Below are 111,505 nucleotides of genomic sequence, written 5' to 3' on the forward strand. Positions count from 1 at the left end.
GCAGCTCCCGGCCGTGCACGGTCACCGCATAGATGATGAGGATGTCGAGTGTCACCATGGCGATCGACCACCACGGCTGCGACGGGAAGGCGATCAGCTGCCCGAGCGCGTGGAGGCCGGCCACGATGACCGCGAAGATCCTGGCCCACATCCGGCCGCTGGCGAGCGAGATGCCCGCGAGGAGCAGCAGGACGCCCAGGATGATCGACCACCACCCCCACGCCGTCAGGCTGAACGTCTGCACACCGGACGAGGAGACGAAGTAGCCGGTGTCCGGGCCGAGGAGGGCCATGAATCCGTAGAAGATGTCGAGGATGGCCGCGATGATCAGCAGCACCGCTGCGAACAGCACCCATCCCGTCCAACCGCTCTGTACACGTGCTTCTGACATCGCATCCACCCTTCGTGATGGACCGCTTGGCGCGGTCAGCGCCAGGATGCCGCGTCGCACCCGCTCTGCACTAGACAGGGAATTCCCGCCAGGATCCATGTGTTCTCATGGATATAGCCAGGCAATGGAGCCGGTCGTTTCCTGAGAATGATCCCCGGAGGAGTCCCATGTCCATCGCCGAAACCGCATCGCGCACAGCCGACGTGTCCGCGCCGCTGCTCCCCGCCCTCGTCGAGCGCTGGAGCCCGCGCTCGTTCGACCCGACCGTCGGGATCGACGACATCGCGCTCCGCTCCGCGCTGGAGGCGGCTCGCTGGAGCCCGTCGGCGAACAACTCCCAGCCGTGGCGCTTCATCGTCGCCCGCCGCGGCACGGAGGCCTTCGCGACCGTCGTCGAGAACCTGGCCGGCTTCAACAAGGCCTGGGCGTCCTCCGCCGCGGTGCTCGTCGTCGCCGCCGCCGAGGTGGTCGACGAGGACGGCAACGAGCGCCGCTGGGCCGTCTACGACCTCGGCCAGGCGGTCGCGCACCTCACCATCCAGGCGCATCACGACGGCCTGCACGCCCACCAGATGGGCGGCTTCGACGCGGAGGGCCTGCGCACGGCGTTCGGCCTCGAGGAGCGCTTCGTGCCGACCTCGGTGACCGCGCTCGGCGTGCTCGGCGACCCGGAGGCCCTGCCCGAGCCGCTGCGCAGCCGCGAGAGCGCCCCGCGCACGCGCCGCCCGCTCGAGGAGATCGCGGTCGTCCACTGAGCCTCGCGGCTCCACACATGACTCGGCGCCCGCCGGGATGCGTTCATCCCCCGGCGGGCGCCGTCGTGTCTGCGGGTGCTACGGCCGGACGAGCGTCTTGATCGCGCGGCGCTCATCCATCGCGGCGTAGGCCTCTGCGATGTCGGTGAGCGGCAGCTCCAGGTCGAACACCTTGCCCGGCTCGATCGCGCCGGACCAGACGTCCTGCAGCAGGTCCTCGACGTAGTTGCGGACCGGCGCGACGCCGCCGTTCACGCCGATGTTGCTCTGGAACAGCGGGCGCACCGGGAGCTCCGGGCCGCCGTTCGGCACGCCGACGTAGCCGACCATGCCGCCCGGGCGGGCCGAGCGGATCGCCTGGTCCATCGACTCCTTCGTGCCGACCGCCTCCAGCACGCAGTCGGCGCCGATGCCGTCGAACAGCTCCTTCACCGCGGCCACGCCGGCGTCGCCGCGCTCGGCGACGATGTCGGTCGCGCCGAACTCGCGCGCGAGCGCCTGGCGGGACTCGTGCCGCGACATGGCGACGATGCGCGAGGCGCCGAGCCGGGCGGAGGCGAGCACAGCGCACAGCCCGACCGCGCCGTCGCCGACCACGACGACGGTGCTGCCCTGGGTGACCCCGGCGGAGACGGCGGCGTGGTGGCCGGTGCCCATCACGTCCGACAGCGTCAGCAGGCTCGGGATGAGCTCCGCGCGCGGGTACTCGGGCGTCGCGACGAGCGAGCCGTCGGCGTGCGGGACACGGACGTACTCGCCCTGGCCGCCGTCGGCGAACCCGCCGATGCGGTCCTCCGCACCCCACCATCCGCCGTGCAGGCACGACGTGCTCACGCCGTTGCGGCAGTTCACGCAGGTCATGTCGCAGTCGTAGAAGGGCGCGATCACGAAGTCGCCCGGCTTGATCGTGCGGACGTTGTCGCCGACCTGCTCGACCACGCCGACGAACTCGTGACCGATGCGGTGGGGCTCCTTGGTCGGCGTCACGCCGCGGTACGGCCAGAGGTCGCTGCCGCAGACGCAGGCGGCGACCACGCGGACGACGGCGTCGAGGCCGTCGGCTCCCTGGCCGGTGTACAGGGTGGGGGTGGGGACCTCTTCGAGGCGCACATCGCGCTCCCCGTGGATGACAGTCGCAAGCATGCTCCGAGCCTACGCGCACGGAGGGCGCCGTCCCATCCAGGACGGCGCCCTCCGATCGGGTGCGGCTACTCGCGGACGGGCACCACGGTGAGGTGGTCGGCCTCGCGGTCGAGGTCCACCCGCACGAGGTCGCCGTCGCGGATCTCGCCGGCGAGCAGGGCCGTGGCCAGGCGGTCCTCGATCTCGCGCTGCATGAGCCGCCGCAGCGGCCGGGCGCCGTAGATCGGGTCGTAGCCGCGCTCGGCGAGCCACGCCCTGGCGTCCGGTGTGACCGCCAGCTCCAGGCGCCGTTCGGCGAGGCGCGCCATCAGCCGGTCGATGCCCAGCTCGACGATCTCGCCCAGCTCCTCCTTGCTCAGTGCCGAGAAGACCACGATGTCGTCGAGGCGGTTCACGAACTCCGGCTTGAACGCCTGGCGGACCATCTGGAGCACCGCCTCCTCGCGCTCCGTCGGGCTCAGGGTCGGGTCGACGAGGAAGTTGCTCCCCAGGTTCGAGGTGAGGATCAGGATCGTGTTCCGGAAGTCGACCGTACGCCCCTGCCCGTCGGTCAGCCGGCCGTCGTCGAGCACCTGGAGCAGCACGTCGAACACCTCGGGGTGCGCCTTCTCGACCTCGTCGAGGAGGATCACCGAGTACGGGCGCCGGCGCACGGCCTCGGTCAGCTGACCGCCCTGCTCGTAGCCGACGTACCCGGGAGGCGCGCCGACCAGCCGCGAGACGGAGAACTTCTCGCCGTACTCGCTCATGTCGATGCGGACCATGGCCTTCTCGTCGTCGAACAGGAACGCGGCGAGCGCCTTGGCCAGCTCGGTCTTGCCGACGCCGGTCGGGCCGAGGAACAGGAACGATCCGGTCGGCCGGCCCGGGTCGGAGATGCCCGCGCGGGTGCGGCGGACGGCATCCGCCACCGCCTGCACAGCCTTCTTCTGGCCGATGATCCGGCGGCCGAGCTCGAACTCCAGGTTCAGGAGCTTCTCGGTCTCGCCCTGGGTGAGGCGGTCGACCGGGATGCCGGTCCACGCGGCCACCACCGCGGCGATGTCGTCGGCCGTGACCTGCTCGTTCACCATGCGCGGGTGGTCGGTCTCGGCCTGCTCTGCCTCGGCCAGCTCGCGCTCGATGTTCGGGATGGTCTCGTACTCGATGCGGGACGCCTCCTGGTACCGGCCGTCGCGCAGCGCGAGATCGCGCTTGGTCTTGGCCTCCTCCAGCTGGGACCGCAGCTCGCCGACCCGGTTCAGCGACGCCTTCTCGGCGCGCCAGCGGGCCTGCAGCTCCTCCAGCTGGGACTCCTGCTCGCGCAGCCGCTGACGCAGCTGCTCCAGGCGCTCCTTGCTGGCCTCGTCCTTCTCCTTCTTGAGGGCGAACTCCTCCAGCTTCATCCGCTCCACCTGTCGCTGCAGGGTGTCGATCTCGACTGGCGCGGAGTCGATCTCCATCTTGAGCCGGGACGCGGCCTCGTCGATGAGGTCGATGGCCTTGTCGGGCAGCTGGCGCGCGGTGATGTACCGGTTGGAGAGGGAGGCCGCAGCGACGAGCGCCGAGTCCTCGATCGTGACGCCGTGGTGCGCCTCGTACCGGCCCTTGAGGCCGCGGAGGATCGCAACCGTGTCCTCCACCGAGGGCTCGCCGACGTAGACCTGCTGGAAGCGGCGTTCGAGGGCCGCGTCCTTCTCGATGAACTCGCGATACTCGTTGAGCGTGGTCGCGCCGATCAGGCGCAGCTCACCGCGGGCGAGCATCGGCTTCAACATGTTGGAGGCCGCCACAGACCCCTCGCCGCCGCCGGCGCCCATCAGGATGTGGAGCTCGTCCACGAACGTGATGATCTGCCCCTCGGCGTCGTTGATCTCCTTGAGGACGGCCTTCAGCCGCTCCTCGAACTGCCCGCGGTACATGGCGCCGGCGACGAGGGCGGACAGGTCGAGGGCGACCAGCTGCTTGCCCTTCAGGGAGTCGGCCACGTCCCCCGCGACGATGCGCTGGGCGAGGCCTTCGACGACCGCCGTCTTGCCGACGCCGGGCTCGCCGATGAGCACCGGGTTGTTCTTGGTGCGGCGGGTCAGCACCTGGCTGACGCGCCGGATCTCGGCATCCCGCCCGATCACCGGGTCGAGCTTGCCGCTCTTGGCGATCTCCGTGAGGTTCACGCCGTACTGTTCGAGTGCACTCTTCGCCTCCTCCTGCGTGGAGGGCGCACCCTGCATGTTCGCCATCTGGTCCCCTTCCCATGGTGTTCTGGGCAAACTTGAGTCTACTAAGCTCAACTTTGTTCGGCCAGGGCGAATTCCCGAAATCCTCGATGGATTCCCGGACGCCCGGATGTCGAAGTGCGCACACCGCCGCGGCGGTACCCTGTCGTCATGATCGACCCCGCAGACGTGCGCGTCGTGCTGATGGACGGCGCGACGGCGGCCACCCTGTCTCAGGTGCTGCCGCTGCTCCTGCTCACCCTTATGGTCGAGCTGCGGCGCGTCGAGCTGCACCGCCGGGGGCGGAACGTGAGGACCACGCGACTGCTGCTCGGACTGTTCTTCATCGCGTTCGGCGTGGTCGAGACCGTGTTCGTGCTGTCGATCGACGGCGAGTTCATCCCGTTCACGTGGAGCGACCTGATCGCAGCGCTCAGCATCTTCGTCCTGATCGCGCTGCTGTTCCTCCTCTCGCTCCTCGACTCGCCGGAGCACAGGAAGCAGCACGAGCGCCCGCGAGACGCCGACAGCTCCTGAGTTCTTCGCCTCGACACGCGGTAGAGGGTCGAAGAACTCAGGAGCTGAGGGTTGGGGACGAGCTAGGTGCCCCCGGTCAGCGCGCCGCGGGGTCGCGGTCGTCGATGTTCGGCGGTGCGGCCACGTCCAGCTCCTCGGGCAGCTCCAGCGGACGGCGGGTGTAGTACTCGCGCGCCTTCCGGTAGAAGAGGAGGATCGGCACCACGCCGAGCACGATCAGGCCGAGGCCCAGCACGTTGACGACGATCGCGTCGTCCTGGAAGTTCTGCACGATCCCGAGCACGAAGATCACGCCCATGAAGATCGCGCCGACCGCCGGCCACAGGCCGATCAGGAGGAAGTTCTTCGCCGATTTCAGCAGCACCCTGCGGTAGGCGACCACCACGGCCACGCCCGCGAGCGTGTAGTAGAACGCGATCTGGATGCCGATGGATGCGATGGCGTTCGTCATGATGTCGCCGACGGTCTTGCCGATCAGGTTGGCGCCGAGGAACAGCACGATCGACACCCCGACGACGATGAGCGTCGCGAACGCCGGAGTCCGCCAGCGGCGGTGGATGGTGCCGAACACCTTCGGGATGGTGTGGTCGCGTCCCATCGAGAACAGCGTCCGGGTGACCTGGATCAGGGTGGTCTCGAGCGTGGCGACGGTCGACAGCGCGACCGCGATGACGAGGATCTTCCCGCCGATCCCCGGCCAGACCGCGTCGCCGAGCACGGACAGCACGTTGGCGCTGTTGTTCTCGATGGTCTTCGCCGGGAGGATCACCATCGTCGCGATGGTGAAGATCTCGAAGAGCAGGAAGACGATGATGACGCCGATGATGCCCGCGGAGCCGGCGTTCTTGTGCCCGTCCTTGGTCTCCTCGTTGAGGTTGGCCGCGACGTCCCAGCCCCAGAAGTAGAAGGCCGCGATCAGCGCGGCCGAGACGAACACGCCCTGCCCGGTGAGGTGCTGAAAGCCGAGCCAGTCCCACGAGAACGAGGGGCCCGCGTGCGCGGAGGTGGACGCACGCACGATCATCAGCACCGCGAAGAGGATGAGGATGCCGACCTCGATGACCGACATGATCCACTGCGCGCGGGCGGTCACGTGCACGCCGAACAGCACGCACGCGGCCATCACCAGGAACCACAGTGCGCCGACGCCGGTGATGAGCGGGACGTTGCCCGCCTGGTCCGGGGCGAACAGCGTGACCGTCATCGCGCCGGCGGGGAGCGCTCCGGCGACCATGAAGATCGTCGCGGAGATGACGAGCGCCCAGCCGGAGAGGAACCCGAGGATCGGATGCAGCGCCCGCGCGACCCACGAGTAGGCGGCGCCCGCGTTGACGTCGAGGCGGCCGAGGTAGAGGAACGCCCAGGCGATGCCGAGCATCGGGATGCCGCACCAGAGCAGGGCGGCGGGAGCGCCGAGCGCGGCGGCGCCGACCAGCGTCGCGGTGGTCGCGGCGATCGAATAGGCGGGCGCGCTGCCCGCCACGGCCATGACGATCGAGCCGGCGGCGCTCACACCGTCGGCCTTGAGCGCGTGCTGCTGCTCTCCCGGGGTCTGCAGCGGGGCGCCCTGAGGGGCGTCCGGCCGGGAACTGGTCTGCGTCATTGCTCTCCCTGGCTTCGGGGTCGCCGACGCCGGCGCGATCTTCGCGACAGCGGTGTGCGACAGGGGGACGTTAGCAACATCCGGCGACCAAGACAAGTGGATTTCGACTGATTCCGTTGCCGTTTCGCTGATCGAACCCTGAAAACGTTGTGAGATTGCACGTCGGCGGCGGATTCGGTGTGCCCACACCAAGGGACTTGATCCAGCGCGGGCGGGATGCCTAGGGTTGCCCATGCCCGAGGACCAGCAGCCTTCCCCGCCGGACGAGCGGCGGCCGACCCGGCGCACGCTGGTCGCGTTCGTCGTCGGCGCCGGCGTCGTCGCCGGGGCGGGCGCGCTCGCGACGCAGCTGCTGGGCGGCGGACCGCAGAAGGCACCGGCGAGCGGGACACCCACGCCGCGCGGCACCGCGACGGCGACGGCCGGTGAGCGCACCGACGGCCTCCTGGTCGAGCGCCTGGTGCAGCGTCCCGGTTTCACGGTCGCCCACCGCGGCGGTTCGCTCGACTGGCCCGAGATGTCGATGGAGGGGTACCGGCAGTCGGTACAGCTCGGCGCGAACGCGCTGGAGATCTCGCTGGCACGCACGTCGGACGGCGTCTGGTTCGGGCTCCACGACGCCACCCTCGACCGCACCTCCGGAACCTCCGGGTTCGTCGCCGCGCAGCACACCTGGGCGGAGGTGCAGGCGCACAGGATCACGGCGGCCGAGACGAACGATCCGCAGCAGCCGCCGCAGCCGTACCTGCGCTTCGAAGACCTCGTCTCCGCCTACGGCCGCACGCACACGATCTTCGTCGACCCGAAGGTGGTGCCCACGGATCACCTCGGCGAACTGTTCGCGCTGATGTCGGCGCTGCCCGACCCGACCGGCACGTTCGTGGCGAAGGGCTACTGCACCGCGCAGGCCTGGCCGGTGGATGCGGCGGCCCGCGGCTACCGCACCTGGGGCTACTACTACGGGTCGGAGCTGGCGGCGGATCCCGGCATGCTCGCGGCGACGCAGGCCCGCTGGTCCTGGCTCGGCCTCGACTACGAGGCGACCGCCGACGCCTGGCGGACGCTCAACGCGACCGGCAAGCCGGTGCTCGCGCACATCGTCCCGTCACGGGCGGAGGCGGACCGGGCGCTGTCGCTCGGGGCGGCGGGTCTCGTCGTCTCCGGGGTGCGCGAAGTGCTCGCGCGCTGACGATCCATCGATCCTCAGGACGGTCTGCGCGACGCCGTGATCGTGAACTTCGGGTTGCGCGCGATCTGGCGGGTCGGTCCGACGGCGCGCTCGAGGGCCGGGCGGTAGCCGAGGTGCGAGTTCCAGACCGTCCACAACTCGCCGCCCGGGGCGAGCACCCGGCCGGCGTCCGAGAACAGCCGGTGGGCGATGCCGGTGTGCACCGCGCCGCCGATGTGGAACGGCGGGTTGAGAACGATCACGTCGGCCGACGCGTCCGGCTGCGATGCCAGGCCGTCGTCGCGCACCACGGCGACCCGGTCGGCGACGCCGTTCGCGGCCGCGGTCGCGCGGGCGGAGGCGACGGCGGCCGCGGACTGGTCCGTCGCGACGACGCGGAGTCCAGGCCGGGAGACGGCGAGCGCTGAAGCGAGGACACCGGTGCCGCAGCCGAGGTCGATCGCCGTGCGCGCCTCCGGAACCGCTTGGTAGAGCACGGTCAGGAGGAACCGGGTCCCGATGTCGACGGAGGTCCCGGCGAACGCCGCGCCGTGCGCGCACACCCACAGCCCGGTCTCGGGGTCGAGTGCGCGCTCCGGCCAGCGATCGAGCACGGTGGCCGCGGCGGGATGCGGCTCGCGCACGGTCAGCACCCGAGCCTTCTGCCGGGCCAGCGACGCCGACACGTCGCCGAACACCTCCGCGAGCACGGCGTTCATCGCGGTGGTCATGTGCTTGAGCATGCCGCCGGCGTAGACCGTCACGTCGGCGCGGGCGTGCTCGGCGATCAGGGTCGCGATCTCGGCGAGGGCGTCCAGGCTCCGGGGCAGGCGCAGCAGCACGGTGCGGGCGCCGCGGACGAGGGAATCGTCCAGCGGCCGGTGCTCGAACGATCCGGCGAGCCCGAACGCGTCGGCGTTGGCGTCGAGCGCGCGCTCGCCGGTCAGCGCATCCTGGTGCACCCGGATGCCGCGGGCACCGCGCGCCGCGGCCGCGAGGGTGAGTGCGCCGTAGCCGTCGCCGATGACGACGAGACCGGGCTCGCTCACCGCGTCGCCCGCCAGGTCGGCGATCAGGCGGTCGGCGGCGTCCGACGCGAACAGGTTCGGCGCCTCGACCTCCGGCCACCGCCGCAACCGCTCGTACTCGAACTCCACCTCCCCATCCAACCAGCAACCCACGCCATCAGCTCCTGAGTTTCTCCACCTGTCCACGGCGCGTCGGTCGAAGAACTCAGGAGCTGTTGGCTGCGGTGGCGGATCAGGCGGGCTGGTCGGCGAGCTCCTCCTTCTCGGAGAAGTCCATGGTCGGGGGGCGGCGGCGGAAGCCGCGGGTGAGGGCGGCGAGGTAGATCACGCCGACCAGCATCCACGAGAGGCCGACGATGAACGTCGTGACGGTCAGCGACGTCCACAGCCACACCGTCAGCACGAAACCGATCGCCGGGAGCACGCCGTAGCGCACCCACTCGCCCGCCGAGGGCGCGGTGCGGCCGCCCTTCGGGAACAGGTGGTGCTTGATCACCGACAGGTTGACCATCGAGAACGCCGCGAGCGCGCCGAACGAGATCATCGTCGCCGCCTGGTCGAGCGTCAGCACGAGCGCCAGCAGCGACACGACCGAAACGGCGAGCGCGGCGACCCACGGCGTGCGGAAGCGCGGGTGCAGCCGGCCGAAGACCCGCGGCAGCACTCCATCCCGGCCCATCGAGTAGATGATGCGCGAGACGCTGACCTGGGTCGTCATCCCGGAGCCGAATGCGCCGACCACGTAGACCGCGACGAAGAAGGAGGTGAGGAACGCGCCGCCGACCTTCGCCATCAGGTCGACACCGGCCGAGTCGACGTTCGCGAAATCGCGCCAGTCCGGGTAGACCAGGGCTCCCAGCCACGACACGACGATGAAGATCGCACCCCCGATGAGCGTGGTGAGCACGATGGCGCGCGGGATGTCGCGCTTCGGGTTCTTCGCCTCCTCCGACAGCGTCGACACCGCGTCGAAGCCGAGGAACGACAGGGCGAGCACCGCAGCGCCGGCGAAGATCGGCCCGAGGCCGCCCTTGCCGGGCAGGAACGGCTCGATCAGGCTCGGCGTCGCCGAGGACGGGTTCGTGGCGAGCTCCTTGATCGCGAGCACGGCGAAGACGACCACGAGCAGCACCGACAGGGCGACGATGGCGACGTTCAGGCGGTTCACCAGGGTGATGCCCAGCACGTTGAACAGCAGCGTGAGGAGCAGCGCGGCGAGCGCGAACACCCACTGCGGCACCTCCGGGAACTGCGTGTTCAGGTACAGCCCGATCAGGAGGAAGTTGATCATCGGCAGGAACAGGTAGTCGAGCATCAGCGTCCACCCGGTGAGGAAGCCGACGTGACCGCCGAAGGTCTGCTGCGTGTACGTGTACGCCGAGCCCGAGACCGGGAACGCGCGCGCCATGGCGCCGTAGCTCAGCGCCGTGAACAGCATCGCGACGAGCGCGACGACGTAGGCGGAGGGGAGGTGGTTGTCCGTGGTCTCGGTGACGATCCCGTAGGTCGTGAAGACGGTCACCGGCGCGAGGTAGGTGAGCCCGAACAGCACGAGCGCGGTGGGGCCGAGCGCGCGCTTCAGGCGGGGCTGCTGCGTCGGCAGGTCGGTCGTGGTCATGTGGTGCTGCCTCTCTGTCGAGTGGTGCAGTGGGGTGGGGGTGGGTATCAGCTCCGTACGGTGGCCGCGCGGCGGATGCCGGCGACCCAGGTTCCGAGCACGCGGACGGACCGCAGGTCGTGCGGGTCCACGTGACGCGGGTCGGTGTCGAGCCAGACCAGGTCCGGGGCGGACCCCGGACGCAGCTCGCCGCGCTCTGTGCGGGCGAAGGCCTGGCGGGCGACGCCGGAGGAGTAGGCCTCCAGCGCGTCGGTGAGCGGGATGCGCTCGGCGGGGGTCCATCCGCCGTCCGGCACGCGGTCGTCGGTCTGGCGGGTGACCGCCGTCGCGACGCCCGGCCGCCAGTCGGCGCTGCTGACCGGCCAGTCGCTCCCGAAGGAGACGGCGGCCGAGCCGAGCAGCGTGCGGATGGGGTACTGCAGTCGCTCGCGCTCTGGGCCGAGACGCGGGATGGTCAGGGCGACCATCATCGGGTCCAGCTGCGCCCAGAGCGGCTCGAAGTTGGCGATGACGCCGAGGGCGGCGAAGCGCGGCAGGTCGGCCGGGTCGACCACCTGCACGTGCGCGATGACCGGTCGGCGGTCGCGGGGGCCGTTGCTGCGCTCCACCTCCTCGAAGACGTCGAGGGCGGTGCGGGTGGCGGCGTCGCCGATGGCGTGCAGGTGCAGCTGGAAGCCGAGCTTGTCGAACGTGACGGCCGCGGCGGCGAGCTCGCCGGCCTCCCAGTTCGGGAGCCCCCGGTCGCCGGGGGTGTCGGTGTAGTCGTCGAGCATGGCCGCCGTGTGGTTCTCGATGACGCCGTCGACGAAGACCTTGACCGTCCCGGCCGTGAGCAGGGGGTCGCCGAGCTCCTCGACGCGGCGCCGCGACTCGACGAACTCGGGCACCTGGTCGCGCCAGCGCAGCGGGTCGGCGCGGAGGGCCAGGTTGACGCGGGTGGACAGCAGGCCGCGGACGGACGCCTCCAGGTACGCCTCCACCTCGGGCCGCTCGACCCAGGCGTCCTGCACCCACGCGATCCCGAGCCCGGCGTACTCGGCGGTCGCGAGCCGCAGCGCCTCGACGCGCTCGTCGTGCGTGCGGCCGGGCTCGACCGGGAGCAGCAGGTCGACAGCGCCCGGCTCCTGCAGGATGCCGAGCGGTTCGCCGTCGGGCCGGCGCGGGATTCGGCCGAGCGCCGGCTCCGGCGTCGTCGCGTCGATCCCGGCGCGGCGGAGCGCCTCCGAGTTGACCCAGACGGTGTGGTAGTCCCAGGCGCGCAGCACGACCGGGCGGTCGGGCACGGCCGCGTCGAGCCAGCGTGCGTCGAAGAGCCCCTCGGGGGCGAGGGTCGCGTCGTAGCTGGCGCCGTAGATCCACTCCTGCTCGGGATGCGCGTCCGCCCACTCCTTCACGCACGCGACGATCTCGTCGACCGAGCCGCAGCTGCGCACCTGGGGGCCGAGCTTCTCCAGGCCGCCCTGCAGCGGGTGCGCATGCCCGTCGCCGAAGGCGGGGGCGAGCACGCCGCCGAGCAGGTCGACGGTCTCCTCGGCGCCGCTGCGCAGTGCGAGGGCGTCGGCGCCGACCGCGACGATGCGCCCGTCCTGCACCGCAGCCGCGGTGTGCTCGTCGGCGTCCGCGCGGTAGCTCGACAGGATCGTCCCGCTGGTGAAGACGGTCGTGGGCATGCAACCTCCGTGTTACGAATAAATGAACGACGTTCTTTTATTACGTCGGATACTAGGGTGTGATCGAGCCGGAGGGGAAGAGCAATGGCCGAAGTCGATCGCCCGGCCCGCCGCGCGGGCCGCCCCCGGACGACCGTCCTCACCCGCGACCTCATCGCCCACGCGGCGCTCCGGCTGCTCGACGAGTCGGGCGCGGACGGCTTCACCATGGCCCGCCTGGCGCAGGCCCTTCGCGTGCGGCCCAGCGCCCTCTACAACCACGTCGACGGCAAGGAGGACGTGATCGCGGCGGTCCGCGAGCTCGTCTCCGACCGCATCGACGTCGACGTTTTCGCGACCGAACCGTGGGATGCGGCGATGCTCGCGTGGGCGCGCTCGTACCGCGTCGCGTTCGCCGCGCATCCACCGACCATCGCGCTGCTCGCGACCCTCCCGCTGACCGGCGCGCTGCGCACGATGCACATGTACGACACCGTCGTCGCCGCGCTGGTGCGCGCGGGATGGCCGGAGCCGGAGGTGCTGCCGACGATCGTCGCGGTGGAGTCGTTCATCCTCGGCTCGGCGCTCGACGCGATCGCCCCGGCCGACATGTTCGACCCGGCCGGAGCCGACGACGCGGTGCCCGCGTTCGCGTCCGCCTACCGCGCCCGCTCAGCGGCGCTCGGCGATGCCCCGCCGGCCGACGCCGCCTTCGAGATCGGCCTGCGCGCTCTGCTCGACGGCCTCCGCGACCGCTACGCGCGCCTGCACGCCGCCTCCCCCTCCCCCACTCCCTCCCAAGCTCACAGCTCCTGAGTTCTTCGACCTTCCCGCGGCGTGGCGCTCGAAGAACTCAGGAGCTGACGGCTGGGCACCGGGCTGGAGGCTGCGTCAGATCCAGTGCTTGCGCTTGAAGATGATGTAGAGGCCGACGCCCATGGCGAGCATCAGGAGGAGGGCGAACGGGTAGCCGAATGCCCAGTGCAGCTCCGGCATGACGCGGAAATTCATGCCGTACACCGTTCCGACGAGGGTCGGCGTGAACAGGATGGCGGCCCAGCCGGAGGTCTTCTTGACCTCGTCGTTCTGCTGCTGGCCGACCAGCGTGGTGTGCACCGTGAGGGCGTTCTGCAGGATCTGACGGAACCCGTCCGCGCGCTCGGTCACCCGGATGACGTGGTCCTCGACGTCGCGGAACGCATCCCGCAGGTCCTCGTCCTCCTGCCGCGCGAGCAGCCCCTGGCGCAGGCTGCTCATCACGTCGCGAAGCGGGTCCACCGCGCGCTGGAAGTGCATGACCTCCGTCGAGAGTTCGAAGATGCGGCGGGAGACGCCGCGGTCGCCGGAGAACAGCTGGTCCTCGATCTCGTCGATATCGTCCTCCAGGCCCGCGACGACCGGCGCGTACTCGTCGACGATCTCGTCGAGCACCCCGTACAGCGCGGCGATCGGACCGTGCGCGAGCAGAGCGGGGTCGCCTTCCAGCCTGTGGCGCACGCGGGCGAGGTCGGGGCTGTCGAAGTGCCGGACCGTGATGACGAAGTCCTCGCCGAGGAACAGGTGCACCTCGCCGAACTCGACCTTCTCGGTCTCGTCGACGTACCCGGCCGGGCGCAGCACCACGAACAGCATCGAGCCGTACTTCTCGACCTTCGGGCGCTGGTGGCCGGAGAGCGCATCCTCGACGGCGAGCGCCGGGAGGCCGAACTCCTTCGCGACCGCGCCGAGCTCGTCCTCGGTGGGGCGGTAGAGGCCGATCCACGCGAAGCCGCCGCGGTCGCGGACCGTCTCGCAGGTCTCCTCCAGCGACGGCGGCTCGGTGCGCAGCCCGTCCACGTACACGGCGTTGTCGACGATCACCTCGCCACCGTACCTCTCTTCCAGGAGGCCGCCCCTAGACTGACGGGGATGTCCGCCCTCGCCTGGCTCGCAGCCGCCCTCGTGCTCGTCGGTGCGTACCCGGCGTACCGGTTCGCGCGCCGGGCGTGGCGGTTCCGTGCGACCGGCACGGTCGTCGCCGTCGTGGCCGGCCAGGTCGCCGGGCTGGTGCTCGTGGTGGCGGGCGTGCTGCTCCTCCCCCGGCCCGACCTGGTGGGCGCGGGATGGTTCGTGCTGCTGCTCGCCGCCACGGTCGTCCCGCTCGCTGTCGGCGATGTCGTGCAGTCGACGGACCGGCGGGCGCTGCGGGCCACCGTCGCGGGACTGGCCGCGGCATCCGCCGTCGCCGTGCTGTGCGCCGCGGCGGTGCCCGGGTTCGCGAGCGCGACCGTGGCGGGTCACGCGGTACCGGTGAACGAGAAGACCCTCGCCGACGGGTACCAGCTGTCGGTGCGCATCCCGCCGACGGCGTCCGGGTTCTCCGCTCGCGACGCGCACCTGTTCGTGCCGTCGGGCTGGCTCCGGGACCCGTCCGGCACCCGCCCGGTGGTGGAGATGATGATGGGCCAGCCGGGCAACCCGACCCTCGGGGCGACGCTCGACGCGCTGCACGGCCTCGGCGACGACCGGCTCGCCCAGGCGCCGTTCGTGCTCGTCGTCGACCAGCTCGGCGCCATCGACAAGAACCCGCCGTGCGCGGACACCTCCGCGGGCAAGCTCGACACCTACCTGTCGAAGGACGTCCCCGCGTGGATCGACGCCAACCTCCCTGCCTCGCGCGACCGGACCCAGCGCGTGATCGCCGGCTTCTCCCACGGCGGAGAGTGCGCGGTGTACCTGGCGGCGAAGTATCCCGAGAAGTGGGGCGCCGTCATCGACGTCTCCGGCCCGGACAAGCCGGGCGAGCACCGGCCGGTCCTGACGCGTGACAAGTACTTCGGCGGCGACCAGGCGGCGTTCGAGTCGACCTGGCCGGCGAACGTCCTCGCCTCGCGCGACTACCCCCAGCCCACTGTCGGCATCTTCGTGACCGGCCAGGAGGACGACCACTTCCGGCCTCAGGTGGAGGCGACGGCGACCGCCGCCGAGAACGCCGGCTGGAAGGTCACCTACTGGGCCGTCCCGGGTCAGGGCCACTCCGGCCCGACCCTCACGAAGGGTCTCGAGACCGGGTACAACCAGCTGATCGGGTCGTGGCTCGCAGCGGGTGCGACCACTGCGGGCGACCGGCTCCTGTGCCCCGCCGACCAGACCGCGCGGCCGTGCGCCGTGACACAGGCGGCCGCGGTTGCCGGGACGGTCGCGATGGTCGACCTGTCGGTGCTCGCCCTGTTCCTGATCGTCACGCTCGCGCTGTTCTTCGCGCGGCGCGGCGTCCGGCTCCGCCGCTCGCCCGTCGACGACTGACCCGCCCGCGACTCGTCACGAATCGCGCCGATTCCTGACGAAAGCGCGCGATTCGTGACGAATCGGCGGCCCGGTCACGCCTCGACGGCCGCGCGGGACGCGACGAACGCGTCCACGCAACGGCGGATCTCCTCCTCGGTGTGCGCCGCCGACAGTTGCACCCGGATGCGTGCGCGGCCCTTCGGGACCACAGGGTACGAGAACGCAGTGACGTAGACGCCCTGGCGCTGCATCTCGTCCGCGATCCGCGCCGTCAGCGCCGCGTCCCCGAACATGACGGGCACGATGGGATGCGACCCCGGCAGCAGGTCGAAGCCCGCCTCGGTCATCAGCCGCCGGAAAAGCTCCGCGTTCGTCACGAGCTGCGCCCGGAGGTGGTCGGACTGCTCCAGCAGGTCGAGCGCGGCCAGCGTCCCGGCGACGATCGACGGCGCGAGCGTGTTCGAGAACAAGTACGGGCGCGAGCGCTGACGCAGCAGGTCCACGATCTCGCGGCGGCTGGAGACGTAACCGCCCGATGCGCCGCCGAGCGCCTTGCCGAAGGTGCCGGTGTAGATGTCGACCCGGTCGGCGACGCCGCAGAACTCCGGCGTGCCCCGGCCGTGCTCGCCGACGAAGCCGACGGCGTGCGAGTCGTCGACGAAGACGAGCGCGCCGAACTCGTCGGCCAGGTCGCAGATCTCGGCGAGCGGGGCGATGTAGCCGTCCATCGAGAAGACGCCGTCGGTGACGACGACCGTGAAGCGCGCGCCCGCGTCCCGGGCGGCCTCCAGCTGCGCCCGCAGGTCCGCCAGGTCGCGGTTCGTGTAGCGGAAGCGCTGCGCCTTCGACAGGCGGATGCCGTCGATGATCGAGGCGTGGTTGAGCTCATCGGAGACGATCGCGTCCTCCGCAGAGAACAGCGTCTCGAAGACCCCGCCGTTGGCGTCGAAGCAGGAGGAGAACAGGATGGTCGCCTCGGTGCCCAGGAACCGCGACACCCGCCGCTCCAACTCCAGGTGCTGCTCCTGCGTGCCGCAGATGAACCGCACCGACGCCATCCCGTAGCCCCAGTCGTCGAGGGCCGTCTTGGCGGCGTCGCGCAGGGCGGGGTGGTCGGCGAGACCGAGGTAGTTGTTGGCGCAGAAGTTGAGCACCTGCTGCCCGTCCGCGGTGATGAGCGCCGACTGCGGGCCGTGGATGCTGCGCTCCCGCTTGGTGAGCCCGGCCTCCTCGATCTCCGCCAGCTGCGTCGCGATGTGCTCCTTGAAGGCGCCGTACATGTCTAGACCTCCGTCCAGTCGAGGATGACCTTGCCGCCACCCGCCGCGGCCGCAGCGGCGAAGCCCTTCTCCCAGTCACCTGCCGGGAAGCGGTCGGAGACGATCGACGCGATGGCGTCGTGCAGCTCGGCCGAGGTCTGCAGCATCGCGCCCATGGCGTTCCAGGTCTCGAACATCTCGCGGCCGTAGATGCCCTTCAGCGTCAGCATGTGCGTGACGACGATGCCCCAGTCGACCGCGATCTTCTCGGATGGCAGCCCGAGCATGGCGATGCGGCCGCCGTGGTTCATGTTCTCGATCATCGACGGCAGCGCAGTCGGCGCCCCGCTCATCTCGAACCCGACGTCGAAGCCCTCCCGCATCCCGAGCGCCTTCTGCGCCTCCCGGATGTCGTGCTTCGAGACGTCGACGGTGAAGTCGGCGCCCATCCCCCTCGCGAGCTCGAGCCGCTGCGCACTGACGTCGGTGCCGACGATGAAGCGCGCGCCGACGTGGCGGGCGACCGCGATCGCCATGAGGCCGATCGGGCCGCATCCGGTGACCAGCACGTCCTCGCCGACGACCGGGAAGGCGAGCGCCGTGTGGACGGCATTGCCGAGCGGGTCGAACAGCGCGCCCACCTCGGGCTCGATGGCGCTGTGGTGCACCCAGACGTTCGTGGCCGGGAGCACCAGCTGCTCCGCGAAGGCGCCGTCGCGCTGCACGCCGACGCCCTGCGTGCGGATGCACATCTGGCGGCGGCCGGCGCGGCAGTTGCGGCAGGTCCCGCAGACGATGTGGCCCTCGCCGGAGACCAGGTCGCCGACCTCGACGTCGTGCACGAGCGGACCGACCTCGACGACCTCGCCGAAGAACTCGTGGCCGGGGATGAGCGGCGCCTTCACGGCGGAGGCCGCCCAGTCGTCCCAGCGCTGGATGTGCAGGTCGGTTCCGCAGATGCCGGTGCGCAGGACGCGGATCCGGACATCCGCCGGGCCCATCTCGGGCTCCGGGACGTCGACCAGTTGGAGACCGGGTGCGGCCTCGCTCTTGAACAGGGCTCTCATCGTCGCTTCCTCGTGGGAGTCGGTGTGCTTCGTCGCGCGGCCGCCGCGCCTTGTGGGCGGGATGCGGCCGAGAGAGAGCCTACCGCCGCGCGGCTCGCTAGAGTGCTCGCATGAAGCGCGCGCTGATCGTGATCGACCTGCAGAACGAGTACGTCACGGGCAACCTCAAGATCTGTTTCCCGGACCTGATGACGTCCATCCCGAACATCGAGGTCGCGTGGGATGCGGCGGACGAGCATGGCGTCCCCGTGGTCGTGGTTCAGCACCTCGAGGACGAGGGCTCCCCGCTGTTCGCGCGCGGGTCGGCCGGGGCCGCGCTGCACGAGTCGATTGCGGACAGGACACCGGCCAGCCTGGTGACGAAGGCCAGCGTCTCCGCGTTCCCCGGCACCGGGCTGGAGTCGTGGCTGCGGTCGCAGGGCGTCGACACGGTGACGATCGCGGGCTACATGACGCAGCACTGCTGCGCGGGCACGGCGCGGGATGCGGCGGAGCTCGGATTCACGGTGGAGTTCCTGTCGGACGCGACCGGGACGCTCGACCTCGTCAACGAGGCCGGCGCGATCTCGGCGGACGCCCTCCACCGCTCGGTGCTCGTCACCATGCAGTCGGAGTTCGCCGCGGTCGCGACGACGGAGGAGTGGACGCTGGCCGTCGAGGCGGGCGACACCCTCCCGGTCTCGAACCTGTGGGCGAGCACGGGCCACGCCCGGCTGCCGGAGAAGCATGTCGAGCTGCACAAGCTCATGCGCGAGGTGCGCGCGGGCATCGACCACGATATCGCGGCCGAGGAGGCGCACAACATCGAGAACACCCTGTACGTCGGCCAGGGCGTCTCGTCCCTGTAGCCGCCCCGCCACCCGCTCGAGTGGTGAGTAATCGCTGGAATCGGCGCCGAGTAGTGACACGTTGTCACCAGTCGGCGACAGGCTCAGCGGCCGAGGGGGCGCCAGACGACGAGCTGGGTGCTGCGGCGGGTGCGGGTGCCGGTCGGCAGCGGGGTGACCTCGCCGGCCGAGCCGGCGGCGAAGACGCGGCGGCCCGGGCGGTTCAGGAGCTCGTCGGCGAGGGCGCTCTCCAGCTCGCGCACACGCCCGTGCAGCTCGTTCACCTGGTCCTCGAGCTCCAGGATGCGGCGGATTCCCTCCAGGCTGACGCCCTCCGAGCCGAGGCGGGAGATCTCCTGCAGCTTCTCGATGTCGCGCATCGAATACCGGCGCGACTTGCCGGCGGTGCGGCTGGGGCTGACGAGTCCGAGCCGGTCGTACTGCCGGAGCGTCTGCGGGTGCATCCCCGCCAGCTCCGCCGCGATCGAGATCACGAAGACCGGGCTGTGCTCGTCCATGGTCAGCTCCGGGCCTTCGCCAGGAGGTCGTCGCGCGGGTTCTCGGCGGGGAGCGCCGCGGCGAACTCCTCCAGCTTCTCCTTGGCCTCGGCCGAGAGGTGCGACGGGACGGCCACCTGGACGACGGCCAGGAGGTCGCCCGTTCCCTTGCTCGTCTCCACGCCGCGACCCTTGACGCGCAGCACGCGGCCGCTCGGGGTTCCGGGCGCGACGCGCAGCTTCACCGGGTCCCCGCGGAGCGTCGGGACCTCGATCGTCGCGCCGAGCGCGGCCTCAGCGAAGGTGACCGGCACGTTCACGCGGAGGTTGAGTCCTTCACGCTCGAACACCGGGTGCTTGCGCACGGTGACGGTGAGCACGATGTCGCCGGCTTCGCCGCCATCGGGGCTCGGCTGGCCCTTGCCGCGCAGCTTGATCTTCTGGCCGTCGGCTACGCCCGCAGGGATCTTGACCTTGATCGGCTTGCCGTCGGCGGCCTGCAGCGTGATCGTCTCGCCCTTGGTGGCGGTCACGAAGTCGATGGTGGTGTGCGCGGTCACGTCGCGGCCGCGGGTGGGACCGCCGTAGCCGCGGAACCCGCCGGAGGACGAGCCGAAGCGGCCGTTGCCGAACAGTCCGCCGAAGACGTCGTCGAACTCGCCGCCCTGCTGGAACGTGTACCTCTGGTTGCCGCCCTGGCCGAACATCCCGCCGAAGACATCGTCGAAGCCGCCGGCTCCCGCGCCGCCGCCGGGCGCCGTGAACCGGGCGCCGGAGCCCATGGCACGGATCTGGTCGTACTCCTTGCGCTCCTCCGGGTCGCTGAGCACCGAGTAGGCCTCGCTGATCTCCTTGAACTTCGACTCCGCGGCAGCGTCGCCGGGGTTCGAGTCGGGGTGGTACTTGCGCGCCAGCTTGCGGTACGTCTTCTTGAGGTCCGCCTCGCTGACGTCCTTGGAGACGCCAAGCACCTTGTAGAAGTCCTTGTCGAACCAGTCCTGGCTAGCCACGGGCGCCTCCTCTCAGTCGTTGTGGGTCGTGGATGAAGTCTGCATGAGTCGTGCAGGCACGGCGACCGGAGCGGCGGGGATCGCGTCCCCGCCGCTCCGCCGTGCGCTGCTGCCGGATCAGGCCGGCACCGCGACGACGACCTTCGCCACCCGGACGGTGGTGGAGCCCAGCCGGTAGCCGGTCTCGACCACCTCGGCGACGGTGTCCGCCGTCACGCCGGGGGTGGGCTGCTGGAAGATCGCCTCGTGGATCTGCGGGTCGAAGGGCTCGCCCTTCTCGCCGTACGGGGTGAGGCCGAGGCGCTCGACCGCCGCGCGCAGCTTGCCGGCGATGGCCGAGAACGCGGTGCCCTCGCCCAGATCGCCGTGCTTCTCCGCGCGCTCGAGGTCGTCGAGCACCGGGATGAGGCCCTTCACCGCGTCGCCGACCGCTCGTTCGCGCTCGATCTCGCGGTTGGCCTCGGTGCGCTTGCGGTAGTTCGCGTACTCCGCGGTCACCCGCTGGAGGTCGGCGAGACGTTCCGCCGCGACCTGCTCGGCCGTGGTCTGACCGGAGAGGATGTCGAGGTCGTCGTCGCTCAGGACGCCGCCCTCCTCCTCCGTGCCTTCGCCCTCGGCCGGGCCGACGTCGACGAGCTCCTCGTGGGAGAGGTCGTGCTCGCCGCCGTCGGCCGGCTCACCCTCGGGCTGCCGGACCTTCCCGGTCTCGGGGTCGATCTTCCGCTTGTCGCGGATGATCGGCTCCTCGTGTTCCGGCTCCTGCGAGCCGCCGTTCTGGTCCGACATGCTTACTTCTTCTCCTCGTCGTCGACGACCTCGGCGTCGATGACGTCCTCGTCGTCGGAGGACGACTCGCCCTGCGGCGCCTCACCCGCGTCGCCGGCCGGCGCCTCGGAGGGCTGAGAGGACGAGTAGATCGCCTCGCCGAGCTTCTGCTGGCTCGCGCTCAGCTTCTCGTACGCGGTCTTCACGGCCTCGTCGTCCTCGCCGGCGAGAGCCGTCTTCAGACCGTCGACGTCGCCCTGGACCTCGTTCTTGACGTCCTCCGGGAGCTTGTCCTCGTTGTCCTTGATCAGCTTCTCGATCGAGTAGACGAGCTGCTCGGCCTGGTTGCGGGTCTCGGCGGACTCGCGGCGCTTCTTGTCCTCCGCCGCGTGCTCCTCGGCCTCGCGCACCATGCGGTCGATGTCCTCCTTCGGCAGGCTGGACCCGCCGGTGATCGTCATCGACTGCTCCTTGCCGGTGCCCTTGTCCTTGGCGGACACGTGCACGATACCGTTGGCGTCGATGTCGAAGGTGACCTCGATCTGCGGGATGCCGCGGGGGGCCGGCGCGATGCCGGTCAGCTCGAAGGTGCCGAGCGGCTTGTTGTCGCGGGTGAACTCGCGCTCGCCCTGGAAGACCTGGATCGCGACGGACGGCTGGTTGTCGTCGGCCGTGGTGAAGGTCTCGCTGCGCTTGGTCGGGATGGCCGTGTTGCGCTCGATGAGCTTGGTCATGATCCCGCCCTTGGTCTCGATGCCGAGGGACAGCGGGGTGACGTCGATGAGGAGGACGTCCTTGCGCTCGCCCTTCAGGACACCGGCCTGCAGGGCGGCGCCGACGGCGACGACCTCGTCCGGGTTGACGCCCTTGTTGGGCTCCTTGCCGGTCTCCTGCTTCACGAGCTCGGAGACGGCCGGCATGCGGGTCGAACCACCGACCAGCACGACGTGCGCGATGTCGGACACCTTGATGCCGGCCTCGCGGATGACGTCCTGGAACGGCTTCTTGGTGCGGTCGAGGAGGTCGCTGGTCATCTGCTCGAACTGGGCGCGGGTGAGCGTCTCGTCGAGGTTGGCCGGGCCGTTCTCGGTCAGCGAGAGATAGGGCAGCTGGATGCTGGTCGACATGCTCGACGACAGCTCCTTCTTGGCCTGCTCCGCCGCCTCCTTCAGGCGCTGCAGGGCGATCTTGTCGTTGCTGACGTCGACGCCCGTGGTCTCCTTGAACTTCTTGATCAGCCAGTCGACGATGCGCTGGTCCCAGTCGTCGCCGCCGAGGCGGTTGTCACCGGCCGTCGAGCGGACCTGGATGGTCGAGAAGTCGTCGTCCTTGCCCACCTCGAGCAGGGAGACGTCGAACGTGCCGCCACCGAGGTCGAAGACGAGGATCAGCTCGTCCTCCTTGCCCTTGTCGAGGCCGTACGCGAGCGCGGCCGCGGTCGGCTCGTTGATGATGCGCAGGACGTTGAGGCCCGCGATCTCGCCGGCCTCCTTGGTGGCCTGGCGCTCGGCGTCGTTGAAGTACGCCGGCACGGTGATGACCGCGTCGGTGACGGTGTCGCCGAGGTACTGCTCCGCATCCCGCTTCAGTTTCTGCAGGATGCGCGCGGAGATCTCCTGCGGCGTGTACTTCTTGCCGTCGATCTCCTTGGTCCAGTTCGTGCCCATGTGGCGCTTGACCGACGCGATGGTGCGGTCGACGTTGGTGACCGCCTGGCGCTTCGCGGTCTCGCCGACGAGGACCTCGCCGTCCTTGGTGAAGGCGACCACCGACGGGGTGGTGCGGAAACCCTCCGCGTTCGCGATGACCGTGGGCTCGCCGCCCTCGAGCACCGAGACGACGGAGTTGGTCGTTCCGAGGTCGATACCTACTGCACGTGACATGTGTGCTTCTCTCCTTTGTTGCTGGCTCGTGGCCGTGAAAGTCCGGGGTCAAGACTTGAGCCTCGACGACTCAAGACTGTCACCCGCGGTCGGATGCTGTCAAGATGTCGATCCTCAAACTTGAGTACACCTGACTCAACTTTCAGGAGGTTCGAAGTATTCCGGCCGATCGGACCCCCGCCAACCGATTCACACCCACCGCACAAGCGTCCTCGCTAGCGTCGATCGCATGGACCCGGACCCCGCCGCAGCCCCGCTCCTCTCGACCCGCGCGATCGAGGCGTTGCAGAGCATCGACCCCGCCACGTTGAGTGAAGTGCAGGCGTTCCGGGACGATTTCGCGCGGTTCATCATGCCGTACAAGTTCGGCATCGACGAGATCTCCACCAAGGTCGGCATCCTGCGCGAGGAGTTCGCCGAGCTGCACGACTACAACCCGATCGAGCACATCTCCTCGCGGCTCAAGTCGCCGGAGAGCATCGAGCAGAAGGTCATCCGCAAGAACTGCGAGCCCAGCTTCGACGCCATCCGCGAGGCCATCACCGACATCGCGGGCATCCGGATCGTGTGCAGCTTCCAGTCGGACGTCTACCGCGTGTTCGACCTGCTGACGGCGCAGGCGGACGTGCGGGTGCTGCGAGTGAAGGACTACATCGCGCACCCCAAGCCGAACGGGTACAAGAGCCTCCACGTGATCGTCGAGGTGCCCGTCTTCCTCAGCGAGGGCCCGGTGATGGTGCCGGTCGAGATCCAGCTGCGGACGGTCGCGATGGACTTCTGGGCGAGCCTGGAGCACAAGATCTACTACAAGTACGACGGCGAGGTGCCGGAGGGGCTGCTGCGCGACCTGACCGACGCGGCGGGCACGGCGAACCAGTTGGACGTCACGATGGAGAACCTGCACCGCCAGGTCCGAGGCGACGACCGCGGCACCGTCTACAGCCTCCCCGCCTCGCACTGACCGCGGTCGCGTCGTTCACCGCGCGTTCCCCGGGCGGCGCTACGGTGGGCGCATGACCACCGATGTTCCGCGGGGCGCGGGCGACGATGCCCTCGTGACCACCGCGAGCCCGCTCTTCGCCGACAGCGCGACCGACCGCCGCATCCCGCGCCGCTGGGTGGTGTCGTGGGCGGCGTGGGACTGGGGCGGCGCGGCGTTCAACGCGGTCATCACGACGTTCGTGTTCACGGTGTACCTGACCAGCAGCCTGTTCGTCGACCCGGCCGTCGTCGCGGCGCGGGATGCCGAGGCGGGCGGGTCGGGACCGGCGCACGCCGCCTACGACGCCGCCGTCGCGGTGCTGTCGAGCGGGCTGGCGTGGGGCGTCGGCATCGCCGGGGCGGTCGTCGCCCTGATCGCCCCCGTGCTCGGGCAGCGCACGGACGGCTCAGGACGGCGGAAGCTGTGGCTCGGGATCAACACGGGCGTGGTGGTCGTGGTCACGGCCCTGATGTTCTTCGTCGTGGGCGAGCCGTCGTACTTCCTGTTCGGGGTGGCGCTCGTCGCGATCGGCACGGTCTTCTACGAGATCGCGACGGTCAACTACAACGCCATGCTGGTGCAGGTGTCCACGCCGAAGACGGTGGGCCGGGTGAGCGGATTCGGCTGGGGCGCCGGGTACCTCGGCGGCATCGTGCTGCTGCTCATCGTGTACTTCGGGATGGTCGCCGGCGACGGCGGGCTGCTGCACGTGCCGACGGAGGCCGGGCTCAACATCCGGATCATCGCGCTCATCGCGGCGGCCTGGACGCTGATCTTCTCGCTCCCGGTGCTGTTCGTCGTGCCGGAGATCCCGCCGAACGCGCGCACCCCCCGGGTCGGCTTCTTCCGCTCCTACTCCGTGCTCGTGCGCGACATCGGGAGGCTGTGGAAGGAGAGCAGGAACACCGTGCTCTTCCTCATCGCCTCGGCGCTGTTCCGCGACGGCCTGGTGGGCGTGTTCACGTTCGGCGGCATCCTGGCGCAGGGAACGTTCGGCTTCACCAGCGGCCAGGTGATCATCTTCGCGATCGCGGCGAACGTCGTCGCGGGGGTGAGCACGCTGCTCTCCGGCCGCCTGGACGACCGGTTCGGGCCGAAGGCGGTGATCGTGACGTCGCTGGTCGGGCTGATCGTCGCCGGCCTCGCGGTGTTCTTCACCCACGACCTGGGCGCGGCCGCGTTCTGGGTCGGCGGACTGGTGCTGTGCCTGTTCGTCGGGCCGGCGCAGTCGGCGAGCCGGACGTTCCTCGCCCGCGTGACGCCGAGCGGGCGCGAGGGCGAAGTCTTCGGGCTGTACGCGACCACCGGACGCGCGGTGTCGTTCCTCGCGCCCGTGCTGTTCGCGGTGTTCGTCGCGGTCGGGGGCGCCCAGTTCTGGGGCATCCTCGCGATCGTGCTCGTGCTGGCCGTGGGGCTCGCGCTGCTCCTCCCCGTGAAGGCGCCGCCCCGAGCCTCCTGACCCGCCGCGACTCGTCACGAATGGGCGCTGTTCGTGACGAACAGCGGCGATTCGTCACGAATCGCGCGGTGGGGGTTGGCGGGATTCGTGACGGATGGGCGCTGTTCGTGACGAATGGCGGCGATTGTTGACGAACGGGGTCAGTCGGGGCGGGGCCACGCGCGGACGAAGCGGTCGAAGAGCTCGGCGAAGGTCCGTGCCTCCTCGGGCGTGAAGCCCGCAAGGGCGGTCTCGACGGCCGAGCGGCGGTGCGTCCGCAGCTCGGTCAGCTGCTCGCGGCCGGACGCGGTGAGCTGGATGAGCGCGCGGCGCGCATCCGACGGGTCCGGCACCCGGCGCACCAGCCCACGCTCCACCCCCTCCTGCACGAGCCGGCTGGCGCGCGGCTGGTCGACGCCGATCGCGGCGGCGACGCCGCTGACCGACAGGCTGCTGCCCTCGGCGTCGGCCGCTTCGAGCGCCTCGAGCATGCGCACGCGGGCGATCCGGCCGAGCGAGCCGTCGCGCGTGCGACGGCCGGGGCCCGGGCGGGCGGAGTCCCCGAACGGCGCCCCGCCGGGGCCGAACGGCGCGTGAGCTCCCGAGTCGTGGGAGCCCTGGCCGTGGCCTTCCCCGCCGGGGCCGAAGGGGCCCGCGCCGTAGGGACCTGCGCCCCAGTGGCCGCCCCGCCGGCCGTGCCCGTGCTGGTGGCCCATGCCGTCGGCCCAGGGCGGCCTCCGCCGGGACTGGTCGCGCCGGACGGCGAGCAACGCGTGCTCGATCATCGCCACCGTGTCCGCTGCCGGCGGACGGGACTCGTCTTGACCTTCACCGCTCATGCATGTAACTATACATTCACTTGTAACACTACATGCAATCGAAAGGAGAGTTCCCGATGACATCCATCGACGACTCCACTCAGACGCCGCCCGGTTACTGGTTCGGCGTGATCGAGGGCCGGCTGCACCAGCGCATGCGCGACACGCTCGCCGACCTCGGACTGCGCCGCGGAGGCTGGCGCATCCTGCACACCCTCGCCGACGGTCCCGCGACCGCCGACGAGCTGGCCGAGCGGCTCCCGCACGGCGACCGCCGGCCCGGACGCGCCCCCTTCGGCGACTTCGGCGGCGGCCGCGGACGGGCCGCCGGCTACCGACGCCACCCGGGGTGGCGCTCGCAGGAGCCGCGCGACGAGCGCGACTTCGCCGAGCACGGCGAGCACGAGCACCACCGCCCCGACTTCGCCGAGCGCGGCGAGCACGAGCACCACCGCCCCGACGAGCACCACCGGCCCGACGAGCACCACCGCGGACACGAGCACGCCTTCGAGCGCGGCTACGAGCGCGGCTTCGACCGCGGCTTCGCCCTCGGCGCCCTGCGCGGTCCCGCCGCGCACTCCCCGTGGATGGGCGCCCCCTGGGCTCCCGGCCACCCCGGTGCGCCCTGGTCGCACGGGTACGGCCGCGGCTGGCAGCCGGGACCCGGCGCGCACGGCCGCCCGCACCACAGCGAGGGCCGGCGCGGGCACCGCATCCAGCGCGTCCTCGCCGACTTCGTCGAGCGCGGCTGGGTCTGGTTCGACGGCGACCGCGCCACCCTGACCGACGAGGGCCGGGCCGCCCACGACGCCGCGTTCGAGCGGGTCGAGACGGTGCGCGCGGAGCTGGTGAACGACATCCCGGAGGCCGACTACGCCACCACGATGGCGACCCTGGAGGCCATGGCTCGCAACCTCGGCTGGTGTCCGGCCGGGAGCGACCTCCCGGAGGACGGCCAGGCGGGCGCGCCTAGTATGGACGCATGACGCCACCGCGCGAAGAGGTCGTGCTGCTCGCCGAGGACGGAACGCCCATCGGCACAGCCGACAAGGCGACGGTGCACACGACGGAGACGCCCCTGCACCTGGCCTTCTCGTGCCACCTCTTCGACGGCGAGGGCCGCATCCTGGTCACCCGCCGGGCGCTCGGCAAGGCCACCTGGCCGGGCGTCTGGACGAACTCGTTCTGCGGCCACCCCGGCCCGGGCGAGGGGTTCGAGGATGCGGTCCGGCGCCGCGCCTCCGACGAGCTCGGCGCACGGGTCGACAATCTCACGCCGGTGCTGCCCGACTTCCGTTACCGCGCGGTCGACGCGGCCGGCATCGTCGAGTACGAGGTGTGCCCGGTCTACACGGCGACGATCGTCGGCGAGCTCGACCCGTCGCCTGCCGAGGTGGCCGAGTGGACGTGGGCGGACCCCCGCTCGCTGCTGACGGCCATCGACGCGACGCCGTGGGCGTTCAGCCCCTGGCTGACCCTCCAGCTGCCCGCCCTCTACGCCGACCGGAGCGTCGAACCTTCGGGTCAGCTGTGAGTACGGCTCACTATTTTCCACCTGTGCAATGAACTGTGGATAACTCAGGTCCTCGTATGCCGGGGGCCGAATCCCTGAGCACCCTCATCAGGTGGCCCAGACGCGGTCGACCGAGAGTGTCGGCACGAACGCGTGCCCGGCTCCGGCCGCATCCGGAGCGCCGGGGAAATCGAACACCGCCAGCATGAGCTGAAGCGGGTACTGCGGCGGAGCGTCCAGGATGCGCACCACCCGGCCGTCCACCCGGAACGCCGCCTGATCCCCGTCCAGATGGACCTCGTACGCGTGCGGCTCGCGCACGTCGATCTGCAACGGGACGCGCTCGAAGTCCTCGGCCAGCCGCGGATCGCGGAACGCGTGGAACCCCATGCCGACGAGGGCATCGTCCTCGCCGGTGTCGCGCCCGAAGACCTCCATCACACACACCTCCCCGCTCCGCTCCGGCCGGTCCTCGAAGCCGACCAGCCACAGCGACGCCATCGACCGCCGGTCGAGGTAGAGCGAGGCGCGCATCCCGACCGTGCCCCGCTCGACCAGGCAGCCGCGGAACTCCTCCTGCTCCTCGCGCACCCGCAGCCCGTCGCGGTACGGCTGCTGCCCGACCGTCGACCCGACCGGCCCCGAGAAGTTGCCGGTCTGCAGCCCGGAGACCCGCAGCGGCGGCTCGTGCTCACCCGCGCACCACAGCCCCTGCTCGGGCGGGATGCTCAGCTCGAGGTGCGAGTCGTGGATGAGGTGGCTCGCCCGCGTCGCGGCGAGCGAACTCCACGCCGGCAGGTAGTGCGGGAGCCAGACGCTGCGGTCGAGCCGGGGCTCGTCGAAGTCGTCGAACACCGCGGACCCCTCACGCCGTCCTGACCGCGTCGATGTGCTGCTCGAGCCACCAGGTGCGGCCCTCGTCGTCGGAGACCCAGCCGTCCCACTCGAAGGACTCGTCGGTGATGCTGGAGAAGTTCCAGCGGATCGGGCGCCCGTCGGTCTGGGTGCCGTCCTGCCGGATGCCGTCGCGCCGGTGCGGTGTCGCGACCAGGGTGCAGAAGTCGCCGGTCGCCGCGCCGAACCAGCTCACCCGCCACGCGCCGAGCGCGGTGTCGTACACCCGCATGGTCGAGCCGCGGCCGCGGATGCCCTCCGGGTCGCTCTCGTCGCGGATGACGAGCACGTCCTGCACCGCGCGGCCGCCGAGCGTGTAGGCGAAGAGCCACTCGTTCACCGACTCGCTCCACACCCCGGTGGCCTCGTCGAACAGGCGGACGTCGGCCCGCCAGCTGCCGACCAGACGGCCGAACAGCTGCATGCGCTGCGGGTTCTCCGGCATGGGACCCGGACTGATCAGGGCCCGTGCGAACGCCGCGTCGGTGGTCTCGCTCATGGTGCCCCTTTCGGCCGGCTTCAGGTCAGGACGGTCGCCCCGCCTCGGTGGTGGAGACGTCGGTGCGGTGGAAGTTGAGGTACGAACGGGACGCCGTCGGCCCGCGCTGGCCCTGGTACCGCGACGAGTACTCCGCCGATCCGTACGGCCGCTCGGCCGCGGAGGAGAGGCGGAAGAAGCACATCTGGCCGATCTTCATGCCGGGCCAGAGCTTGATCGGCAGCGTGGCGACGTTGCTCAGCTCGAGCGTGACGTGCCCGGAGAAGCCCGGGTCGATGAAGCCGGCGGTGGAGTGTGTGAGCAGGCCGAGGCGGCCGAGCGAGCTCTTGCCCTCGAGACGCGCCGCGACGTCGTCGGGGAGGCTGACGAGCTCGAACGTGGAGCCGAGGACGAACTCTCCGGGGTGCAGGATGAACGGCTGGTCGGCGTCCACTTCGACGAAGCGGGTCAGCTCGGGCTGGTCGACCGCCGGGTCGATGAAGGGGTACTTGTGGTTGTCGAACAGGCGGAAGAAGCGGTCGAGGCGCACGTCGATGCTGGACGGCTGGACCATCTCGGGCTGGTACGGCTCCAGGGCGATCCGCCCGGCATCCAGCTCGGCCTTGATATCGCGATCGGAGAGAAGCACGGGGCCAGCCTACCGGGTGGGTGCACCGCTTGCACCGATACGGGGTAGGGGTATATTGGTGGACATGCAGACGATCGAGTACCAGGTGACCGGGATGACGTGCGAGCACTGCGAGCGGGCGGTGACCGAGGAGGTGACCCGCGTCGCGGGCGTGCGCGAGGTGACGGCCTCCGCGACCGACGGTGTGCTCGCGGTGTCTGCCGAGGGTCCAGTCGACGACGCCGCCGTGCTCGCGGCTGTCGACGAGGCGGGCTACAGCGCAGAGCGCCGGTAGAGCATCCCGTGACCACCCCGGCGACCGGCGTCACCGACCTCGAGCTGGAGGTCGGCGGGATGACGTGCGCGTCCTGCGCGATGCGGATCGAGAAGAAGCTCAACCGCCTCGACGGCGTGACCGCGACGGTCAACTACGCGACGGAGAAGGCGCGCGTGTCGGTGCCGGCGGGCATGGATGCGCAGACCCTGATCGCCGAGGTGGAGAAGGCCGGCTACACGGCCGCCCTCCCGGTGCGGGAGCCCGAGAGGCCCGAACGGGACGCGGACCCCGAGCTGTCGTCCCTCCGCACCCGCCTGATCGGCAGCGCCGTGCTCGCAGCTCCGGTGGTCGTGCTCGCGATGGTGCCCGCCTTCCAGTTCACGTACTGGCAGTGGCTCTCGCTCACCCTCGCGGCGCCGGCCGTGGTGTGGGGCGGCTGGCCGTTCCACCGTGCCGCGCTGGTCAACGCCCGGCACGGGGCGGCGACGATGGACACGCTGGTGTCGATCGGCACCGTCGCCGCGTTCGCCTGGTCGCTGTACGCGCTGTTCTTCGGCACGGCGGGGATGCCCGGGATGACGCATCCCTTCTCCTTCGTCGCGAGCCCGTCGGACGCGGCGGGCGACATCTACCTCGAGGTGGCCTCCGGCGTGACGGTGTTCGTGCTCGCCGGCCGGTACGCGGAGAAGCGGGCGAAGCGCCGGGCCGGCGCCGCGCTGCGAGCACTGCTCGACCTGGGCGCGAAGGACGTCGCGGTGCTGCGGGAGGGACGCGAGGAGCGCATCCCGGTCGACCGTCTCGCCGTCGGCGACCTGTTCGTGGTGCGCCCGGGCGAGAAGATCGCGACCGACGGCCTGGTCGCCGAGGGGGCGAGCGCGGTCGACCTCTCGCTGCTCACCGGCGAGTCCGCGCCCGTCGAGGTGGCCGTCGGCGACGACGTGACCGGCGCCACCGTCAACGCGGGCGGACGGCTCGTGGTGCGCGCGACCCGGGTGGGTGCCGACACGCGGCTGGCGCAGATGGCGAAGCTCGTGGAGGACGCGCAGTCGGGCAAGGCGCAGGTCCAGCGGCTCGCCGATCGCATCTCCGCGGTGTTCGTGCCGGTCGTGCTCGCCATCGCCGTCGGCACGCTCGCGGTCTGGCTGCTCTCCGGCGCCTCCCCCGCCGTCGCGTTCACCGCGGCGGTCGCGGTGCTGATCATCGCGTGCCCGTGCGCGCTCGGCCTGGCGACGCCGACCGCGCTGCTGGTCGGCACCGGCCGGGGCGCCCAGCTCGGCGTGCTGATCAAGGGCCCGGAAGTGCTGGAGTCGACGAAGCGCGTCGACACCGTCGTGCTGGACAAGACCGGCACGGTCACCGAGGGACGCATGACGCTCACCGCAGCCGTTCCGGCGGACGGCGTCGACGAAGGTCTGCTGCTGCGGCTCGCGGGCGCCGTGGAACACGCGTCCGAGCATCCCGTGGCGCGCGCCGTCGCCCTGGCCGCCGGCGAGCGGACGGGCGAACTGCCGACGCCCGAGTCCTTCCAGAACGAGGCGGGGCGCGGCGTGCGCGGCGTCGTCGACGGGCACCTCGTGCTGGTCGGCCGCGCGTCACTGCTGTCCGAGTGGTCGATCGAGCTGGATGCGGACCTCGCCGCACGCCGGTCGGCCGAGGAGGCGGCAGGCCGGACGGTCGTGTGCGTCGCCTGGGACGGCGAGGCGCGCGGCCTTCTCGTCGTCGCCGACGCCGTGAAGCCGACGAGCGCGGAGGCCGTCGCCGGTCTGCGCGCGCTCGGCCTGACGCCCATCCTGCTCACCGGCGACAACGCCGCGGTCGCCCGCCGGGTTGCCGATGAGGTCGGTATCGACGAGGTGATCGCGGAGGTGCTGCCGGAGGACAAGGTGGACACGGTGGCCCGGCTCCAGGCGCAGGGCCGCGTGGTCGCGATGGTCGGCGACGGTGTCAACGACGCGGCCGCGCTGGCGGCGGCCGACCTCGGACTGGCCATGGGCTCCGGCACGGACGTCGCGATCGAGGCGGCTGACATCACCCTGGTGCGCGGCGACCTGCGCGCGGCCGTCGACGCCATCCGGCTGGCCCGCCGCACGCTCGGCACCATCAAGGGCAACCTGTTCTGGGCCTTCGCCTACAACGTGGCCGCGCTGCCGCTCGCGGCACTGGGACTGCTCAACCCGATGATCGCGGGCGCGGCGATGGCCTTCTCGAGCGTCTTCGTCGTGGGCAACAGCCTGCGCCTGCGGCGGTTCCGGGCGCGCTGACCTCGAGCGGGATCGGGGAACCGGCGTCATAATCGCCCGCGTCGCCGATCTCTCAGGTGGACGCAACCCGAATGCGCACCCCCTGGCGCGGTCCCCGAAACCGCGCGGCATCCGCCGGACCCGAAAACCGCCGGATGGCCGGGCGATTCGTTGCGCCCTGAACCCGAAACCAGACGCAACGGAAGACAGCTGCCCTATGAACTCCACCGTCCTGCGGACGGCGGCCCGGCCGATCGCCGCGCTCGTCGCCGCCCTGCTCATCCTCGCCGGTGTCCTCGCCGGAACGACCGCCGCGCGCGCCGCCGAGATCCCCGGCGCCGTCACCTCGGTGACCACCGACAAGTCCTCGTACGGCTACAGCGAGCGGCTCAGACTCGCCTTCACCTGGGCCGTTCCCGACGGGAGCCGCCCCGGCGACACCTTCCAGCTCGCCCTCCCGGACGAGCTCGCCGCGGTCAGTCTCGCCCGCTTCCCGCTCACCGCGCCCGACGGGACGGCGGTCGCCGACGCGGTGTGGGACGGCAAGACCGTCGTCTTCACGCTGACCGACTACGTCGCGAGCCACGACGCGGTCTCCGGGTCCGGCTACCTGACCGTGCAATGGGACCACAGCGTCGTGACGGAGACCGGAGGCCCGGTGACCCTGCGGTTCGGCACCTCCATCAGCACGGTCACGATCGCTCCCAAGCCCCAGCCGACCCCGTGCACCACAAACTGCGGGCCGGCGCCCGTCCGCACCGAGCGCGGTCTCTGGAAGGGCGCGAGCTGGGCCGACGGCGCCTACGAAGGCACCCGCGACCCGAAGGACAACATCAACTGGACGATCGAGGTGCCTGGCGACCAGACAGGGCTCGGCGGACCGGTGGATGTGGTGGATGCGCTCGGCGCCGGCAGCGTCGTCGACTGCGCCGGCATCCGGATCACCACCCGCAACAGCCTCGCGAGCGGGACCCCCACCAGCCCGCTGTCGCCGTACCGGTACACCTTGAACTGCTCGGACACCGGCTTCCATCTCGTGATCGACACGGTCGGTGCGAGCGAGTTCATCGACATCGCATACAAGGGCACGATCACCGACCAGACCGCCGGCAGCTACGGCAACGAGGTGACGATCACCGCGCCGGGCAAGGCGTGGACCAAGACGACGACGATCAAGCGCACCGCCGCGGGAGGCGTGGGCGGCGGCGTCCAGAGCGTCTCCGTCGGGGACCACGTGTGGCTGGACACCGACAGGGACGGGCTGCAGGGAGCGGGCGAGAAGGGCATCGCGGGCGTCGTGCTGCGACTGACCGGCCCGGACGGCGGACCGGTCACCGGCGTGAACGGCACGCCGGTCGGCCCGGCCACCGCGGACGCGGACGGCGACTACCTCTTCACCGGGCTGCCCGTGCTCGGCGCGGGGCAGCACTACACGGTGAGCATCGACCGCGACGCCTCGGCCGCCGCACTCGGTGGGCTGCTCCCGACGGCCGCCGGCGTCGGCGCCGACCGCGGGAAGGACAGCTCGACCTGGTCGGCCGCGTCCGCGTCGCTGACCACGAACAACGCCACCGACCTGACGCTGGACTTCGGCTTCGTGGCCGCGGCCGACCCGGCGGCTCCGAATGGCTCGGTCGGCGACCCGGCACAGCCCGCCGCCCCCGTGGCGCCCGCCGCCCCGGCACCGTCGCCCGCGTCCGTGCCGATCGGATCGACGGAGACGCTCGCCCACACCGGAGCGGACGTCAGCCTCCCGCTCACCGCGGGCCTGGCGCTCCTGGTGCTCGGCGCGGCGGGTGCCGTCATCGGTGCCCTCACGGGTGCACGCCGACGCCGCGCCGGCTGACCGGCATGGCCCACATAGCGCCGCTCGGAACATTTTCCGGAGAAGTCGCGTCATAATCCGTGTAGCAGACGATCTCTTCTATGGGTGCGTGACCCGAACGCGCACCACCGGCGGTGCCCGAATCGCCGCCGGAAACCGTCGACGCCGACCCGAAGCGCCGACAACGGGATACCCGAACCCCGCTCGACGCCGAGAGCGCCCTGCCGTCCGACGGCGGGCGCTCTCGGCGTGCATGAGAAAGACCCGCGATGCCCGACACCGTCTTACCCGCCGCTCCGCCCGAGAGCGCGGTGATCGCCCTGCTCGACCGCCTGCGCCCCGGCGACTGGCTCGCGTTCGCCTCCGGCGACGCACCGCTGGGCAACGGGATTCCCACGTTGCGTGTGGACGCCCCGCTCGAGCGGGTCGCCGGCGACGTCCTGCGCCTGCTCCCGATCAGCCGGCACACCCTCCACCCGCTGCTGGTGTGGACGACGGCGGACACCGACCCCGGCATCGTCGACCTGACCTACGCCATGCAGGGACTGGCGAGCGACGGCTCCGGCCGCAGGATGACCGCGACCGCGATCGACGACGCCCTGCTCCAGCACGGGGCCGACACGATCGACGCCGCGATCCGGGTGCCATGGCCGGGCGTCCCGTTCCTCTACATCGTGTGCGTCGGCGGCGGCGTCCACCTCCCGACGGACCTGGCGACCCCTCAGCGGGCGCTCGCCGAGGTCTGCTGAGTGGCAGGGCCGCGGCGCGTGCGCGAAGAGGAGACCATGGATGCGGTGCCGGAGCAGTCCGACACCGACCTCGTCGCGTCCGCGCGCGACGGGGACGAGGAGGCGTTCGCGGAGCTCTGGCGCCGGCACTCCGCCGCGGGACGCACGGTCGCACGCTCGTTCAGCACGGAGGACCCGGACGACGTGGTCGCCGAGGCGTACCTCCGCATCCTCGCCGCGGTCCGCAACGGCAACGGTCCGACCACCGGATTCCGCCCCTACCTCTTCACCACGATCCGCAGCGTCGCCGCTGGCTGGGGGCAGCAGCGGCGTGAGCATCCTCTGGAGGACGCCGAGGCCATCGCCGACCCGACCACTACCGAGGTGGCGAGCATGGAGGCGCTGGACCGCTCGCTCACGGTGACGGCGTTCCGGTCGCTTCCCGAGCGCTGGCAGGAGGTGCTCTGGTACACCGAGGTCGAGCAGATGACCGCTGCCGCCGTCGCGCCGCTGCTCGGGCTCACGGCCAATGGCACCGCCGCGTTGGCGTACCGGGCGCGCGAGGGGCTGCGGCAGGCGTGGATCCAGGCGCATATCGCCACGAGTCCGGAAGGATCGGAGCACCGGTGGACGACCGAGCGCGTCGGCGCGTACAGCCGGGGCGGACTCGGCAAGCGCGAAACCGCGCGCATCGAGCGTCACCTGGCCGAGTGCGCCAAATGCGGCATCGTCGCCGCCGAGGCGCGAAACGTCGGCTCGCGCCTCACGCTCGTCCTGCTCCCACTGCTGCTGGGTGTCGGCGGCGCCGCAGCGTACGCCGCGACCGTGCGCGAAGGCGCGGCGGCGACCGCGGCCGCAGCGGCATACGCGAACTCGGCCGCTCCGTCGGGCACCGCTGCCGTGCGCGGACTCCGGAGGCTGACGACCCGCGCCGGACGTGCGGGAAGGGTGGCCGGGACGACCGTCGCAGGGGTGGCGGTCGCCGCGGGGATCGTCGGTGCCGTGGTGCTGGGGCCGCAGCTGTTCGCGTCGCCCCGATCCGACGGCGGCGCGATCGCCTCGACCGGGGCGCCGACCGCCGAGGCGCCGGACCCGCCGGCGGCCGTGCAGCCGGCGGCGCCGCCTGCGGTCGTGCCCGACCCGGTCGTTCCGGCGGAGCCTCCCGTCCCGAACGAGCCCGGGACGGCAGTGCCGCCCGCGCGTGAGGCTCCGCCGCTGTCCGCCGCGCCCGCCGTCACCGCGCCGGCCGTCCCGCCGCAGACCGTGCCCGCCCCGCCGGCCGCGCCGGTCGTGCTCTCGGCCTTCCCGGCGGACGGGGTGACGGCCTCCGCGACCCTTCCGCTCGCGGGCACCGGCATCCCCGGTGCGACCGTCTCCGCCCGCGCCCCGGGCCGTGCTGCGCCGCTCGCGACGGGGACCGTGTCGGCCGACGGCAGCTGGTCGCTGACTCTCGACATCTCGGCCCTCGCCGACGGCCCCTGGCAGCTGGACGCGGTCCAGACGACGTCCGCCGGCACCTCGGCACCGGCCGTCTTCGGCATCGCCATCGACCGCACGGCCCTCGCTCCCGTCGTCGAGACGGTCGACACCGGGTCCGGAGCCGAGGCGAACCGGCTCGCTCCGGTCATCGCGGGCACCGCCGAGCCGGGCGCCACCGTCGAGCTCGCCGATCACGGCGCGGTCGTCGCCACTGTGACCGCGGATGACACCGGCCACTGGACGTCGCCCGAGCTCATCGGCATCCCGGTCGACTACTCCATCACGGCCCGCCAGACCGACCGGCTGGGCAACGTCTCGCCGGACACCGTTCCCACCGCCGGCACCGCACTCGTCCCGCAGGTGACCGCCTCCGGCGCCCCGGGGACGGTGTCGATCGGCGTGCAGGGCGAGCCGGACACGCTCGTCGAGGTGTGGGGAGACGGAACCGCCTCCCGCTTCACCCTCACCCTCGACGCGAACGGGCGGGCGGACGCCGTCTACGGCTGGTCGCCGGGCGACCACCGCATCGGCGTCGTCGCGGTGTACGGCTCGCGCCACGGCGTGCTCAGCGACGTGCCTGTGATCCTCCCCTGAGCCTGCGCGGCCTCACGGATTACCCAGCAACCGCGCATACGCTTACATCATCTTGGGCGAATCGCCCGCATCCTCGGCTGGGAAGTCGTCGCACTCAGCGGAGGAACAGCTTGACCACATCCACTCTCGGCCCCGTCGTGCGGACGCGGCCGCGCACCGAGGGCCGCCAGCCGGTCACCAGCACCTACAACGAGCTGCTCGCCCGCGTGCGCGGCGAGGGCCTGCTGGAGCGCCGGCGCGGCTTCTACATCGCCATGTTCGCGGTGCTTGTGACCGGACTTCTCGGCGCCGTCGCCGGGTTCGTCCTGCTCGGCGACTCCTGGTTCCAGCTGCTCATCGCGGCCGCACTCGGCCTGATCTTCACGCAGTTCGCGTTCCTCGGCCACGAGGCGTCGCACCGCCAGGTCTTCGCCTCCGGCCCGACGAACGACCGGGCCGGGCGCCTGATCGCGACCTGGCTGGTCGGCATGAGCTACCAGTGGTGGATGACGAAGCACACACGCCACCACGCCAACCCGAACACCGAGGGCAAGGACCCGGACATCGCCTTCGACACCATCTCGTTCACCGAGACGGACGCGGCCCGGCAGCGCGGCCTGCTCGCGGTCATCACGCGACGGCAGGGCTACCTCTTCTTCCCGCTCCTGCTGCTGGAGGGCGTCAACCTGCACGTCACGTCCATCCGCTCGCTCCTCTCCCGCGGACCGGTCGAGCGCCGCGCCAGCGAGCTCGTCGCGATCGGCCTCCGTCTGTCGATCTACCTCGCGATCGTCTTCCTCATGCTCCCGGTCGGGATGGCGTTCGCCTTCCTCGGCGTCCAGCTCGCCGTCTTCGGCGTCTACATGGGCGCATCGTTCGCGCCCAACCACAAGGGCATGCCGCTGCTGCCCGCCGGCACCCGGGTCGACTTCCTGAACAAGCAGGTGCTCACCTCCCGCAACATCCGCGGCGGCTGGTCGATGAGCCTCTTCATGGGCGGCCTCAACCACCAGATCGAGCACCACCTCTTCCCGAGCATGGCCCGCCCGCATCTGCGCCGAGCGCGCCAGCTCGTGCGCGAGCACTGCGCCACGCACGACATCCCGTACACCGAGACCGGCCTGGTGAACTCCTACCGGATCGTGATCCGCTACCTCAACCGCGTCGGCCTCGCGGCCCGCGACCCGTTCGACTGCCCGGCGGCGCACCAGCTGCGGCGGGCGTGAGAGAAGGGCCGCGGCGAGACGCCGCGGCCCTTCCTTTTCGGGCGGCTACTTGTTCCCGCTCGGGTCCAGCTCGGCCAGGGCGATGTTCAGCTGGAGGACGTTGACCGTCGGCTCCCCGAGGTAGCCGAGGTCGCGCTGCTGGATGCGGCTCTGCACGAGCGCGCGCACCTTGTGAGCGGCGATCCCGCGGGCCTTGGCCACCGCATCCACCTGCAGGAGCGCGAACTCCGGCGAGATGTGCGGGTCGAGGCCGGAGCCGGACGCGGTGACGGCGTCGGCGGGAATGCTGCCAGCGGCAACACCGTCGACCTTCTCGATCGTCTGCTTGCGCTGCTCGACCGACTTCAGCAGGTCGGGGTTGTTCGGGCCGAGGTTGCTTCCACTGGAGGCGCCGGCGTCCCAGCCGTTGCCGGCCGCCGAGGGCCGCGACTGGAACCACTGCGGCAGAGGGTCGCCCTTCTTGTCGACGAAGCCCTGACCGATCAGCGCCGAGCCGACGACCTTCCCGCCCGAGGTCACGGTGGATCCGTTGGCCTGCGCCGACGCGACGAGCTGGCCGACGCCGGTCACCACCAGCGGGTACGCGATCCCGAGGACCATGGTGAAGATGAGCAGTGCGCGGAGAGCGACCCAGTACTGGCGCCCGGTGCCGCGGAGTGAGGCGTTCATGATGCCTTCCGTTTCGATGTCTCAGAATCCGGGGATCAGGCCGACGACGAGGTCGATCAGCTTGATACCGATGAAGGGGGCGATGATGCCGCCGACGCCGTAGATCAGCAAATTGCTGTTCAGCAGCGAGGAGGCGGAGCGCGGCCGGTAGCGGACGCCGCGCAGCGCGAGCGGGATCAGAATGACGATGATGATCGCGTTGAAGATCACCGCCGAGAGGATGGCCGACGACGCCGAGTGCAGGCCCATGATGTTGAGCGCCTGCAGCCCCGGGAACACCCCGACGAACATCGCCGGGATGATCGCGAAGTACTTCGCGACGTCGTTGGCGATCGAGAAGGTGGTGAGCGCCCCGCGGGTGATCAGCAGCTGCTTGCCGATGCGGACGATGTCGATCAGCTTGGTCGGGTCGGAGTCGAGGTCGACCATGTTGCCGGCCTCCTTCGCGGCCGAGGTGCCGGTGTTCATCGCGACGCCGACGTCCGCCTGGGCGAGCGCCGGGGCGTCGTTGGTGCCGTCACCGGTCATCGCGACCAGGCTGCCGCCCTCCTGCTCCTTCCGGATCAGCTTCAGCTTGTCCTCCGGGGTCGCCTCCGCCAGGAAGTCGTCCACCCCCGCCTCCGCGGCGATCGCCTGGGCGGTGATCGGGTTGTCGCCGGTGATCATCACCGTGCGGATGCCCATCCTGCGCAGGTCGGCGAACCGCTCGGCGAGGCCCGACTTGACGATGTCCTTCAGGTAGATGGCGCCCAGGATGGTCGCCTCCCCCGCGGCCGATTTGGTCGCGACGGCGAGCGGGGTGCCGCCGGCCTCGGAGATGCGCCGGACCCGGGCGTCGAGGTCGGCGAGGGTCGACGCCGGGACGCTGCCCGTCTCCTGAGCCCAAGCGATCACCATGGACGCGGCGCCCTTGCGCACCTGACTGCCGTCGGCGAAGTCGACGCCGCTCATCCGGGTCTGCGCCGTGAACGGCACCACCTCGCCGTCGACCGCGCCCTCGTGGCTGAAGCCGAGCTTCTCGGCCAGCGTCACGATCGACGAGCCCTCCGGCGTCGGGTCGCTCAGCGAGGCGAGCGCCGCCGCCTTCACGAGCTCGGCATCCGGGACCCCGCCGACCGGCGCGAACTCGGCCGCCTGCCGGTTGCCGTAGGTGATCGTGCCGGTCTTGTCGAGCAGCAGCGTCGTCACGTCGCCGGCCGCCTCGACCGCTCGGCCCGACATCGCCAGGACGTTGTGCTGCACCAGGCGGTCCATGCCGGCGATGCCGATGGCCGAGAGCAGCGCGCCGATGGTGGTCGGGATGAGGCACACCAGCAGGGCGACCAGCACCGGCACCGACGGCGCCGCGTTCGCGAAGCCGGCCGTGGGTCCGAGCACCAGCACGACGATGACGAAGATGATCGTCAGGCTGGCGAGCAGGATGTTCAGCGCGATCTCGTTCGGCGTCTTCTGCCGGGCCGCGCCCTCCACCAGCCGGATCATCCGGTCGACGAAGGTCTCGCCCGGCTTGCTGGTGATGCGCACGACGATCCGGTCGGACAGCACGCGCGTGCCTCCGGTCACCGCGCTTCGGTCGCCGCCCGACTCGCGGACCACCGGGGCGGACTCGCCGGTGATGGCCGACTCGTCGACCGAGGCGATGCCCCAGACGATGTCGCCGTCGCCGGGGATGAGCTCGCCGGCCGTGACGACCACCACATCCCCGAGGGTCAGCTCGGCCGAGGCCAGCTGCTCCACCCCCGCATCCTCCGCCGCCGGGTCGCCCTTCGCGTCGTAGTTCCGGACCCGGTTGGCGACGGTGGTGGTGCGCGTCTTGCGGAGACTCGCCGCCTGCGCCTTGCCGCGGCCCTCGGCGACCGACTCGGCGAGGGTCGCGAAGAGCACGGTCAGCCACAGCCAGATGGCGATGGCCCAGGTGAAGCCGAGCGTGACGGCCGAGCCGCCGGACTTCTGCTCGCCGAGGAACGGCTGGGCGATGGCGAGGAGCGTCGTGAGCGCGGCTCCCACCTCCACGATGAACATGACGGGGTTGTGCCACATGTCCTTCGGGTTGAGCTTGCGGAATGCGCCGGGCAGCCCGGTCAGCAGCTGCCGGCCGCTGAACGCGCCCCCGTTCGTCCGCTCGGTTTCGTGGTGACCGCGGTTCTCCACGGTCTCGGTGAGTGTCGACATGGTTCAGACCAGCCCTTCCGCCAGGGGACCCAGCGCGAGAACGGGGAAATAGGTGAGTGCGGCCACGATCACCACGGTTCCGACGACGAGCGCGACGAACTGCGGACGATACGTGGGGAGGGTGCCGGCGGTCGCCGGGACCTTCTCCTGCGAGGCGAGCGATCCCGCCAGCGCCAGGACGAAGACGATCGGCACGAACCGGCCGAGGAACATGGCGGTCGCGAGCGACGCGTTCAGCCACGGGGTGTTCGCGGTGAGCCCGGCGAACGCCGAGCCGTTGTTGTTCGCGGCCGAGGTGAAGGCGTACAGCACCTCCGAGAAGCCGTGCTGGCCGGGGTTCCAGATCGAGACCTTCTCGATGTTGTCCTTGATCGCCGGGATGGCGAAGCTGAGGCCGGTGCCGAGCAGCACGAGGGCGGGCGTGGTGAGGATGTAGAGGCTCGCGAGCTTGATCTCGCGCGAGCCGATCTTCTTGCCCAGGTACTCGGGCGTCCGCCCGACCATGAGTCCCGCGAGGAACACCGCGATGATCGCGATCACGAGCATCCCGTAGAGGCCCGAGCCGACGCCGCCGGGGGCGACCTCGCCGGTCATCATGTTGAGCATCGGCATCATCCCGCCGAGCGGCGTGAAGCTGTCGTGCATCGAGTCCACCGCGCCGGTCGAGGTCAGCGTGCTGCTGGTGCCGAACAGCGTGCTGCCGAGGATGCCGAAGCGCTGCTCCTTGCCCTCCATCGCACCGCCGGCCGCCTGGGTCGCGGTTCCGCCGCCCTGCAGTTCGAACAGCGTCAGCGCGGTCAGCGAGACGACGAAGATGGCCGCCATCGCGCTGAGGATCGCGTACCCCTGCCGCTTGTCGCCGACCATCGTCCCGAAGGTGCGCGGCAGCGAGAACGGGATGACGAGGAGCAGGAAGATCTCGACCAGGTTCGTCCACGCGGTCGGGTTCTCGAACGGGTGGGCCGAGTTGGCGTTGAAGAAGCCGCCGCCGTTGGTGCCGAGCTCCTTGATCGCCTCCTGCGACGCCACCGGTCCGCCGGGGATGGTGACCGTCGACCCGGTCAGCGAGGTGACGTGCTGGAAGCCGTTGACGTTCTGGATGACGCCGCCGGCGATCAGGATGACCGCGAAGACGATCGAGAACGGCAGCAGGATGCGCACGGTCGCGTGGGTGACATCCACCCAGATGTTCCCGATGGTCCCGGTCCGGTGCGCGGCGAAACCGCGGACCAGCGCGACCGCGACGGCGATGCCGACCGCGGCGGACAGGAAGTTCTGCACCGCCAGCCCCGCCAGCTGCACGGTGTAGCCGAGGGTGACCTCGGGCGAGTACGACTGCCAGTTCGTGTTGGTCACGAACGAGATGGCCGTGTTGAACGAGAGCCCCTCGGGAACGGCGGGGAGCCCGAGCGAGTACGGCAGGACCGCCTGCGCCCGCTGCAGCACGTACAGCAGCAGGACGCCGAGCACCGAGAACGCCAGCACGCCGCGGAAGTACGCGCGCCAGCTCTGCTGGTTGCGCGGGTCCACGCCGATCAGCCGGTAGAGGCCGCGCTCGACGCGCAGGTCCTTTCGGGAGGTGAAGGTCGCCGCCATGTAGTCGCCGAGCGGGCGGTAGGCCAGGGCGAGCAGCAGGACGAGCGTCGCCGCCTGGGCCAGGAAGAGCCAGAGCGTCATGTCAGAACTTCTCCGGCTTCAGCAGGGCGTAGACCAGGTACGCGAGCGAGGCGACGGCGAGCGCCGCCGCCAGCAGGTTGAAGAAGATCACAGCTTCTCCACCCCTCTTCCGATCAGGGCGACGATCGCGGCGAGCGCCAGGATCCCCACCACACACAGGACGTCCAACACGAGGGTTCTTCTCCATCCGGGCTTCACACCGCGCCGGCCGGCACGGCGGATGTCACCGGCACGGGCCGGTGGCACGGATACATACAAGTCGCGTGGATGGGGTGTGGATGCGGTCCTAACGCAATCCATACGCGGGGCCGACGACTCCTAACGGTTTCCGTTCGGAGGTCTCACGCCGGCTGGCGGCCGGGGGCGAAGAGCCGGCGGCACAGCAGCACACCGACGACGCATTGAGCGATCACGGCCAGCACGTAGAGGCCGTACGCACCCGCCACGAGCGCCAGCGGCCACCCTTCGGGGCGCGTGGCTCCGGACGCGAGCCCCGTCGCCTCCGCCGCGATCCCGACGAGAACGAAAAGGGACGCGACGAGTGCGAGCGCGACGCCCGCGGCTACCCTGAGGCGCCGTCCGACCAGGGCGGCGGTGAGTATTCCGATCCCGCCGACGAGGGCGGACGCGAAGAGTTCGCCGGGCATGAGGTAGTCGAACCGGACGGATCTGCCCGCCGGCAGTGACAGCAGCATGAACACGAAGGGGAGCACCAAGGGCAGGCCGGCGAGCACCGTTCCGCAGACCGCGGATATCCTCGACGTCTCCTGCCGCATCCGCCCACTCTGCTCTCGCCCCGGCCGGGCGCGCGGGCCGAAGGTCACGTGGGCCCGGCGGCCGAGGGACCATGGTCCTGCACGGAGCGCCGTCCGTCACGGAGTCATGATATGCGCGGCCGGCCGCATCGGCCGCTCGGCAGGGGCAGGAGATCATGAGGAGACCGCTCGTCCAGATCGGCTTGGGAGCCCTCGTGCTGGCGGCCGGAGTGCTGTTGCTGCTGACCGCCCTCGGTCTCGCCGTCTCGCCGGCGCTCTGGGCGGTCGTCATGGCGTGCGGCGGCATCGTCTTCGGCTACGTCTTCTTCTCGGATCGTCAGTCCTGGTGGGCCGCGATTCCCAGCGCCGCCCTCTTCGGCCTCGCGGTCGGAACCCTCATGGACCTCGATCCGGACGGCCTCGCCCAATGGACCGAAGTGCCCGTGCTCGCCCTGATCGGCATCGGCTTCTGGGCGGTCTACCTCCGCGACCACCGCCGCTGGTGGGCCATCATTCCCGGTGGCATCCTGCTGACCCTCTCGATCGTCATGGCTCTCACTGCGGCCATCGGCGGCGCGGGAACGGGCGCGGTCTTCCTCCTCGGAGCAGCGATCACCTTCGTCCTCGTGGCCGTGCTCCCGGGTGGCGGAGCCCGGCGCTGGTGGTCATGGATACCGGCAGGTGCACTGGCGATCGCGGCCGCCGCCGTATTCGCGGGCACGGCCGAGTGGCTCACCGTCCTGAACGTCATCTGGCCGATCGTCGTCATCGGGGCCGGCGCGCTGCTCATCTGGCGGGCCGTACGGCGGCGCGCGCACCCTGAGCGTGCGGGTTCGACGGAGGATGCCGGCCACGTGTGAGGCGGGGCGGTCCCCGTGATCGAGGCGGCGCCGTCAGGAACCCGTTAGGGTCCCGCCCGGGGGCGTATGGGCTCCGCAAGGATCGGCCGTCAGGGTGGGCGCGCGGCGCATCCTGAACGGGTGAACGACGTGATGCGACGGATGCTCGAGGGCCGCGCCCGGTGGGGCACCCTGGACGTGACGCCCGCCAGCCCCGGCCTGTGGCAGCGGGTGCGTCTGACGGTCTACCCGCCCGGCATCACCCGCGGCGAGCGCCGGCTGCTGCACCTGCGGCACGGCTGGCCGGTCGCCGGGGCGATCGCGGGGCTGGTGCTCATGGTCGCGCTCAGCGACGCCGGGCCGGTGCTGAGCCTCGCCGCCGCGCTGACCGTGTACCTCTCCGGTTTCGTGGTGCTCGCCCGGCTCACCCGCGAGCTGCGCTCGCGCTCCCGCGTCGTGACCGTCGCGTCGGAGTACGTCCGCGGCGAGCTCCACGAGTTCGGGGACGTGCGGCTGCTCCGCGCCGCCGCGTCGCGGCTCATCGAATTGGACGCGCGCCGCCGGGCGGGTCTCGTCGATCCGGTCGCGTACGAGTCGGCGTGGATCGACGTCTACGAGACGCTACCCGGCGGCGCGGCGCTCACGACCGGTGGTCGAGGTCGAGCCATTCGTCGAAGGTGATCGAGCCCTGGTCCGCGCCGGGGGTGCCGCGGAGGACGCCCGACGCGATGGCCTTCCAGTAGAGCCCGGGCAGCGTGATCTCGATCGTCGGCCGCTTGACTCCGTCGTGGGCGAGCATGCGGCGCACCATGTCGATCAGCCGCTCGTCCTCCGGGCCGACGAGGTCGCGGGTCCGGCCGGCGGCCCCGGTCTCGGCGATGGCCACGAGCCGGGCTCCCACCTCGCGTGCGGCGACGGGACGGATGAGTGCGGTCGGGACCGCGGCGAGCGGACCGACCGCGCCGCGGACGAGCACCTGCTCGGCGAACTCGTGGAACTGCGCTGCCCGCAGGATCGACCACGGCACGTCCCCGCCGATGACGGCTCTCTCCTGCGCGAGCTTGCCGGCGTAGTAGGAGGCGTCGATGTCGTCGATCCCGACGATCGAGAGCGCGATGTGGTGTCCGACTCCGGAGGCCGTCTCAGCGTCGAGGAGATTCCGGCTGACCGTCTCGAAGAACTCGACGGAGCGCTTCTTCGAGGTGGACGAGAGGCTCGTGACGTCGATGAGCGCATCCACGCCGACGAGCGCCGGAGCGAGCCCGCTGCCGGTCTCCAGGTCGTGGCCGGTGCGGCGGGAGAGGACGAGGACCTCGTGCCCCCGACCTGCAGCGGCCGCGGCTGCCCAGCGTCCGACCGTGCCGTGGCCGCCGGCGATCGCGATCCTCATCGGGTGACCGCCTTCCGGTCGGCGCCGGCGGGGAGGAGCAGGATCACGCCGAGCAGCAGGCTGACGAGCAGCGAGATCACCTCGCCGACCGCGTCGACGGGAGTCATGTGGTCGAGGTGGAGCACGTGGTACAGGAAGTGCAGCGCTCCGAACACCGTCCAGGCGATGCCGAGGAGCCGGTAGGCCGCGGGACTCCGCCAGATCAGCCCGGCGATGCTCGCGGCGGCCAGCGCGAGATACATCCCGCCGACGTCACGGACGAGGTGCTCGTTGAAGGGCCCGTCGACCGACACCCAGGGCCCGGGGATGCCGGGGAAGACGTCGTAGAAGCTCTGCGGGAAGACGTAGGCCCACACGCCCACGAAGAGTGCCAGCACGGCCGAGAGGGCGAGTGCGGCGAACTGTACCTTTCTCATACCTCCCAGACGACGCAGCGACCGGAAGTGTGATCCTCACGCGTGCCACTGCAGCAGCTTCTCGGGATTGAGCATCATCCAGACGTCGCGGACCCGGCCGTCCACGACGTTCAGGTTGACGATGCCCGTCACGGCGCCGTCCCGTCGCAGGGCGAAGGCCGCGCCGTCGGTGGTCTCGAGGATCTCGACCTCGGTCTCCGGCTGCTTGGCGAGCGCGCCGAGCAGGAAGCGGCCGACCCGGTCGGCCCCGTAGACCGGCCGGCGGGCGGCACTGACGAACCCGCCGCCGTCGGAGCGCAGCTCCACGGCGGGGTCCAGGATCCTGGTCAGGGCCGCCAGGTCGCCCGCGTGGCAGGCGGCGGCGAACGCTTCGACGACGGCGTTGTGCTCGGTGCGCGAGACGGCCCGGTCCCTGGCCTCCCGGATGCGGCGGCGCGCGGTCGTGGCGAGCTGACGGACTGCCGGCGCCGAGCGGCCGACGATCCGCCCGATCTCGTCGAACGGCAGCGCGAACACGTCGTGCAGGACGAAGGCCACGCGCTCCGGCGGGGTGAGCGCCTCCAGGACGACCAGGAGGGCGCTGCTGACGGAGTCGTCCAGGGTCACCTGGTCGAGCGGGTCCGCGGCGGTGGATCCGGAGCTGAAGTAGCCGGCGGGCAGCGGCTCGGGCAGCCACTCGCCGACATAGTGCTCCCGGCGGGCTCGGGCGGTGCCGAGCATGTCCAGGCACACCCGGCCCAGGACGCGGGTCAGCCAGGCCTGTGGGTTCACGATCCGGTCGCGGTCGGGCTCGGTCATCCGGTACCAGCGCGTGTAGGTCTCCTGGACCGCGTCCTCCGCCTCGCCGGTCGTCCCGAGCATCCGGTAGGCGATCGCGACCAGCCGCTGCCGCTCGCCGATCGCCTCCGCCAGGTGCTTCTCGTCGCCCACCGCATCCCTCCTTCGACAACAACCAGACGACGCAGCGGCTGCGGATGTGACGCCGCCGGCGAGAACGGGTTCAGGCGGGCAGGGAGCGCGCCCGGTCCAGCACCGCACGCCCGGCCGCGGCCACATCGTCCGCGGTCCAGCGGAGCGCGTCGTCGCGGATCGTCGCCTCCGCGACGGACGCATCGCCGTCGGTCCACCAGCCGTGCAACCAGCGGTCGCCGGTGGCCTCCAGGTGCTCCAGGACCGCCGTGTCGATGCTCGCGGCGGGCAGGTCGCAGGTGACCCAGAACTCGTTGATGTGCGGCAGGTCCCCCGCGATCCGGAGCTCGGGCAGGCGCCGCAGCCCCTCCGCGACGACCGCGGCGTGCCGCACCCAGGCGTCCATCCGGTCCAGGTGCGCGTCGAGCCCGTCGAGGGCGGCGACGACGGCCGGGAACTGCTGGAAGACGTTGCCGCCGTAACGGGTGCGCCAGTCGCGGGCCTCCTCGATCACGTCGGCGGGTGCCGCGATCAGTGCGCCGGAGATCGCGCCAACGCCCTTGTACATCGAGACGTAGACGGAGTCGGCCTCCGCGGCGATCTCGGCGGCCGTCTTGCCGAAGCGGGTGCGCGACTCCCAGAGCCGGGCGCCGTCGACGTGCAACGGGATGCCGCGCTCGCGCGCCGCCTCGGCGAACGCCGCGTACTCCTCCCACGTCGGGAGCACGTAGCCGAGCTCCTGCATCGGCAGCTCCACGACGGCTGCGGCGAGCGGCCCCGCTGTTGCCCGCAGCTCGTCCGCCGTCGGGTGGCGCCGTTCCGTCGTCGGGTGGACGGCCTCCAGCCCGCTGAGCTCGGCGAACGCGCCCTCCTCCTGCAGCTGGGTGTGGTGGAGCGGGTGAACGGCGACCCGCCGGCTCCCGCCTCGATCCGCCCACACCTGCAGGATCGCCTGCTGCGCCATGGTCCCGGTGGGGAACCAGAGCGCGGCCGGCTTGCCCAGCAGGTCGGCGACGCGCGCCTCGAGCCGCTCGACGATACCGCCGCCGTACAGGTCGACCGGCTCGACCGCTGCGGCGTGCGGCGACGCCGCCAGGGCACCCAGCCGCTCCCCCGCGGTCACCGGCCGCGCGTTGGACAGCAGGCGCGCGGCCGTGCGGGATGCCGTCCACTGCCGCTGCTGCTCGGAGGCGCGTGCGGTGGGGTCGTCGTCGGTTCCGGCCATGGCGACACGCTACTCGTCGGACCGCTACTCCTGCTCGCTGCGCACGCGCGCCCGGCGACGGCGGAGTGCGCCGATGACGATCGGGGCGACCGAGATCACCACGACGACGATCATGAGCACGTCGATGTTGTTCGCGACGAACGGGATGCCGCCCAGCAGCACGCCCACCAGCACCATGACGATGACCCAGCTCACGCCGCCCAGCGCGTTCCACACCAGGAAGCGGCGGTAGGGCATCGCCGCGATGCCGGCCGAGAGGGGCACGTAGGTGCGGACGAACGGCACGAAGCGCCCGAGCACCAGCGAAGGCCCTCCCCACTTGGCGAAGAAGGCCTCCGCCGCCTCGAGGCGCTCGGTCTTGAGCACCCGGGCGTCGGGCTTGAAGAGTCTCCGGCCGAACCGCTTGCCGATCCAGTAGCCGGTCTGGTCGCCCGCGAAGGCGGCGACCACGGCGACGACAGCGATCTGCCAGATCTGGATGCCGAGCTGCGGCGCGAGGATCGCCGCGGTGATGAGCAGCGAATCCCCCGGCAGGAAGGGGAACAGCACACCGGACTCGATGAACACGACGACGGCGATGCCCACGAGCACCCACGGTCCGAAGGCGTGCAGCCAGGTGGACGCGTCGAAGAGGGGGATGGCGGCGTGCAGGATCATGCGGCCCAGTGTCCACCCCTCATCCCAAGGTGCCTCCAAGAGAGAGCGATCGCCCAGGAAGCACGGAGGACCGGCCCGCTGTGGATGGCTGGAGCGGGCCGGTCCTCCGGGTCAGGGTCAGCCGTCCGCGCCGGCCGGCTTGGTGGTGGGGGTGAAGCCTTCGAGCTTGTTCGCCGCCTCCGCGTACTTGTTCGTGAACGTGTCCGAGATCTTCACCTTGGAGGTGTCGACGCCGATGGTCTTCTCCATCTCGAAGATGACCTTCGGGCCGCCGGCGGGCATGATCCCGTCGGGCAGGAACTGGCCCTTGTCGGTGGTCAGCCCGGCGATGTACTGCTGCTTGGTGATCGTGGCGTTCTGCACGAAGTCCTGGGGCAGCTTGTCGGCGATGTCCGCAGCGCTGTGGGAGGCGATCCAGTGCATGGTCGCGACGAGCGCGTCCACCACCTTCTGGGCCGCATCCTGGTGGCTCTTCACCCAGCTGGCGTTGGCGAGCAGGCCGGCGGCGGGCCACGCGCCGCCGAGGGCCTTGGTGGCGCCCTTCGTCGTCGCGAGGTCGACGCCGGTGACGGCGAGCTTCTGCGTGGTCAGCGCGCCGACCGTCGGCTGGGTGGTCATGACGCAGTCGGCACTGCCGCGCTGGATGGCCGCGATCGCCGTCGAACCGGCGTGCACGGCGATGGTGTTGTACTGCTTCTTGTCCACCCCGGCCTTCGCGGCCAGGAACTGGGTGAGCTCGTCCGTGCCGGAGCCGAGGTCGGTGACGCCCATGTTCTTGCCCTTGAAGTCCGCGGCGGAGGTCACACCGGCCTTCGGGTTGCACATCACGCGCTCGCCCGGAGCGCCGGAGAGCTGGACGAGATTGATGACGTCCTTGCCCTTCGACTGGAAGTCGACGGTGTGGACATACCACGCTCCAGCCATGTCGACCTGCCCTGACGCCATGGCGTCCTCGGCGCCGACACCGCCGTTCTGCTCGGTGGACAGCTCCATGTTGACGCCGTACTTCTTGTAGTACCCGAGGCTCTGGGCGAGCTGGTACGGCAGGTAGATCTGCTTGTCGATGCCGCCGACCATCATCTTGACGGTCGGCATCGAGCCGCCGCTCGTTCCCCCGCCCGTCGGCGAGCCTCCGGCGCCGGAGCTGCAGGCGGCGAGACCGAGGGCGACGATTCCCGCCGCGGCGATCACACCGATGGTGCGCTTGTTCATGTGGATGTTCCTTTCGTGGTGCCGGCGTGCCGGCGTCTGCTTCATTGCAGGTCTGGGTCGTCGCAGGCCGGGGTCAGATGGCCTGTGCCGATTCGGAGCGGCTCGGTGGCCGCCACTTCAGCAGCGCCCTCTCGAGGAGGGTGATGAGGTACTCGGCGATCAGGGTCACGACGGCGACGATCACCATGCAGGCGAAGACCGTGTTCGGGTCGAAGTTGCCCTGCGACTGGCTGATGATCAGGCCGATGCCGTGCTGGGCCCCGAGCACCTCGGCGACCAGGGCGCCGATGATGGCGAACCCGAACGCGGTGTGCAGGCTTGCGATGATCCACGTCATCGCCGACGGGATGGTGACGTGCCGGGCGACCTGGAGCGGCGATGCGCCGAGCACCCGGACGTTCGCGATCAGGTTCTGGTCGACCTCCCGCACGCCCTGGAAGGCGTTGAAGAAGACGACGAAGAACACCAGCACCGCCGCGAGCAGCACCTTGGGGAAGACCCCGAGCCCGAACGCGACGATGAAGATCGAGCCGAGCACGATGCGCGGGATGGAGTTGACGATCTTGATGTACGGGCCGAAGACGGACGCGAGGTAGCGGTTCGATCCGAACAGGATGCCGATCACGACGCCGGCGACGGTCCCAAGGAGGAAGCCGAGGAACGCCTCCTGGACCGTGATCCACAGGTTCTCCCAGATCGTGCCGAATGCGGTCCCCTGGGTGAACAGACGGACCAGGCTGTCCCAGATGCCCGACGGCTGGCCGTAGAAGAACTTGTCGACCCAGCCGGCCGAGGTGAACCACTGCCAGCCGCCGATGACGAAGATCGCCACGGCGACGCGGCCGGCCCACACCCAGGCGGTGCGGCGCCGCCGGGTGCGGCGGCCGGCGAGCTGGAGCTCGGTCTCGCGCTCCTGGGCGGCCGGTGCGGACACAGGGGTTCTGGTGGTTCCGGATGTGCTCGTCATGGTGCTCACGCCGCCGCCCCTGCCGTCTGCTGGTAGGCCCGCGTCACCTCGTCGCGCAGCGACTCCCAGATGCGGCCCTGGATCTCGAGGAAGCGCTCCTCGTGGCGGATCTCCTGCACGTCGCCACGAGGGCGGGGCAGGTCGACGTCGAAGACGTCCTTGACGGTCCCCGGGCTGCTGGTCATGATGACGACCCGGTCCGAGAGCGCGACCGCCTCGTCGAGGTCGTGCGTGATGAACAGCACGGAGGGGCGCAGCTCCTCCCACAGGCCGAGCAGCTCGGTCTGCATGATCGCCTTGGTCTGCACGTCGAGCGCGCCGAAAGGTTCGTCCATGAGCAGGATGCGCGGGTTGTTGATGAGCGCGGCCGCCATCGCGACGCGCTTGCGCATGCCGCCGGAGAGCTGGTGCGGGTAGCGGTCCTCGAAGCCCGCGAGCCCGACGCGACGAAGCCAGTCCATCGCGAGCGCCTCCGCCTGCTTCTTGGGGGTGCCGACGAGGACGGGACCGATCATCACGTTGCCGAGGACGGTCTTCCAGGGGAACAGCGAGTCGGCCTGGAACATGTAGCTGACGCCGCTCGTGATGCCCTCGACGATCCGGCCGCCCACGCTCACCGAGCCGGCGCTCGGCCGCTCCAGACCGGAGACCTGGGCGAGCGTCGTGGACTTGCCGCATCCCGTCGGTCCGACAATCGCGCAGAACTGCCCGGGCTCGACCGTGAGGGTGACGTCGTGGATGGCGGTGAACGTTTCGCCCTTAGGGGTGAGGAACCGCTTGGTGAGACCGACGATCTCGATGCCGGCCGGCTGAGCCGCCCCGGGGGAGCCCGTCGTAGTGGTGGGTCGCTTGTCGCCCATGTCGGAAGACCTCTCTGTCTTGCGGGTGTGACGGAACCGATGGTGGCTCCGGCCGGCCGGTGCTGTCTCGCTTGTGCGCCATTCACTCCGTTGTGCGCGTTCCGGCGGGTTCTGCGCGTTCTGCTCGCGTGCGATCCTCAGGCCGCGGTGACATGATTTCCTTCTGATGCGACGACGGATCCGACGGCTGTCGAGCCAGATACTCCTGGCTCAGGTGGCGATCCTGACCGCCTCGATGGTCATCGGCTTCCTCCTGTTCGCGCAGACCGCCCGCACGAACCTGGACGCGGACTACCAGGCGAGGGCGGCGGCGATCGCCCAGACGTTCGCGGCCGTCCCCGCGGTGCAGTCGTGCCTGACGTCGCCGAGCGCCGGGTGCGACGCGACGATGCAGTCCCTCGCCTCGGAGACCGCGAACCGGACGGGCGCGGCCTACGTCGTGGTGATCGATCTCGATCGGGTGCGCCACACGCACCCGAACCCGGCGCTCATCGGGAAACGGGTGTCCGAGCCTGTCGTGGCGCGCGACGGGAAGGTGCACTACCGCATCGACACGGGGTCGACCGGCCTGAACGCGAACGCCCGGGTCCCGATGTTCGGCGCCGGAGGCGGGGTGATCGGGGAGGTGTCGGTCGGCATCCGCGAGAGCAGCGTCTCCAGCGAGCTGCTGAACGAGCTGCCGACCTACGCCCTGTGGTTCGCGCTCGTGCTGGCGATCGGTGCGCTGGCGTCGTTCGGGTTGGCGAGCCTGCTCAAGCGGCGGACGTTCGGGCTGGAGCTCGACGAGATCGCCCGGCTGCTGCAGGAACGCGAGGCGACGCTCCACGGCATCCGGGAGGGCGTGATCGCGGTCGATCCGGCCGGGCGCATCACGGTGGTCAACGACGAGGCGCAGCGGCTCCTGCGCCTCCCGGAGGGCGCGCGCGGACGACTCCTGGAGGACGTGCTGGTGGCCGGCCCGATCCGCGACATCCTGACCGGCACCAGCGAGGTGAAGGACGCGATCGGCGTCACCGACGAGCACGTCCTCGTCATCAACCGGATGCCCGTGACGCTCGGCAGCCGGGCGCACGGAGCCGTGTTCACCCTGCAGGACCGCACCGAGCTCACCGGCCTGACCCGGGAGCTGGATGGCGAACGCAGCTTCACCGAGTCGATCCGCGCGCAGCAGCACGAGTTCTCGAACCGGATGCACGCGCTGTCCGGCCTGCTGGAACTCGGCCGGGCGGACGAGGCCCTGCAGTACCTCACTGAGATCCGGGGGACGACGGCCGACCTCGACAACACCCTGCGCACACACATCGGCGCCCCGATGCTGATCGGGCTGCTGCTCGGTAAAGCGGCGGAGGCGAACGAGCGCGGCATCGAGCTGGTCGTCTCGCCCGACACCGACCTCGGCGAGGCGCCCGACCGCGTCCAGGCGCTCACCACGATCGTGGGCAACCTGATCGACAACGCCTTCGACGCACTCACGGCCGCGCCGGCGCCGCGCCGCGTCGTGGTGGGCATCGTCGAGACGGAGCATGCGCTCACCGTCCGGGTCTCGGACAACGGGCCGGGCGTCCCGAGCACCGAGATCCCCCGCATCTTCGAGAACGGCTACACGACCAAGCGCGGGTCGCTCGTGCGGCACAGCGGGCTGGGGCTGTCGCTCGTCCACTCGACGGTGACCGCGCTCGGCGGTACTGTGACCGTCTCGTGCGATCGCGGTGCGACGTTCGAAGTAGTGCTTCCGCGCGTGTCGGCGCCCGCAGAGGAGACGCGGGCGTGAGCGCCCCGCCGCTGAACGTTCTGGTGGTCGACGACGACTTCCGGGTGGCCAGCGTGCACGTCGGCTTCGTGGACGCCGTCCCCGGCTTCCGCGTGGTGGGGCAGGCGCACACGGCGGCGGAGGCGGTCGAGCTCGCCGGGTCGCTCCGGCCGGACCTCGTGCTGATCGACATCTATCTGCCCGACGGCGACGGCCTCCAGGTGGTCCGGCAGCTGCTCGCCGACCCCTCCCCGCCCGCCGTCATCGTCATCTCGGCGGCGAACGACATCCCCACCGTGCGGACGGCGGTCCAGCTCGGGGCGCTCCACTATCTGGTGAAGCCGTTCGGCTTCGCCGAGCTCGCGGACCGGCTGACGGCGTTCCGCAGGGCGCACGACGACCTGGCCGCGTTCCCGTCCGAGGCGACCCAGCGCGACATCGACCGGGTGTTCGATCTCCTGCGGCCGTCACCCGGAGGACAGACCGAAGCGCTGCGACGGCTCGCTCCGACCCTCCAGGCGGTCTACGACGCGGTCGCAGCGGGGTCGGGCAGCAGCTCGGCCAGCGATGTCGCAGCGGCGATCGGTGTCAGCCGCGCCACGGCGCAGCGCGCTCTGACCCAGCTGGAGCAGAGCGAAGTGCTGAAGCTCGAGCTCCGGTATGGCGCGACCGGCCGTCCGGAGCATCGCTACGCGGTGCGGCACCGCTGAGACCGGCCCGGCCGGGCGGACCTAGGCCGTCGGCCGCCCCAGCAAGTCGGCATGGTGGATCGCTGCCACATTCGGGTGCGCCCGCAGCCGGTAACGGAGCACGTTCTCGCCGTAGGTCTCCAGGATGGGGCTGTTCGTCGGGTCGGACGACAGCCCGCGCGCCCCCGCCTTCAGTTCGGCGGGCAGTTCGAGCCGCGGCACCGTCGCATCCAGTGCTGGGTTGAAGAAGAACGGGATCGAGATGCGGTCGGTGCCGAGCTTCGGCGACTCGACGCGGTGCAGGGTCGCCTTCAGGTAGCCGTCGGTCGCCAGTTCGAGCATCTCGCCGATGTTCACGACGAACGCTCCGGGGATGGAGGGCGCGTCGATCCAGTCGCCCTCGTGCTCCACCTGCAGGCCGCCCTTGCCCGGCTCGACCAGCAGCAGCGTGAGCACGCCGCCGTCGCGGTGCGCGCCGACACCCTGCTGCGCCACCTCGTCGGTGGTGCCGGGGTAGCGCACGATCTTGATCAGCGTGAAGGGCCGCTCCGCGAACGCGCCGTCGAACACGTCCGCCGGCGCGCCGAGCGACACCGCCCAGGTGCGCAGCAGCCGCAGCGCGAGCGCACTGAGCTGCTCGCGCCAGCGGGTGATCGCGGTCTCCAGCTCCGGCAGCGCGTCCGGCCACAGGTTCGGCCCCTCCAGCCGCTCGAAGTCGGGCCCGCCCTCCACGGTCTCGCGCTCCTCGCCGATGTCGATCTGCTCGCGCCAGTCCACCGCGCCGTTGGTCAGTTCCTCACCGGTGCGGGTGTACCCCCGGAACTGCGGACTGTGGATGTTCTCGATCGCCAGCTTGTCCGCCTCCGGCAGGTCGAAGAACCGGCGCGACACGTCGAGCACCTCGTCGATCAGCTCCTGCGGGATGCCGTGCCCGACCAGGTAGAAGAACCCCACGTCGTGCGTGACCTGGCGCAGCTTGACGCGGAACGCGGCCGCGGCGGCGTCGCCCTGGTCGAGTTCGGAGATATCGAGGATGGGGAGAGCGTGAGGAGGCATGCCTCCATGGTCGCAGGGGGCTCGCGCGAATGGTGCAGTGTTACGGACGACGGCGGTGACCGCAATCGCGGCGGGGTGGGTTTGGCCGAAGGCCCGCGACCGGGTAGTCTGGGCGGCAGCCTCGCTTCCCAGTGTTTTACTGGGATTCCGGGACGCGCGAGTGTAGTTCAATGGTAGAACCTCAGCTTCCCAAGCTGATAGCGCGGGTTCGATTCCCGTCACTCGCTCCAGGTGTCACTTCTTGAGCTATGTGGGCATTTCTCATTCTACTTGGGCATGGGCGGCCCAGCCTTCGTCCGTGCTGCCCTCGGGTGTGCTCGCTGTTTGGCAGCGGGAACGTGCGCGGGTGCTCGCCGCACTTCACGCGGACTGCGCCCCGGAGGCACACTCCCGGTCGAGGCCCTCGTCGACACTGCCGAATTCGAAGCCTGGTCTCGTTTGCGGCGCTGCGATGCACCTGGGACTGGCGATCCACAACCTCGGCATCCAGGATGCTTTCTGCAAGCGGGCGACCAGCCTGGACTGGGTGTGGAGCTGAAGGCCGACGACGCCCAACTACCCGTACATCCGCGCCTACCTCCCCTACAACCGGCTCGCCGACGGCACCGTCCACGACGGATGACCACCCACTCCGGCCGATGAATCGAGATCGCCACCCACGGTGACCGACACCGTGGGCTATCGCGTAGGCGGTCTCTCTAGCCATCCCTCCGATCGAAGCGCAGGGTAACTGTCCGTGCCTCCGGCCGCAGCGCATACGCTGGCCAGACGTCGGGGCCGCACGCGCGTGAGCCGAGGCCGTGCTGCGCCGCATCCACCAACAGGTATGTCGTCGATGATGTGGGCAGTTCGTGTGGGTGCCCGGCGGCGGCGAGCTGCTGGGGCGTGTGCCGGCTCAGCGAGAACCCTGGCCGTCGCCCGCGTATGTCCGCGACCGCCGTGAGGGCAAGACCTCCGAAGGAGAGCGTGCGGACAGCGAGGCGGTGGCCGGTCTCCTGTGGGCGGGCATAGGGGACGTTCAGGTCCTCGAGGGATGCCGTGAAGCGTCCAACGCGGGCTGCGCGCCTGCTGTCGGCGTAGGACTCGTTGGGGCCGGTGCCGAACCATTCGACCAGGGTGACCGGGTCGGAGCCGTCCGGGAGGTCGAATCGGATGCCGATGCGCGGCCACACAGTCGGCCAGCCCTGCGACGGCTCGATTTCGACTCGCAGCTCCACCTGGTCCCCGACCACCGTCCAAACGGTGTCTACGAGGACGAAGGCACGCTCGTCCGCCGCAGCCACCCGGGTGACCGTGCGCAGAGCGTCGGCCCCTGCGGCGGTCACGCCGTTCTGGACGCTGAGCACCCGGTGGGTGAGACGGTCGATCCCCTGCTGGCGCCAGAGGGCCGCGCTGGAGATTCCGGGGATGCTGCCATCGCTGGTCAGAGGGTCGGCAGAGGAGGCGCCCTCGTCGTTGTCGGTTGGCGCGCGAAACAGCTCGAGACGCGGACCTCGTACGGCACAGCCGTGGAGGGAGACTAGTGAGCCGCGCTCAAAGACCGCGGGGCCGAGGGCGGTCGTGCCGCCGGATTCTCGCCATCGGCCGACGGGAGCTGCGGCTGTCGGCGGGAGGCACGAGGGGGTGAGGTCCTGCTGCGCGGTCGCGACTACATGGCCGGCCGGCGCCCAGGCGGTTGGTGCGGCCAGCACGGCGTCGACGGTGAGCCAGGTCTCGCCGGCTCCTTTCTCCGCTGCGGAGAGGGTGACCGTCGCGGTCTCGCCCGGCGCGATGGGCGCGACTTCGAGCTCTCCGTCGGCAGCCGGGTTCCCGTCGTGCTCTACCCGCCAACGGAACGCAAGATCGGCGGTGTCGGTGCTGTGGCGGAGGTTCGAGATGGTGACCGAGCCGTCGCCGAACCGGAATGCGAGCGGCTGCACCACCGCCGCGAACTCGTGCAGCCCGGGGGTCGGCACGTCATTTGAGAGCACCATCCCATCCATCACGAAATTCCCGTCGTGCACCACCTCGCCGAAGTCGCCTCCGTACGCATAGAAGGGGATGCCGTCGGGCGTCGTCGTGAGGATGCCGTGGTCTCGCCACTCCCAGACGAACCCGCCGTGCAGGCGGGGATGCTCACGGACCAGCGTCTCGTACTGGTCCAGGGCTCCCGGCCCGTTGCCCATCGCGTGCGCGTACTCGCAGAGGAGGAAGGGCTTTGTCCGCTGCCGGGCGCCCTGGGCGGGCGTGCATCCGAGAAGCGGGGCGAGGGAGCCGTCGGTGCCGATCTGTTCGGTTTCGGGAACCGATGAGTACATGCGCGAGTACACGTCGGTGTAATCGCCGGTGTAGTCGCCTTCGTAATGCACGGGCCGCCCAGGATCGCGGCTGTGCACCCAGGCCGACATGGCCGCGAGGTTGGCGCCCGTACCGGACTCGTTGCCGAGGGACCACATGATGATGCTCGGGTGGTTCTTATCCCGCTCCACGGTGCGGCGGATGCGGTCGAGGTAGGCATCCCGCCAGCGTGGGTCGTCGCTGGGGTTGTCGCGCCATTCGCTCTTCTCGAAGCCGTGGGTTTCCAGGTCGCATTCGAGGATCACCCAGAAGCCCAGTTCGTCGGCGAGGTCGAGCAGGCGAGGGTGTGGCGGGTAGTGGCTGGTGCGGATGGCGTTCACGTTGTACCGCTTCATCTGGGCAAGGTCTTCTCTGGCGTGCTCCTCCTCGAAGACACGGCCACGCTCCGGGTGGGTCTCGTGACGGTTCATGCCGTGGAAGACTACGCGGCGGCCGTTCACGAGGAAGCGGTCACCGACGATCTCGACCGTACGGAACCCCAGTCGCACCCGGACCTCCTCGTCGCGCGCGTTGACGGTCGCGTCGTAGAGGCGCGGGCTCTCTGCCGACCACGGATCGGCGGCGCCGACATCGACCCGGCCGACGTCGGCGGCGCTGTGCCACACCGTCTCGAGGCCGAGCTCGGGAACGCGGAGGGTCACCGGGAACGCCGACTCGCGTGCCGTGAGCTCGGGGTCGATCCAGGCGGAGCCGTCCCTCCACCCGGTGCGCAACCACAGATCGTCGAGGCCGCCAGCGGGCGTTGCGACGAGGGTGACATCGCGGAAGATGCCGGGCAGCCACCACTGGTCCTGGTCCTCCAGGTAGCTGCCGGGCGACCACTGGTGGACCCGCACGACCACGACGTTCCGGCCGGGATGCACGATGCCGGTGACATCGAACTCCTGCGCGAGGCGGGACCCCGTAGCGACCCCAACCTCGACGCCATTCAGCCACACGCGGTACAGCGATTCGACGCCGTCGAAACGCAGTGCTACCCGGGCGTCGGTCGGCCAGTCGTCGGGAAATTCGAAGGTGCGCCGGTAGTCCCCTGTGGGGTTCTCATCCGGCACATGCGGCGGGTCGACCGGAAACGGGTACTGCACGTTCGTGTAGATCGGCCGCCCGTACCGACCGTCGCCGTGGAGGACCCAGTGCGCGGGCACCGGCAGCGTGTCCCAGGTGGAGTCGTCGAACGCCGGCTCCGCGATGTCGTCCTCCAGGTCGGCCGTGGGGGAGAGCCGGAAGCGCCAGCCGCCGTTCAGCGGCAGGACGGGACGGTCGGAGTGCAGCCACGAGCGCGGAGCGAGCCGGGCTCCGCGACCGGGTGCGCGGTCGGCCAGGTAGGAGGGCGAGGTCATGCGGAGAGTCCTCGGAACGTGTCGTAGGCGAGCTTGGGGGTGAGTGAGTCGAAGGTGACGAGGCCCATCACGGAGATCCCGTTGTATGCCTGGTTGTAGCCTGCGCGTTCCTTGTAATCCTTGAGCACCCAGGCCGTGTACCCGGAGACGTAACTGCGGCGGGCCACGACCTGCGCCCAGTGGTCGGCGAGGTACTGGGCCTGCCACTCCTCGGTCCCCTGCTCGGTCGCCAGGCCGTGGGTTCCGGCGATCGCCCAGGCGCCGTTCTCGGTGATGAGCAGCGGCTTGCCGGGATGCGCGGCGTGCACGGCATCGATTGCGGGGCCCAGGTCCGAGCTGGCGCCGTAGAAGTAGCCGAAGTACTCGTTGAAGCCGATGACGTCCGCGATGTCGAAGGCGGGGTCGTTGGTGGTGGAGGAGGCCCAGGTCACAGGACGCTGCGAGAGGTCGACGGTCTTGACGGCCTCTTTCAACTGCGTCAGCCATGCGCGGTAGACCGGTGCCCCGCCCCCGTCGATCTCGGATTCGTTCTGCAGGCACCACAGGATCACCGAGGGGTGATTGTGCTGGTTCCACGCCATCGTGAGCGCCATGGCCTTCGACAGTCCGTACTGCTCGGTCTGCAGCTTCTCCTGGGCCGTGTTGAGCCACATCGTGTCCAGGTCGTCCATGACCAGCACACCATGGGAGTCCGCCCACTCGTACACGTAAGGGTGACGGTTGTACACGGAGTTGCGGATGAAGTTGGCACCGAGCGTGAGGACCTGCGCAAGTTCGCGGTCGTACTCGGGGACGGTCAACGCCCGGCCGCTGTGCGCCGTCTCTTCGTGCCAGTTGAGGCCCTTGAGGAAGAGCTGGCCGCCATCCAGTTGGAGTTGCTCGCCGGTGACCGCGATGTCGCGCAGCCCGTAGCGGGTGGAGAGCGAGTCGTAGACGTCTTTCGCCTTCCCTCCCGCGGACAGTGTGGCGCGGGCGGAGAGCAGCGCCGGATGCTGAGGTGTCCAGCGTGCGACCCCGCGCATGTCGATCGTGAAGCCGACGACGGAGGCCGACCGCGGGGGGATGGAGACCGGTTTGTTCTTGACGCGCCCGGCGCCGGCGCCGGGGTCGAAGGAGACCTCGCCGGTGAAGGCGGAGTCAGAGTTGTTCTCGAGGACGATGCGCGCGGTGAGCCGGTCGCCGGCGGACGCGACGAGGATCTTGCTGATCGACGTGCGTGCCACTCCCTCCAGCCAGAGCGAGCGGTAGAGACCGCCGTAGGGCCAGTAGTCGACTGGCTTGTAGGGCACCTCGCGGTCGTCGGTCACGGGAGTGTTGCCGTTGGCGTAGTCGAGGTATGAGGCGCGGCGGAAGACTCGGACGGCGATGGTGTGCCTCCCGTCGGCGCGCCGGGACTCGGGTAGCGGCATGGAGAACGCCTGCGATGCTCCCTCGTGCTTGCCGAGCAGGGTGCCGTCGAACCAGATCTCGGCACTGTAACCGGCGCCGAGAGAGTTCAGCCGGATGTGCCGGGTGCGCCAGGTCCCGGTCAGCACCACCGTCTTCCGGTACCAGGCGTATCCGTCCTGGAACGCGGTGCCGGTGCCGAAATCGGTGCCGTCGAGCGAGCCGAAGCCCGGTGTTCCGTACAGGTCCCACGCGCTGGGCACGGCCTGGGACTGCCAGGAGCGGTCGTCGAAGTCGGGGCTGTGCCAACCGCGGGAGAGCCCGGTCCCGTCCGGGTCGAAGGCGAAGCGCCATGTTCCGTCGAGACGCAGGTAGTCGCGCTTCGGCTCGGCGGTGCGCCAGCCGTCGAAGCTCGGGACGACGGCGCCGTACGCGAACAGGGTGTTGACGCCGGAGATCGAGCGCACGTGGGTTCCGGACGGCTCGGTGGCGGGATGGTCCTCGAGCACGGCGCCGCCTGCTCCCGCGGTTCCGGCCGCGACGGCCGGCCAGGCCGGAAGCGCGACGACGGCGGCACCGGCCGCGGCCCCGGCCAGGAAGTTGCGGCGGGAGAGGGAATGACTGCGGGGGTGGGGATCGTGGGTCGGCATGGTGGTCTCCTTCGACACGGCTGCGTCGAGGCTATGGAGTGGATGGCGGGTGCGCCCTGACGGATTCAATGGGATGTCTGGACAAAGCGCTGACGTGGCCGTGCTGGCTTCCTTGGTGGAGGGAATACGCTTGTCGCGTCAACCGATTCCCACCTGGAGATTGCGCCGATGACCACGATCGTCAACGAGGATGCTGTGCGGGACGGTTTCCCGGGGCAGCGGATGCTCGTCCTCCCACGGCCCCTGGTGCGCGAGGCCCTGTCCCGGCCGGGGACGCGGAGCGTTCTGGTGACGGACTGTGGTTACTTCCCGGAGGCTCATCACCATGGGCGCGAGCGACGCACGCCCATCCCGCAGACCGTCATCCTGATCTGTGTCAAGGGCCGCGGGTGGTGTGCGACGGATGCGGGGACCTTCGAGGTCCTTCCCGGCCAGGCGGTGATCTTGCCGCCGAACAAGCCGCACTCCTACGGCGCCCAGGAGGACGACCCGTGGACGCTGTGGTGGCTGCACATCGACGGCGAGAACCTCGCGGACGTCCTCCCGGCGTACGGAATGACGGACGGTGTCCCGGTGCGCTCGGTGTCTGACATGTACGCGGTCGTGTCGCTCGCGTCCCAGGTGATCCAGTGGATGGAGCGGGACACCACGAACACCAGCCTTCTGGCCGCTGGTGGTGCGGCCTGGTACCTGTTGACGACACTGGCGGGCGACCGGGGGCCGGGGGAGGGCGCCGAGCATGCGGTCGCGCGCGCCGCCTCCTATCTGCGGGATAACGCGCAGGCACGGGTGAGCGTCGCCGACCTGGCCGCGATGGCGGGGTTGAGCACCTCGCATTTCGCCGCGCTGTTCCGGAAGCACACCGGGGTGGCCGTTCTACAGTACCAGACGCAGCTCCGGATGGCGAAGGCGCGGGAGCTGCTGGACACGACGGACCGCCCGATCGCGCAGATCGCGGAGAACGTCGGGTACGACGACTCGTTCTATTTCGCCCGCCAGTTCAGGCGGATCCACGGAGTGTCGCCATCGAGTTATCGTCGCCACGATAAGGGCTGATCATGGCGTCGTACCCGCCGGCCCGGAGCGCGCTGAGCTGGTCGCGGATCTCGGCCACCTCGCGGTCGCGCTCGACGGACGGGTCGTCGACGAAGAGCAGCATCGTGGGCAGACTCGTCGCGAAGTAGTCGATGGCAGCGGGGCGTTGCGCATACTCCTCGACCCAGCTCGTGAGCGCGTCCGTCAGCGCATCGGCGTCATCGCTCAGGCCCAGTCGTCGCAGGGCGACGATGGCAAAGATCGTTTGCGGGCTGAACGGGGTCGCTGCCATCCGCGTGAAGTCGGAGACCGACCGTGCGGCGCGCCGCCAGTGCTCTGCGGCCCGCTCCGGGTCGCCGGCGGCCGCCCAGGAATCGCCGAGACGGAGATGGTGCTCGGAGACGTTCGCGAGCAGGTGCCGGGCCTCCCCGAGGCTCTGCGGAGGCCGCAGCGTGTCCTCGAGGTGCGCTATGGCCCGGGTGGGAGCGCCGGCCGAGAGGGCCTCGTCCGCGAGGGCGAAGCTCGCGCGGTCCCAGGCGTCCAGCACCTGACCTTCGCCGCCCTCCCACGGCTGGAAGCGACGCGCGGCGAGGAGGTCGCGCGCTTCGCCGGCGCGCCCGATCTCGACGAGCAGGCGAGCGAACGTCACGGTGAGGTCGTCGCGCTGGGCCACCGCATCGGGATGTGCGCTGAGACGTTCCAGGCGCGCGCGAGCCGGGACTCCGGTGCGTGCCGCGAGCTGGTCGGATTCGAACCAGAGCTTGGCGTCCTCCGGAGCGGACGACAGCGCCCGCTCGTAATGTTCCGTGGCCCGTGCCGAGTCTTGGTGGATGTTGTAGGCGGCGATGCCGAGGTTTCGTTCCAGGATCGATGCGAGTGCGGGGTCCGGCCGATTCGCCAAAGCGACGGACCACGCGGCGACCGCGTCGTCGTAGCGGCGGCGGTCGTAGAACCAGTGTCCGACCAGGGCCGAAGCGAGCGGATCCTCCGGAGCGAGCTCCCGCGCTCGGTTCAGCGCGTCGATGTCGTCCAGCCGCGACGGCAGCGTATTCGTGCTGTCCGTGGCGGACGCGTCCCGGAGGGCGGTCACTGCCCCTTCGCGATCTCCGTCTCGGTCGAGGAGTGCCGCACGGTGGTATGCGATAAGCGGCCCGATGTTCACCTGACCGATCGGCCGGGTGCTGAGCGCGCTTTCGGCCTCGTCGAGGGCCGTGAGCGCCTCGGTGTGGAAGCCGGCCGCAGCATACTCGAGCGCGACATCCAGCAAAGTCGTCGCATCTGCGGAGGCGACGCGTCCGGAGAGGTGCAGGGCCCAAGCGTCCAGCGGGTCGAGTCGGAGCGTCTCGGCGAGCACGGCGTCCGCTTCGGCGCGCCGCTCGGAGCGGCGGAGCAGCAGGCTCAGGAGGTCGCGGGCCTGCAGGTGGTTCGGGTCGGCGGCCAGGACGTGGCGCAGAAGGTCGGTGGCCCGCCGATCGTCGTGGTCCCGGGCGGCTTCGCGGGCGAGCGCGAACTCTGCCGCCACCGCGTAGGCGGCGTCCCACGATGCTCGGGCGAAGGCGTCTCGAGCGTCATCCCGTCGGTCGAGCCGGAGCAATGCCAGCCCGAGCAGGTAGTGGGCGTCGCCGTGACGCGGCGTCGGCGCCCACGTGGTACGGCGTTCCACCGATGACCGGAGCAATTCGACCGCGTCGATGTAGCGGCCGTCGCGATACGCCTGACCTCCGAGCGCCGCCGTCGCACGGGACTCGCCGGGGTCGCGGACGAGGACTTCGTTCCAGTACGGAACCGACGAACGGGTCGCGTGCCGGTACTGGTCCAGGTAGGTCGCGATCTGCACGAGCTCGTCCACGGTCGCGACGTCCGGCGGCTGCGGAGGTTCGACCGCGGAGGGCGGGGTCGTCGCACGTCCGCGTGCCGGCTCGATGGTCAGGATGGTCCGCTCACCTCCCCGGGAGGAGACTGTCACGACGAGGTCGGTCTCGGAGTGCTGGCGGTCGTTCCCGAGTTCGATGGTGCGCGGAGCATCCGGCGTCAGGTCGAGAGCAGCCCGGTGCACCAGTTCGCCCGTGACGGTCCGCACCATGACCTCGGCGCCGATGATCGTCTCGGAGGCATGCAGCCCGACGACGATGTCCTCGCCGACTCTGAGGCTCGCCGCGAGTTCGGCGCTCGCTTGTGCGGCCGGTCCGATGCGGCGGATGGGGTACCAGTACTGACTGAAGGTCTTGGTCTCGCCGGGCGCGAGGTAGGCGAAGTCCGGCTGGTTGTCGGTGTACACACCGGCCATGAGCTCGACGTAGGGGCCGTCGCCGTCGGTGAGATTCGCGTCCCAGGCCCAGCCGAAGGGGGCGTTGCCCCACGTCCACTGCTTCTTGCCCGGTGAGATCGACCGGTCGGCCCAGTGGACGAAGCCGACCTCCCGACCGTGGTCGTAGCCGCCGAAGAACTCGTCGCCTGTCTCCATGACCATGTACGACGTGGGCACCGGGATGTTGCGGTACCAGTCGAGGCGGGCCGCGGCCGGGTCGTCGGCGGTCACCCGGTCCTGGTAATCCACGCCGTAGTACGGGGTCGTCGCTTCGGGAAAGGACACGACGGCGCGCTTGGCATGGTCGGCCACATGGTGGACGTCCCTCGGGAAGAAGGACTGGTAGTCGTCGTTGACCGCGGCCGCGACGTTGGCCCACCAGAGGAAGGTCTGGGTCGTCTCGCTGCGGTTGTAGAGCCGGACCCGGGCCTCGATGCGCGAGCTGTCCGGACGCAACCGGATGCCGTGCATGCCCTTCATCCGGGCGAATGGGTCGTGATCGGAGCACCAGACGGTGACGGATCCGTCCTCTTCCTCCTCGATGGTGACGTCGGTCGGGAGGAAGGTGGCGGGGCGATGGTGCTGGGGCCAGTTGAACTCGACGCCGCCGGAGATCCAGGGCCCGGCAAGGCCGACCAGAGCCGGCTTGATGACATTGTTGCGGTAGAAGATGTCGTACTCCCCGACCTTGTCGTAGGCCACGTGGATGCGTCCGCCCAGCTCGGGCAGGATCAGGAGGCGCATCCACCGGTTCTCCAGGTGGACGGCGTCCCAGCGGTGCGGGACCTTGCTCTGGCTGATCCGCTCGTGGAACGGTAGCGGGAAGACACGACCCGACGACCCCTGGTACACCCGCGTCTCCAGGAACGCGGGGAACCGGTCCGGCTCCTCGGGAAGGTAGGAGTCGATGGTCACGGCCTCGCGCCAGGCGGCGACCGGGCGGTCGGCGAGGTGCTCGGGCTGGGCGGGGAGCTCGATGCGTGACGGGGTGTCGCTGTGGGTCATGGGTTGAGCGTACGGAGCGAGACCATGCCCCGGAAGGCAAGAACCGCTGGCGTACCTGGATGAAACGCTTATCATGTGAGGGCCAAAACGTTTCTAGGGCGGAAGCCTAAGCTCCCGCCCTAGACGATATGGCGATTCCACTACTCCGCGAGGCGGAACCTCTCATTGACCTTCCGCTGGAACGCGACGTTGCCCCATCCCGGATGGTGCGGGGCCGAGTTGGAGCCGGGGAGCGTCCCCCAGTAGCCGAGTTCGCGGCATACGTCGACGGCGTGTGCGGCGAACTCCTGGCCGATCGGGCCGTCCTCAAAGTCGGCCTGCAGCGGTGTGTAGCCGATCCAGCCCTCGCCGGCCGCTGCGGGTACACCGTGGTGTCCGGCCCAGATGGCAATGGCCTTCAGCCGGGATTCGACCGCATCCCTCATCGCGTGATGCCACTCGGCGTAGTGGCGGTAGAGCCACGCGTCCCACTTGATCGGGTCCACCCAGTCGTAGGCGTAGAACATACTGGTGCTGATACCGGTGGCCTCCAGCCGCCACGGTTCGATCGTGGTGGTCCACTCGTGGAACGGCGGAGCATCGTCGCGTAGGAGGGAGATGAGTTCGGCGGTGGGGAACACGGGGGCGGGCTCGCGGAGCTTCGACCATGCCTCGAGCGCGCCGAGCACGCCGTAGACGTAGACGTGGGCGTGCGCGACCTGCGCGTTCGGCGGCACGGAGTCGAGGTCGAGGTACGGCGGGATGCCGTAGCAGACGGTGGACAGCAGGTCGGGATGCTTCTCCTGCAGGAGGGTGAGAGCAGCCTCGAGATAGGGCCGCTGGCCCCAGAACGTGTCGACGCCGTCAGGGACGACCTGATCGAGCCGGGAGAGGTCGACCTCGTTGTGCAGCTCGACGTATGCGATCCGGTCGCGCAGCCCGGCCTCGGCGACGAAGTCGACGAGGCGGGACTGGGCTTCGGCGAGTGCGCGATGCCGTCGGTCCGGTTCGATGGCGCGGAGCATGTCGTGCCAGGCAGAAGTCGCCAGGAAGGCGGGGCTCTGCTGGTACTCCCAGGAGGAAACGATGATGAAGCAGTCGTGCCGCTCGGCGGCGCGGAACAGTTCGAGCAGGTGCTGACGGCCGTCGATAGTGGCGCCGCCCCCTGCGTCGTACCAGCGGGTTCTCTGCCCGGTGTCACCTCCCATGTTCACGAACTCGAGGGCGGTGGTGTCGATGTCGTGCTCGCCGAAGAGAAGGAGCGGTGCAGCGCAGATGCGGACGGTGTTGTAGCCACGGTCGACGGCTTCCGCGAAGGCGCGGTCGAGGTCGTCGAACGGCTCGCCGGGTGCGGTCTGTGTGTACCAGGTGAAGTCCCACAGGCTGATGGTCAGCTTCTCGGGGAGGTGGGCCGGGGTTGGTGCGAGGGAATTCATCGATCTCCTTGTCGGAACGGGGGTCGGACGTCTCAGCCCTTGACGCTTCCTTCGGTCAGCCCGGCACGCCAGAAGCGCTGCAGGCTGATGATCGCGATCATGATCGGGATCACCGACAGCAGGGCGCCGCCGACGGCGAGCTGGTAGAGCTCCGGGTGCCGGTCGGAGACGCTCTGCCACGAGACGAGGCCGAGCGTGACCGGGTACAGCTTGGGGTCCGAGAGCATGACCAGGGGAAGGAAGAAGTTGTTCCAGATGCCGATGAACTGGAAGAGGAGCACGGTGACCGCTGCCGGGGCCATCAACCGCAACACGAGGCCGAAGAAGATCCGGGCCTCTCCGGCGCCGTCCAGACGACTGGCCTCGAGCAGGCTATCCGGCACCGCTGCCGTCGCGTAGATGCGGCCGAGGTAGACGCCGAACGGGCTGACGAGTGAGGGTAGGAGCACCGACCAATAGGTGTTGACCAGGCCGAGCTGGCTCATCAGCAGGAACAGCGGCAGGGCAAGCGCCGTGCCCGGGATCATCACGCCGGCCAGGATCACGTTGAAGAGGAACTCCCGCCCGCGGAACGGGAACTTCGCCAGGCAGTAACCGGCCATGATCGAGAACACGGTCGCGACGACCGAACCGACGCCCGCGTAGAGCAGGCTGTTCAGGGCCCAGCGGCCGAAGATGCCGCCGTCGTAGGTGACGACGTTGACCATGTTCTGGATGAACTGCGGATTGTCGAGCAGCATCCCCGAGGATCCGAACAGGGCCGCGGTGGACTTCGTCGACGCGATGATGAGCCAGTACACCGGGAACAGGAAGTAGACCGCGGCGACGGCGAGGCCGAAGGTGACGAGGATGCGCCACTTCAGCGCCCGGCGGGGTCGACGGCGTCGCCCGTCCTCCGGAGCGGTCTCGGCGCCCGGGAGCGGGCGTACGACGGGGTTCTCGCGGAGGACGGTCATGCGCGTTCCTTTCGACCGTTGACGAGTTTCAGGAAGCCGAAGGAGAAGGCGCAGGCCACGAGGGCCAGGAGCACCGACTCGGCTGCGGCGAGGCTGTAGTTGTTGTTTGTGAACGCCTCGTTGTACGCCGAGAGGTTCGGCGTGAAGCTCGACGTGATGGCACTGGAAAGGGGCTTGAGCACCAGAGGTTCGGCGAACAGCTGGATCGTGCCGATGATGGTGAACACAGTGGTGAGGACGAGCGCGGGCCGGATGAGCGGCAGCTTGATGCGTGTCACCACCTGCCAGGCGTTTGCGCCGTCGATCGACGCGGCCTCGAACAGGTCGGCGTCGATCGACTTCAGCTGGGCCACCACGACGAGCATGTTGTAGCCCGCGTACTGCCAGGTGACGATGTTGGCGATGGACCACAGGATCGTGCCGGCGCCGAGGAAGTCGAGGTGCAGGCCCATCGCGTTCCCGAGGGCGATGATCGGGCTGAGGCCGGGCGTATAGAGGAAGCCCCAGAGGATGGAGGCGATGACGCCTGGGACGCCGTAGGGAAGGAAGTAGGAGGAGCGGAAGAACGGCACACCCCACGCGGAGGCGGCGTCGAGCATGAGGGCGAGCGCCGTCGCGAGGATGATCATCAGCGGCACCTGCACGACCGCGAACAGGAGCACGGTGCCGAGGCTCTGGACGAATTCGGGCTTGCTGAGCGCTGCGATGTAGTTCTGGAAGCCGACGAAGACCTCCGACGACCCGCCCTGGCCGAACGGGCCAGAGCGCTGCACACCGACCATGCTCTGGTAGATGGCGTAGCCGATGGGGACGACGAGCATCGTCGCGAAGAGCACCATGAACGGTGCCAGGAATCCGATGACGGCGAGTCGGCGGCGGCCCAATGACGACCTCATGATGTGTGTTCCTCTCGTGCTGCGGTGACCGGGCCGGCGACCGGGGCGGGCGCGGGGCCCGCCCCGGCTTCGGTCAGGACCCGGCGCGGGCCTTGAGGCCCTTGGCCTTCAGGTCGGCCAGTGTCTGCTTCTGTGCGGCTTCGACCGCATCTACGAAGCTGCCGTTGCCCTCGATGGCGGCCTGGAACCCGTCGTTGAGGTGGGTGTAGGTAGCGGCTGTCGTGGGGATCCATCCCCACTTGTTGTCGATCGACTTGTCGGCTTGCTCGAAGACCTCCTTGTTGGCGTTCTGCCCGCCCAGGAACGGGTTGGGCTTATCCAGGGCGGAGCCGTCGAGCGCGCCCTTGGCCGCCGGCCAGCCGTAGCCGCCGGCGATCAGCAGGTCGATGCTCTTGGGGTCGGTGTTCAGCCAGTACGCGAACTTCTCCGCGGCTTGCGCGTTCTTGGTTCCCTTGAGGACGGCGGTGGCCGATCCGCCCCAGTTTGCGGAAGCGAAGTCGCCGTCGCCCCACTGCGGCATGGGGGCGACACGCCACTTGCCGCTGGTCGCCGGAGCGTTGCCGGAGAGGATCGCGTCGCCCCATTGCGCCGACGGCCAGGCGGCGATGTTGCCGTTCTGCAGGTCGCTGTACCAGCCGTTGGCGAAGTCGGGCTCGGTCTTGATGAGGCCCTGCTCGCGGAGCTTGTCCCAGTACTCCGCCACCTTGATGGTCTGCGGGGAGTCGATGTTCACGGTCCAGGTGTCGCCGTCGAGCCCGAACCAGCGTGCGCCGGCCTGCCAGGCGAGCGCGGTGAACCAGGCCGAGTTGCCGGGCGGGAAGGTGTTGATGTACTGGTTCGGGTTGGCGTCGTGGATTTTCTTGGCGTCGGCCGCGTACTCGTCCCAGGTCTTCGGTGGGGTGATGCCGAGCGAGTCGAAGATGTCGGAGCGATAGAAGAGGCCCATCGGACCGGAGGCTTGTGGGACAGCGTAGATGGAGTCTCCGAAGGTGGTCTGGCTCAGCTGCCAATCGACGAACTTGGAGCCCTTGTCGCCCATCCCCAGCGGCTTGAGGTCGACGAGACCATTCTCCAGGACGAAGCCCGGGAGCTCCTGGTACTCGACTTGGGCGACGTCAGGCGCTCCCTTGCCGGCCTTCAGTGCGGAGTGCATCTTCGCGTAGGTGCCCGAGCTGCCGGCCGGGGTGATGTCGAGCTTGACCTGGATGTCGGGGTTCTCCTGGTTCCAGAGGTCGACGGCCTTGTCGATGCCGGGGACCCAGGACCAGAACGTGAGCTCGACCTTCCCGGAGGGGGCCGCGTTGTCGGCCGCGCTGTTGCTGGAGCAGGCGGTGGTGGCGAAGACCGCTGCGACCGCTGCCACCGCGGCGATGGTTCTGAACCGCTTCATGTCGGATTCTCTCTTCTGGGGTGCGATGCTGCCCCGGCTCGATCGAGCGCGGGTTCGTTTCCCAGTGCGAGAGGCGACGGCCAACCGACGGATCAGCCGGACGATGACGCGACTCGACGCTGAGGATTGAGACGAGGGTAAGTCGACCGCTGCGACGGCGAGAAGTCGAGAACTGACGGAAAACATGGACGAAATGACGATCGGTGTCGACGGCTCACATGCCCTGGCGCTGGCGTGGACCGCTTTACGGGGCGAACGCCTGGATTGTTATCTGACTGGACCCTGGCACCTGCTCCCGAATGTGCGAGGAGCATTGAAGGGCCGAATCGCAAGCGCGGCCGCTCCACGACCCACACCGCAGACTGCGGCGTCGACGGCGAACGGTCTGACGTTGTTGGCCTCCTGCGATCACTCTCCGCAGGATGAGCGTCACGCAGACGTCTCCTGACTCTCCCCGAACAGCTCCTTGGCGATGGCCATCGCCGACATGGCCTTGGGCCAGCCCGCGTAGAACGCCAGGTGGGTGATCGCCTCGATGAGCTCCTCCTGGGTGACGCCGTTCTGCACGGCGAAGGGGAGATGGAAGCGGAGTTGTTCGAGGTTGCCCCCGACGAGGAGCGCGGTCACGGTGATGAGGCTGCGGTCCCGCTTGGAGAGGCCGGGGCGCTCCCACACCTCGTCGAAGAGCACCTGGTCGGTGTAGTGAACGAGGCCGGGGGCGAAGTCGCCGAAGGCGCGCTGCCCTCCGGTCCAGCCGTCGCGGGTGTTGTTGGTCATACGTTTCGTCCTTCGTAGTCGGCCTCGGTGATGTGCTCTTTCCACGTCGTGGTGTCCGCGGGTTCGTCAGCGGACTCCAACATGGCGATGTGCTCCATGAAGCAACCGGGTGCCGCGGCGTGCCAGTGGTCCTGGCCGGGCGGCGTGTAGAGGGTCTGTCCGGGATGCACCTCGATGATGTTGCCGTCGCGGTCGCCGAATCGGGCGACGCCGGCGGTGACCCGAAGGTACTGCCCGCGCGCGTGGCTGTGCCAGGCGGTGCGGGCGCTGGGGGCGAAGCGGACGAGCGCGACGGTCATCCGCTGGTCGCCGTCGTGTGGGGCGGCGATGGGGTCGACCCAGACGTCGCCGGCGAACTGCTCCGGCGGGTTCTTCACCGTGGACGGGGTGGGTTCGATGTTCATGCGTTCTCCGTCTCCAGCAGCACCTTGATGGCGCGTCGCTCGTCCATGGCCCGGTAGCCCTCCGCCGCTTCCGTGAGCGGGACGGTGAGGTCGAACACCGCACCGGCGTCGAGCTCGTCCCCCATGATCGACGCGACAAGCTCGGGGAGGAAGCGGCGGACGGGAGCGGGGCCGCCGTGCAGGTGCACGCCGGAGAAGAAGAGCTCCTCGCCGGGCAGCTCGACCCCGTGCGAGACGCCGACGTAGCCGACGTGCCCTCCGGGGCGAGTGGCGCGGATCGCCTGCATCATCGACTCCTGCGTTCCCACCGCCTCGATGACCGAGTGCGCGCCGAGCCCGCCGGTCAGCTCCTTGATGGCGGTGACGCCCGCATCCCCACGCTCCTCGACGATGTCAGTCGCGCCGTACTGCCGGGCGAGCGCCTGCCGGTCGGCGTGGCGGCTCATGGCGATGATCCGCCCGGCGCCGAGCTGCTTCGCCGAGAGGATGCCCAGCAGGCCGACCGCTCCGTCACCGACGACCGCAACCGTCTTACCCGGACCGGCCTCGGCGGCCACAGCGGCGAACCAGCCGGTGCCGAGCACGTCGGAGGCGGCGAGGAGGCTGCGCACCTGTGCCGGGGTGGGGGTGCCGGGCACGACGACGAGGGTGCCGTCGGCAAGCGGGACGCGCAGCTTCTCGGCCTGGGTGCCGATCGCCCCCATGGGGAACGCGTGCACGCAGCGTGACTGGTAGCCGGCGCGGCAGATCTCGCAGGTGTTGTCGGAGGCGAAGAAGGAGCCGACGACGTAGTCGCCGATCTTGATGTTCGTGACGTCCTCGCCGACCTGCTCGACGACGCCGACATATTCGTGGCCCATCGGCGTGGGCTCGGTGAGGGCGTCCGTCCCGCGGTAGGGCCAGAGGTCGGAGCCGCAGATGCAGGCTGCGGTGACGCGGATGACGGCGTCGGTGGGCTCCTGGATGACCGGGTCGGCGCGCTCCTCGACGCGCACATCCCGGGGTGCGTACATGACTACTCCACGCATGTGAGGGTTCCTTTCGTTGCGGAGTGGGTGGTGCCGGCGGGGGCGGTGGCCCGGGCCGGACGACGGAGAAGAAGGGCGGCGGTGACCGCGGCGGCCGCGACGGCGACCGTGGTCACAACACCCAAGGGGAGGATGCTGAGGGCTCCTGCGACGCCGACCAGCGGCGCTGCGATGCCACCGAAGGCGAAGCGGGCGGCGCCGAGCAGGGAGGATGCGGTGCCCGCGATCTGCGGGTAGCCGGCCAGCGCGAGCGTCGTCGAGGGCGGGCTGGTGACGGCCGTGCCGGCGGCGAGGAGGAAGAGCGCAGCGATCACGACGGCCAGGGGAACGGATGCGCGGCCCGCGATCAGCACGCCGACGGCACCGAGTGCGGCGATCACGAGGCCGACGATCAGGGTGCCGACCACGCTCCACTTCTCGCTGAAGCGACCGGCGAGGTAGCCGAACACCATGAAGCCGGCGGAGTTGAGTCCGAAGGCGAGTGCGTAGGCCTGCGGTGAGAGGCCGTAGACGCCTTGCAGCACGTAGGTCGCACCGCTGAGGTAGGCGAACAGCGCTGCGTAGACGAAGCCCTGCGCGACGACCGCGCCGACGAAGAGCCGGTCGGAGAACAGCATGCGCATGTCCCGCCGGATCACGGCGAACCCGGCCGCAGTGCAATCGCCCGGCGCCAGCGTCTCCGGGAGACCAAGAACCACCCACGCTAGGATGAGCGCACCGATCACCGCGAGCGCAAGGAACAGACCGCGCCAGTCCAGGATGGCCGTGAGCGCTCCGCCGACGAGCGGGCCGACGACCGCGGCCAGCCCGCCGATGACGGTGAGGCGGCCGTAGAACCGGATGAGTCTCCCGCCCTCGTAGACGTCGCGGCCCGCCGCCTGTGCGATGACGATGCCGACACCGCCGGCCAGTCCCTGCACCAGCCGCGCCGCGATGAGCAGCTCCACGGTCGGGCTCGCCGCGCACAACGCCGAGACGAGAACGTAGGCGGCGACGCCGATCAGAGCGGGACGCCGCCGGCCGAACCGGTCGGACAGCGGCCCGGCGATCAGCTGCCCGGCCGCCAGACCGATCAGGCAGGCGGTCACGGTCAGCTGTGCCGTCGACGTCGCGGCGCCCAGCTCGGTCGTCAGAGCGGGGAGCGCAGGCAGGTACAGGTCCATCGAGATCGGGCCGAACACGGTCAGCACAAGCAGCAGAGTCGCCAGAGGACGGCTGGCGCGCACACGGGTTCCGGAAGTGAGGGATGCTGTCACGTCATCCAGCACACCGCGCGCGCTTCCGGAGAGGGAGTCCCTGATGAGAGGTGTACTGGCAGGGCATCCCTCCCGGACTCGACCCGGCCTAGCCTGGGAGGCATGGACAATCGAGCCGACGTCCGCGAGTTCCTCATGTCGCGCCGTGCCAAGCTCACCCCGGAGATGGCGGGCCTGCCCGCGGGAACCGGGCGCCGGGTAGCGGGACTGCGCCGCTCCGAGGTCGCCATGCTCGCCGACGTCAGCGTCGAGTATTACGCCAAGCTGGAGCGCGGCGCGATCGCCGGTGTTTCTGCCGGTGTGCTGGATGCGGTGGCTCGGGCCTTGCAGCTCGACGACACCGAGCGCGCGCACCTGTTCGACCTCGCGCGGGCCGCGGACGGCATCCCCGTCTCCGGTCGTCCGCGACGCCGCGCGACCCGCAGCCCCGCCGCCAGACCGAGCCTCCACTGGGCGCTGGAGGCGTTCACCGAAGGCGTCGCCGTCGTGCGGAACGCGCAGTCGGATGTGATCGCGTTCAATGCGCTCGGGCGCGCCTTCTACTCGCCGCTGATCGGCGACGGCGGCCGCACGCCGAACTTCGCGCGCTTCCAGTTCCTCGACCCCGCGTCGCGCGACTTCTACCCCGACTGGGATCTCTTCGCCGACATGTGCGTGGCGATGATGCGCGCCGAGGCCGGACGCGACCCCCACAACCGGGCGCTCCAGGACCTGGTGGGCGAGCTGTCCACTCAGAGCGACACGTTCCGAAGGCTGTGGGGCGCCCACGACGTGCGCACGCACGGCGCCGGGACCAAGCGCTTCCAGCACCCCGTCGTCGGCGAGTTGACACTGGCGTACGAGGAGTTCGCGATCACCGCCGAACCCGGCCACGTCATGCTCGTCTACACCGCCGAGCCCGGCTCGCCATCGGCCGAGCGGCTGCGGCTGCTCGCATCCTGGGCCGCCGACCGGCCCGCACCGCTTCAGACCATCACGGAGAACTCATGACCGCCTGGACCACCGACGAACGACACGCCATCGGCTCCACCGACGACTTCTACATCGCGCCGTTCCGGGCGGATGGCGCGACCCTCGGCACACCGACCTGGATCTGGTCGGTCGTGGTCGACGACAACGTGTACGTGCGCGCCTACAACGGCACGGCCTCCCGTTGGTACCAGTCCGCCCGCGCACAGCGCGCCGGCCGCATCACCGCCGGCGGCATCGAGAAGGACGTCACCTTCACCCCTGTCGACGACCCGGAGCTGAACGATCGCATCGACGCCGCGTACGAGGCCAAGTACGGCACCAGCCCGTACTACCCGCCGATGGTCACCGCGAAGACCCGCGCGGCGACGGTGCGGGTGGACCCGCGCTGACGCCATCGTCATACCGAGACGGACTTTCACCCGCTGAAGGCGGCGGCCCCGGTCGCCCTGCCCTCAACTAAGTTCCGGTGGCGTGGCTCGATCCACTTGCGAACGAAGCGAACGAACAAGTGGTTGGCTGTCCAACCAGTCATGGGGATCTCCACCGCCATCCACGACATCAACGATGTCGTGGATGTGGTCGTGGAGATAGGTGATCACATTTTCCGCGTACTGACGGGGCATTTCTTGAACACGGAACGGACGTCGGAATATGTCGCACCAGAACTCGTCCTGCAGCACGACCCGCGCGTCAAAAACACCGGGCGGACGGGCGTCCCACTCGGTCACCGCCGCGTTCCCGGTCGCTTCGAGACCGTGCAAGCGGAGGTAGCGGAGCGTCCGGACGTAGGCCATGATGACGTCACTGAGTGGAACGTCACGCTCAGCCGCCGCCTGGAGAATCGGGCCAGGATCCGACCCGAAGGCGTGAGCCAATTCGATTGTCAGCTGGGTCTCGTTGATCACAGTTCCTCCTCGTACTCCTCGTCCTCATCTGGATCGTCAAGGGCGTCGCCGTCCCGAACGAACTGAGCCGCCTGCAAGACACCGGCGAAGTCATCTGCGGCGATGGCATCCGCCGGCCGCCTACCAACCACGGGGTTTGGGGTCATCAGCCACTCGACAACCCAGTCGTCTCCTCTTCTCGGCGCAAGCATCTTCCAGACGTCGTAGGCGACTCGCACTCGAGCCGCTTCCGCCGCGTCAGGACCAGGATCTCCCCATTCAGGCCAGACGTACGCACCGAGCGGCGACTCTGTTCCGGCAAGACGCGAGAGGAGAGAGGCACCAATGCCGTCGAGCAGGCATTGGGCAAGCCAGATCACCTCTTTGTCCTTGCCACGTGGCGCCATAGCGGCTATTTTAACCACCGGCGGATATTATAGCCACTCGACAATGGGTGGTCCTTCACCGTCGGGGCGGGAGTGGCCATGGGCACCGTAGACAACTCAATCCCCAGGCCATACCTGCGATTACCCGACGACGACGGCACCTACATCGCCACTACGCAGAGCGGCTCAACATACGTCTTCGATTTGAAGCACCGCACCGTAACCCGGACTCCAGGTCCCGACTCACATCCAGACATGCACGACGGCCAACGCACGCTTCGCTCGATCATCCAGTGTGAAGTCGGCGTTAGCGGCTACTGGACGATGCAGCCCGACGACTTCACCGTCGATTACTACTGGCAGTTGACGTCGCCGATAGTTTCGATCGAAGAGCAGAGATTCTGATGTCAGTCCTCGAAGTACCCCGGCCAGAGCGTTCGCTCGAAGGCCTGCTCGAGCTTGGCCAGGGCGTAGGCATCCACCCACGAACGCCCATCAAGAAGCGCCTGCAGAGTTCCGCGATCGACACCGGTCACCTCGCCGGCCTTACGGATGCTCATGTCGCCGAGGGCCTGCCTGAGGTTGACCACGAATCGACGATGGGCCTCGTGCACGGGGTCGCTCATCCTCGACGCCGGCCACGTGCTCTCGGCGCCCTCATTGGGCGCTGGGCGCGTCGGGCGGGGCATGCACTCACCGTAGACGATCCGCGTGCGGTTCGACGCGATGCCATGCCCACTCCCGTCCTCCTCGCGACCCAGTATGACATACGTGGCGGTAATTACAGCCAACCAAGTGTTATTCTTTCTGTGCGGGTGCGGTCATGAGCCGATCGCCATTCCGGATACCCCTGACTCTCCAGCGCGACTTGGGGCCCTTCTGGGGCACGAGAGAGGCCGCGCAGGCACTCTGCTGCTCGACAGATGAGGTGCACAGGCTGACTCGGCGGCGACAACTTGTGGCCATCGCGAATCCGGAGGGTAGCCTGGCTATCCCAAGCTGGGGAGTCAACGGGCCGTCAAGCAAGCAGCGGTATGCGACACCCCTTGAGGGCCTTGTAGAGGTGCTCGAGGCATTGGAGCGATCGACGGAAGACCCGTGGCTTCGTGCCTGGTGGCTCAGCGGGCTGTTGCCCGCGCACCGAGGCTGGTGGGCCATCGAGGATCTTGTTGCTGGCGGCCAACCTCGCGTGCTCGAGCGAGCGCGGAACGTCGACTGGTCATGCCTTCTCGGTTGAGCGGGCGGCTGGGACCCCTAAGGCAGCCAGCGTGGCACGTACGATCGCCTCCACGCGCACTTGCTCTGATTCCAACCGATCCTTATCGCGCTCAGCAGCTCGCCGAGCCGGCTCGGTGATCTCTCCCAGAATCAGATCGGCAGCCGCTAAGTCCTCCAGCCGAATCGGAATCTCGCCCCGCATGATTCGAGATAGGCGCTGCGCCGTCGTACCAGCGCGCGCGGAGAACTCTTTCGTCGGCATGCGCCTCGCGCTCAAGCGCTCTCGCATGCGTAAGACGAACTGATGCTGAAGCCGGGCGGCATGCGTCTGAATGCTGGCCGCTAACGACTCGGGTTGCTTCCACGTAACTCCGGCGTCCCTCCCGAAAGCGCTCGGATCGTCACAAAAGGCGCGCGGCACGTAGCGAGGCCCTGGCATGCTGCAACTCTATCCACTGGAAGCACTTTCTTCTCAAAGGAGGCGCAATGGTGCCTCAAATGGGCAAATCTCACAGCTGGCAGGCGCTTCACGCCCATAACTCCTTCGTGAGTGACAACGAAACTTCCCATAGTCCCCTGGCCGAAGCCAGCGCCACCTCATCCGCGACCGCAACAGTCGAATGGTGTCTGGACCGCCGGTCGGACTCGACGACCAGTGCGCTAGCAGGTCCCGCCCTCCTCGGCGAGGAGCTCTATCTCGCCGCACCGACCCGAACTGCACCGCGCTACCCACGACAGCGCAACTACACCGGCTACTACTACTTCTCGCAGATCAGCCAACACATCTGGCATGAGTCGCTGCTCGAGGCAGCGACGCTGCGCCGGCTCGACTATGAGCAGGACATCGTCGCTATCGCAGCACAGCCGATGACGATCCGGTTCAGCGACGCCACGTGGCACATCCCCGACTACCTCGCCGTGCACGCAGACGGTACCCAGGTGCTGTACGACGTGAAGCCGGAGTCGTTGATGAACGACGCCGTGCTCCACCAGTTCAGCAAGACCCGCGACGTGTGCGCAACGGTCGGCTGGGGCTACGCGATCTGCAACGACCTCGCACCGCTCGTGAACCGCAACCTCACATGGCTGGCCAACTTCAAGCACCGCGGCTACCACCCCGGCGTGCCAGCCGCGTCCAAACTCCTCGAGTTCGTCGCTGCCACAAGTCAACACATCACGATCGGCGAAGCAGCCCGCTCGATGGGATTCCAAACGATGGCTCACGCCCGTTCGAGCGTCTACCACCTGATCTGGGTCGGGATGCTCGCCATCGATCTCGACAAGCGCATCAACGACAACACCATCGTGAAAGGCGGCCGCCATGCCCGCTCTTGATCTCAACTCAGACATCGAACTCGACAACGGCACCTATCGCTTTGTCGAACGGGACGGCAACATCGTCCGCCTCCGTTCGATCGCGACCGACAAGACGCGGGACATGACGCTCACGGAGCTGTCCCGCCTTGCCACTGGTCTGGTGCCAGGCGAGATGTTCTCCGTGCGCGACCTGAACGATCTCGAATCTCGCGCGAAGAAAAAGGAGAAGCGACGAATGGACCTTCTGGCTGCACACGTCAAGGAGCTGGCCACCGGCGAGCCCCTGCACGCAGGATGCGACTCGCGTCCCGAGTACGACCCCGTCGCTCACACCAAAGAGGAGCGCCTGAAGCGAAAGATTGCGGAGCTCAACAGGCTCGGTATCAAGGTCAGTCGCACAACTCTTCAGCGGCAGCTCGCGAAGTTCGACCGCGCCGGCGCTGCCGGGCTGATCGACAAGCGCACTACCCGCAAATACGCACCTCTGGCCAACCTTGACCCCCGTCTCAAGGACTGCTTCCTCAGCGTGATCGCCGACCGCGAGCGCAGATCAACTGGCACGAACTCGCAACTCATCCTTAACGCGGCGAAGGAATATCGACGCCGCTATGGCGTGGATCCCGAGATGCCGTCCCGCGCGACGCTGTACAGGTACCTCGCTGCGATGACAGCGGGAAGGCACACCACCGGCAGCGCGCGCACCCGACAGTCGCTCGCCAACCGGCCGAAGCGCACCTTCGCAAAGGTCATGGCATCCCTCCCGGGTGAAGAGGTGCAAGTCGACTCCACGAAGATGGATGTGCTTGTCCGTCTGAGAGACGGCACGACCGAGCGGCCGATCCTCACCATTGCGGTCGATGTGGCCACGCGCAGCATCTTGGCGTCAACCATCCGACTTACGGCGACGAAGGCCGTGGATCACGCTCTTTTGATCGCTCACTGCCTCACCCCGTACGAGAACCGGCCAGACAGGACCGAGTACCGCTCGATCGTCTCTAGTCAGTTTCCGAATTACCCGCTGATCGAGGGCGACGAGCGCCGCAAGCTGGAGCAGGCTCGAGCCTTCGTCCACCCGCGCCGGATCCAGATGGACAACGGGAAGGACTACGCCAGCGAGGTGTTCCTGGCGGCGCTCCGTAAGTTCGGCGCGGACGCCACCTTCTCGGCACCCCACACACCGACAGACAAGCCCATCGTGGAGCGCACCTTCGAGAGCATCAACTCGATGTTCACGCAGTCGCTCCCGGGCTACACCGGACGTTCGCCGGAGCATCGCGGCTATCAGGTCGACAAGGAGGACCTGCTGGATGTCTTCATGCTCTACGAGCTGTTCGACGACTGGGTCCTCCGGACTTGGCAAAACCGCGCACACGAGGGTCTGCGAGACCCTCATGACCCGTCGATCATGTACTCGCCCAACCAGGCGCTCCGAGCCGCGTCACGTGTGACCAGCACCCTCTACCTTCCGCTGACGCCCGAGGACTACATCGACCTTCTTCCAACGCGTCACATGACCATCACATCGACGGGCGTCCGCCTCAACAACCGTTACTACGACTCCCCACAACTCCATCCGCTGCGTGATCAGAAATCCAACGACGTCCAGCACGCCGGGAAGTGGAAGGTCAAGTACGACCCGTACAACTTTCTCGTCGTCTGGGTCGTGCTCGAGGATGGCAGCCTCGTCGAATGTCGCCTTCGCAACGAGAGCCAATTCGACTTTCCTCACGCCGGGGACATGTTCCTCATCGAGCTGGACGAACGCCTCGAGGTGGCGGCATCCAACGCCGCACTCAACGGCGCCCCCGCCCACGAGTCGCTGACTCTTCCTGCAGCCGCGCCCAGCAGCTTCACAACAGACAGCGAGTGGGAGGACGCCGACGACGAGCTCCCCGACTTCGACCCCGACCAAGACATCTACGCATAACCCAACTCACGGAGACGACCATGATCCAGTTCCACAGCAACGACCGCCCCGCCGCACTACACCGAATGGAGGGCCTGGACGATTACCTCAGCAACCCGGTGCCGATCCCTGTGGTCCACACGGACGCGGAGTACGAGCAGCTGAGCCCGACTGATAAGGCCGCGTACGACCGCGCCCGGATGCTCTACCTATCCGGCGGCATCGTGATCGACACCCCGCAGGTGCAACAGGCACGCTGGCTGCTCACCCAGCACTTCGCAGAGAACGCCGGCCGCAACTCTGGCCACGCAGGCCTCATGCTCAGCGGTGACTCCACCGTGGGGAAGACGACCACGTGCAAGGCGCTCATGCGATACGTGCACGCGCAGTACTTCAAGCAGTTCCCCGACTTCAGAGAGCACGGGCGAGTGCCTGTCGCCTACATCGAGGTGCCTGCAGGATCCACCGGCAAGCTGCTCATGAAGACCTTCGCCGACTTCTTCGGGCTCACCGTTCGCAGCGGCGAATCGATGGTGAGCATCCGCAGCCGTGTCGTCGACCTCCTCAACGACGCAGGTACCCAACTCATCGTCGTCGACGAACTGCACAACCTCGCCGGCCGCAGCGCATCCAACGGAGAATCGGTCGACGTGCTCAAGCTCCTCCACAACGACGTCCCGGCGACCTTCGTGTACGCGGGGATCGATCTCATCGGAAGCGCACTGCTTACCGGCCCTCGTGGGCGTCAGATCGGCGGCCGGTTCACCGCACTCGAGATGACCCGACTCAACAACGCTGACGCGGAAGACCGGACGACCTGGGCGCGCCTCGTCGCGACGCTCGAGAAGAAGCTCCCGTTGCGGCACCATGAGCAGGGCACGCTCAAGAAGCTCGCCCCGTACCTCTACGACCGGACGAGCGGCTCAATCGGCAGCCTCAGCCGTCTGATCACCGGTGCAGCGATCGAGACCATCGCCAACCCCGGGATCGAAAAGGAGGCCCTGGACAAGGATCTCCTCGACACACGTGTCCTCGACATCGCCGCGGAAACCGCGCGCAAGAACCGCGAGCTGCGAGCAGCAAACCGCAGTGGCAACGCTGTCACTCAGCTGCTGAAGGCGCAGGCCGCAGCATGAACACCATCCGCCGGTATCGCGTCAGCCCACGCCCATTCCACCGGGAGACGCTGTTCAGCTACACCTCGCGCTGCCTCGCGGCGAACTTCGAAACTGAGCTGCACCGACAGCAGATGATCTCGGACTTCTCGACCGCCAAGAGCCGTGTTGAAAGGGAACAGGCATGGCGCTCCATCCTTTCCGTCCGCGTCGGGCGGTCACTTTCGTTGGACGCCGACCCGAGCGGATGGGTCCGCCACGTCGACGGATCGGCCTGCGAGGCCTGCGACAAGGACCTCCCGTCCCGCACGGCGTGCACGCTTTGTAGCCAGGGCGCCACCATCTCCCAGAACCCTCACTTCGATGATCTGGTCTGCATCCGCCACCACCGCTGGGTCGGGCTAACCACTCCGGCCGCCGAGCAACGACAGGTCGGAGTGGAACACGTCGACGCCGCGCTGCAGTTCGCGAAGCTCAAGCGGGCCGGACGCCTCGACCTCCGCCTCTTCACACTCGTGACTCGCAACCTCCGGGAGCGCTCCATCGCGGACGAGGCACTCACCTTCCCGAATGCGATCGCGGTCATTCGCGCCATCACGGCGCCCTCCTTCACCCGCCGTTTCTTCTCGCCGACGAAACCGTTCAACGACAGCTTCGAGCACCTCGCTGAAACGCTCACGGCCATCACGTCGGGAGCCGAAGATCGCTTGGCTCGCGCACTGTGGCTGTACGCGCGCGCCACGTTCTGCGACATCAGGCAGGCGATCATTTGCCACCGCCCGTTCAAAGCCACCTGGTCGCACGACTACCCCGTCCACCCCTCGGTCGTCCGCAATCTGACCACCTACACTGGCACGCTCCAGCCGTTCGCGGACTACCTCAAGGTGACGGGCGACACGCCTCAAACTACCGTCGCCGCCGTAGACCACCAGCGGATCATCGAGCCCGAGATCCGACTGTCGGTGCGGGACCAGGAGATCGCCTCCGTTTGCAGCAACGGACACCTCATGCGCTACACGTACGCCACCGAACGGAAGGGAACGAACGGCAAGATGCCCACCTGCCAGATCTGCCGCGGATGGATCGTGATCGCGGGAGTCAACGACATCGCCACCACCGACCCGGAGATCGCCGCCGAACTCGACCCTCACCTCAACGGCGGCCTAACTGCCCAGCACATCAGCGCAAACTCCAAGCAGACCTACATCTGGCGCTGCCCCGCGAAGAACCACCCCTACCCCGCGACCGCCTCAAATCGGACCAAGGCGAACTCCAAGTGCCCAGTGTGCCTCAACCGGCTCATCGTCGCCGGCATCAACGACCTGGCGACTACCCACCCGGAGGTCGCCGCCGAGTTCCACCCAAGCGAACTCAGCAGAACATCGCCGACCAACCTCTCCTCGAACAGCGAGATGCTCATCGACTTCCTCTGCGCCAACGAGCACACATACCGCGCACGAATCTACGACCGAGTCCGCGCAGCAGGCTGCCCAGAATGCGTCCGCAACGCTAACGCTGCGTCCAAGAAGAACCTCGTCGCCACGCACCCGGCTGTCGCCGCCGAATGGCACCCCAGCGCCAATGGCGACCTTCGGCCCGAACACTTCACCCACGGCTCCAACGAAGAGGTCTTCTGGCTCTGCCCGAAGGGCCACGACTACGAGCAGCGCATCGACCGACGCGCCGCCGGCTACCAGTGCTCCGTGTGCTCACGACGACGCCTCGTAATCGGCACCAACGACGTCGCGACCGAACACCCGAAGCTCGTCACAGAGTGGCACCAGTACCTCAACTACCCGAAGAAGCCGAACGAAATCTTCCCGGGCACAGAGAAGTACTACTGGAAGTGCAAGGCTGCCGGGCACAAGACGCACCAGTCGATCCCGCACCGGCTCAAGTCCAAGGGATGCACGGAGTGCCGGCCCGAGGCCCGCATCCTTCGTTGACGGGCGGTCTTGTCCACGCTCGCGCTCAAAGACACTGGTCGACCCCATACTGGTCTGGTGCATAAGCCGCGGTCCCTCCTCGACGACGTGGAAAAAGATCTCCTGGATGACAAACCCATCGCTTCGGTGCTGCGAAAACTCGTACTCCTGGGTGGCCGGGCAGGCTCTCAGCGGCTTCGAGACTGGGCGTCACGGGAACTCCGCGGATACGAGGCTGGCGATACCCTTCCGATGTACCGGCAGCTGCCCGCGGCTATCCAGATCGACGGTGTGCTTGCGAACACCATCGTTAAACACCAAACGGTGTCGGTCACGGACTTCCCGGACTTCGTTCAGGAAGACCTCAGCGAACGCGCGCCAATCCCGTTTGGAGTCGGCGAGGTGCAAGCAGCAATCGAGCTGCACAAGAACGAGGGCGTGGTGCAGCTCCAGGTACCCGGTGCTCCTGTTCTTGCGCAAATGATCGATCATGGCAACCCGTTTCAGCGCACAACTGCGGTCTACTGGTCGGTGAGCACGTCCGCAATGGCAGGATTGCTCGACCAAATTCGCACGCGCTTGGCCGAGCTAATCGGTGAGTTGCGCGCGGCGTCCCCGACCACCGAGCTCCCGACCGCACAGCAGGCGGACAACGCTGTGAACCTTGTTATCAACGGACCCGGCGCGCGTGTGGCCATTTCTCAAGTCGTGAATGGGGAGGCTTCCGACATCGTAGTTCCGCAACGTGCACGCTTCTGGACCATCGGTAAGCAGGTGGGTGCCGCTGCTGTCGGCATAGCGACCATTTTGGCGGCGGTGATCGCCTGGCTGCAGTTGCAGGCGGGCTGAGGGGACCATTTGTGGACGTACGAACCAACCGGGAGTATCTCGCCTACCTGCTTGAGCAACTCATCGAGTTTCAGGCGACATTTGAAGACTTCATGCAACTGCATGTCGAGTGGACAGGAACCGGGAGGGGTTTGCTTCCAGCAGTTGCGCCCCGGGAGGGTGCCGATCCCGAGCGGATACGTGACCTCACCGCCAAGCTGAATCTGCTTAGCGGCAGGCTGATGGAACTCAGTAGCGTCACAGATGTGAAGCTCGGCGTCGAGGGTCAGTCTCGACCGATCGACCCCTTCGTGAACTGGGAGCAGATCACGACGCCGAGACCGCTCCTTGAGCCCTCGACCGTAAGGATGACCTGTAAGCAGGCCCAAGGAAGGCTCGAAGGACTCTCCGCCCGCGCAAAGGCGATGGCTTCCCCCGAGATAGAGCCCAGTCGTTTGCACCCGGTGGTGTGGTCAACCGCCCAGCGCCTCTGGAATGACGGCCACTTACGTCTGGCCGTGGCCGCCGCAGCAGAAGCAGTCACCGGCCAAATGAAGCAGCTGACTAGGCGAAACGATGCGGCCGATACAACGCTTTGGCAGCAAGCGTTTTCCGAGCGGCCTCCGGAAGTTGGTAAGTCCCGGCTCCGCTGGCCGGGAGACCCGACGGACCAGGGAGTCAAGACTATGAACGACGGCCTTCGTCAATTCGCCCCGGGCGTCAACATGGTGATCCGAAACCCCGCAACTCATACTGATGAAGAGATCGCCGAGCAGGACGCCCTTGAAAAGCTCGCGGTCTTGAGTTCTCTCATGCGCTTCGTCGACCGGTGCGAGGTCGCCGCGGCACCTGTCGACCGGGCGCCAGCGACAACTGAGCGCTAGCCTCAACGGAAACAAGGAAGAGGTCATCTGGCTCTGCCCCAAGAGTCACGACCAGCGGCGACGTATCAACCGACGCACCGCCAGCTACCAGTGGTCCGTGTGCTCACGACGACTCCTCACCAGTACCAACCACGTCGCGACCGAACACCCGAAGTTCGTCGAGGAGTCGTACCCGTACCTCAAGCACCCGAAGAAGCCGAACCAGATCTTCCCGGGCACGCAGAAGTACTACTGGAAGTGCAAGGGGGTGCACCGAGTGCTGGCGGGAGGAGCGGATCCTTCGGTTATTGTCACGCTCGATAACGCGGCGCACTCGAATATCCCTGACACCGGTTCGACGATGGCTCCGCTTTCATGGATTGCGGGTTGCCGCCACTATTAGTTGGGAGCGCTCAACAGGCTGGCCCAGCATGATCGCCGCCGATCCAGAGAGGGAGACATGGCTATCGACGTGGAGCAAATGAAGATGGTTCGTAACCTCTCACACGAGCTTACGAGCTTGCCTCTCGCGGACGTCAACCTTCTTCTTCATAGCGCTGGAATCACCGAGATCGACCCATACGCGTGGTACGGGGACATCAACTGGGACCCTACGGCCGACGATCGGCTCGGGACAGTCACCACGCTCATACGGGACCTCTCGCGGTCGGAACTTATCGGCCTGAGCGCAGCCGTCCACGAGCTCTTTTCCTCCCCGGCATTGGCCACTCCCCATGACGGCTCGCCCGCCCTCCGCCTGTTTGCCTCGCACCTTACCGCGCAACGCGGCCTCGTTGGTCAGGTTTCTGATCACCTGGCCCGATGGAACGTCGACCTGTTCGTGGCACACAGCCACATTGAGCCTGACGCCGAGTGGCATGCAGCCATCGAGGCCTCACTCCGGACTGTCCACGCTGGTGTCGTATTCCTCCACCACGGCTTCAACGAGAGCAAGTGGTGTGACCAGGAAGTTGGCTGGCTGCTCGGGCGCGGAGTACCCCTGCGGACGCTCATGTTCAACCACGAAAATCCGTACGGTCCTCTGGGGAAGTTGCAGGCCATGGAAATTCCAGATGGGTGGACTGCTTCGAAGATTGGTGACTCGCTTCTCGACTGGGCCGCGCAAAGAAGCGAACTGAAGTCTTCGTTTGCTAGTTCCATGGCCCTCAGTCTCGCCGGGTCGCGGTCCTTTGATCGGACCAACGCAGTTTGGGCTCGGCTAGACGACTACACGGATCTGGACGGCGCCCAGGTCGCGACCATCGCATCAGCTCTTCGCGACAACGACCAGGTCTTCGGGCCCGAGTTTCGGGTCAACGGCCCAGACTACGGCAAGTGGTTCCCTGAGGTTGTTCTCCGCAAACTGTTGTCGCAGCCAGGATATGCAGTCAACCGTGAACTGCTCGAAGAGGTCGCGGCCGTTCGTGGCGTAGAACTGGCTTCCAACGCGTGAAAGAGAAGGTTGCTAACGCTTGTTCGCCCGTCGAACGACATCGCTCCTGCTCATGGCGTAGGTAAGGTAAGCGCGGTTTCGCCGCGCTTGTTCCTTGCCTCGTACGGAACCCACGAATGCGGCGAGGAATGGGGGAGCTACTGCCCCGACAAGGCTTAAACTACCTACTCCGGCCCACCCGGTGGCAAGACCGCCACCGATCGCGATCCCTATCGTTTGGAGGGCGTCGCGGCTCGTCGCAAAGAGGTCAACCGCATTGCGCCGGAAGCTGGAGGACGCGACCAGGCTCCGCATCTCAGCCACTGCAGGTTCGACGTCCCTCTCCCAGGCCAACTTAAGGCTCCGCGATCGTTCAGCGGCGTCCCCGCTACTTAGATCCGCATTGCCAGCGACCTCAATCATGAAACTTCGAAACGGGGCAACATACGCGTCGACCTCAATGCGAAGGTCAGCGATCTCGTCGATTGGGACTGCTGAAAGCCCCTCGATCATTTGAACTAGCTCGACCGCGCCCGACACGACTTCGGAGGACGCGATGTGTACCGGCGCTGGCACAAACTTCTTCACCCTTGCACTAATCACATCGTCGAGCATGACGCTGGAGGGCGAGGATTCCACCTCGTCAACCATGGCGAAGAACGCTCGCTCGAATTCAGCGTTCTCGCCGGCCTCCGAGTCCCTAATCTGCTGGCCGCGAGTCTTGGGGGTGAGATCCCAGGGCAGGTCTTCGATCAACCCTGCCAAGCTCAGTTTCTCCAGTGCTTGGCTCGTTAGGGCCTCACCACGGGAACGGTGATGTTTCATCAGTGCCAGCCGTAACGGTTCCGCGCGGTCGACGAGTTCCTCCCACAAGGCATCCGGAATTGGGCGGCCATCTCTCATCAGTACCTCGGAGAATTTGCCAATGTCTGACTCGCTCAAGAGGTCGTTGAGGTTCATGTCGAGAACCGCCAGTTCGCGCGGATCCCTCCTCTGGGACATGACAAGGAGCCGAGAGAACAGGGGCACCGGAAAGGAAGCCATGTTGTGATCGCGGATTTCATTTCCCAGCAGATCCTTGCGATGAGATCGCAATGTCACTCGGTCAGCAAGAAACAGCGCTGGCTTCACCAGCTGCTCGTCATACTCCGAAGCCAGGTGAAGTTCCTCGTTGGGGAGGAGTCCTCCCGGGCCAACCAATGCGACCACAGGGTCACTGAAGACCTGCACTTCGAACACCTAGCACCTCGCGTTCTCGATAACTCAGCGAGCCGAGAATACCGAGAATCCATGTTTTGGGATGGGTTCTCCGACGAGCCAAGCCCAAGTAGCTTGAGAATGCCCACTTAGCGCGAGACGTGACACCAGTTGCGACTTCTTGGTCTACTCGGGCTTTTGTCGTTCGAGTTGGGGACTTGCGGCTTTCGCATGGAAGCTGGATTCGGCCGCGATTTGAGGGCATGCCAGGTTCTGAACCCGACTTGGCCGCAATTGCGGCGGAATGCCGGTACTCAAGTGCGATCATTGGGGAATGGCCGTCTCCCTCCTCGACCGCGCGATCTACTCATACGCTGATGTGGATCGTCTCGTCGGCCTGCACTCGGGCACCGCCAGGCGGTGGCTGGAAGGGTATGAGCGCTCCAGCCGGTTCTACGAGCCGGTCCTGCGTCCGGAACCAACCGGTTCCGAGGCTGTGACCTGGGGCGAGATGGTCGAGGCGCGGCTGCTTGCCGAGTTCCGCAGCCAGCAGGTCCCGGTACAGCGTCTGCGCCCAGCAATCGTTCGACTCCGCGAGGAGTTCGGCCGTTATCCGCTGGCCCACGCTCGCCCCTTCCTCGACGTCGAGGGCCGCGAACTGGTCCGCGCTGTCCAGGAAGAGTCCGGGCTGGATCGCCCGCTTCGTTTCGTTGTCGTACGCAACGGACAGGCGATGCTTGCTGAGGCCACGAAACGGTTCAGGGATGTCGTCGAGTACGACGAAGGCGTCGTTGCGAGGCTGGCTCCCAGTCACCGCACTCCGCGCGTAGTGATGGATCCGGCGCGAGCGTTCGGCCAGCCCGCGGTCAGAAACGTGCGCACGGACGCACTCGCGGAGGACTACCGGGCCGGGACCTCCCGCGAGGAGCTCGCGGAGCTGTACGACCTCAGCGCCGCTCAGGTGGATGAGGCGATCCGTTTCGAACTCATCGCCGGAACCGAGCGCGCCGCCTGATGGCGCGTGAGTTCGAGCCGGTGTACTTCACCGACGAGAACACCCTTGGTCTCGGAAAGCTCCTGCACCGCAGTGGCCGGGATGACGTCCTGTATCCCGGTCACGAGTACCTCCCCGAAATTCCCCGCGAGACCCCCGACCTCGAATGGATGCCGGTAGTCGCTCGACGCGGACTTGTGGTCGTGAGTCGGGACAGGCGCATCCGCTCCCGGCCCGCCGAGCTGAAGGCGTACTTGGAACTCGGCATCCGTTCCGTGTGGATCGGCGGGAAACGCGACCTCGGGCCTCAGGACCAGCTTGAGGTCTTCCTTGCGCACGAGGTTCGATTGCGCCGAGAGATCATCAAGCGTGGTCCCGGACCGTGGGCTCTCGCGTTGTCGCCGACCGGGCTGCGACCATTGCGCTTGAGGGAGCACCCCGAGCGACTCGCCTTCGACGCACCGTTTCGCATGTGAATGCTTCTCCGCGGGTCAATCCCCACGCTCGCACGCCAGGTGCAGCTCCGTGTACGCGGGCTTGCCATCGGCCACGTAGAAGTCGGCCGACTCGAGGTCGGGCTCCGTCTCGACACATGTCCCCGAGCCGGCGCCTTCGTAGGCCGCCCACTCGACGTGGAAGAGGCCGCCGCGGTAGTCGATCGAGGAGACCTTCGAGTGTTCGAGGCGGTCGATGTCCCCGAGGTCGTAGGAGCCGAGCAGGTCTCCGTGGACGCCGAAGAATCCCAGGACGTTCGGCCATTCGACCCCGCCTGCGTTGCAGGAGAAGGCGACCACGAGCGACGGGCTCGCCTGGGGATCGGTGGATTGCGCCCACACGTACTTCTTGTCGGCGTTCATGGCGAGGCCCGTCTCCCCATCCCCTGCCGGGATGCCGGGCAGCTTGCCGTCCACGAGCCGGCCGGACTGCCGCTGGCACATCGGAGGCGCCGTCAGGTTCTCCAGCACCTGGTCTGTGATGGCCGGCGGCGAGGCCGGCTCAGCAGTGACGGTGGCGGTGACGGTCACGGTCGACGGGGTGGGCGGCGGCCCTGACGTGCACGCAGAGAGCATGAGTGCGAGGCCGGCGACCCCGGTCATGGCCACCGAACGGAGGTGCGCAGACAACGTCGTCTCCATTCCCGCGGGAGTTCGGGCCCCCGCGTTGCGGCACACCATAGCGCCTGGACGCGCATCCGGCCACGCCGGTCACAGGGTCCTGACGCTGCCAGCGGAGAACCGACCGGTCTCTTTCACTCCCCCCGCTCCAGCAGCACCTTCACCTTCCGCTGGTGCCAGACGATCGGGGCGGGGAGCTCGTCGCTCATCATGGCGAGCACGCGGAGGACGATGATGTCGTGGTCGCCGGCCGGGTAGCTGTGCTCGACGACGCACTCCAGCCAGGTGGGCGAGCCCTCCAGGAACACCGCGCCGGATGGGAGTTCGGCCTTGCGGACGCCGCGGAGGCGGTTCTGCTTGTCGCGGGAGGCGAGCTGGCTGGTCTTGCCGGCGTGGTCCTCGCCGAGGATGGAGACGCCGATCGTGGGCGCGACGGCGAGGGTGGGCCACGTGGTCGAGCTGCGCTGCGCGGCGAAGGAGACCATGGGCGGGTCGTAGGAGACGCCGACCGAGAAGGAGGAGGCGATCATCACGACCGGCTCGCCGCCGATGGTGGCGGCGAGTGCGGCGACGCCGGACGGGAAGCCGGCGAAGGCGGACCGCATCTCCTCCGGGTCGGAGGTGAAGTCGTAGGTCATGGTCATCAGGACCGGTCCTCCCGCAGTGAAGCCTCCAGCGAGGCGTGGATGGCGGGGGCCCACGCGTCCACCCATTTGTCGAGCGCGCCCTCCTCGGCGTACCGGGAGTCGAGCTGGTAGAGGCCCTGGGCCGGGCAGATCGCGCCGAGCTCGACCAGCACGGGCTTGAGGGTGAGCTCGGGGGCGAGCGCGTGCGCCGGGCCCGCGCCCAGCATCAGCGGCACGCCGATCTGGCCGGCGAGGCCGGTGGCGGTGGCGAACTGGTCGAGGAAGAGCTTCAGCAGACCGGTGTAGGTGCCCTTGTAAGTGGGGGATGCGGCGATCACGAGATCCGCGTCCTGCACCGTGGCCACGGCCGAGGCGACGACGGGGTCGCCGAAGCCGAGGAGGCCGGCGCCGAGTTCCGACACCTCGATGGTCGTCGCGGTCGCCCCGAGGGCGGCGGCGAGGCGCTCGGCGGCGTCGCGGGTGCGCGACTGCGGCTTGGGGTTGCCCGCGATGACAGCGGCAGTGAACATCAGGAGACCTTCCTTTCAGGTTGGTGCCGGGCCTCGGAGAGCAGGGAGCGGGCCTCCCGCTCGTCCTGCCGCATGGCCTCGACCAGTTCGTCGGGACTCGCGAAGGCCCGCTGCGTTCGGAGCAGCCGGTCCGCGGTCACCTCGGCGCGGCGCCCGTACAGGTCGCCGGCGAAGTCGAGCACGTGCACCTCGACGGTGTGCGCGCGGCCGGGAAAGGTGTCGTTCGTCCCGACCGAGATCAGGGCCGGCAGCGGCTCGCTCCACGACTCGGCGCGGAAGCCGCCGACGTAGACGCCGTCGGCGGGCGTGCTCGAGGGCTCCTCCAGGTCGAGGTTCGCGGTCGGGAAGCCGAGGGCGAGTCCCGCGCCCGCCCCGCCGACGACGGTGCCGACGAGGACGCCACGGCTGTCGTCGGCATCCACGGGGGTGACGCGGAGGAGCGCGGCGGCCACGATGCTCAGCACCCCGACGAGCGCGAGCACGGCCAGTGCGGCGGCGTTGCCGGTCCACGCCAGCACGACGGCAGTCGCGGCGCTTCCGAGCACGGCGCCCAGCTGCTTCACCGAGTTGAAGGCGCCCGAGGCGGCGCCGATCGACGACCGCTCGACCGAGCTGACCGTGGCGATGGAGAAGGGCGACCAGAGGAACGAGTTCGCGATCCCGAACAGCGCGAACACGGCGGCGATGGCCCACAGCGGAGCGTCGGCCCAGACCAGTGCGGCGGTTCCGCCGATCGAGAGCACGAGCGCGACGCCGCCGATCACGGCGACGACCCGCAGCCCGACGGTGTTGTTCAGCCGGGCCGAGACGGGGGCTGCGAACAGGCACACGACGCCCATCGGCACCAGCACGATCGAGGCGGTGACGACATCCAGGCCCCGGTCCTCCTGCAGCGCCAGCATCAGCGGGATGGGCGCGGAGCCCACGCAGAACGCGGCGGCCGCCGCACCCCACGACGACGTGACGAAGCCGTGGCTGCGGAACAGCGACACCGGCAGCAGCGCGCGCTCGCCCGAGCGGCGCTGCAGCCACACGACGCTCACGACGAGGGCCGTTCCGAGCACGACCAGCAGCCAGCGCGGGATGCCGGCGACCGACGCAGAGGCCTCGTCGGTGCCCTGGATGCCGACCACCAGCGCGGCGACGCCGACGGCGTTGCCCGCCATCGCCCAGAGCGGGATGCGCGCGGGCTGCCGCTCCGACACCGGCACCCACACCAGCACGGCCACCGCCGTGATCAGCCCGATGGGCAGGTTGACCCAGAAGATCGACGGCCAGCCGGCTGCGCCGACGAGCAGGCCGCCCAGGATGGGACCCGCGACCGTGGCGGCGCCGCCGACCGCACCCCAGATCCCGAGCGCGACGGCGAGCCGCGGCGGGGCGAACAGCGTCCGGATGATGGTGAGGCACTGCGGGGTCATGAGCGCCGCCCCGACGCCCTGCGCGACGCGCCAGCCGATCAGGGAGCCGACGTCCTGCGACAGCGCGCACAGCACCGACCCGATGGTGAACGCGCCGAGCCCGACCAGGTAGATGCGCCGGCGGCCGAACCGGTCGCCCAGCCTCCCGGCGATCAGCAGCGGCACCGCGTACGCGATCAGGTACCCGCTGTTGACCCAGATGGCGAGCGTCGCCGTCGTGCCGAGACCGGCGATCAGGGCGGGCAGGGCGACCGAGGTGATGGTGCTGTCCAGCAGCAGCATGAAGAAGCCGAGGCAGAGGCTGGCGAGAGCCAGCCAGTCCCGCGTCGATCGCCGCACAGCGCCACCCATCTCAGACCGCCAGGTTCTCGCGGAGCGTCGAGCCGGGGTATCGCGGCGCGAGGGCACCGCGGCGGCGCAGCTCCGGGACGAGGAGCTCGCTCAGGTCGGCCAGCCCGGACGGCATCGAGAGAGGGCTCGACAGCATGTAGCCGCCGCGCGAACCGGTCTGGGCGAAGTTCTCCTCCAGGGCGTCGGCCACGGCGGCGGCGTCGCCGACGACGGTGTGGTCGAGACCGCTGGCGGCCTCGAAGCCGTGCTCGAAGAACTCTGTCCGGCCGATCGTGTAGTCCTCGCCGAACTCCGCGACGAGCGCGCCGACGAAACCGCCGGGGCTCGCCTGGGACGCGACGATCTCATCCCGAAGCTCGCCCAGCCGGAACGACTCGGGCAGCGTTGAGAAGTCGTACCCGGAGTTGTGCGAGAGCATCGTGCCGATCGCCTCCTCCGTCCAGAACTCGAGCACGGCATCCCGACGCGCCGCCGCCTCCGCCGCGGTGCGACCGACGATCGCCTGCGTGGCCCACAGGATGCCGACGCGCTCGGGATCGCGTCCTTCGGCGGTGAGCGCCTCGTCGAGCATGCGGCGGTGCCGCTGCTGACCGGGGAGGCTGCCGCCGAACCCGAAGACGAGGTCGGCGAACGCCGCCGACCCGGCGATGCCGCGCGGCGAGTTCCCGGCCTGCACGATCACGGGATGCACCTGCGGGCTCGGCACGGAGGCGAGCGGGCCCTTGACGGTGAAGAACCGGCCGTCGTGGTCGATCGGGTGCACCTTCGACGGGTCGGCGAACCGGCCGGTCGCCGGATCGCGCACGATCGCGTCCGGGGCCACCGAGTCCCACAGCGCGCGGCAGACGTGGATGAACTCCTCCATCCGCTCGTAGCGCAGGTCGTGGTCGATCAGCTGCGCGTAGCCGTAGTTCGCCGCATCCGCGCCGCGGCTCGAGGCCACGACGTTGAAGGCGATCCGGCCGCCGGTCACGTGGTCGAGCGAGTTGAGCAGGCGGGCGACGTAGAAGGGGTGCATGAAAGTCGACGAGTAGGTGAGCCCGAACCCGATGCTCTCCGTCACCGTCGACATGGCGGCGATGACCGGCGACATGTCCTGCCGCGGCCACTGGATGCCCCACTCGACAGCCGGGTCGATGCTCCCCCGCCAGGTGCTCGGGATGCCGGAGCCGTCGCCGAAGAACAGCATGTCGACGCCGGCGCGCTCGGCGGTCTTCGCGACCTCCAGGTACATGCGCACGTCGGGGAACTGCCGCCCGACCCACGACCCGGGCTGGGCCCAGCGGCCCTCGGTGTGCGTGAAGGAGAGGTCGTAGGCGATGTGCATGCCGCTCAAACGGTCACCTGCTTCCAGAGGGAGACGACCTCGTCGGTGTCCGAGAGGACGGCGACGTTCAGCTCCAGCTGCACGAGCGCGGCCTCGTTGACGGCGAGGTCGTACGCGGCCGTCGCATCCGTGGGCACCACCACGGGCCAGTCGAGCTGCATGGCGTCCTGCGCTGTGGCGTCGACGCAGCACTCGCTGGTGAGGCCCACGATGGTGAGCCAGTCGTAGCCGGCGGCGCGCAGCCGCTGGTCGAGGTCGGTGCCGAGGAAGCCGCTGTAGCCGCGCTTGACGACCCGCAGCTCGCCCTCGGCGGGCTGCATCCGGTACCACTCGGCGCCGGGCGAGCCGACGATGCACGGTTCGGTCTCGCCCATGGGGGCGTCGTAGTCGCCCTCACGCAGCCAGTTGCTCGACCGCCACGGGCGGGCCGGGTCGCTGCCGAGCTCCACCCACACGACCGGCACGCCCAGCTCGCGGGCGGAGTCCACCAGCGCGCCGATGCGGGTCACGGTGGCGTCGAGCTCGGCGACGACCTCGTCGGTCAGGCCGTAGGCGCCGAGCGCTTCGGGGTCGCCGAAGTCGCGCTGCACGTCCACCACGACCAGGGCCGGGGCGCTCCCGGGCCGGGTCAGCTGCGCGAGCTGCGCCTCGCGGAGATCGCTCATCGGTCACCGCCCGCGTCGTGCGCGCGCAGGGCCGGGAGCACGGTCTCGCCGAACAGGACCATGTCCTGGTCGTACTCGGGGAAGATCAGCATGAGGCCGTCGAGGTCCGCCTCGCCGACGATGTACTGGATGTGCTCGGTCACGGTCTGAGCGGAGCCGGCGACGTACGCGGTCTGGAACGCCGCCTCGCCGACCGCCCCGGAGGCCCAGGCGCGGGCCTGGTCCTCCGGAACGCCCCACGATGCGCGCATGTTCGCCAGCGCCTCCCGGTCGACACCGGCGCCCCACTCCTTCACCTTCGCCTCGGCGAGCGCGTCTGTCTCGTCCTGGACGACGGTGAGCATGGAGTACGTCTTGCAGGTGCGGCCGTTCGCCGCGGCCCTGGCGTGGACGTCGGCGGAGAGCTCCTTCATCTCCTCCAGGCTGTCGCCGGCGAGGAAGGCCCCGTCGGCGAACCGTGCCTGGAAGGCGCGCGCGGCCTCCGACTTGCCCGCGCTGATGATGGTCGGCGTGGCCGACGGGTGCGGCCGCGACTCGCAGTCGACCAGGTCGAAGTACGGGGTGTGCATGGTGACGGAGTCCTCCGACCAGAGCCGGGTGACCGCCTCCGTCCACAGCTCCGTCATCGTGTACCGGTCGGCGTGGCTGAGCGCGGGGTCCCAGATGCCGAACTGCTCGAACTCCCCGGCGTAGGCGCCGTTGACGATGTTCATGCCCGCCCGGCCCCCGGAGACGTCCTGCAGCGTGGCGTACATCTTCGCCGCGATCGCCGGGTTGTGCACGTTGGCGTGCATGGTGGCCCAGATCTTCACCCGCTCCGTGGCCTCGGCCAGCGCCGACATCATGGTCATCGACTCCAGCGACCGGCCCCAGTGATCGGTCGTGCCGCCGAAGCCGCGCCACTTCGCCATCGACATGATGAAGTCGAGGCCGATCTCCTCGGCGTGGAGGGCCGCACGCTTGTTCCAGGCGTACGTGGCTTCGGGATGCGGTGCGGTGGTGGAGAGCATCCAGCCGCCGTTTCCGATCGGGAGGAAGATCCCATAGTCTTTCGCGGGCATTGAGGGCCTTTCGCTGCGTTCGGTGGTGGGGCTTACGGGGCGGGCCAGATGAGCGTGTCGCCCTTGTAGATGGCCTTGATGTAGGAGTCGTCGAACCACTTCTTCGCCTCGTCACCCGTCACGCTGTCCGGGACGATCTGGAACTGGTGCAGCATGTCGACGAGCTTCGTCACGTTCGACTCGTCTATCCCGCCGAGCGGCTGGCCGGGGGTGGGGTTGTCGGCGACGACCTTGGTCTCGGTCTTCCAGATGGTCGCGTTGAGCTTCTTGTCGTACGTGGCGCCGCCGGAGAGGTCGGCCGCGAAACCGACGCACTTCTCGGTGTTGGCGTCGCTGGAGCTGCAGTAGTCGTAGGCGTGCAGAGCGGCGCGGAGGATGTCCTGCACCGCGGTCGGGTGGGCCTTGGCGAAGGCCGGGTTGACCGCCATCGCGCCGAGCGAGCTGGGGATGCCGTACTTGACCGGCTGCCAGACCGTGACCTTGTCGCCGGCCGCCTTGAGCTGATTGGGCTCGTTGGAGATGAAGCCGGTGAGGGCGGCGAGGCCGTCCTGCTTGCGCGGCAGCACCGAGGGGTCGTAGCCCTCCTTGACCAGGGTGAGCGACTTCCAGTCGACGCCGGCCTTGACCATCATCGCCTCGACCGCGGCGGGCACGTAGCCCTTGTGGCCGACGACCTTGCCATCCAGCTGCGTGAGGTCGGTGATGTCGGGGTTGGTCATCAGGATGTCGAGGCCCGCGTTCGAGTACGACGAGATCCCCTCGATGTCGATGCCGTTGGCGCGCGCCTGGATGAGGTCCTGCTGGGAGATGGCGGAGACCGACGCCTGGCCGCTCGCCAGAAGCTTCGTGTTCTGGGCGGTGTCGCCGGTCCCGGGCTTCAGCTGCACGTTCAGGCACAGGTCGTCGAAGTAGCCGAGCTTGCTGGCGGCGACGTACTCGAGGATCGAGGCGGACGACTGGAACTGGTAGCCGGAGAGGTACGTGATCGTGCCGGCCTTCTTGTTCTCGGCGCAGCGCTCGGCCGAGATGGCCTTGCCGGACGACGAGGAGTCCGCGGGGGAGCCGGAACTGCACGCGGCGACACCGAGCGTCAGGACGACGGCGGTGAGGGACGCGAGACCGGCCTTGATGAGACGGTGCTGCATGGGTCACTCCTTCTTCGGGGATGGGGTGGTGCAGGGGTGCGCGATGGCAGGGGTGGGCCTTGTCGCCGGTCGGCGACAGGTGTGGGGAGCGGTGGGGTGGGGCGTGATGCCCCGGCTCAGTCGGTCGAGCTCTCGTGCCAGTGCAGGACGCGGCGCTCGATCAGGGTGATGAGGGCGAGCAGGAGGACGCCCATCACCGCCAGGACGAAGATCGCCGCGTAGACCACGGCGAGCTGGTTCATCGACGACGCGACGCTGATGGCCGTGCCGAGACCGCCCGTCGACCCGGAGGCGGAGAGCTCGGCGACGACGGCGCCGATGATCGACAGAGGGAAGACGATCCGCAGGGCCGCGAAGATGTACGGCAGAGCGTTGGGGATGCGGAGGTGGACGAGCATCTCGAGCCGGGAGGCATCCATCGTCTTGTACACCTGCATCACCTGCTGCGGGACCGACCGGAGGCCGACCGCGGTGTTGATGAGGATGGGGAAGAAGCAGATCAGCGCGGTGATGATGAGCTTGGGCAGCGGTCCGAAGCCGAACGCGACGACGAGGGCCGGCGCGATGGCCACCAGCGGCGTGACGTTGAGCACCACCGCGATCGGCATGATCGCCCGGCGCGCCACCGGCAGCTCGCTGATCAGCACGGCCACCACGAACGCGGCGACGAAGCCGATCGCCAGACCCGCCGTCGCCTCGCCCAGGGTGATGAGCGCGTTGCCGAGGTAGTAGCCGAGGTTGCCGCCCAGCGAGTCGCCGATCGCCTGCAGCGGCGGGAGGAGGTAGGGCATGGATGCCGCGCCCCACTGCCACAGCCCCGCGAGGAGGGCGAGCATGACGACCAGCGGCAGCCACACCGCGGGGCGGATCCACGCCAGCCGCGACCTGGGGTGCTTGAGGCTGAACCGCGAGGGCTCGGCGGGGACGCCGTCCTGGAGCGAGGGGGACACGGCGGCCCGTTCTGTTGCGACGCTCATCTCGTGCCCCCTACGCCGCGTCCGTCGATCGCCATGCGGAGTGCAGGCGATCCCTGATCAGGTCTTCGTATTCGTGGAAGCGGCGCTCCTCGAACAGCTTCTGGTTGCGCGGCCGCGGCAGGTCGATGTCGATCACGTCGACGATCCGTCCAGGACGCGGCGCCATCACGACGACGGTGTCGGACATCCGGACGGCCTCGGAGACCGAGTGCGTGACGAACAGGACCGTGGTCTTCAGCTCGTCCCACAGGTCGAGCAGCTGGTCCTGGAGGCTCTCGCGGGTGAACTCGTCGAGGGCGGAGAACGGCTCGTCCATGAGGAGGACATCCGGCTGGAGGCCGAAGGCCCGCACGATCGCCGCACGCTGCTGCATGCCGCCGGAGAGCTGGGCGGGGAGCTTGTGGGCGGCGTCCGCCAGCCCGGCGCGGTCGAGCAGCTCGAGCATGTCCGGGGCCTGGGCGCCGCCGCCGCGCTCGGCGAGGTCGCCGATGCGCTGGCGCCGCTTGGCCGCCCCCGGGTTGATCTTCTGCGGCAGGGTCACGTTCTGCAGCACCGTCAGCCACGGCAGCAGCGCCGGGGTCTGCGGCACGAGCCCGATCAGCTTCGCCGCGCCCGCCTCACCGGGCGTCACGTCGTGGACGCGGACCTCGCCGCGACCGGCCGTCTCGAGACCGGCGACGATGCGCAGCAGCGTCGACTTGCCGCATCCGCTCGGACCGATCAGACTGACGAACCGGCCGGGCTCGACGACCAGGTCGACGTCGTTCAACGCGATCATCGCCGATGGGCCGTACCCGTAGACCTTGCCGACCGAGGTCAGCCGAACCGCTGGCGTCACCATCCACACCCTCCATGCCGTGCACGGACCACAGGCCCGTTCCCAGATGGCGGAGAGCGTGCGTAGCGAGTTCGATGTCTGCCACGCGGAGTCCGCTTGATAGGACGACGCTATCCAGGCAATGTTTCGGCGACCGCGCCCGAATATTGCCTGCGTGTTAACTCTGCTCGCCGAAGGGGACGACGCCCGCGCCGTCGAACAAGTACACCTCGACGCCGAGGTCGGCGGCCGCGACGGCCACCCAGCCGTTGAGCGCGCGAGCGGTGACCGTGCTCACCACGACGGCGGCGCGCTCCACCGCCGGTGCCGCTGCGCGCAGCCACAGGAGCTTGAACATGTCCGCCATCACCTTGTTGCGGTACGACGGCTTGTAGGAGCCCTGGTTCGCGACCAGCTGCACGACGATCGTGCCGGCCGCATCCATGCCCTCGACCTCGACCCGCACGCCCTCGGCGAGGAGCAGCTGGCGGGGGCGCAGCGGAGTGCCGAGCCGCTCGCTCAGCGCGGACAGCATCAACCGCTCCACCGACCCCTCGGCGAAGCGGTTCCACTCCCCTGCGCCGGACCCGTCCGTCCCTGCCATGCCGCCAGGATAGGCGCGGCCGGTTTCGGTCAGGTTTCCGGCCAGCGGTCGGACAGGGGTGCCCCACTCCTCACGAATCGCGCCGATTCGTGAGAAGCGGCGCTCATTCGTGACGAATCACGGCGCAGGATGTCGAGCCGCCGGCTGGGCCAGCCCCGCCAGCATCCGGAGCTTCTCGTCGCTCTCGCTGCCGGCGTCGGGGTAGTAGACGACGAGGATGACGCCGCCGACGGGGAGCTTGTCGCGGTGGAGGCGCAGCTCGCCGACGACGGGGTGGTCGATCAGGGCGGTTCCGCCCTCCAGGTTGTGCACGTCGTGGCGGGCCCAGAGGGCTCGGAAGCGCTCGCTGGAGATGGCGAGCTCGCCGACCAGCTCGACGAAGCGGGCGTCGTCGACATCGTCCGCGATGTTGGCGCGGAGGGCGGCGACCATGCCCGCGGTGGCGGCGGACCAGTCGCGCTGAAAGGCCTGCTCCTCGGGATCGAGCAGCAGCGAGCGCAGGCGGTTGTGGCCGGGGCGGAGCCGCGGGGAGAGGGCGACGGCCAGGTCGTTGGAGGCCAGCACGTCGAACGACCGGCCCTCCACGAACGCCGGGACGCCGATGCTCGCCAGCAGGTGGTGCAGACGCTCGGGCACCCGCTCCTCCACGCGGCGGCGGCGCGCGGTGCGCGGGCGGTCGGCGCCGAGTCCGACGAGGTAGGCGCTCTCGACGTCGTCGAGCTGCAGCACGCGGGCGAGCGACTCGAGCACCTGCACCGACGGGTGGGCGTCGCGGCCTCGTTCGAGCCGCAGGTAGTAGTCGGCGCTGATGCCGGCGAGCATCGCGACCTCCTCACGGCGGAGGCCGGGGACGCGCCGGTTGTCGCCCACCGGGAGGCCGACCTGCGCCGGGGTGACGAGGTCGCGGCGGGCGCGCAGGTACGCGCCGAGCCTGTTCGTGCGGTCGTCGTCGGTCATGGACTCACGCTAACGCGCGACGGCACGGGATGGGGGTGCCCTGCCAGGACCCCGGATGGCCGGGGCTCTGCCGCGGTCGCGCGGCCGGAAGGATGCTCGATCCCGCGCCCGGCGACCGTTCGGGCGCAGAGAGAAAGGCGCATTCGCATGGACATCAGCACTCGCACCGTCTTCATCGCGGGCGGAACCTCCGGCATCGGCCGCGAGTTGGCGCACCGGTTCGCCGCGGCGGGCAGCACGGTCGTGGTCGGCGGGCGCGACAGCGACGCCCTCGCCGCTGCCGCGGAGGACGGGTTCGGCGCGGTCCGCATCGACGTGACCGACGCCGCGTCGGTCGCCGAGGCGCGGGACGCGGTGCTCGCCGAGCATCCCGGAGTGGACACGGTCATCGTCATGTCCGGCGTCATGCTCATGGAGGACCTCCGGGACCCGGAGCACTACGCCGCGGCCGAGACCACCGTCCAGACCAACCTGCTCGGCACGATCCGGGTGATCGACGCGTTCACTCCGCACCTGATCGCCCGCGGCGGCGGGACGATCGTGACCGTCACCTCCGGGATCGCGTACCTGCCGTTCCCGCCGATGGCGACGTACGCGGCGTCGAAGGCCGGCGTCCACGCGTACTCCGAGGCGCTGCGTGTGCAGCTGGCGTCGAGCGGGATCGACGTGGTCGAGCTGGTGCCGCCGGCGGTCGCGTCGAGCGGCCAGGAGCGGGTCAACCCGCACGCGCTCGACCTCGGCGACTTCGCCACCGAGGTGATGGACCTGCTGGGCCAGGAGCCGACGCCGCCGCAGATCCTGGTCCAGGGCGTGCACATGCACCGCTGGGCGGAGAAGAACGGCACGTACGACGAGCTCGTCGCCCAGCGGGCGCAGTTCGTCTTCGACCAGCAGGCGAACGGCTGAGCCTCAGCGGGCGGGCGCCGTCGGAACGGACCCGACCGGCGCCCCGCCGAGGGGCGCGCCGACCGGCGCCTCGGCGGGCCGGGTGGGCTGGGCGAGCAGCACGATGAGGACGATGAGCCCTGCGATCGGGAGCAGCAGCCAGAAGACGTGACCCCAGCCGTAGCCGGCGTCGCGCAGCCGCCGGACGGTCACCGCGAGCAGCGGCAGCGCGGTCGCGGCGCCGAACGCCGCCGCCAGGCTGCTGCCGATGAACACAACGCCGTCCGGGGTGGCGATGTTGAGGGCGGCGAGCGCCGCGGCCGCCAGGTACACGAACAGGGCGAACCACCAGAACTCCGGCCGTCTGGCCGTGCCGGTGAACTCCGCGTACTTGCGGAGGTCGGTCCGGATCGCCTCGAAGAACGTCATGGCGTCCACTTCCCCTTACGTCTCGTCGGAGTGCGCGAGCTGCTCCGGTTCGCCGGTGGCGGCGAGGATGGCCTCCTCCACGCGGTGCTCGCTGCGGTGGGGCCGGTCGACCGCGAAGAGGTAGATCGCATCCAGCGCGCCGAGGGTGTTGGAGAGCAGCAGGGTCACGAACCACGGCTTGCTCCCGTTGCGTGCAGCGCGCCAGAGCGACGCGCCCTTCCAGGCGAGGCTCCAGACGACCACGGCCCCGATCACGACCTTGCCGCCGGGTGGCATGTCCCGCCACGACATCGTGCCCATGCTCTGCGTCTTCGCTTTCATGCGTCCAGCCAAGCCTCTCCGGCGGGCGGTGCGAAGGGCCGAAAGTCCTAACGGACGTGCGGTTTTCCGCGGGAGGCTCGACACACGAGCCGAGGTGAGGAGCACGCATGGTGATGGAGCTGACCCGCGACGAGATCGACGACGTGCTGGCAGGCCAGATCGTCGGCCGGCTGGGGCTGGTCGACGGCTCCACCCCCTACGTCGTCCCCATCTCGTACGCGTACCGCGACGGCGACATCTACGCGCACAGCGCGCAGGGCCGCAAGCTGGACGCGCTGCGGTCGCACCCGGAGGTGTGCTTCGAGGTGGACGACGTGTCCAGCGTCGACGACTGGCGCAGCGTGATCGCCTGGGGCTACTTCGAGCAGCTGGTCGGCGCCGACGCGCGCGAGGGGCTCGACATCCTGCTCGACCGCTTCCGCCCGGTGTTCGCGGAGACAGGGACCGAGCACCCGGGGGCCGAGATCGGGATGATGCGCACGCTCGACATCCCGCGCTCCGCCTCCGCCGGGCCGGACCTCGGCCGCCCGAGCTCGTCCGCGGCGGTCTACCGCATCCGGCTGGAGACGGTGACCGGGCGGGCGGAGCGCCCGCGATGAGCGACGGGAGGACCGTCGTCGGGTTCGACGGCACGGCGTCCGCGTGGCGGGCGCTGGACTGGGCCGCCCTGCGGGTCGGCACCCGCGGCGGCACGCTCGATGTCGTGATGGCTCTCGACACGCGGCTCGGCGCGGCCGTGTTCGGGCCGCATACGGACCTCTCGGTGACGGTGGAGGCGGAGCTCCGGCAGGCGCGCGCCCACGTGGCGTCGCTCGTGCCGGGAGTCTCCGCCGAGTTCCGCTGGGTGGACGGGCCGCCGGCCGGCGCTCTGCTGCGTGCGGCCGAGGGCGCATCCCTGCTCGCCGTCGGTACGGACCGCCGGATCGACGGGTCGGGCGCCCGCATCGGCTCCCTCCCCCTCCGGGTCGCGGCGAAGGCGGAGTGCACGGTGGCGATCATCCCGGACACCCCTGCGCCGAAGCGGAACGTCGTCGTGGTCGGCATCGACCGGTCGAGCTTCGCCCGGTCGGCGCTGGCGCTCGCGGTCACCGAGGCGAGCTGGCTCGGGGCCGACATCGAGGCGGTGCACACGTGGGACGTCCCGCAGGTCTTCCAGCGCGCCCTCGACGAGGGGCAGACGCTCGACAAGGACTTCCTGGCGCGGGAGCAGACGGTGGTGTCCGACGCGATCGCCGACGTGCCGATCGCGCGGGAGGCGCCGATCACCCCGCTCGTCGTCCGGAGGAACCCCGCGACGGCCCTGATCGAGCGCGGGACGGGCGCGGCACTGGTCGTCGTCGGCACCCGCGGCCGCGGACGGTTCGCGGCGACGATGCTGGGCTCGGTCAGTCACGACCTGCTGCTCGATCTGCCGTGTCCCGTGCTGGTGACGCCGAAGGAGTACGCGTTCGTCGTCCCCGAGACCGTCGCGGACCAGTGAGCCGAGGGGGAACGACCATGCAGCCATCGAGGACCGTCTCGCCTCCCATCGTCTGCGGTGTGGACGGGTCGGAGGAGTCGCGGAGGGCGCTGCACGAGGCGGCACGGCTGGCCGAGGCGCTCGGCACGCGGCTGGAGGTCGTCATGGCCTGGCAGCACTCCACGTCGATGTACGACGCGTACTACCCGGAGCCGGGGCGCGGGCCGAAGGCCGTCGCGTACGGCGTGCTCGAAGAACTCGTCCGCGGGGAGTTCGGCGACGCGCGCCCCGAGTGGGTGCACCTGCACGCCGAGCTCGGGCACCCGGGGACGGTGCTCGCCGCTGCGGCGAAGGACGCGGCGATGCTCGTCGTCGGGAGCAGGGGGCTCAGCGGCCTGGCGTCGCCGTTCCTCGGCTCCGTCAGTCTGTACTGCGCGACCCAGGCACCGTGCCCGGTGCTGGTGGTCCGACCGGAGGGAAGACCATGAACGAACGGACGGTCGTCGGCTGGGACGGCTCGCTCGAGGCCGAGCAGGCCCTGGAGTGGGCGGTGCGCCGCGCCGAGCAGAACGACGACGCCATCCTGCTGGTGGATGTGGAGGACGACGACAAGCCGATCCCCGGCCGCGTCGTCACACCGGAGATGGTGGCACGGCGGCATGAGGCCGCGGACGAGCGCGCCCGGCGGGTGACCGAGGAGCATCCGGGACTCCGCGTCAACACGCACATCATGGCCGGCGACCGCCTGGAGGAGCTTGGCCGGTTCTCCCGGCCGGACAACCTGGTCGTGGTCGGGACCGGTCAGCGCAGCGGGCCGCGCGCCCGCTACCACTGGTCGCTCGGAGCGCGCCTCGCGGCGACGGCACGCGGGGCGGTGGCGGTGATCCCGGCGCTGCCGGAGGAGGGCCGCTCGAGCGTCGTGGTCGGTGTCGATGGGTCGGAGGTGTCCCTCAAGGCGGCGCGGTTCGCCGCGCGGGAGGCACGCAGGCTCGGGCACGAGCTGGTCGTCGTGCACTCCTGGCTCGACCCGTTGGTGAGCGTCTCGGGCGCGGTGTCGGAGGGCCCGTTGCTCGGCGAGCTGGAGGACGAGCACGGGGCGATGCTGGACTCGGTGACCGGCAGCCTGCGCAGCGCCAACCCCGACCTGACCATCACGTCACGGCTGGTGCGCGACCAGGTCTACTACGCGCTCGCCGGGCCGGTCCACTCCGCATCGCTGCTCGTGCTCGGCACGCAGCAGCACCGCGGAGTCGACCGCTTCCTGCTCGGCTCGGTGAGCCACGCGATGATCCTGCACATCGAGGTGCCGACCGTGGTCGTGACGCCGGGATGCCTGGTGTGAGCCGTGTCGCCGGCTCAGATGCCCCAGTCGTCGAACTCGTCGGCGGGCATCGTGATGGCCTCCGCCATGGCCGCTCCGGCTGCGGCCGGCTCATGGTCGGTGCCCGGCTCGTCGCGCCGTTCGATGAACACCGGCAGCCCCGGGCTGACCAGGGCCTCCATCGCACCGTCGCCCGTGCGCATCACGACGAACTCGCCGCCGCTGCGCACCGCCTCGATGAGCCGGCCCCTGACCTCTTCGATGTCGTCGTCCCCCACGACGAACCGCCGCCCCGCGATGGTGATGATGTGCCGTGACACGCGGCATCTCCTGCCTGATGGGCCCGCGCCGCCGCTGTGGTCGGCCGACGTCGGAAGGCGCGCACGTTGCCGCGTAGGCGTCGGGCAGAGCTTACCTGCACAGGCTGTGCATCCCTAGCCGATCGAGAAACTGGAGGGTTCTCTCATGGCAGACAGCAGAAGCACCCGGGTGGTCGAGAGCGCAGGCCCGTGGGGCTTCGTGTTCCTGCTCGCCTACATCGGCGCCGCGATCTACTTCGTCTCCGTCTCGGACGGCTCGTTCTGGGGAGTCGTCCTCGGTCTCCTGCAGGCGTTCGTCTGGCCGGTGTACGTCACCTATCACGTTCTGGTGCTGCTGGGGGCGTGACCGGGAAGCTCTCCGGGTCGACGACCAGGAGGTCGTGGACCGCGGTGACGTGCGGCGACGCCCACGCGGTGCGCACGGCCTGAGCCCGCTCGGCCCAGGAGCCGACGTGTCCGCTGAGGGTGACCTCCGTGCCGTCCACGGTGGCCCGGATGCGGCGGGCGTCGAGGATGGCGTTGCGCGTGATGGCGTTCCCGATCTGCTCCAGCACGTCCTCGGCCTGCGGCCGGCGGGTCAGCTCGATCCGGTTGTCCACCTCGTGCACGCCGTAGATGTGCTGCACGGCCGACTTCGCGGCGGCTCGCTGGAAGTCCCACTCCACGGTGCCTGTGAGGACGACGCGGTGCCCTTGCACCTCGGCCCGGACGCCCTCCTGCGGAACGCTCGCCGTCCAGGCCAGGATCGCGTTGACGGCCGACGCGAGCTTGTGCCCGCTCGGCTCCCCGGCCCCGCCCTTCAACCGGAGCTCGTCGGCGACCGTGCGCACGCCGGCGACACGCTGCGCAGCGCCGACCGCGGCGATGCGCTCGTGCAGCGACGACACGTCGCCGGTGAGGGTCACCACGCCGTCGTCGACGGCCACCCCGATGGTGGGGCTCTGCACCTCGGGCGTCCAGGCGAGCTCCGCCTCGACGGCCTCCCGGACCCGGAGCTCCTCGTGCACCCGGGCCTTCTCGCTCGGCGCCGGCTCCGGCTTCGTCATGCTCATGCTGTCCATGGCGACGAGCCTGCCGTTCCCGCGGCTCCGGCTGGAAGGCCGAAGGTCCCCTCAAGCCTTGCTGCGGTGGTCGAGCTGCAGCACGGCCGCCTGCGTCCGCCGCTCGAGGCCGAGCTTGGCGAGCAGCGAGCTGACGTAGTTCTTCACCGTCTTCTCCGCCAGGCCGAGGCGCTCGCCGATCTGGCGGTTCGTCAGCCCGTCGGCGATGAGCGCGAGCACCTGCCGCTCGCGCAGCCCGAGCGACTCGAATCGCGGGTCGTCGGCCGGCTCCCGCAGCTGCGACGAGACCCGGGAGGCCACGCGCGGGTCGATCAAGCGCTTGCCGCGGGCCGCGGCGCGGATGTCGTCGAGCAGCGAGCTGCCGCGGATGTCCTTGATGACGTAGCCATCGGCCCCGGCGATGACGGCGGCCCGCAGCGCGTCTTCGTCGTCGTACGCGGTGAGCATCAGGCAGCGGATGCCGGGCTCGTCCTGCTTGATCCGGCGGCAGACGTCGATGCCGCTCCCGTCGGGGAGCCGCACGTCGAGCACGGCGACATCCGGCCGGACCGCGAGGATGCGCGCCCGCGCCTGCGCCGCAGTGGCCGCCTCGCCGACGACCTCCAGGTCGTCCTGCGCGTCGATGAGGGCGACCAGCCCGCGGCGGACGATCTCGTGGTCGTCTGCGAGGAAGACGCGGATGGCCGTCCCGGTCATGTGGTTCCTCTCGTCGTCGGCACGGGGACGCTGAGCCCGAGCCGGGTGCCGTCGGCTCCGGAGTCGACGGTCAGGGCGCCGCCCCTCCGCTTGGCCCTCTCATCCAGGTTGCTCAGGCCGCTGCGGCGGGTGGTGTCGCCGATACCGTGACCGTCGTCGGCGACGGTGACCAGGATCTCGTCTCCGGATGCCGCCACCGAGACCGCGGCGGACGTCGCGCCGGCATGGCGGATCACGTTGGTCAGCCCCTCGCGAACGAACGCGGCGATGTCGTCGGCGAGGCCGGGCTCCGACACGACATCGACCGGGCCGGAGAACGACACCGTCGCGGGTGCCGGCAGTCCGCCTCCCACCTCCCGCACGATGTCGAGCACGCGGTGGCGCAGACTGTCGGCGCCGTTCTGCTGGTGGGAGAGCGCGAAGATCGCGGTGCGGATCTCGCCGATCGCCTGGTCGATGGAGGCGACCGCGCCGTCCACCCGATCGGCGAGCGCACCAGGACCGAGCATGGACTCGACGCTCTGCAGTTCGAGCCCGGCACCGAACAGCTGCTGGATGACGTGGTCGTGCAGGTCGCGCGCGATGCGGGCCCGCTCCTCCAGGAGCAGTGCGCGCTGCCGGTCGGCACGGGCCGCGGCGAGTTCGAGCGCCAGCGACGCCTGCCGGGCGAGACCCGTGGCCCGCTCCAGCTCGAAGGCGCTGAAGCCGGGCGCGCCCGCCGGGCGTACCACGACGAGCGCGACGGGACGGTCGTCGGCGAGGGCGAACGGTGCGACCAGCGCAGGCCCCGGCTGCCAGCCGGCCGCCTCCACAGGGACGGGCAGCGCGTCGAGCCGTAGCGGCTGCGCGCCTTCCAGAGCGCTCCGCACCAGATCCACCTCGACCGCCGCCTGGGCCAGCGCCCTGACGTCCTCGGCCGCGGTGGCGACCCGGGCCGCCGGGTCGTCGGGGTCCAACTGGACGACGAAGGCGGCTCGCGCCCCGACCAGGGCGGAGACGCGGGCGATCAGCTCGCCCAGCGCGTCCGGGGCCTCGCCGCCGAGCACGGAGGCCGTCATCTCCGCGGCGGACGCCGTCCAGGCCTGGCGCGCGGACGACTCCGCATAGAGCCGGGCGTTGTCGATGGCGAACCCGGCCGTCGCGGCGAGCGACCGCACCAGCTGCTCGTCGTCCTCGCTGAAGCCGCCGGACTCCGGGTCGGTCAGGTACAGGTTGCCGTAGACGGTGTCCCGGACCGTGATCGGGACACCGAGGAACGCGGTCATGGGCGGGTGGTGGGCCGGGAAGCCGGCCGACCGCGGGTCGTCCGCGATCGACGGGATGCGGATGGGACGCGGGTCGTCGATCAGCGCGCCGAGCAGGCCGTGTCCCTCCGGCAGGTGGCCGATGCGCTCGACGTCGGCCTGGGGCATGCCGACGTGGATGAACTGCTCCAGTCCCCCCGCCTCGGCGATCACGCCGAGCGCCCCGTAGTGCGCTCCGACCAGGTCGACCGCCGCCTCCACGATCGTCTGCAGCACCGTCGGCAGCTCCAGGTGCGACACCACGGCCCGGTTCGCACGCATCAGCGTGCGCAGTCTTCCCTGGGTCTGGAGGACGCGGTTCGCCTGCTCCACGAGCTGCGAGAGAGCGTTGTCCAGCTCTGCCCGGGGTGCGTCCGGGAACGTGATCGGCTCGTCGCCCGCCATTCGGAACCACCCCCTTCCAGGTTCCGCCATGATGGCAGCAGGGAATGGGCGTCGTCGAGGTGAGTGTAACTCCAGCGGGCCTCGACGGCACTCTTCGAGAGCGTTCAGGATGCCTCCGGGCCGACCACCACCGTCGGGGCCGCCAGGTCGAGCAGGAGTCCGTGCGAGACCGAGCCGAGCCAGGTGCGCTTCCAGCCGGTCAGCCGGCGGCTGCCGACGACGAGCATGAAGGCGTGCTCCGACTGCACCCGCAGCCCGGCGATCGGGTTCTGCCGCAGCAGCACCGAGCGGACCTCGAGGCCGGGCCGCGCATCCCGGACGATCCGCACCTGCTCGTCGAGCAGCTCCTGACGCACCAGCTGCTGGGAGTCGACGAACTGCTCGTCCGGCACGATGAGCGGCTCGTCTGCGAGCGGCTCCCGCCAGCAGTGGACGACGGTGAGCGGCTGCTGCAGAATGGCCGCCTCGGCCGCGGCGAAGTCGAGCGCGCGGCGGGCGATCTCCGAGCCGTCGATGCCGACCACCACGCCCGACCGGGTCTTCGCCGCGTCGGAGGTCTCGATGGGCACGACCGCGACGGGCCCCGCCGCGACCGTCGCCAGCCGCGCGCCGAGCGACCAGCCGTACCGCACGCGAGGACCGGCGCGGCGGGAGGTGCCCGCGACCACCAGGGTGTCGGGCTGGGTCTGCTCGGAGAGCACCTCCACCGGATCCCCCACCAGCAGCGCGCTCGCCTCCACCGCTCCGGGGTGCGTGGTGGAGAGCTCGTCCATCCGCTCGGCGAGGCGCTGCTCCTCCTGCGTGGAGACACGTTCGAGCGCCCCGGCGTCGCCCTCGAAGAGCGCGCGCTCGATCACGTCGAACACCTCCACGCTCTCCCCTGCGTCGCGCGACCGGCGCAGCGCCCACTCCAGGGCGGCCTCGGCGGCGGGCGTGCCGTTCCAGCAGACGACGGTCCGTTCGAGCATGCTCTCCTCTTCCTATTCCGCTACCTGGAGCACCATGGAGCCGCTCGCACGGCCGTCGCGCAGGTCGGAGATCGCGTCGGCCAGACCGTCGAACGGGATGCTGCGCACGCTCGGGCGGAGCCGCAGGTTCGCGGCGAGGGCGAGGAAGCGCATCCCGTCGGCCCGGGTGTTGGCGGTCACCGTGCGCAGGTCACGCTCCCGGAACAGCGCGTCGGTGTACTTCAGCGACGGGATGTCGGACATCTCGATCCCGGCCAGCACGACCGTCCCGCCGCTGGCCGTCGCCCGGAGCGCGACGGGCACCAGCGTCCCGGCCGGCGCGAAGACGATCGCGGCGTCCAGCGGTTCCGGCGGCGCATCCGCTTCGCCGCTGACGAAGGCCGCGCCCAGTTCGCGCGCCAGGGCCCGGTTCTGCTCGCCCCTGGTCATCGCGAAGACGCGGGCGCCCGAGGCGAGGGCGAGCTGGGCGGTGACGTGCGCGCTCGACCCGAAGCCGTAGATCCCGAGCGTGCCGCCGGGCGGCAGCTGCGCCCGCTCCAGCGCCCGGAACCCGATGATCCCGGCGCAGAGCAGCGGCGCGGTCTCGGTCGCATCCACGTCGTCTCCGAGCGGGTAGACGTAGGCGGCGGGAGCGGTCAGGTACTCGGCGAAACCCCCGTCGACATCCCACCCGGTGTACTGCGACGACGGGCAGAGGTTCTCGGCGCCGCGCCGGCAGAAGGCGCACTCGCCGCAGGTGCGCCGCAGCCACGCCACCCCGACCCGTTCGCCCGGCGTGACGCCGCTCACACGGGCACCGGCCCCAGCGACCCGGCCGACGACCTGGTGGCCGGGCACCACCCGCGCACGATGGACCGGGATCTCGTGGTCGATCACGTGCAGGTCGGTCCGGCAGATGCCGCAGACCTCGACACGCACCAGCACCTCGTCGTCGCCCGGATCCGGCAGAGGGAGGTCGACCAGCTCCACCCCCCGCGCCTCACCCGTGGTGCGCCACGCGCGCATCGAAGCCATGGAGACCTCCCTCCCCTGCAGTCAAGCCACGGGGCGGCAAGGCCGCCGGGCCGAAGGTCCCGCGGGACCTAGGACCCTTCGCACCGCAGCGACCCCTGGGGAGACTGCGAGCGGAGGTCTTCATGAACATCCGTGAGTTCGTCGTCGGAGTCGATGGATCGGTGCCCGCCCGGGCCGCTGTCCGCTGGGCCATCGCCCACGCGCGCGAGCACTCGGCGGCCGTGTCGCTGGTGCACGTCGCCGACGACGAGTGGGGCGCGGTCGGCACGCAGCTCATCGACGAGGTCGATTCGGGAGCCGGCGCGCTGCTGGACGACGAGCTCGCCGAGGCGCGCGCCCTCGCGCCCGGAGACGTCGCCATCACCGGCGAGCTGCGCTCCGGGAGCCCGATGGTCACCCTCGCCTCCTACAGCCGACCCGACTGCATGCTCGTCGTCGGCACTCACAAGACCGGCTTCCACTACGGGCGCGCGTTCGGCTCCCGCAGTCTGCAGCTCGCGAACCTGGCGACGGGTCCCGTGGCGATCATCCCGGCAACCGAGTCGCGGCTGCGTCGCGGCGTGGTAGTCGGCGTCGACGACACCCCCGCCGGCATGGCCGCGATCGACCTCGCCGCCGACCTGGCGTGCGACCACCACTGTGAGCTCGTCGCCGTGCGCTCCTCCAGCGTCCACCACCGCTTCGAGACCGACCGCGACGACGAGCTGCGCGACTGGCAGCTGCGCCGCGACGACGAGGCCCGGCAGCTGCTCGCCACCGCGGTGGCCCGGGCTCGCACCCGCCAGCCGGGCATCACCATCCGCAGCCGGGTCGTGCGGCGGACGCCGGGCACCGCCCTCAACGAGGTGGCCCGCGCCGCCGAACTCCTCGTCATCGGGGACTCGCGGCGCGACGTGCCCCAGCAGGGCGGCCTCGGCTCCGTCGCCTACGACGTGCTGCTGAACGTGTCGTCGCCCACCATCGTCGTCCACGCGCCGGTGCCTGCTCCGCTTCGGGCGGAGCCCGTCGCGGCGCGCCAGCCGGAAGGAGAGGCCCATGCCGTCGGATGAACCGGTGAGGGAGCTGAGCCGCGACGAGTGCCGCGAGCTGCTGAAGCGGGGAGTGCTCGGGCGCCTGGCAACGGCGGCCGGAGGGGAGCCGGACATCTACCCGGTCAACTACTTCTCCGACGGTGACAGCATCCTGATCCGCACCGCCCCCGGGACGAAGCTGCTGGAGCTGACGGTGCACAGCGCCGTCGCCTTCGAGACCGACGGCTACACCGACGACGCGGCGTGGAGCGTCGTCGCGCACGGCCGCGCCCGCCAGCTGGACCGGCAGTCCGAGATCGACGAGGCCGACCAGGCGCCGTTGCAGCCGTGGATCCCCACGCTGAAGTACCGCTACGTCCACATCGACATCGACGCCCTCAGCGGCCGGCGCTTCCTGCGCCGTCCCGAGCCTGAGCGCTGGTGAGCACGGAAAGGCAGACGCATGACCGGCAACGCACCCGCCGAAGCAAAGACCGGCTCGGAGGACCGCAT

At 69.6% G+C, this 111,505-nt stretch carries 109 protein-coding genes, 1 tRNA gene and 1 pseudogene (2 of these 111 only partly in view); 44 read left to right on the plus strand and 67 right to left on the minus strand.

Features of this window, described 5'->3' with window-relative positions:
* Nucleotides 1-391, minus strand: the 5' portion of a protein-coding gene (locus HNO83_RS07090; RefSeq protein ID WP_175336823.1) for a DUF7144 family membrane protein. It extends 11 nt beyond the left edge of the window; 391 of the gene's 402 nt are visible here — the first part of the coding sequence; the start codon lies at nt 389-391; its stop codon lies beyond the left edge, outside the window.
* 167 nt (nt 392-558) lie between these two features.
* Between HNO83_RS07090 and HNO83_RS07095 the strand changes: the two genes are divergently transcribed.
* Nucleotides 559-1,146, plus strand: a complete 588-nt coding sequence (locus HNO83_RS07095) for a nitroreductase family protein (protein ID WP_175336824.1) — start codon at nt 559-561, stop codon at nt 1,144-1,146.
* Nucleotides 1,147-1,224: 78 nt separating this feature from the next.
* Here the strand turns inward: HNO83_RS07095 and HNO83_RS07100 are convergent, their stop codons facing one another.
* Together HNO83_RS07100 and HNO83_RS07105 are read right to left on the minus strand one after the other, a co-directional pair.
* On the minus strand, nt 1,225-2,289 hold the full coding sequence (locus HNO83_RS07100; RefSeq protein ID WP_175336825.1) for a zinc-dependent alcohol dehydrogenase family protein: 1,065 nt from the start codon (nt 2,287-2,289) through the stop codon (nt 1,225-1,227).
* A gap of 65 nt (nt 2,290-2,354) precedes the next feature.
* Entirely contained in the window at nt 2,355-4,508 is a 2,154-nt protein-coding gene (locus HNO83_RS07105; protein ID WP_175336826.1) for an ATP-dependent Clp protease ATP-binding subunit, read from the minus strand.
* 147 nt (nt 4,509-4,655) lie between these two features.
* On the opposite strand from HNO83_RS07105, the gene HNO83_RS07110 reads away from it, so the two are divergent.
* Complete coding sequence (locus HNO83_RS07110; RefSeq protein ID WP_175336827.1) at nt 4,656-5,021, plus strand: hypothetical protein; 366 nt, start codon at nt 4,656-4,658, stop codon at nt 5,019-5,021.
* Between the two features lie 76 nt (nt 5,022-5,097).
* On the opposite strand, the gene HNO83_RS07115 is transcribed toward HNO83_RS07110, so the two are convergent.
* A complete protein-coding gene (locus HNO83_RS07115; RefSeq protein ID WP_175336828.1) occupies nt 5,098-6,624 on the minus strand; it encodes an APC family permease in 1,527 nt (508 codons plus the stop codon).
* A 232-nt stretch (nt 6,625-6,856) separates the two neighbouring features.
* Here HNO83_RS07115 and HNO83_RS07120 point away from each other — a divergent pair, with 232 nt between their 5' ends.
* Nucleotides 6,857-7,813, plus strand: coding sequence for a glycerophosphodiester phosphodiesterase (locus HNO83_RS07120; RefSeq protein WP_175336829.1), 957 nt, complete (start codon nt 6,857-6,859; stop codon nt 7,811-7,813).
* 14 nt (nt 7,814-7,827) lie between these two features.
* Here the strand turns inward: HNO83_RS07120 and HNO83_RS07125 are convergent, their stop codons facing one another.
* The 3 genes from HNO83_RS07125 to HNO83_RS07135 form a co-directional block, all read right to left on the minus strand.
* Nucleotides 7,828-8,949 (minus strand): class I SAM-dependent methyltransferase, encoded by a 1,122-nt coding sequence (locus HNO83_RS07125; protein ID WP_175336830.1) that lies wholly within the window; start codon nt 8,947-8,949, stop codon nt 7,828-7,830.
* Nucleotides 8,950-9,052: 103 nt separating this feature from the next.
* Complete coding sequence (locus tag HNO83_RS07130) at nt 9,053-10,438, minus strand: APC family permease (protein WP_175336831.1); 1,386 nt, start codon at nt 10,436-10,438, stop codon at nt 9,053-9,055.
* A gap of 47 nt (nt 10,439-10,485) precedes the next feature.
* Nucleotides 10,486-12,108: an amidohydrolase gene (locus HNO83_RS07135; protein WP_175336832.1), complete on the minus strand. Its 1,623-nt coding sequence runs from the start codon at nt 12,106-12,108 to the stop codon at nt 10,486-10,488.
* An 84-nt stretch (nt 12,109-12,192) separates the two neighbouring features.
* Between HNO83_RS07135 and HNO83_RS07140 the strand changes: the two genes are divergently transcribed.
* A complete protein-coding gene (locus tag HNO83_RS07140) occupies nt 12,193-12,903 on the plus strand; it encodes a TetR/AcrR family transcriptional regulator C-terminal domain-containing protein (RefSeq protein ID WP_175336833.1) in 711 nt (236 codons plus the stop codon).
* 75 nt (nt 12,904-12,978) lie between these two features.
* On the opposite strand, the gene corA is transcribed toward HNO83_RS07140, so the two are convergent.
* Nucleotides 12,979-13,947, minus strand: a complete 969-nt coding sequence (gene corA / locus HNO83_RS07145) for a magnesium/cobalt transporter CorA (protein ID WP_175336834.1) — start codon at nt 13,945-13,947, stop codon at nt 12,979-12,981.
* Nucleotides 13,948-13,995: 48 nt separating this feature from the next.
* Between corA and HNO83_RS07150 the strand changes: the two genes are divergently transcribed.
* Nucleotides 13,996-15,372, plus strand: coding sequence for an alpha/beta hydrolase-fold protein (locus tag HNO83_RS07150; RefSeq protein WP_175336835.1), 1,377 nt, complete (start codon nt 13,996-13,998; stop codon nt 15,370-15,372).
* A gap of 74 nt (nt 15,373-15,446) precedes the next feature.
* Here the strand turns inward: HNO83_RS07150 and HNO83_RS07155 are convergent, their stop codons facing one another.
* Together HNO83_RS07155 and tdh are read right to left on the minus strand one after the other, a co-directional pair.
* Nucleotides 15,447-16,634, minus strand: coding sequence for a glycine C-acetyltransferase (locus HNO83_RS07155; protein WP_175336836.1), 1,188 nt, complete (start codon nt 16,632-16,634; stop codon nt 15,447-15,449).
* 2 nt (nt 16,635-16,636) lie between these two features.
* On the minus strand, nt 16,637-17,680 hold the full coding sequence (gene tdh, locus HNO83_RS07160) for an L-threonine 3-dehydrogenase (protein ID WP_175336837.1): 1,044 nt from the start codon (nt 17,678-17,680) through the stop codon (nt 16,637-16,639).
* 110 nt (nt 17,681-17,790) lie between these two features.
* On the opposite strand from tdh, the gene HNO83_RS07165 reads away from it, so the two are divergent.
* Nucleotides 17,791-18,528, plus strand: a complete 738-nt coding sequence (locus HNO83_RS07165; RefSeq protein WP_175336838.1) for a cysteine hydrolase family protein — start codon at nt 17,791-17,793, stop codon at nt 18,526-18,528.
* Nucleotides 18,529-18,611: 83 nt separating this feature from the next.
* Here HNO83_RS07165 and HNO83_RS07170 read toward each other — a convergent pair whose 3' ends face one another.
* From HNO83_RS07170 to dnaK, 4 genes are all read right to left on the minus strand, one after another.
* Nucleotides 18,612-19,025, minus strand: coding sequence for a heat shock protein transcriptional repressor HspR (locus HNO83_RS07170; protein WP_175336839.1), 414 nt, complete (start codon nt 19,023-19,025; stop codon nt 18,612-18,614).
* Nucleotides 19,026-19,027: 2 nt separating this feature from the next.
* Entirely contained in the window at nt 19,028-20,014 is a 987-nt protein-coding gene (locus tag HNO83_RS07175) for a DnaJ C-terminal domain-containing protein (RefSeq protein ID WP_175336840.1), read from the minus strand.
* Nucleotides 20,015-20,131: 117 nt separating this feature from the next.
* Complete coding sequence (locus tag HNO83_RS07180) at nt 20,132-20,800, minus strand: nucleotide exchange factor GrpE (RefSeq protein ID WP_175336841.1); 669 nt, start codon at nt 20,798-20,800, stop codon at nt 20,132-20,134.
* Nucleotides 20,801-20,802: 2 nt separating this feature from the next.
* Nucleotides 20,803-22,662 carry a molecular chaperone DnaK gene (gene dnaK, locus HNO83_RS07185; RefSeq protein ID WP_175336842.1) on the minus strand — a complete coding sequence of 620 codons (1,860 nt, stop codon included), beginning with the start codon at nt 22,660-22,662 and terminating at the stop codon, nt 20,803-20,805.
* 229 nt (nt 22,663-22,891) lie between these two features.
* Here dnaK and HNO83_RS07190 point away from each other — a divergent pair, with 229 nt between their 5' ends.
* Together HNO83_RS07190 and HNO83_RS07195 are read left to right on the plus strand one after the other, a co-directional pair.
* Nucleotides 22,892-23,623, plus strand: coding sequence for a GTP pyrophosphokinase (locus HNO83_RS07190; RefSeq protein WP_175336843.1), 732 nt, complete (start codon nt 22,892-22,894; stop codon nt 23,621-23,623).
* A gap of 52 nt (nt 23,624-23,675) precedes the next feature.
* On the plus strand, nt 23,676-25,103 hold the full coding sequence (locus tag HNO83_RS07195; RefSeq protein ID WP_175336844.1) for an MFS transporter: 1,428 nt from the start codon (nt 23,676-23,678) through the stop codon (nt 25,101-25,103).
* Nucleotides 25,104-25,243: 140 nt separating this feature from the next.
* On the opposite strand, the gene HNO83_RS07200 is transcribed toward HNO83_RS07195, so the two are convergent.
* Entirely contained in the window at nt 25,244-25,921 is a 678-nt protein-coding gene (locus HNO83_RS07200; RefSeq protein WP_249776561.1) for a MarR family winged helix-turn-helix transcriptional regulator, read from the minus strand.
* A 56-nt stretch (nt 25,922-25,977) separates the two neighbouring features.
* Here HNO83_RS07200 and HNO83_RS07205 point away from each other — a divergent pair, with 56 nt between their 5' ends.
* Both HNO83_RS07205 and idi read left to right on the plus strand, forming a co-directional pair.
* Complete coding sequence (locus HNO83_RS07205; protein ID WP_175336845.1) at nt 25,978-26,886, plus strand: winged helix DNA-binding protein; 909 nt, start codon at nt 25,978-25,980, stop codon at nt 26,884-26,886.
* The gene (idi, locus tag HNO83_RS07210; protein ID WP_175336846.1) at nt 26,883-27,434 is read left to right on the plus strand and encodes an isopentenyl-diphosphate Delta-isomerase; all 552 of its coding nucleotides are present in this window, start codon (nt 26,883-26,885) and stop codon (nt 27,432-27,434) included. The genes HNO83_RS07205 and idi overlap by 4 nt, the downstream gene beginning before the upstream one ends.
* Before the next feature lie 87 nt (nt 27,435-27,521).
* Here idi and HNO83_RS07215 read toward each other — a convergent pair whose 3' ends face one another.
* Genes HNO83_RS07215 through dcd form a run of 3 tightly spaced genes read right to left on the minus strand, consistent with a single transcriptional unit; the run spans nt 27,522 to nt 29,434 of the window.
* A complete protein-coding gene (locus tag HNO83_RS07215; RefSeq protein WP_175336847.1) occupies nt 27,522-28,268 on the minus strand; it encodes a glycoside hydrolase family 16 protein in 747 nt (248 codons plus the stop codon).
* Between the two features lie 10 nt (nt 28,269-28,278).
* Complete coding sequence (locus tag HNO83_RS07220) at nt 28,279-28,806, minus strand: hypothetical protein (protein ID WP_175336848.1); 528 nt, start codon at nt 28,804-28,806, stop codon at nt 28,279-28,281.
* Nucleotides 28,807-28,831: 25 nt separating this feature from the next.
* Nucleotides 28,832-29,434 carry a dCTP deaminase gene (dcd, locus tag HNO83_RS07225; RefSeq protein ID WP_175336849.1) on the minus strand — a complete coding sequence of 201 codons (603 nt, stop codon included), beginning with the start codon at nt 29,432-29,434 and terminating at the stop codon, nt 28,832-28,834.
* A gap of 64 nt (nt 29,435-29,498) precedes the next feature.
* Here dcd and HNO83_RS07230 point away from each other — a divergent pair, with 64 nt between their 5' ends.
* The 6 genes from HNO83_RS07230 to HNO83_RS07255 all read left to right on the plus strand — a co-directional run bounded on the left by HNO83_RS07230 (nt 29,499) and on the right by HNO83_RS07255 (nt 37,761).
* Nucleotides 29,499-29,708, plus strand: coding sequence for a heavy-metal-associated domain-containing protein (locus tag HNO83_RS07230; protein ID WP_175337019.1), 210 nt, complete (start codon nt 29,499-29,501; stop codon nt 29,706-29,708).
* Nucleotides 29,709-29,716: 8 nt separating this feature from the next.
* The gene (locus tag HNO83_RS07235) at nt 29,717-31,951 is read left to right on the plus strand and encodes a heavy metal translocating P-type ATPase (RefSeq protein ID WP_502708422.1); all 2,235 of its coding nucleotides are present in this window, start codon (nt 29,717-29,719) and stop codon (nt 31,949-31,951) included.
* 196 nt (nt 31,952-32,147) lie between these two features.
* Entirely contained in the window at nt 32,148-33,776 is a 1,629-nt protein-coding gene (locus HNO83_RS07240; RefSeq protein WP_175336850.1) for an Ig-like domain-containing protein, read from the plus strand.
* Between the two features lie 248 nt (nt 33,777-34,024).
* Nucleotides 34,025-34,504 carry a hypothetical protein gene (locus tag HNO83_RS07245; protein ID WP_175336851.1) on the plus strand — a complete coding sequence of 160 codons (480 nt, stop codon included), beginning with the start codon at nt 34,025-34,027 and terminating at the stop codon, nt 34,502-34,504.
* Between the two features lie 36 nt (nt 34,505-34,540).
* On the plus strand, nt 34,541-36,556 hold the full coding sequence (locus tag HNO83_RS07250) for a sigma-70 family RNA polymerase sigma factor (protein ID WP_175336852.1): 2,016 nt from the start codon (nt 34,541-34,543) through the stop codon (nt 36,554-36,556).
* Nucleotides 36,557-36,666: 110 nt separating this feature from the next.
* Nucleotides 36,667-37,761 carry a fatty acid desaturase family protein gene (locus tag HNO83_RS07255; protein WP_175336853.1) on the plus strand — a complete coding sequence of 365 codons (1,095 nt, stop codon included), beginning with the start codon at nt 36,667-36,669 and terminating at the stop codon, nt 37,759-37,761.
* A gap of 45 nt (nt 37,762-37,806) precedes the next feature.
* Here HNO83_RS07255 and kdpC read toward each other — a convergent pair whose 3' ends face one another.
* The 5 genes from kdpC to HNO83_RS07280 all read right to left on the minus strand — a co-directional run bounded on the left by kdpC (nt 37,807) and on the right by HNO83_RS07280 (nt 43,055).
* Nucleotides 37,807-38,430 (minus strand): K(+)-transporting ATPase subunit C, encoded by a 624-nt coding sequence (gene kdpC, locus HNO83_RS07260; protein ID WP_175336854.1) that lies wholly within the window; start codon nt 38,428-38,430, stop codon nt 37,807-37,809.
* Between the two features lie 21 nt (nt 38,431-38,451).
* Nucleotides 38,452-40,602, minus strand: a complete 2,151-nt coding sequence (gene kdpB / locus HNO83_RS07265) for a potassium-transporting ATPase subunit KdpB (protein WP_175336855.1) — start codon at nt 40,600-40,602, stop codon at nt 38,452-38,454.
* 3 nt (nt 40,603-40,605) lie between these two features.
* Nucleotides 40,606-42,279 carry a potassium-transporting ATPase subunit KdpA gene (gene kdpA, locus HNO83_RS07270; RefSeq protein ID WP_175336856.1) on the minus strand — a complete coding sequence of 558 codons (1,674 nt, stop codon included), beginning with the start codon at nt 42,277-42,279 and terminating at the stop codon, nt 40,606-40,608.
* Nucleotide 42,280: 1 nt separating this feature from the next.
* Complete coding sequence (kdpF, locus tag HNO83_RS20270; protein ID WP_175336857.1) at nt 42,281-42,370, minus strand: K(+)-transporting ATPase subunit F; 90 nt, start codon at nt 42,368-42,370, stop codon at nt 42,281-42,283.
* Between the two features lie 250 nt (nt 42,371-42,620).
* A complete protein-coding gene (locus HNO83_RS07280; RefSeq protein WP_175336858.1) occupies nt 42,621-43,055 on the minus strand; it encodes a hypothetical protein in 435 nt (144 codons plus the stop codon).
* Between the two features lie 155 nt (nt 43,056-43,210).
* On the opposite strand from HNO83_RS07280, the gene HNO83_RS07285 reads away from it, so the two are divergent.
* Both HNO83_RS07285 and HNO83_RS07290 read left to right on the plus strand, forming a co-directional pair.
* The gene (locus HNO83_RS07285) at nt 43,211-43,894 is read left to right on the plus strand and encodes a hypothetical protein (protein ID WP_175336859.1); all 684 of its coding nucleotides are present in this window, start codon (nt 43,211-43,213) and stop codon (nt 43,892-43,894) included.
* 120 nt (nt 43,895-44,014) lie between these two features.
* Entirely contained in the window at nt 44,015-44,554 is a 540-nt protein-coding gene (locus HNO83_RS07290) for a DUF6611 family protein (RefSeq protein WP_175336860.1), read from the plus strand.
* Here HNO83_RS07290 and HNO83_RS07295 read toward each other — a convergent pair.
* From HNO83_RS07295 to HNO83_RS07330, 8 genes are all read right to left on the minus strand, one after another.
* Nucleotides 44,514-45,263 carry an SDR family oxidoreductase gene (locus HNO83_RS07295; protein WP_175336861.1) on the minus strand — a complete coding sequence of 250 codons (750 nt, stop codon included), beginning with the start codon at nt 45,261-45,263 and terminating at the stop codon, nt 44,514-44,516. The two genes, HNO83_RS07290 and HNO83_RS07295, sit on opposite strands and share 41 nt — an antisense overlap.
* Nucleotides 45,260-45,679: a hypothetical protein gene (locus HNO83_RS07300; protein WP_175336862.1), complete on the minus strand. Its 420-nt coding sequence runs from the start codon at nt 45,677-45,679 to the stop codon at nt 45,260-45,262. The genes HNO83_RS07295 and HNO83_RS07300 overlap by 4 nt, the downstream gene beginning before the upstream one ends.
* 36 nt (nt 45,680-45,715) lie before the next feature.
* Nucleotides 45,716-46,609, minus strand: a complete 894-nt coding sequence (gene sigJ, locus HNO83_RS07305; protein WP_349627102.1) for an RNA polymerase sigma factor SigJ — start codon at nt 46,607-46,609, stop codon at nt 45,716-45,718.
* A 70-nt stretch (nt 46,610-46,679) separates the two neighbouring features.
* Nucleotides 46,680-47,813, minus strand: a complete 1,134-nt coding sequence (locus tag HNO83_RS07310; protein ID WP_175336864.1) for a threonine aldolase family protein — start codon at nt 47,811-47,813, stop codon at nt 46,680-46,682.
* 24 nt (nt 47,814-47,837) lie between these two features.
* On the minus strand, nt 47,838-48,470 hold the full coding sequence (locus HNO83_RS07315; RefSeq protein ID WP_175336865.1) for a DedA family protein: 633 nt from the start codon (nt 48,468-48,470) through the stop codon (nt 47,838-47,840).
* 117 nt (nt 48,471-48,587) lie between these two features.
* Nucleotides 48,588-49,682 (minus strand): ABC transporter substrate-binding protein, encoded by a 1,095-nt coding sequence (locus HNO83_RS07320; protein WP_175336866.1) that lies wholly within the window; start codon nt 49,680-49,682, stop codon nt 48,588-48,590.
* 73 nt (nt 49,683-49,755) lie between these two features.
* Nucleotides 49,756-50,649, minus strand: coding sequence for an ABC transporter permease (locus tag HNO83_RS07325; protein WP_175337020.1), 894 nt, complete (start codon nt 50,647-50,649; stop codon nt 49,756-49,758).
* A 5-nt stretch (nt 50,650-50,654) separates the two neighbouring features.
* Nucleotides 50,655-51,509 (minus strand): ABC transporter ATP-binding protein, encoded by an 855-nt coding sequence (locus HNO83_RS07330; protein WP_175336867.1) that lies wholly within the window; start codon nt 51,507-51,509, stop codon nt 50,655-50,657.
* Between the two features lie 166 nt (nt 51,510-51,675).
* Between HNO83_RS07330 and HNO83_RS07335 the strand changes: the two genes are divergently transcribed.
* On the plus strand, nt 51,676-53,280 hold the full coding sequence (locus HNO83_RS07335; RefSeq protein ID WP_175336868.1) for a sensor histidine kinase: 1,605 nt from the start codon (nt 51,676-51,678) through the stop codon (nt 53,278-53,280).
* Entirely contained in the window at nt 53,277-53,969 is a 693-nt protein-coding gene (locus tag HNO83_RS07340) for a response regulator (protein WP_175336869.1), read from the plus strand. The genes HNO83_RS07335 and HNO83_RS07340 overlap by 4 nt, the downstream gene beginning before the upstream one ends.
* A 21-nt stretch (nt 53,970-53,990) precedes the next feature.
* On the opposite strand, the gene HNO83_RS07345 is transcribed toward HNO83_RS07340, so the two are convergent.
* Complete coding sequence (locus HNO83_RS07345; protein ID WP_175336870.1) at nt 53,991-55,004, minus strand: isopenicillin N synthase family dioxygenase; 1,014 nt, start codon at nt 55,002-55,004, stop codon at nt 53,991-53,993.
* Between the two features lie 156 nt (nt 55,005-55,160).
* On the opposite strand from HNO83_RS07345, the gene HNO83_RS07350 reads away from it, so the two are divergent.
* Nucleotides 55,161-55,234, plus strand: a tRNA-Gly gene (locus tag HNO83_RS07350).
* 215 nt (nt 55,235-55,449) lie between these two features.
* Nucleotides 55,450-55,626 (plus strand): annotated as a pseudogene (locus HNO83_RS20730) (bifunctional D-altronate/D-mannonate dehydratase); the annotation flags it as partial.
* Nucleotides 55,627-55,702: 76 nt separating this feature from the next.
* On the opposite strand, the gene HNO83_RS07355 reads toward HNO83_RS20730, so the two are convergent.
* Nucleotides 55,703-58,681 (minus strand): glycoside hydrolase family 2 TIM barrel-domain containing protein, encoded by a 2,979-nt coding sequence (locus HNO83_RS07355; protein ID WP_175336871.1) that lies wholly within the window; start codon nt 58,679-58,681, stop codon nt 55,703-55,705.
* Entirely contained in the window at nt 58,678-60,717 is a 2,040-nt protein-coding gene (locus tag HNO83_RS07360) for a glycoside hydrolase family 2 protein (RefSeq protein WP_175336872.1), read from the minus strand. The genes HNO83_RS07355 and HNO83_RS07360 overlap by 4 nt, the downstream gene beginning before the upstream one ends.
* Before the next feature lie 168 nt (nt 60,718-60,885).
* Between HNO83_RS07360 and HNO83_RS07365 the strand changes: the two genes are divergently transcribed.
* Complete coding sequence (locus HNO83_RS07365) at nt 60,886-61,773, plus strand: AraC family transcriptional regulator (RefSeq protein WP_175336873.1); 888 nt, start codon at nt 60,886-60,888, stop codon at nt 61,771-61,773.
* Here the strand turns inward: HNO83_RS07365 and HNO83_RS07370 are convergent.
* From HNO83_RS07370 to HNO83_RS07410, 9 genes are all read right to left on the minus strand, one after another.
* Nucleotides 61,718-65,065 carry a DUF5107 domain-containing protein gene (locus HNO83_RS07370; protein ID WP_175336874.1) on the minus strand — a complete coding sequence of 1,116 codons (3,348 nt, stop codon included), beginning with the start codon at nt 65,063-65,065 and terminating at the stop codon, nt 61,718-61,720. The genes HNO83_RS07365 and HNO83_RS07370 overlap by 56 nt on opposite strands.
* A 140-nt stretch (nt 65,066-65,205) precedes the next feature.
* Nucleotides 65,206-66,480: a cellulase-like family protein gene (locus HNO83_RS07375; RefSeq protein WP_175336875.1), complete on the minus strand. Its 1,275-nt coding sequence runs from the start codon at nt 66,478-66,480 to the stop codon at nt 65,206-65,208.
* 32 nt (nt 66,481-66,512) lie between these two features.
* Entirely contained in the window at nt 66,513-67,436 is a 924-nt protein-coding gene (locus HNO83_RS07380; protein ID WP_175336876.1) for a carbohydrate ABC transporter permease, read from the minus strand.
* The gene (locus tag HNO83_RS07385; protein WP_175336877.1) at nt 67,433-68,332 is read right to left on the minus strand and encodes a carbohydrate ABC transporter permease; all 900 of its coding nucleotides are present in this window, start codon (nt 68,330-68,332) and stop codon (nt 67,433-67,435) included. Before HNO83_RS07385 ends, HNO83_RS07380 begins: the two co-directional genes overlap by 4 nt.
* A gap of 73 nt (nt 68,333-68,405) precedes the next feature.
* On the minus strand, nt 68,406-69,722 hold the full coding sequence (locus tag HNO83_RS07390; RefSeq protein WP_175336878.1) for an ABC transporter substrate-binding protein: 1,317 nt from the start codon (nt 69,720-69,722) through the stop codon (nt 68,406-68,408).
* Nucleotides 69,723-70,151: 429 nt separating this feature from the next.
* On the minus strand, nt 70,152-70,499 hold the full coding sequence (locus HNO83_RS07395; RefSeq protein ID WP_175336879.1) for a carboxymuconolactone decarboxylase family protein: 348 nt from the start codon (nt 70,497-70,499) through the stop codon (nt 70,152-70,154).
* Nucleotides 70,496-70,903: a (R)-mandelonitrile lyase gene (locus HNO83_RS07400; protein ID WP_175336880.1), complete on the minus strand. Its 408-nt coding sequence runs from the start codon at nt 70,901-70,903 to the stop codon at nt 70,496-70,498. Before HNO83_RS07400 ends, HNO83_RS07395 begins: the two co-directional genes overlap by 4 nt.
* A complete protein-coding gene (locus HNO83_RS07405; RefSeq protein ID WP_175336881.1) occupies nt 70,900-71,931 on the minus strand; it encodes a zinc-dependent alcohol dehydrogenase family protein in 1,032 nt (343 codons plus the stop codon). The genes HNO83_RS07400 and HNO83_RS07405 overlap by 4 nt, the downstream gene beginning before the upstream one ends.
* On the minus strand, nt 71,919-73,187 hold the full coding sequence (locus tag HNO83_RS07410; protein ID WP_175336882.1) for a multidrug effflux MFS transporter: 1,269 nt from the start codon (nt 73,185-73,187) through the stop codon (nt 71,919-71,921). Before HNO83_RS07410 ends, HNO83_RS07405 begins: the two co-directional genes overlap by 13 nt.
* 102 nt (nt 73,188-73,289) lie before the next feature.
* Between HNO83_RS07410 and HNO83_RS07415 the strand changes: the two genes are divergently transcribed.
* Both HNO83_RS07415 and HNO83_RS07420 read left to right on the plus strand, forming a co-directional pair.
* Nucleotides 73,290-74,177, plus strand: a complete 888-nt coding sequence (locus tag HNO83_RS07415) for a helix-turn-helix transcriptional regulator (protein WP_175336883.1) — start codon at nt 73,290-73,292, stop codon at nt 74,175-74,177.
* Entirely contained in the window at nt 74,174-74,548 is a 375-nt protein-coding gene (locus tag HNO83_RS07420; RefSeq protein WP_175336884.1) for a DUF2255 family protein, read from the plus strand. Before HNO83_RS07415 ends, HNO83_RS07420 begins: the two co-directional genes overlap by 4 nt.
* Nucleotides 74,549-74,611: 63 nt before the next feature.
* Here the strand turns inward: HNO83_RS07420 and HNO83_RS07425 are convergent, their stop codons facing one another.
* Nucleotides 74,612-75,064 (minus strand): hypothetical protein, encoded by a 453-nt coding sequence (locus HNO83_RS07425; protein ID WP_175336885.1) that lies wholly within the window; start codon nt 75,062-75,064, stop codon nt 74,612-74,614.
* Nucleotides 75,061-75,450, minus strand: a complete 390-nt coding sequence (locus HNO83_RS07430; protein WP_175336886.1) for a hypothetical protein — start codon at nt 75,448-75,450, stop codon at nt 75,061-75,063. Before HNO83_RS07430 ends, HNO83_RS07425 begins: the two co-directional genes overlap by 4 nt.
* A 78-nt stretch (nt 75,451-75,528) precedes the next feature.
* On the opposite strand from HNO83_RS07430, the gene HNO83_RS07435 reads away from it, so the two are divergent.
* Nucleotides 75,529-75,834: a hypothetical protein gene (locus HNO83_RS07435; protein ID WP_175336887.1), complete on the plus strand. Its 306-nt coding sequence runs from the start codon at nt 75,529-75,531 to the stop codon at nt 75,832-75,834.
* A gap of 2 nt (nt 75,835-75,836) precedes the next feature.
* Here HNO83_RS07435 and HNO83_RS07440 read toward each other — a convergent pair whose 3' ends face one another.
* Complete coding sequence (locus HNO83_RS07440; RefSeq protein WP_175336888.1) at nt 75,837-76,118, minus strand: helix-turn-helix domain-containing protein; 282 nt, start codon at nt 76,116-76,118, stop codon at nt 75,837-75,839.
* 1,027 nt (nt 76,119-77,145) lie between these two features.
* Here HNO83_RS07440 and HNO83_RS07445 point away from each other — a divergent pair.
* The 7 genes from HNO83_RS07445 to HNO83_RS07475 all read left to right on the plus strand — a co-directional run bounded on the left by HNO83_RS07445 (nt 77,146) and on the right by HNO83_RS07475 (nt 86,054).
* Entirely contained in the window at nt 77,146-77,982 is an 837-nt protein-coding gene (locus tag HNO83_RS07445; protein ID WP_175336889.1) for a TnsA-like heteromeric transposase endonuclease subunit, read from the plus strand.
* Nucleotides 77,969-79,891, plus strand: a complete 1,923-nt coding sequence (locus HNO83_RS07450) for a Mu transposase C-terminal domain-containing protein (protein ID WP_175336890.1) — start codon at nt 77,969-77,971, stop codon at nt 79,889-79,891. The genes HNO83_RS07445 and HNO83_RS07450 overlap by 14 nt, the downstream gene beginning before the upstream one ends.
* A gap of 20 nt (nt 79,892-79,911) precedes the next feature.
* Nucleotides 79,912-81,006 (plus strand): TniB family NTP-binding protein, encoded by a 1,095-nt coding sequence (locus tag HNO83_RS07455; protein WP_175336891.1) that lies wholly within the window; start codon nt 79,912-79,914, stop codon nt 81,004-81,006.
* The gene (locus HNO83_RS07460) at nt 81,003-82,931 is read left to right on the plus strand and encodes a zinc-ribbon domain-containing protein (RefSeq protein ID WP_175336892.1); all 1,929 of its coding nucleotides are present in this window, start codon (nt 81,003-81,005) and stop codon (nt 82,929-82,931) included. The genes HNO83_RS07455 and HNO83_RS07460 overlap by 4 nt, the downstream gene beginning before the upstream one ends.
* Nucleotides 82,932-82,940: 9 nt before the next feature.
* On the plus strand, nt 82,941-83,759 hold the full coding sequence (locus HNO83_RS07465; protein WP_175336893.1) for an AbiTii domain-containing protein: 819 nt from the start codon (nt 82,941-82,943) through the stop codon (nt 83,757-83,759).
* Nucleotides 83,760-83,770: 11 nt separating this feature from the next.
* Nucleotides 83,771-84,622: a TIGR02391 family protein gene (locus HNO83_RS20735; protein WP_175336894.1), complete on the plus strand. Its 852-nt coding sequence runs from the start codon at nt 83,771-83,773 to the stop codon at nt 84,620-84,622.
* A 439-nt stretch (nt 84,623-85,061) separates the two neighbouring features.
* Nucleotides 85,062-86,054, plus strand: coding sequence for a TIR domain-containing protein (locus HNO83_RS07475; RefSeq protein WP_175336895.1), 993 nt, complete (start codon nt 85,062-85,064; stop codon nt 86,052-86,054).
* Nucleotides 86,055-86,066: 12 nt separating this feature from the next.
* On the opposite strand, the gene HNO83_RS07480 is transcribed toward HNO83_RS07475, so the two are convergent.
* Nucleotides 86,067-87,272 carry a hypothetical protein gene (locus HNO83_RS07480; protein ID WP_175336896.1) on the minus strand — a complete coding sequence of 402 codons (1,206 nt, stop codon included), beginning with the start codon at nt 87,270-87,272 and terminating at the stop codon, nt 86,067-86,069.
* A gap of 292 nt (nt 87,273-87,564) precedes the next feature.
* Between HNO83_RS07480 and HNO83_RS07485 the strand changes: the two genes are divergently transcribed.
* Both HNO83_RS07485 and HNO83_RS07490 read left to right on the plus strand, forming a co-directional pair.
* Nucleotides 87,565-88,245, plus strand: a complete 681-nt coding sequence (locus HNO83_RS07485; protein ID WP_175336897.1) for a DUF433 domain-containing protein — start codon at nt 87,565-87,567, stop codon at nt 88,243-88,245.
* On the plus strand, nt 88,245-88,700 hold the full coding sequence (locus HNO83_RS07490) for a PIN-like domain-containing protein (RefSeq protein ID WP_175336898.1): 456 nt from the start codon (nt 88,245-88,247) through the stop codon (nt 88,698-88,700). The genes HNO83_RS07485 and HNO83_RS07490 overlap by 1 nt, the downstream gene beginning before the upstream one ends.
* A 15-nt stretch (nt 88,701-88,715) precedes the next feature.
* Here HNO83_RS07490 and HNO83_RS07495 read toward each other — a convergent pair whose 3' ends face one another.
* From HNO83_RS07495 to HNO83_RS07550, 12 genes are all read right to left on the minus strand, one after another.
* Nucleotides 88,716-89,321 carry a hypothetical protein gene (locus HNO83_RS07495; protein WP_175336899.1) on the minus strand — a complete coding sequence of 202 codons (606 nt, stop codon included), beginning with the start codon at nt 89,319-89,321 and terminating at the stop codon, nt 88,716-88,718.
* Between the two features lie 152 nt (nt 89,322-89,473).
* Nucleotides 89,474-89,983 carry a flavin reductase family protein gene (locus HNO83_RS07500; RefSeq protein ID WP_249776562.1) on the minus strand — a complete coding sequence of 170 codons (510 nt, stop codon included), beginning with the start codon at nt 89,981-89,983 and terminating at the stop codon, nt 89,474-89,476.
* Nucleotides 89,983-90,495: an NADPH-dependent FMN reductase gene (locus HNO83_RS07505; RefSeq protein WP_175336900.1), complete on the minus strand. Its 513-nt coding sequence runs from the start codon at nt 90,493-90,495 to the stop codon at nt 89,983-89,985. The genes HNO83_RS07500 and HNO83_RS07505 overlap by 1 nt, the downstream gene beginning before the upstream one ends.
* On the minus strand, nt 90,495-92,255 hold the full coding sequence (locus HNO83_RS07510; protein ID WP_175336901.1) for an MDR family MFS transporter: 1,761 nt from the start codon (nt 92,253-92,255) through the stop codon (nt 90,495-90,497). Before HNO83_RS07510 ends, HNO83_RS07505 begins: the two co-directional genes overlap by 1 nt.
* A 13-nt stretch (nt 92,256-92,268) precedes the next feature.
* A complete protein-coding gene (locus HNO83_RS07515; protein WP_249776589.1) occupies nt 92,269-93,594 on the minus strand; it encodes an NtaA/DmoA family FMN-dependent monooxygenase in 1,326 nt (441 codons plus the stop codon).
* A gap of 5 nt (nt 93,595-93,599) precedes the next feature.
* The gene (locus tag HNO83_RS07520) at nt 93,600-94,259 is read right to left on the minus strand and encodes a cysteine hydrolase family protein (protein WP_175336903.1); all 660 of its coding nucleotides are present in this window, start codon (nt 94,257-94,259) and stop codon (nt 93,600-93,602) included.
* Nucleotides 94,256-95,320: an LLM class flavin-dependent oxidoreductase gene (locus HNO83_RS07525; protein WP_175336904.1), complete on the minus strand. Its 1,065-nt coding sequence runs from the start codon at nt 95,318-95,320 to the stop codon at nt 94,256-94,258. The genes HNO83_RS07520 and HNO83_RS07525 overlap by 4 nt, the downstream gene beginning before the upstream one ends.
* 32 nt (nt 95,321-95,352) lie before the next feature.
* Entirely contained in the window at nt 95,353-96,465 is a 1,113-nt protein-coding gene (locus HNO83_RS07530) for an ABC transporter substrate-binding protein (protein ID WP_175336905.1), read from the minus strand.
* 116 nt (nt 96,466-96,581) lie between these two features.
* Nucleotides 96,582-97,442: an ABC transporter permease gene (locus HNO83_RS07535; RefSeq protein ID WP_175336906.1), complete on the minus strand. Its 861-nt coding sequence runs from the start codon at nt 97,440-97,442 to the stop codon at nt 96,582-96,584.
* A gap of 10 nt (nt 97,443-97,452) precedes the next feature.
* Nucleotides 97,453-98,283 (minus strand): ABC transporter ATP-binding protein, encoded by an 831-nt coding sequence (locus tag HNO83_RS07540; protein WP_175336907.1) that lies wholly within the window; start codon nt 98,281-98,283, stop codon nt 97,453-97,455.
* A gap of 154 nt (nt 98,284-98,437) precedes the next feature.
* Nucleotides 98,438-98,863: a hypothetical protein gene (locus tag HNO83_RS07545; RefSeq protein WP_175336908.1), complete on the minus strand. Its 426-nt coding sequence runs from the start codon at nt 98,861-98,863 to the stop codon at nt 98,438-98,440.
* A 117-nt stretch (nt 98,864-98,980) separates the two neighbouring features.
* Complete coding sequence (locus HNO83_RS07550) at nt 98,981-99,820, minus strand: helix-turn-helix transcriptional regulator (protein ID WP_175336909.1); 840 nt, start codon at nt 99,818-99,820, stop codon at nt 98,981-98,983.
* Nucleotides 99,821-99,967: 147 nt separating this feature from the next.
* Here HNO83_RS07550 and HNO83_RS07555 point away from each other — a divergent pair, with 147 nt between their 5' ends.
* A complete protein-coding gene (locus tag HNO83_RS07555; RefSeq protein ID WP_175336910.1) occupies nt 99,968-100,726 on the plus strand; it encodes an SDR family oxidoreductase in 759 nt (252 codons plus the stop codon).
* A gap of 3 nt (nt 100,727-100,729) precedes the next feature.
* Here HNO83_RS07555 and HNO83_RS07560 read toward each other — a convergent pair whose 3' ends face one another.
* Together HNO83_RS07560 and HNO83_RS07565 are read right to left on the minus strand one after the other, a co-directional pair.
* Nucleotides 100,730-101,134 carry a DUF805 domain-containing protein gene (locus HNO83_RS07560; RefSeq protein ID WP_175336911.1) on the minus strand — a complete coding sequence of 135 codons (405 nt, stop codon included), beginning with the start codon at nt 101,132-101,134 and terminating at the stop codon, nt 100,730-100,732.
* Nucleotides 101,135-101,149: 15 nt separating this feature from the next.
* Complete coding sequence (locus tag HNO83_RS07565) at nt 101,150-101,455, minus strand: DUF5652 family protein (protein ID WP_249776563.1); 306 nt, start codon at nt 101,453-101,455, stop codon at nt 101,150-101,152.
* 107 nt (nt 101,456-101,562) lie between these two features.
* Here HNO83_RS07565 and HNO83_RS07570 point away from each other — a divergent pair, with 107 nt between their 5' ends.
* The 4 genes from HNO83_RS07570 to HNO83_RS07585 are packed head-to-tail and all read left to right on the plus strand — an operon-like array spanning nt 101,563 to nt 104,256.
* Nucleotides 101,563-102,054 carry a pyridoxamine 5'-phosphate oxidase family protein gene (locus HNO83_RS07570; RefSeq protein WP_175336912.1) on the plus strand — a complete coding sequence of 164 codons (492 nt, stop codon included), beginning with the start codon at nt 101,563-101,565 and terminating at the stop codon, nt 102,052-102,054.
* On the plus strand, nt 102,051-102,935 hold the full coding sequence (locus HNO83_RS07575; protein WP_175336913.1) for a universal stress protein: 885 nt from the start codon (nt 102,051-102,053) through the stop codon (nt 102,933-102,935). The genes HNO83_RS07570 and HNO83_RS07575 overlap by 4 nt, the downstream gene beginning before the upstream one ends.
* Nucleotides 102,936-102,952: 17 nt before the next feature.
* Nucleotides 102,953-103,402, plus strand: coding sequence for a universal stress protein (locus HNO83_RS07580; RefSeq protein WP_175336914.1), 450 nt, complete (start codon nt 102,953-102,955; stop codon nt 103,400-103,402).
* The gene (locus HNO83_RS07585; RefSeq protein WP_175336915.1) at nt 103,399-104,256 is read left to right on the plus strand and encodes a universal stress protein; all 858 of its coding nucleotides are present in this window, start codon (nt 103,399-103,401) and stop codon (nt 104,254-104,256) included. The genes HNO83_RS07580 and HNO83_RS07585 overlap by 4 nt, the downstream gene beginning before the upstream one ends.
* A 14-nt stretch (nt 104,257-104,270) precedes the next feature.
* On the opposite strand, the gene HNO83_RS07590 is transcribed toward HNO83_RS07585, so the two are convergent.
* On the minus strand, nt 104,271-104,555 hold the full coding sequence (locus HNO83_RS07590; RefSeq protein ID WP_175336916.1) for a hypothetical protein: 285 nt from the start codon (nt 104,553-104,555) through the stop codon (nt 104,271-104,273).
* Nucleotides 104,556-104,700: 145 nt separating this feature from the next.
* Between HNO83_RS07590 and HNO83_RS07595 the strand changes: the two genes are divergently transcribed.
* Nucleotides 104,701-104,901 carry a hypothetical protein gene (locus HNO83_RS07595; RefSeq protein WP_175336917.1) on the plus strand — a complete coding sequence of 67 codons (201 nt, stop codon included), beginning with the start codon at nt 104,701-104,703 and terminating at the stop codon, nt 104,899-104,901.
* On the opposite strand, the gene HNO83_RS07600 is transcribed toward HNO83_RS07595, so the two are convergent.
* The 5 genes from HNO83_RS07600 to HNO83_RS07620 all read right to left on the minus strand — a co-directional run bounded on the left by HNO83_RS07600 (nt 104,867) and on the right by HNO83_RS07620 (nt 109,982).
* The gene (locus HNO83_RS07600; RefSeq protein ID WP_175336918.1) at nt 104,867-105,616 is read right to left on the minus strand and encodes a BON domain-containing protein; all 750 of its coding nucleotides are present in this window, start codon (nt 105,614-105,616) and stop codon (nt 104,867-104,869) included. The two genes, HNO83_RS07595 and HNO83_RS07600, sit on opposite strands and share 35 nt — an antisense overlap.
* Nucleotides 105,617-105,667: 51 nt before the next feature.
* Complete coding sequence (locus HNO83_RS07605) at nt 105,668-106,312, minus strand: response regulator (protein ID WP_175336919.1); 645 nt, start codon at nt 106,310-106,312, stop codon at nt 105,668-105,670.
* Nucleotides 106,309-108,000, minus strand: a complete 1,692-nt coding sequence (locus HNO83_RS07610) for a GAF domain-containing sensor histidine kinase (RefSeq protein ID WP_175336920.1) — start codon at nt 107,998-108,000, stop codon at nt 106,309-106,311. Before HNO83_RS07610 ends, HNO83_RS07605 begins: the two co-directional genes overlap by 4 nt.
* A gap of 104 nt (nt 108,001-108,104) precedes the next feature.
* Entirely contained in the window at nt 108,105-108,968 is an 864-nt protein-coding gene (locus HNO83_RS07615; RefSeq protein ID WP_175336921.1) for a universal stress protein, read from the minus strand.
* 12 nt (nt 108,969-108,980) lie between these two features.
* A complete protein-coding gene (locus HNO83_RS07620) occupies nt 108,981-109,982 on the minus strand; it encodes a zinc-dependent alcohol dehydrogenase family protein (RefSeq protein ID WP_249776564.1) in 1,002 nt (333 codons plus the stop codon).
* Between the two features lie 122 nt (nt 109,983-110,104).
* Here HNO83_RS07620 and HNO83_RS07625 point away from each other — a divergent pair, with 122 nt between their 5' ends.
* The 3 genes in view from HNO83_RS07625 to HNO83_RS07635 are tightly spaced (at most 18 nt apart) and all read left to right on the plus strand, a layout consistent with a single transcriptional unit that may run on beyond the window.
* Nucleotides 110,105-111,031, plus strand: coding sequence for a universal stress protein (locus tag HNO83_RS07625; RefSeq protein ID WP_175336922.1), 927 nt, complete (start codon nt 110,105-110,107; stop codon nt 111,029-111,031).
* Complete coding sequence (locus HNO83_RS07630; protein WP_175336923.1) at nt 111,018-111,437, plus strand: pyridoxamine 5'-phosphate oxidase family protein; 420 nt, start codon at nt 111,018-111,020, stop codon at nt 111,435-111,437. Before HNO83_RS07625 ends, HNO83_RS07630 begins: the two co-directional genes overlap by 14 nt.
* Before the next feature lie 18 nt (nt 111,438-111,455).
* A protein-coding gene (locus tag HNO83_RS07635) for a universal stress protein (protein ID WP_175336924.1) crosses the window boundary here: on the plus strand, nt 111,456-111,505 show its 5' end (the start). Its footprint extends 439 nt past the window's final position; the window shows 50 of its 489 coding nt (coding positions 1-50); it begins with the start codon at nt 111,456-111,458; the stop codon falls past the right edge of the window.

The sequence above is a fragment of the Leifsonia sp. C5G2 genome, assembly GCF_013359685.1.
Lineage (GTDB): Bacteria > Actinomycetota > Actinomycetes > Actinomycetales > Microbacteriaceae > Leifsonia.

Excerpts from the sequence above, each read along its gene's own strand:
- HNO83_RS07440 (WP_175336888.1), bottom strand. The coding sequence starts at position 76,118 with ATGCCCCGCCCGACGCGCCCAGCGCCCAATGAGGGCGCCGAGAGCACG.
- dnaK (WP_175336842.1), bottom strand. The coding sequence starts at position 22,662 with ATGTCACGTGCAGTAGGTATCGACCTCGGAACGACCAACTCCGTCGTC.
- HNO83_RS07310 (WP_175336864.1), bottom strand. The coding sequence starts at position 47,813 with ATGGCCGGAACCGACGACGACCCCACCGCACGCGCCTCCGAGCAGCAG.
- HNO83_RS07300 (WP_175336862.1), bottom strand. The coding sequence starts at position 45,679 with ATGAGAAAGGTACAGTTCGCCGCACTCGCCCTCTCGGCCGTGCTGGCA.
- HNO83_RS07405 (WP_175336881.1), bottom strand. The coding sequence starts at position 71,931 with ATGCGTGGAGTAGTCATGTACGCACCCCGGGATGTGCGCGTCGAGGAG.
- HNO83_RS07500 (WP_249776562.1), bottom strand. The coding sequence starts at position 89,983 with ATGACCATGACCTACGACTTCACCTCCGACCCGGAGGAGATGCGGTCC.
- HNO83_RS07280 (WP_175336858.1), bottom strand. The coding sequence starts at position 43,055 with ATGCGGCAGGAGACGTCGAGGATATCCGCGGTCTGCGGAACGGTGCTC.
- HNO83_RS07240 (WP_175336850.1), top strand. The coding sequence starts at position 32,148 with ATGAACTCCACCGTCCTGCGGACGGCGGCCCGGCCGATCGCCGCGCTC.
- HNO83_RS07530 (WP_175336905.1), bottom strand. The coding sequence starts at position 96,465 with ATGCAGCACCGTCTCATCAAGGCCGGTCTCGCGTCCCTCACCGCCGTC.
- HNO83_RS07630 (WP_175336923.1), top strand. The coding sequence starts at position 111,018 with ATGCCGTCGGATGAACCGGTGAGGGAGCTGAGCCGCGACGAGTGCCGC.
- HNO83_RS07605 (WP_175336919.1), bottom strand. The coding sequence starts at position 106,312 with ATGACCGGGACGGCCATCCGCGTCTTCCTCGCAGACGACCACGAGATC.
- HNO83_RS07600 (WP_175336918.1), bottom strand. The coding sequence starts at position 105,616 with ATGGACAGCATGAGCATGACGAAGCCGGAGCCGGCGCCGAGCGAGAAG.
- HNO83_RS07535 (WP_175336906.1), bottom strand. The coding sequence starts at position 97,442 with ATGAGCGTCGCAACAGAACGGGCCGCCGTGTCCCCCTCGCTCCAGGAC.
- HNO83_RS07330 (WP_175336867.1), bottom strand. The coding sequence starts at position 51,509 with ATGGGCGACAAGCGACCCACCACTACGACGGGCTCCCCCGGGGCGGCT.
- HNO83_RS07205 (WP_175336845.1), top strand. The coding sequence starts at position 25,978 with ATGACATCCATCGACGACTCCACTCAGACGCCGCCCGGTTACTGGTTC.
- HNO83_RS07285 (WP_175336859.1), top strand. The coding sequence starts at position 43,211 with ATGAGGAGACCGCTCGTCCAGATCGGCTTGGGAGCCCTCGTGCTGGCG.
- HNO83_RS07515 (WP_249776589.1), bottom strand. The coding sequence starts at position 93,594 with ATGCACATCGCCTACGACCTCTCCTTCACGCACACCGAGGGCCGCTGG.
- HNO83_RS07460 (WP_175336892.1), top strand. The coding sequence starts at position 81,003 with ATGAACACCATCCGCCGGTATCGCGTCAGCCCACGCCCATTCCACCGG.
- HNO83_RS07195 (WP_175336844.1), top strand. The coding sequence starts at position 23,676 with ATGACCACCGATGTTCCGCGGGGCGCGGGCGACGATGCCCTCGTGACC.
- HNO83_RS07325 (WP_175337020.1), bottom strand. The coding sequence starts at position 50,649 with ATGACGAGCACATCCGGAACCACCAGAACCCCTGTGTCCGCACCGGCC.
- HNO83_RS07435 (WP_175336887.1), top strand. The coding sequence starts at position 75,529 with ATGGGCACCGTAGACAACTCAATCCCCAGGCCATACCTGCGATTACCC.
- HNO83_RS07130 (WP_175336831.1), bottom strand. The coding sequence starts at position 10,438 with ATGACCACGACCGACCTGCCGACGCAGCAGCCCCGCCTGAAGCGCGCG.
- HNO83_RS07370 (WP_175336874.1), bottom strand. The coding sequence starts at position 65,065 with ATGACCCACAGCGACACCCCGTCACGCATCGAGCTCCCCGCCCAGCCC.
- HNO83_RS07520 (WP_175336903.1), bottom strand. The coding sequence starts at position 94,259 with ATGAGCGATCTCCGCGAGGCGCAGCTCGCGCAGCTGACCCGGCCCGGG.
- HNO83_RS07490 (WP_175336898.1), top strand. The coding sequence starts at position 88,245 with ATGGCGCGTGAGTTCGAGCCGGTGTACTTCACCGACGAGAACACCCTT.
- HNO83_RS07295 (WP_175336861.1), bottom strand. The coding sequence starts at position 45,263 with ATGAGGATCGCGATCGCCGGCGGCCACGGCACGGTCGGACGCTGGGCA.
- HNO83_RS07495 (WP_175336899.1), bottom strand. The coding sequence starts at position 89,321 with ATGACCGGGGTCGCCGGCCTCGCACTCATGCTCTCTGCGTGCACGTCA.
- HNO83_RS07615 (WP_175336921.1), bottom strand. The coding sequence starts at position 108,968 with ATGCTCGAACGGACCGTCGTCTGCTGGAACGGCACGCCCGCCGCCGAG.
- HNO83_RS07620 (WP_249776564.1), bottom strand. The coding sequence starts at position 109,982 with ATGGCTTCGATGCGCGCGTGGCGCACCACGGGTGAGGCGCGGGGGGTG.
- HNO83_RS07625 (WP_175336922.1), top strand. The coding sequence starts at position 110,105 with ATGAACATCCGTGAGTTCGTCGTCGGAGTCGATGGATCGGTGCCCGCC.
- kdpA (WP_175336856.1), bottom strand. The coding sequence starts at position 42,279 with ATGACGCTCTGGCTCTTCCTGGCCCAGGCGGCGACGCTCGTCCTGCTG.
- HNO83_RS07165 (WP_175336838.1), top strand. The coding sequence starts at position 17,791 with ATGAAGCGCGCGCTGATCGTGATCGACCTGCAGAACGAGTACGTCACG.
- HNO83_RS07580 (WP_175336914.1), top strand. The coding sequence starts at position 102,953 with ATGCAGCCATCGAGGACCGTCTCGCCTCCCATCGTCTGCGGTGTGGAC.
- HNO83_RS07525 (WP_175336904.1), bottom strand. The coding sequence starts at position 95,320 with ATGCCCGCGAAAGACTATGGGATCTTCCTCCCGATCGGAAACGGCGGC.
- HNO83_RS07230 (WP_175337019.1), top strand. The coding sequence starts at position 29,499 with ATGCAGACGATCGAGTACCAGGTGACCGGGATGACGTGCGAGCACTGC.
- HNO83_RS07575 (WP_175336913.1), top strand. The coding sequence starts at position 102,051 with ATGAGCGACGGGAGGACCGTCGTCGGGTTCGACGGCACGGCGTCCGCG.
- HNO83_RS07560 (WP_175336911.1), bottom strand. The coding sequence starts at position 101,134 with ATGACGTTCTTCGAGGCGATCCGGACCGACCTCCGCAAGTACGCGGAG.
- HNO83_RS07550 (WP_175336909.1), bottom strand. The coding sequence starts at position 99,820 with ATGACCGACGACGACCGCACGAACAGGCTCGGCGCGTACCTGCGCGCC.
- HNO83_RS07170 (WP_175336839.1), bottom strand. The coding sequence starts at position 19,025 with ATGGACGAGCACAGCCCGGTCTTCGTGATCTCGATCGCGGCGGAGCTG.
- HNO83_RS07110 (WP_175336827.1), top strand. The coding sequence starts at position 4,656 with ATGATCGACCCCGCAGACGTGCGCGTCGTGCTGATGGACGGCGCGACG.
- HNO83_RS07395 (WP_175336879.1), bottom strand. The coding sequence starts at position 70,499 with ATGACCAACAACACCCGCGACGGCTGGACCGGAGGGCAGCGCGCCTTC.
- HNO83_RS07380 (WP_175336876.1), bottom strand. The coding sequence starts at position 67,436 with ATGACCGTCCTCCGCGAGAACCCCGTCGTACGCCCGCTCCCGGGCGCC.
- HNO83_RS07190 (WP_175336843.1), top strand. The coding sequence starts at position 22,892 with ATGGACCCGGACCCCGCCGCAGCCCCGCTCCTCTCGACCCGCGCGATC.
- HNO83_RS07320 (WP_175336866.1), bottom strand. The coding sequence starts at position 49,682 with ATGAACAAGCGCACCATCGGTGTGATCGCCGCGGCGGGAATCGTCGCC.
- HNO83_RS07140 (WP_175336833.1), top strand. The coding sequence starts at position 12,193 with ATGGCCGAAGTCGATCGCCCGGCCCGCCGCGCGGGCCGCCCCCGGACG.
- HNO83_RS07335 (WP_175336868.1), top strand. The coding sequence starts at position 51,676 with ATGCGACGACGGATCCGACGGCTGTCGAGCCAGATACTCCTGGCTCAG.
- tdh (WP_175336837.1), bottom strand. The coding sequence starts at position 17,680 with ATGAGAGCCCTGTTCAAGAGCGAGGCCGCACCCGGTCTCCAACTGGTC.
- HNO83_RS07420 (WP_175336884.1), top strand. The coding sequence starts at position 74,174 with ATGACCGCCTGGACCACCGACGAACGACACGCCATCGGCTCCACCGAC.
- HNO83_RS07585 (WP_175336915.1), top strand. The coding sequence starts at position 103,399 with ATGAACGAACGGACGGTCGTCGGCTGGGACGGCTCGCTCGAGGCCGAG.
- kdpC (WP_175336854.1), bottom strand. The coding sequence starts at position 38,430 with ATGAACGCCTCACTCCGCGGCACCGGGCGCCAGTACTGGGTCGCTCTC.
- HNO83_RS07390 (WP_175336878.1), bottom strand. The coding sequence starts at position 69,722 with ATGAAGCGGTTCAGAACCATCGCCGCGGTGGCAGCGGTCGCAGCGGTC.
- HNO83_RS07610 (WP_175336920.1), bottom strand. The coding sequence starts at position 108,000 with ATGGCGGGCGACGAGCCGATCACGTTCCCGGACGCACCCCGGGCAGAG.
- HNO83_RS07450 (WP_175336890.1), top strand. The coding sequence starts at position 77,969 with ATGCCCGCTCTTGATCTCAACTCAGACATCGAACTCGACAACGGCACC.
- HNO83_RS07315 (WP_175336865.1), bottom strand. The coding sequence starts at position 48,470 with ATGATCCTGCACGCCGCCATCCCCCTCTTCGACGCGTCCACCTGGCTG.
- HNO83_RS07455 (WP_175336891.1), top strand. The coding sequence starts at position 79,912 with ATGATCCAGTTCCACAGCAACGACCGCCCCGCCGCACTACACCGAATG.
- HNO83_RS07355 (WP_175336871.1), bottom strand. The coding sequence starts at position 58,681 with ATGACCTCGCCCTCCTACCTGGCCGACCGCGCACCCGGTCGCGGAGCC.
- HNO83_RS07360 (WP_175336872.1), bottom strand. The coding sequence starts at position 60,717 with ATGCCGACCCACGATCCCCACCCCCGCAGTCATTCCCTCTCCCGCCGC.
- idi (WP_175336846.1), top strand. The coding sequence starts at position 26,883 with ATGACGCCACCGCGCGAAGAGGTCGTGCTGCTCGCCGAGGACGGAACG.
- HNO83_RS07105 (WP_175336826.1), bottom strand. The coding sequence starts at position 4,508 with ATGGCGAACATGCAGGGTGCGCCCTCCACGCAGGAGGAGGCGAAGAGT.
- HNO83_RS07595 (WP_175336917.1), top strand. The coding sequence starts at position 104,701 with ATGGCAGACAGCAGAAGCACCCGGGTGGTCGAGAGCGCAGGCCCGTGG.
- HNO83_RS07115 (WP_175336828.1), bottom strand. The coding sequence starts at position 6,624 with ATGACGCAGACCAGTTCCCGGCCGGACGCCCCTCAGGGCGCCCCGCTG.
- HNO83_RS07220 (WP_175336848.1), bottom strand. The coding sequence starts at position 28,806 with ATGAGCGAGACCACCGACGCGGCGTTCGCACGGGCCCTGATCAGTCCG.
- HNO83_RS07250 (WP_175336852.1), top strand. The coding sequence starts at position 34,541 with ATGGATGCGGTGCCGGAGCAGTCCGACACCGACCTCGTCGCGTCCGCG.
- HNO83_RS07375 (WP_175336875.1), bottom strand. The coding sequence starts at position 66,480 with ATGAATTCCCTCGCACCAACCCCGGCCCACCTCCCCGAGAAGCTGACC.
- HNO83_RS07385 (WP_175336877.1), bottom strand. The coding sequence starts at position 68,332 with ATGAGGTCGTCATTGGGCCGCCGCCGACTCGCCGTCATCGGATTCCTG.
- HNO83_RS07415 (WP_175336883.1), top strand. The coding sequence starts at position 73,290 with ATGGACAATCGAGCCGACGTCCGCGAGTTCCTCATGTCGCGCCGTGCC.
- HNO83_RS07445 (WP_175336889.1), top strand. The coding sequence starts at position 77,146 with ATGGGCAAATCTCACAGCTGGCAGGCGCTTCACGCCCATAACTCCTTC.
- HNO83_RS07345 (WP_175336870.1), bottom strand. The coding sequence starts at position 55,004 with ATGCCTCCTCACGCTCTCCCCATCCTCGATATCTCCGAACTCGACCAG.
- HNO83_RS07400 (WP_175336880.1), bottom strand. The coding sequence starts at position 70,903 with ATGAACATCGAACCCACCCCGTCCACGGTGAAGAACCCGCCGGAGCAG.
- HNO83_RS07545 (WP_175336908.1), bottom strand. The coding sequence starts at position 98,863 with ATGGCAGGGACGGACGGGTCCGGCGCAGGGGAGTGGAACCGCTTCGCC.
- HNO83_RS07365 (WP_175336873.1), top strand. The coding sequence starts at position 60,886 with ATGACCACGATCGTCAACGAGGATGCTGTGCGGGACGGTTTCCCGGGG.
- HNO83_RS07430 (WP_175336886.1), bottom strand. The coding sequence starts at position 75,450 with ATGGCGCCACGTGGCAAGGACAAAGAGGTGATCTGGCTTGCCCAATGC.
- HNO83_RS07570 (WP_175336912.1), top strand. The coding sequence starts at position 101,563 with ATGGTGATGGAGCTGACCCGCGACGAGATCGACGACGTGCTGGCAGGC.
- HNO83_RS07565 (WP_249776563.1), bottom strand. The coding sequence starts at position 101,455 with ATGAAAGCGAAGACGCAGAGCATGGGCACGATGTCGTGGCGGGACATG.
- HNO83_RS07150 (WP_175336835.1), top strand. The coding sequence starts at position 13,996 with ATGTCCGCCCTCGCCTGGCTCGCAGCCGCCCTCGTGCTCGTCGGTGCG.
- HNO83_RS07475 (WP_175336895.1), top strand. The coding sequence starts at position 85,062 with ATGGCTATCGACGTGGAGCAAATGAAGATGGTTCGTAACCTCTCACAC.
- HNO83_RS07555 (WP_175336910.1), top strand. The coding sequence starts at position 99,968 with ATGGACATCAGCACTCGCACCGTCTTCATCGCGGGCGGAACCTCCGGC.
- HNO83_RS07245 (WP_175336851.1), top strand. The coding sequence starts at position 34,025 with ATGCCCGACACCGTCTTACCCGCCGCTCCGCCCGAGAGCGCGGTGATC.
- HNO83_RS07100 (WP_175336825.1), bottom strand. The coding sequence starts at position 2,289 with ATGCTTGCGACTGTCATCCACGGGGAGCGCGATGTGCGCCTCGAAGAG.
- HNO83_RS07095 (WP_175336824.1), top strand. The coding sequence starts at position 559 with ATGTCCATCGCCGAAACCGCATCGCGCACAGCCGACGTGTCCGCGCCG.
- HNO83_RS07120 (WP_175336829.1), top strand. The coding sequence starts at position 6,857 with ATGCCCGAGGACCAGCAGCCTTCCCCGCCGGACGAGCGGCGGCCGACC.
- HNO83_RS07485 (WP_175336897.1), top strand. The coding sequence starts at position 87,565 with ATGGCCGTCTCCCTCCTCGACCGCGCGATCTACTCATACGCTGATGTG.
- HNO83_RS07135 (WP_175336832.1), bottom strand. The coding sequence starts at position 12,108 with ATGCCCACGACCGTCTTCACCAGCGGGACGATCCTGTCGAGCTACCGC.
- HNO83_RS07540 (WP_175336907.1), bottom strand. The coding sequence starts at position 98,283 with ATGGTGACGCCAGCGGTTCGGCTGACCTCGGTCGGCAAGGTCTACGGG.
- HNO83_RS07155 (WP_175336836.1), bottom strand. The coding sequence starts at position 16,634 with ATGTACGGCGCCTTCAAGGAGCACATCGCGACGCAGCTGGCGGAGATC.
- kdpB (WP_175336855.1), bottom strand. The coding sequence starts at position 40,602 with ATGTCGACACTCACCGAGACCGTGGAGAACCGCGGTCACCACGAAACC.
- HNO83_RS07200 (WP_249776561.1), bottom strand. The coding sequence starts at position 25,921 with ATGAGCGGTGAAGGTCAAGACGAGTCCCGTCCGCCGGCAGCGGACACG.
- HNO83_RS07505 (WP_175336900.1), bottom strand. The coding sequence starts at position 90,495 with ATGTTCACTGCCGCTGTCATCGCGGGCAACCCCAAGCCGCAGTCGCGC.
- HNO83_RS07180 (WP_175336841.1), bottom strand. The coding sequence starts at position 20,800 with ATGTCGGACCAGAACGGCGGCTCGCAGGAGCCGGAACACGAGGAGCCG.